Annotated in this window: 98 protein-coding genes and 4 pseudogenes (1 of these 102 only partly in view); 52 read left to right on the top strand and 50 right to left on the bottom strand. The window is 61.4% G+C overall.

Going from position 1 to position 115,343, the window contains the following annotated elements; genetic code table 11:
* The 3 genes from fdhD to BT116_RS09660 all read left to right on the top strand — a co-directional run.
* Positions 1-432, top strand: partial view of a formate dehydrogenase accessory sulfurtransferase FdhD gene (gene fdhD / locus BT116_RS09670; RefSeq protein WP_072342752.1) — the 3' portion only. The gene continues 408 nt to the left of window position 1, outside the view; the window shows 432 of its 840 coding nt (coding positions 409-840); the start codon falls outside the window, past its left edge; its stop codon occupies positions 430-432.
* Positions 429-2,777: an FdhF/YdeP family oxidoreductase gene (locus BT116_RS09665; RefSeq protein WP_072342749.1), complete on the top strand. Its 2,349-nt coding sequence runs from the start codon at positions 429-431 to the stop codon at positions 2,775-2,777. The genes fdhD and BT116_RS09665 overlap by 4 nt, the downstream gene beginning before the upstream one ends.
* A gap of 297 nt (positions 2,778-3,074) precedes the next feature.
* Positions 3,075-3,554, top strand: coding sequence for a glycine zipper domain-containing protein (locus BT116_RS09660; RefSeq protein ID WP_058544959.1), 480 nt, complete (start codon positions 3,075-3,077; stop codon positions 3,552-3,554).
* A 78-nt stretch (positions 3,555-3,632) separates the two neighbouring features.
* On the opposite strand, the gene BT116_RS09655 is transcribed toward BT116_RS09660, so the two are convergent.
* The 3 genes from BT116_RS09655 to BT116_RS09645 form a co-directional block, all read right to left on the bottom strand.
* A complete protein-coding gene (locus tag BT116_RS09655) occupies positions 3,633-4,052 on the bottom strand; it encodes an acyl-CoA thioesterase (protein ID WP_072342746.1) in 420 nt (139 codons plus the stop codon).
* Positions 4,053-4,097: 45 nt separating this feature from the next.
* On the bottom strand, positions 4,098-5,324 hold the full coding sequence (locus tag BT116_RS09650) for a 3-hydroxyacyl-CoA dehydrogenase (RefSeq protein WP_072342743.1): 1,227 nt from the start codon (positions 5,322-5,324) through the stop codon (positions 4,098-4,100).
* Positions 5,325-5,431: 107 nt separating this feature from the next.
* The gene (locus tag BT116_RS09645; RefSeq protein WP_072342740.1) at positions 5,432-7,360 is read right to left on the bottom strand and encodes a RecQ family ATP-dependent DNA helicase; all 1,929 of its coding nucleotides are present in this window, start codon (positions 7,358-7,360) and stop codon (positions 5,432-5,434) included.
* A 250-nt stretch (positions 7,361-7,610) separates the two neighbouring features.
* Between BT116_RS09645 and BT116_RS09640 the strand changes: the two genes are divergently transcribed.
* Positions 7,611-8,675 carry a S8 family peptidase gene (locus tag BT116_RS09640; RefSeq protein WP_072342737.1) on the top strand — a complete coding sequence of 355 codons (1,065 nt, stop codon included), beginning with the start codon at positions 7,611-7,613 and terminating at the stop codon, positions 8,673-8,675.
* A 313-nt stretch (positions 8,676-8,988) separates the two neighbouring features.
* On the top strand, positions 8,989-9,255 hold the full coding sequence (locus BT116_RS09635; protein WP_072342734.1) for a hypothetical protein: 267 nt from the start codon (positions 8,989-8,991) through the stop codon (positions 9,253-9,255).
* Positions 9,256-9,518: 263 nt separating this feature from the next.
* Here the strand turns inward: BT116_RS09635 and BT116_RS09630 are convergent.
* The 5 genes and pseudogenes from BT116_RS09630 to BT116_RS09610 form a co-directional block, all read right to left on the bottom strand.
* Positions 9,519-9,914 (bottom strand): annotated as a pseudogene (locus BT116_RS09630) (phosphoenolpyruvate carboxykinase (ATP)); the annotation flags it as partial.
* A 13-nt stretch (positions 9,915-9,927) separates the two neighbouring features.
* A complete protein-coding gene (locus BT116_RS09625; RefSeq protein ID WP_072342731.1) occupies positions 9,928-10,155 on the bottom strand; it encodes a hypothetical protein in 228 nt (75 codons plus the stop codon).
* A 79-nt stretch (positions 10,156-10,234) separates the two neighbouring features.
* On the bottom strand, positions 10,235-10,471 hold the full coding sequence (locus BT116_RS09620) for a DUF7683 domain-containing protein (protein ID WP_072342728.1): 237 nt from the start codon (positions 10,469-10,471) through the stop codon (positions 10,235-10,237).
* A 245-nt stretch (positions 10,472-10,716) separates the two neighbouring features.
* Complete coding sequence (locus tag BT116_RS09615; RefSeq protein ID WP_072342725.1) at positions 10,717-10,971, bottom strand: colicin E3-like toxin immunity protein; 255 nt, start codon at positions 10,969-10,971, stop codon at positions 10,717-10,719.
* A 7-nt stretch (positions 10,972-10,978) separates the two neighbouring features.
* Positions 10,979-12,223: pseudogene (locus BT116_RS09610) on the bottom strand (colicin E3/pyocin S6 family cytotoxin).
* Between the two features lie 181 nt (positions 12,224-12,404).
* Between BT116_RS09610 and BT116_RS09605 the strand changes: the two are divergent.
* Positions 12,405-12,758, top strand: coding sequence for a DUF1493 family protein (locus tag BT116_RS09605; RefSeq protein WP_072342702.1), 354 nt, complete (start codon positions 12,405-12,407; stop codon positions 12,756-12,758).
* 67 nt (positions 12,759-12,825) lie between these two features.
* Here the strand turns inward: BT116_RS09605 and BT116_RS09600 are convergent, their stop codons facing one another.
* From BT116_RS09600 to BT116_RS09585, 3 genes are all read right to left on the bottom strand, one after another.
* Entirely contained in the window at positions 12,826-14,370 is a 1,545-nt protein-coding gene (locus BT116_RS09600; protein ID WP_060739668.1) for a phosphoenolpyruvate carboxykinase, read from the bottom strand.
* A 178-nt stretch (positions 14,371-14,548) separates the two neighbouring features.
* Complete coding sequence (hslO, locus tag BT116_RS09590) at positions 14,549-15,451, bottom strand: Hsp33 family molecular chaperone HslO (RefSeq protein ID WP_072342700.1); 903 nt, start codon at positions 15,449-15,451, stop codon at positions 14,549-14,551.
* A 297-nt stretch (positions 15,452-15,748) separates the two neighbouring features.
* Positions 15,749-16,153 carry an RNA-binding S4 domain-containing protein gene (locus BT116_RS09585; protein ID WP_072342873.1) on the bottom strand — a complete coding sequence of 135 codons (405 nt, stop codon included), beginning with the start codon at positions 16,151-16,153 and terminating at the stop codon, positions 15,749-15,751.
* A gap of 254 nt (positions 16,154-16,407) precedes the next feature.
* Here BT116_RS09585 and BT116_RS09580 point away from each other — a divergent pair, with 254 nt between their 5' ends.
* On the top strand, positions 16,408-16,872 hold the full coding sequence (locus BT116_RS09580; protein WP_170845936.1) for a retropepsin-like aspartic endopeptidase RimB: 465 nt from the start codon (positions 16,408-16,410) through the stop codon (positions 16,870-16,872).
* Positions 16,869-17,774: a 30S ribosomal protein S6--L-glutamate ligase gene (gene rimK / locus BT116_RS09575; RefSeq protein WP_003196697.1), complete on the top strand. Its 906-nt coding sequence runs from the start codon at positions 16,869-16,871 to the stop codon at positions 17,772-17,774. Before BT116_RS09580 ends, rimK begins: the two co-directional genes overlap by 4 nt.
* Positions 17,775-17,844: 70 nt before the next feature.
* Here rimK and BT116_RS09570 read toward each other — a convergent pair whose 3' ends face one another.
* Complete coding sequence (locus tag BT116_RS09570) at positions 17,845-19,158, bottom strand: ATP-binding protein (RefSeq protein ID WP_063323417.1); 1,314 nt, start codon at positions 19,156-19,158, stop codon at positions 17,845-17,847.
* Between the two features lie 114 nt (positions 19,159-19,272).
* Positions 19,273-20,013, bottom strand: coding sequence for an osmolarity response regulator transcription factor OmpR (ompR, locus tag BT116_RS09565; RefSeq protein ID WP_003196691.1), 741 nt, complete (start codon positions 20,011-20,013; stop codon positions 19,273-19,275).
* Between the two features lie 354 nt (positions 20,014-20,367).
* On the opposite strand from ompR, the gene BT116_RS09560 reads away from it, so the two are divergent.
* From BT116_RS09560 to BT116_RS09520, 9 genes are all read left to right on the top strand, one after another.
* Positions 20,368-22,692, top strand: a complete 2,325-nt coding sequence (locus tag BT116_RS09560; protein ID WP_072342698.1) for a Tex family protein — start codon at positions 20,368-20,370, stop codon at positions 22,690-22,692.
* Positions 22,692-23,075 (top strand): PaaI family thioesterase, encoded by a 384-nt coding sequence (locus BT116_RS09555; protein WP_014336033.1) that lies wholly within the window; start codon positions 22,692-22,694, stop codon positions 23,073-23,075. Before BT116_RS09560 ends, BT116_RS09555 begins: the two co-directional genes overlap by 1 nt.
* A 235-nt stretch (positions 23,076-23,310) precedes the next feature.
* Positions 23,311-24,894, top strand: a complete 1,584-nt coding sequence (gene gshA, locus BT116_RS09550) for a glutamate--cysteine ligase (RefSeq protein WP_072342696.1) — start codon at positions 23,311-23,313, stop codon at positions 24,892-24,894.
* Positions 24,895-25,194: 300 nt separating this feature from the next.
* Positions 25,195-26,172: a taurine ABC transporter substrate-binding protein gene (gene tauA / locus BT116_RS09545; protein ID WP_072342695.1), complete on the top strand. Its 978-nt coding sequence runs from the start codon at positions 25,195-25,197 to the stop codon at positions 26,170-26,172.
* Between the two features lie 21 nt (positions 26,173-26,193).
* Complete coding sequence (gene tauB, locus BT116_RS09540; RefSeq protein WP_072342693.1) at positions 26,194-26,988, top strand: taurine ABC transporter ATP-binding subunit; 795 nt, start codon at positions 26,194-26,196, stop codon at positions 26,986-26,988.
* Positions 26,985-27,824, top strand: coding sequence for a taurine ABC transporter permease TauC (tauC, locus tag BT116_RS09535; RefSeq protein WP_072342690.1), 840 nt, complete (start codon positions 26,985-26,987; stop codon positions 27,822-27,824). The genes tauB and tauC overlap by 4 nt, the downstream gene beginning before the upstream one ends.
* Before the next feature lie 49 nt (positions 27,825-27,873).
* Positions 27,874-28,716 (top strand): taurine dioxygenase, encoded by an 843-nt coding sequence (gene tauD, locus BT116_RS09530; RefSeq protein WP_072342687.1) that lies wholly within the window; start codon positions 27,874-27,876, stop codon positions 28,714-28,716.
* Between the two features lie 131 nt (positions 28,717-28,847).
* Positions 28,848-29,525 (top strand): hypothetical protein, encoded by a 678-nt coding sequence (locus BT116_RS09525; RefSeq protein ID WP_072342685.1) that lies wholly within the window; start codon positions 28,848-28,850, stop codon positions 29,523-29,525.
* Positions 29,526-29,528: 3 nt separating this feature from the next.
* Complete coding sequence (locus BT116_RS09520) at positions 29,529-30,737, top strand: helix-turn-helix domain-containing protein (protein ID WP_072342682.1); 1,209 nt, start codon at positions 29,529-29,531, stop codon at positions 30,735-30,737.
* A 71-nt stretch (positions 30,738-30,808) separates the two neighbouring features.
* Here BT116_RS09520 and mgrA read toward each other — a convergent pair whose 3' ends face one another.
* The 4 genes from mgrA to BT116_RS09500 all read right to left on the bottom strand — a co-directional run bounded on the left by mgrA (position 30,809) and on the right by BT116_RS09500 (position 33,601).
* Positions 30,809-31,846: an L-glyceraldehyde 3-phosphate reductase gene (gene mgrA / locus BT116_RS09515; RefSeq protein WP_072342680.1), complete on the bottom strand. Its 1,038-nt coding sequence runs from the start codon at positions 31,844-31,846 to the stop codon at positions 30,809-30,811.
* Positions 31,847-31,906: 60 nt separating this feature from the next.
* Positions 31,907-32,308, bottom strand: coding sequence for a type II toxin-antitoxin system HicB family antitoxin (locus BT116_RS09510; RefSeq protein WP_063325186.1), 402 nt, complete (start codon positions 32,306-32,308; stop codon positions 31,907-31,909).
* 92 nt (positions 32,309-32,400) lie between these two features.
* Positions 32,401-32,583: a type II toxin-antitoxin system HicA family toxin gene (locus BT116_RS09505; protein WP_072342677.1), complete on the bottom strand. Its 183-nt coding sequence runs from the start codon at positions 32,581-32,583 to the stop codon at positions 32,401-32,403.
* A gap of 127 nt (positions 32,584-32,710) precedes the next feature.
* The gene (locus BT116_RS09500) at positions 32,711-33,601 is read right to left on the bottom strand and encodes a LysR family transcriptional regulator (protein WP_072342675.1); all 891 of its coding nucleotides are present in this window, start codon (positions 33,599-33,601) and stop codon (positions 32,711-32,713) included.
* Positions 33,602-33,733: 132 nt separating this feature from the next.
* Here BT116_RS09500 and BT116_RS09495 point away from each other — a divergent pair, with 132 nt between their 5' ends.
* Positions 33,734-34,474, top strand: a complete 741-nt coding sequence (locus BT116_RS09495) for an SDR family oxidoreductase (RefSeq protein WP_072342672.1) — start codon at positions 33,734-33,736, stop codon at positions 34,472-34,474.
* A gap of 12 nt (positions 34,475-34,486) precedes the next feature.
* Here the strand turns inward: BT116_RS09495 and betT are convergent, their stop codons facing one another.
* On the bottom strand, positions 34,487-36,448 hold the full coding sequence (gene betT / locus BT116_RS09490) for a choline transporter BetT (protein WP_170845935.1): 1,962 nt from the start codon (positions 36,446-36,448) through the stop codon (positions 34,487-34,489).
* A 444-nt stretch (positions 36,449-36,892) separates the two neighbouring features.
* Between betT and BT116_RS09485 the strand changes: the two genes are divergently transcribed.
* The 12 genes from BT116_RS09485 to BT116_RS09430 all read left to right on the top strand — a co-directional run bounded on the left by BT116_RS09485 (position 36,893) and on the right by BT116_RS09430 (position 49,309).
* Entirely contained in the window at positions 36,893-37,885 is a 993-nt protein-coding gene (locus tag BT116_RS09485) for a D-cysteine desulfhydrase (protein ID WP_072342667.1), read from the top strand.
* 309 nt (positions 37,886-38,194) lie between these two features.
* Positions 38,195-38,989 (top strand): cystine ABC transporter substrate-binding protein, encoded by a 795-nt coding sequence (gene tcyJ, locus BT116_RS09480; protein WP_072342665.1) that lies wholly within the window; start codon positions 38,195-38,197, stop codon positions 38,987-38,989.
* Positions 38,989-39,654 (top strand): cystine ABC transporter permease, encoded by a 666-nt coding sequence (tcyL, locus tag BT116_RS09475; protein ID WP_014336021.1) that lies wholly within the window; start codon positions 38,989-38,991, stop codon positions 39,652-39,654. The genes tcyJ and tcyL overlap by 1 nt, the downstream gene beginning before the upstream one ends.
* A 3-nt stretch (positions 39,655-39,657) precedes the next feature.
* A complete protein-coding gene (tcyN, locus tag BT116_RS09470; protein ID WP_072342663.1) occupies positions 39,658-40,419 on the top strand; it encodes an L-cystine ABC transporter ATP-binding protein TcyN in 762 nt (253 codons plus the stop codon).
* Between the two features lie 514 nt (positions 40,420-40,933).
* A complete protein-coding gene (locus tag BT116_RS09465; RefSeq protein ID WP_072342660.1) occupies positions 40,934-41,704 on the top strand; it encodes a hypothetical protein in 771 nt (256 codons plus the stop codon).
* 337 nt (positions 41,705-42,041) lie between these two features.
* A complete protein-coding gene (locus tag BT116_RS09460; RefSeq protein ID WP_072342658.1) occupies positions 42,042-43,283 on the top strand; it encodes an SfnB family sulfur acquisition oxidoreductase in 1,242 nt (413 codons plus the stop codon).
* Positions 43,284-43,306: 23 nt separating this feature from the next.
* On the top strand, positions 43,307-44,500 hold the full coding sequence (locus BT116_RS09455) for an SfnB family sulfur acquisition oxidoreductase (protein WP_072342655.1): 1,194 nt from the start codon (positions 43,307-43,309) through the stop codon (positions 44,498-44,500).
* Positions 44,500-45,858, top strand: coding sequence for an LLM class flavin-dependent oxidoreductase (locus tag BT116_RS09450; RefSeq protein ID WP_072342653.1), 1,359 nt, complete (start codon positions 44,500-44,502; stop codon positions 45,856-45,858). The genes BT116_RS09455 and BT116_RS09450 overlap by 1 nt, the downstream gene beginning before the upstream one ends.
* A gap of 173 nt (positions 45,859-46,031) precedes the next feature.
* Entirely contained in the window at positions 46,032-46,841 is an 810-nt protein-coding gene (locus tag BT116_RS09445; RefSeq protein ID WP_063323436.1) for a MetQ/NlpA family ABC transporter substrate-binding protein, read from the top strand.
* Between the two features lies 1 nt (position 46,842).
* The gene (locus BT116_RS09440; protein WP_072342650.1) at positions 46,843-47,967 is read left to right on the top strand and encodes a methionine ABC transporter ATP-binding protein; all 1,125 of its coding nucleotides are present in this window, start codon (positions 46,843-46,845) and stop codon (positions 47,965-47,967) included.
* On the top strand, positions 47,957-48,601 hold the full coding sequence (locus BT116_RS09435) for a methionine ABC transporter permease (RefSeq protein ID WP_072342648.1): 645 nt from the start codon (positions 47,957-47,959) through the stop codon (positions 48,599-48,601). The genes BT116_RS09440 and BT116_RS09435 overlap by 11 nt, the downstream gene beginning before the upstream one ends.
* A gap of 81 nt (positions 48,602-48,682) precedes the next feature.
* A complete protein-coding gene (locus BT116_RS09430) occupies positions 48,683-49,309 on the top strand; it encodes a class I SAM-dependent methyltransferase (protein ID WP_072342646.1) in 627 nt (208 codons plus the stop codon).
* A gap of 176 nt (positions 49,310-49,485) precedes the next feature.
* Here the strand turns inward: BT116_RS09430 and BT116_RS09425 are convergent, their stop codons facing one another.
* Positions 49,486-50,052, bottom strand: a complete 567-nt coding sequence (locus BT116_RS09425) for a transporter substrate-binding domain-containing protein (protein ID WP_072342643.1) — start codon at positions 50,050-50,052, stop codon at positions 49,486-49,488.
* A gap of 133 nt (positions 50,053-50,185) precedes the next feature.
* On the opposite strand from BT116_RS09425, the gene BT116_RS09420 reads away from it, so the two are divergent.
* Positions 50,186-50,611 (top strand): DUF4399 domain-containing protein, encoded by a 426-nt coding sequence (locus BT116_RS09420; protein ID WP_072342870.1) that lies wholly within the window; start codon positions 50,186-50,188, stop codon positions 50,609-50,611.
* A gap of 80 nt (positions 50,612-50,691) precedes the next feature.
* Here BT116_RS09420 and serA read toward each other — a convergent pair whose 3' ends face one another.
* The gene (gene serA / locus BT116_RS09415; protein ID WP_053117264.1) at positions 50,692-51,921 is read right to left on the bottom strand and encodes a phosphoglycerate dehydrogenase; all 1,230 of its coding nucleotides are present in this window, start codon (positions 51,919-51,921) and stop codon (positions 50,692-50,694) included.
* 205 nt (positions 51,922-52,126) lie between these two features.
* Here serA and BT116_RS09405 point away from each other — a divergent pair, with 205 nt between their 5' ends.
* The 4 genes from BT116_RS09405 (at position 52,127) to BT116_RS09390 (ending at position 56,434) form a co-directional block, all read left to right on the top strand.
* Positions 52,127-53,521 carry an FAD-binding oxidoreductase gene (locus BT116_RS09405; RefSeq protein WP_072342638.1) on the top strand — a complete coding sequence of 465 codons (1,395 nt, stop codon included), beginning with the start codon at positions 52,127-52,129 and terminating at the stop codon, positions 53,519-53,521.
* A gap of 41 nt (positions 53,522-53,562) precedes the next feature.
* On the top strand, positions 53,563-54,228 hold the full coding sequence (locus BT116_RS09400) for a fumarylacetoacetate hydrolase family protein (protein WP_072342635.1): 666 nt from the start codon (positions 53,563-53,565) through the stop codon (positions 54,226-54,228).
* 233 nt (positions 54,229-54,461) lie between these two features.
* Complete coding sequence (locus BT116_RS09395; protein WP_072342633.1) at positions 54,462-55,394, top strand: SdiA-regulated domain-containing protein; 933 nt, start codon at positions 54,462-54,464, stop codon at positions 55,392-55,394.
* 122 nt (positions 55,395-55,516) lie between these two features.
* Complete coding sequence (locus BT116_RS09390) at positions 55,517-56,434, top strand: SdiA-regulated domain-containing protein (RefSeq protein WP_072342630.1); 918 nt, start codon at positions 55,517-55,519, stop codon at positions 56,432-56,434.
* 173 nt (positions 56,435-56,607) lie between these two features.
* Here BT116_RS09390 and rpiA read toward each other — a convergent pair whose 3' ends face one another.
* Positions 56,608-57,279, bottom strand: a complete 672-nt coding sequence (gene rpiA, locus BT116_RS09385; protein ID WP_063323444.1) for a ribose-5-phosphate isomerase RpiA — start codon at positions 57,277-57,279, stop codon at positions 56,608-56,610.
* A 137-nt stretch (positions 57,280-57,416) separates the two neighbouring features.
* Here rpiA and ilvA point away from each other — a divergent pair, with 137 nt between their 5' ends.
* The gene (gene ilvA, locus BT116_RS09380) at positions 57,417-58,931 is read left to right on the top strand and encodes a threonine ammonia-lyase, biosynthetic (RefSeq protein ID WP_063323445.1); all 1,515 of its coding nucleotides are present in this window, start codon (positions 57,417-57,419) and stop codon (positions 58,929-58,931) included.
* Positions 58,932-59,076: 145 nt separating this feature from the next.
* Entirely contained in the window at positions 59,077-59,505 is a 429-nt protein-coding gene (locus BT116_RS09375; RefSeq protein ID WP_072342628.1) for a DUF2269 family protein, read from the top strand.
* A gap of 23 nt (positions 59,506-59,528) precedes the next feature.
* Here BT116_RS09375 and BT116_RS09370 read toward each other — a convergent pair whose 3' ends face one another.
* The gene (locus BT116_RS09370; RefSeq protein WP_072342625.1) at positions 59,529-60,185 is read right to left on the bottom strand and encodes a histidinol-phosphatase; all 657 of its coding nucleotides are present in this window, start codon (positions 60,183-60,185) and stop codon (positions 59,529-59,531) included.
* 143 nt (positions 60,186-60,328) lie between these two features.
* On the opposite strand from BT116_RS09370, the gene BT116_RS09365 reads away from it, so the two are divergent.
* Together BT116_RS09365 and ptsP are read left to right on the top strand one after the other, a co-directional pair.
* Complete coding sequence (locus BT116_RS09365; RefSeq protein WP_003186867.1) at positions 60,329-60,808, top strand: RNA pyrophosphohydrolase; 480 nt, start codon at positions 60,329-60,331, stop codon at positions 60,806-60,808.
* A gap of 22 nt (positions 60,809-60,830) precedes the next feature.
* Entirely contained in the window at positions 60,831-63,110 is a 2,280-nt protein-coding gene (gene ptsP / locus BT116_RS09360; RefSeq protein WP_063323448.1) for a phosphoenolpyruvate--protein phosphotransferase, read from the top strand.
* A gap of 155 nt (positions 63,111-63,265) precedes the next feature.
* Here the strand turns inward: ptsP and BT116_RS09355 are convergent, their stop codons facing one another.
* A complete protein-coding gene (locus BT116_RS09355; RefSeq protein WP_072342623.1) occupies positions 63,266-64,012 on the bottom strand; it encodes an NRDE family protein in 747 nt (248 codons plus the stop codon).
* 324 nt (positions 64,013-64,336) lie between these two features.
* On the opposite strand from BT116_RS09355, the gene BT116_RS09350 reads away from it, so the two are divergent.
* The 3 genes from BT116_RS09350 to BT116_RS09340 all read left to right on the top strand — a co-directional run bounded on the left by BT116_RS09350 (position 64,337) and on the right by BT116_RS09340 (position 67,018).
* On the top strand, positions 64,337-65,119 hold the full coding sequence (locus tag BT116_RS09350; RefSeq protein WP_057450605.1) for a sulfite exporter TauE/SafE family protein: 783 nt from the start codon (positions 64,337-64,339) through the stop codon (positions 65,117-65,119).
* 68 nt (positions 65,120-65,187) lie between these two features.
* Positions 65,188-65,997 carry a prolipoprotein diacylglyceryl transferase gene (lgt, locus tag BT116_RS09345; RefSeq protein WP_072342621.1) on the top strand — a complete coding sequence of 270 codons (810 nt, stop codon included), beginning with the start codon at positions 65,188-65,190 and terminating at the stop codon, positions 65,995-65,997.
* A gap of 49 nt (positions 65,998-66,046) precedes the next feature.
* A complete protein-coding gene (locus BT116_RS09340) occupies positions 66,047-67,018 on the top strand; it encodes a thymidylate synthase (protein WP_072342618.1) in 972 nt (323 codons plus the stop codon).
* A gap of 145 nt (positions 67,019-67,163) precedes the next feature.
* Here the strand turns inward: BT116_RS09340 and cadR are convergent, their stop codons facing one another.
* Positions 67,164-67,610 carry a Cd(II)/Pb(II)-responsive transcriptional regulator gene (cadR, locus tag BT116_RS09335; protein ID WP_003196623.1) on the bottom strand — a complete coding sequence of 149 codons (447 nt, stop codon included), beginning with the start codon at positions 67,608-67,610 and terminating at the stop codon, positions 67,164-67,166.
* Positions 67,611-67,696: 86 nt separating this feature from the next.
* Between cadR and BT116_RS09330 the strand changes: the two genes are divergently transcribed.
* Positions 67,697-69,916, top strand: a complete 2,220-nt coding sequence (locus tag BT116_RS09330) for a heavy metal translocating P-type ATPase (protein ID WP_072342615.1) — start codon at positions 67,697-67,699, stop codon at positions 69,914-69,916.
* Positions 69,917-70,103: 187 nt separating this feature from the next.
* Here BT116_RS09330 and BT116_RS09325 read toward each other — a convergent pair whose 3' ends face one another.
* The 3 genes from BT116_RS09325 to BT116_RS09315 are packed head-to-tail and all read right to left on the bottom strand — an operon-like array spanning position 70,104 to position 75,312.
* Positions 70,104-73,151: an efflux RND transporter permease subunit gene (locus tag BT116_RS09325; RefSeq protein WP_063323452.1), complete on the bottom strand. Its 3,048-nt coding sequence runs from the start codon at positions 73,149-73,151 to the stop codon at positions 70,104-70,106.
* Positions 73,148-74,212: an efflux RND transporter periplasmic adaptor subunit gene (locus tag BT116_RS09320; RefSeq protein WP_072342612.1), complete on the bottom strand. Its 1,065-nt coding sequence runs from the start codon at positions 74,210-74,212 to the stop codon at positions 73,148-73,150. Before BT116_RS09320 ends, BT116_RS09325 begins: the two co-directional genes overlap by 4 nt.
* Positions 74,209-75,312: an efflux RND transporter periplasmic adaptor subunit gene (locus BT116_RS09315; RefSeq protein WP_072342609.1), complete on the bottom strand. Its 1,104-nt coding sequence runs from the start codon at positions 75,310-75,312 to the stop codon at positions 74,209-74,211. The genes BT116_RS09320 and BT116_RS09315 overlap by 4 nt, the downstream gene beginning before the upstream one ends.
* Positions 75,313-75,452: 140 nt before the next feature.
* Between BT116_RS09315 and BT116_RS09310 the strand changes: the two genes are divergently transcribed.
* On the top strand, positions 75,453-76,613 hold the full coding sequence (locus tag BT116_RS09310) for an AAA family ATPase (protein ID WP_072342606.1): 1,161 nt from the start codon (positions 75,453-75,455) through the stop codon (positions 76,611-76,613).
* Positions 76,614-76,735: 122 nt separating this feature from the next.
* Here BT116_RS09310 and BT116_RS09305 read toward each other — a convergent pair whose 3' ends face one another.
* From BT116_RS09305 to BT116_RS09290, 4 genes are all read right to left on the bottom strand, one after another.
* Positions 76,736-77,518, bottom strand: a complete 783-nt coding sequence (locus tag BT116_RS09305; protein WP_072342603.1) for a MetQ/NlpA family ABC transporter substrate-binding protein — start codon at positions 77,516-77,518, stop codon at positions 76,736-76,738.
* 313 nt (positions 77,519-77,831) lie between these two features.
* Positions 77,832-78,767, bottom strand: a complete 936-nt coding sequence (locus BT116_RS09300) for a sigma 54-interacting transcriptional regulator (RefSeq protein ID WP_072342600.1) — start codon at positions 78,765-78,767, stop codon at positions 77,832-77,834.
* 47 nt (positions 78,768-78,814) lie between these two features.
* Positions 78,815-79,396, bottom strand: coding sequence for an alpha/beta hydrolase (locus BT116_RS09295; protein WP_072342597.1), 582 nt, complete (start codon positions 79,394-79,396; stop codon positions 78,815-78,817).
* A 213-nt stretch (positions 79,397-79,609) separates the two neighbouring features.
* Positions 79,610-79,855, bottom strand: a complete 246-nt coding sequence (locus tag BT116_RS09290) for a DUF2789 domain-containing protein (RefSeq protein ID WP_072342594.1) — start codon at positions 79,853-79,855, stop codon at positions 79,610-79,612.
* Positions 79,856-80,003: 148 nt separating this feature from the next.
* Here BT116_RS09290 and BT116_RS09285 point away from each other — a divergent pair, with 148 nt between their 5' ends.
* Both BT116_RS09285 and BT116_RS09280 read left to right on the top strand, forming a co-directional pair.
* Positions 80,004-80,528 carry an NfeD family protein gene (locus tag BT116_RS09285; protein ID WP_072342591.1) on the top strand — a complete coding sequence of 175 codons (525 nt, stop codon included), beginning with the start codon at positions 80,004-80,006 and terminating at the stop codon, positions 80,526-80,528.
* Between the two features lies 1 nt (position 80,529).
* Entirely contained in the window at positions 80,530-81,291 is a 762-nt protein-coding gene (locus tag BT116_RS09280; RefSeq protein WP_063323460.1) for a slipin family protein, read from the top strand.
* 119 nt (positions 81,292-81,410) lie between these two features.
* Here the strand turns inward: BT116_RS09280 and BT116_RS09275 are convergent, their stop codons facing one another.
* Genes BT116_RS09275 through BT116_RS09255 form a run of 5 tightly spaced genes read right to left on the bottom strand, consistent with a single transcriptional unit; the run spans position 81,411 to position 92,876 of the window.
* Positions 81,411-82,400 (bottom strand): sulfotransferase family protein, encoded by a 990-nt coding sequence (locus BT116_RS09275; RefSeq protein ID WP_072342588.1) that lies wholly within the window; start codon positions 82,398-82,400, stop codon positions 81,411-81,413.
* Positions 82,388-83,173, bottom strand: a complete 786-nt coding sequence (locus tag BT116_RS09270) for an aspartyl/asparaginyl beta-hydroxylase domain-containing protein (protein WP_072342585.1) — start codon at positions 83,171-83,173, stop codon at positions 82,388-82,390. Before BT116_RS09270 ends, BT116_RS09275 begins: the two co-directional genes overlap by 13 nt.
* Before the next feature lie 12 nt (positions 83,174-83,185).
* Entirely contained in the window at positions 83,186-84,700 is a 1,515-nt protein-coding gene (locus BT116_RS09265; RefSeq protein WP_072342582.1) for a TolC family protein, read from the bottom strand.
* A 40-nt stretch (positions 84,701-84,740) separates the two neighbouring features.
* Complete coding sequence (locus tag BT116_RS09260; RefSeq protein WP_072342580.1) at positions 84,741-91,979, bottom strand: Ig-like domain-containing protein; 7,239 nt, start codon at positions 91,977-91,979, stop codon at positions 84,741-84,743.
* 51 nt (positions 91,980-92,030) lie between these two features.
* Positions 92,031-92,876: a sulfotransferase family protein gene (locus tag BT116_RS09255; RefSeq protein ID WP_072342577.1), complete on the bottom strand. Its 846-nt coding sequence runs from the start codon at positions 92,874-92,876 to the stop codon at positions 92,031-92,033.
* A gap of 297 nt (positions 92,877-93,173) precedes the next feature.
* Between BT116_RS09255 and BT116_RS09250 the strand changes: the two genes are divergently transcribed.
* On the top strand, positions 93,174-93,761 hold the full coding sequence (locus BT116_RS09250; protein ID WP_072342574.1) for a phage tail protein: 588 nt from the start codon (positions 93,174-93,176) through the stop codon (positions 93,759-93,761).
* 46 nt (positions 93,762-93,807) lie between these two features.
* On the top strand, positions 93,808-94,119 hold the full coding sequence (locus BT116_RS09245; RefSeq protein WP_072342571.1) for a DUF6916 family protein: 312 nt from the start codon (positions 93,808-93,810) through the stop codon (positions 94,117-94,119).
* 290 nt (positions 94,120-94,409) lie between these two features.
* Here BT116_RS09245 and BT116_RS09240 read toward each other — a convergent pair whose 3' ends face one another.
* Genes BT116_RS09240 through BT116_RS09225 form a run of 4 tightly spaced genes read right to left on the bottom strand, consistent with a single transcriptional unit; the run spans position 94,410 to position 99,104 of the window.
* Positions 94,410-94,901, bottom strand: coding sequence for a GNAT family N-acetyltransferase (locus BT116_RS09240; RefSeq protein ID WP_072342567.1), 492 nt, complete (start codon positions 94,899-94,901; stop codon positions 94,410-94,412).
* Positions 94,902-94,910: 9 nt separating this feature from the next.
* Positions 94,911-97,007 (bottom strand): efflux RND transporter periplasmic adaptor subunit, encoded by a 2,097-nt coding sequence (locus BT116_RS09235; RefSeq protein ID WP_072342564.1) that lies wholly within the window; start codon positions 97,005-97,007, stop codon positions 94,911-94,913.
* A gap of 1 nt (position 97,008) precedes the next feature.
* Complete coding sequence (locus BT116_RS09230) at positions 97,009-98,328, bottom strand: efflux RND transporter periplasmic adaptor subunit (protein ID WP_072342561.1); 1,320 nt, start codon at positions 98,326-98,328, stop codon at positions 97,009-97,011.
* The gene (locus BT116_RS09225; RefSeq protein ID WP_072342558.1) at positions 98,325-99,104 is read right to left on the bottom strand and encodes an efflux RND transporter periplasmic adaptor subunit; all 780 of its coding nucleotides are present in this window, start codon (positions 99,102-99,104) and stop codon (positions 98,325-98,327) included. Before BT116_RS09225 ends, BT116_RS09230 begins: the two co-directional genes overlap by 4 nt.
* A 476-nt stretch (positions 99,105-99,580) precedes the next feature.
* Here BT116_RS09225 and BT116_RS09220 point away from each other — a divergent pair.
* Positions 99,581-100,269 (top strand): annotated as a pseudogene (locus tag BT116_RS09220) (NYN domain-containing protein).
* Here the strand turns inward: BT116_RS09220 and BT116_RS09215 are convergent.
* Genes BT116_RS09215 through BT116_RS09205 form a run of 3 tightly spaced genes read right to left on the bottom strand, consistent with a single transcriptional unit; the run spans position 100,250 to position 104,633 of the window.
* A complete protein-coding gene (locus BT116_RS09215) occupies positions 100,250-102,700 on the bottom strand; it encodes an alpha/beta fold hydrolase (RefSeq protein ID WP_072342555.1) in 2,451 nt (816 codons plus the stop codon). The pseudogene BT116_RS09220 and the gene BT116_RS09215 sit on opposite strands and share 20 nt — an antisense overlap.
* A gap of 9 nt (positions 102,701-102,709) precedes the next feature.
* The gene (locus BT116_RS09210; RefSeq protein ID WP_072342552.1) at positions 102,710-104,152 is read right to left on the bottom strand and encodes a TIGR01777 family oxidoreductase; all 1,443 of its coding nucleotides are present in this window, start codon (positions 104,150-104,152) and stop codon (positions 102,710-102,712) included.
* Entirely contained in the window at positions 104,145-104,633 is a 489-nt protein-coding gene (locus tag BT116_RS09205) for a cell division protein (protein ID WP_072342549.1), read from the bottom strand. Before BT116_RS09205 ends, BT116_RS09210 begins: the two co-directional genes overlap by 8 nt.
* Positions 104,634-105,255: 622 nt before the next feature.
* Here BT116_RS09205 and BT116_RS09200 point away from each other — a divergent pair.
* Complete coding sequence (locus BT116_RS09200; RefSeq protein ID WP_072342546.1) at positions 105,256-105,624, top strand: DUF6124 family protein; 369 nt, start codon at positions 105,256-105,258, stop codon at positions 105,622-105,624.
* 286 nt (positions 105,625-105,910) lie between these two features.
* Here the strand turns inward: BT116_RS09200 and BT116_RS09195 are convergent, their stop codons facing one another.
* The 7 genes and pseudogenes from BT116_RS09195 to BT116_RS09170 all read right to left on the bottom strand — a co-directional run bounded on the left by BT116_RS09195 (position 105,911) and on the right by BT116_RS09170 (position 114,025).
* Entirely contained in the window at positions 105,911-106,777 is an 867-nt protein-coding gene (locus BT116_RS09195; RefSeq protein WP_072342544.1) for an ABC transporter permease, read from the bottom strand.
* A gap of 12 nt (positions 106,778-106,789) precedes the next feature.
* Entirely contained in the window at positions 106,790-107,650 is an 861-nt protein-coding gene (locus BT116_RS09190; RefSeq protein ID WP_072342541.1) for an ABC transporter ATP-binding protein, read from the bottom strand.
* 5 nt (positions 107,651-107,655) lie between these two features.
* Positions 107,656-107,775 (bottom strand): annotated as a pseudogene (locus BT116_RS30465) (ABC transporter substrate-binding protein); the annotation flags it as partial.
* Positions 107,776-107,851: 76 nt separating this feature from the next.
* Positions 107,852-108,763, bottom strand: coding sequence for a TauD/TfdA dioxygenase family protein (locus tag BT116_RS09185; protein ID WP_072342538.1), 912 nt, complete (start codon positions 108,761-108,763; stop codon positions 107,852-107,854).
* A gap of 361 nt (positions 108,764-109,124) precedes the next feature.
* Complete coding sequence (locus tag BT116_RS09180; protein WP_072342535.1) at positions 109,125-110,492, bottom strand: HlyD family type I secretion periplasmic adaptor subunit; 1,368 nt, start codon at positions 110,490-110,492, stop codon at positions 109,125-109,127.
* Positions 110,482-112,638 (bottom strand): type I secretion system permease/ATPase, encoded by a 2,157-nt coding sequence (locus BT116_RS09175; RefSeq protein WP_072342868.1) that lies wholly within the window; start codon positions 112,636-112,638, stop codon positions 110,482-110,484. The genes BT116_RS09180 and BT116_RS09175 overlap by 11 nt, the downstream gene beginning before the upstream one ends.
* A 37-nt stretch (positions 112,639-112,675) precedes the next feature.
* Positions 112,676-114,025: a TolC family outer membrane protein gene (locus BT116_RS09170; protein ID WP_072342532.1), complete on the bottom strand. Its 1,350-nt coding sequence runs from the start codon at positions 114,023-114,025 to the stop codon at positions 112,676-112,678.
* Between BT116_RS09170 and BT116_RS31020 the strand changes: the two genes are divergently transcribed.
* Both BT116_RS31020 and BT116_RS09165 read left to right on the top strand, forming a co-directional pair.
* On the top strand, positions 114,024-114,167 hold the full coding sequence (locus BT116_RS31020; RefSeq protein ID WP_158265820.1) for a hypothetical protein: 144 nt from the start codon (positions 114,024-114,026) through the stop codon (positions 114,165-114,167). The genes BT116_RS09170 and BT116_RS31020 overlap by 2 nt on opposite strands.
* Before the next feature lie 217 nt (positions 114,168-114,384).
* A partial coding sequence (locus tag BT116_RS09165) for a retention module-containing protein (RefSeq protein WP_072342866.1) occupies positions 114,385-115,343 on the top strand: 959 nt, incomplete at its 3' end.

Here is a 115,343-nt window from a genome sequence, read left to right as displayed (position 1 = left end):
AACCTCAAGGTGCTGCCCGGCGCACCGCTGCCACCCGCCCAATGGCTCGATGGCCTGCGTGACCGCATCAGCCAGTTCCAGCCCCTGGGTCAATACTGCGGCGCAGTCCACGCCGCGTTGTTCATGAACGCCCAAGGCGAATTGCTGCTGGGTCGCGAAGACATCGGCCGACACAACGCCCTCGACAAACTGATCGGCGCGCTGGTCCGGCAGCAGATCCCGGTGGCCGGCGGCGTAGCGATCGTCACCAGCCGTTGCAGCCTCGAACTGATCCAGAAGGTCCTGCGGGCCGGCATCCAGACCCTGGTCAGCCTGTCGTCACCCACGGGCCTTGCGGTGCAGTGGGCCCGCCAACACAACCTCAACCTCATCCACCTGCCACAAAAAAGTGCACCACGGGTCTACAGCCCTGCGATGGAGAAACAAGCGTGAGCAATCATCAACAAGCCGACCAGAAACCCGTACCGCGCTACAAGCCCTACAAGGGCCCGGCCGGTGGCTGGGGAGCGCTGATCAGCGTCGCTCAGGCCTGGTTGACCAGCGACAACGCGCTGAAAAACATCCGCATGATGCTCAAGACCAACCAGAATGGCGGTTTTGACTGCCCAGGCTGTGCCTGGGGTGATTCACCGGAAAGCGGCATGGTCAAGTTCTGCGAGAACGGCGCCAAGGCGGTGAACTGGGAAGCGACCAAGCGCCGCGTCGATGGTGCATTCTTCGCCAAGCATAGCGTGAGCTCGCTGCTGGAGCAGAGCGACTACTGGCTCGAGTACCAGGGTCGCCTGACCGAGCCAATGCGCTACGACGCCGAAACCGACCGCTACAAACCCGTCAGTTGGGAAGCGGCGTTCGACCTGATCGGCAAGCACCTGCAAGGGCTGTCCAGCCCGAACCAGGCCGAGTTCTACACCTCGGGCCGAGCCAGCAACGAAGCGGCCTACTTGTATCAGCTGTTCGTGCGCGCCTATGGCACTAACAACTTCCCCGACTGCTCGAACATGTGCCACGAGGCCAGCGGCGTAGCGCTGTCCCAGAGCGTGGGCGTGGGCAAGGGCACAGTGACCTTCGACGATTTCGAACACGCCGATGCGATTTTCGTCTGGGGCCAGAACCCCGGGACCAACCATCCGCGGATGCTCGAACCACTGCGCGAGGCGGTGAAACGCGGCGCCCAAGTGGTCTGCATCAACCCGCTCAAGGAGCGTGGCCTGGAGCGCTTCCAGCATCCGCAGAACCCGATCGAAATGCTCACCAATGGCAATAAGCCGACCAACACCGCCTATTTCCGCCCGGCCCTGGGTGGCGACATGGCGATCTTGCGCGGCATGGCGAAGTTCCTGCTGCAGTGGGAGCGCGAAGCGCAGAACACTGGCGCTGCGGCGGTGTTCGACCACGCGTTCCTCAATGAGCACAGCACCAACGTGCTGGATTACCTGGCGGCGGTCGACGACACGCCGTGGGAACAGATCGTCGAGCAATCGGGCATGACCCTGGTCGACATCGAGCAAGCGGCGCGCATGTACGCCAAGAGCCAGAACGTGATCATGTGCTGGGCGATGGGTATCACCCAGCACCGTCATTCGGTGGCGACCATCCAGGAAATCGCCAACGTGATGATGCTGCGCGGCAACATCGGCCGGCCAGGCGCAGGCCTGTGTCCGGTACGCGGCCACAGCAACGTCCAGGGTGACCGGACCATGGGCATCAACGAGCGTCCGCCAACGGCGTTTCTCGATTCGCTGGAGCGGCGCTTCCAATTCAAGGTGCCGCGTGAAAACGGCCACAACGTGGTCGAGGCGATCCACGCCATGGCCAACGGTGAGGCGAAAGTGTTCATCGCCCTGGGCGGCAACTTCGCCCAAGCCACGCCGGACAGCCATCGAACGTTCCAGGCCTTGGCCAATTGCGACCTGACGGTGCAGATCAGCACCAAGCTCAACCGCAGCCATCTGGCTCACGGCAAGGAAGCGCTGATCCTGCCGTGCCTGGGCCGCACCGACATCGATCTGCAAACCGAAGGTGCGCAAGCGGTGACCGTGGAAGACTCCTTCAGCATGGTGCATGCGTCCATGGGCCAGCTGCAGCCGCTGTCGAACCAGATGCGCTCCGAACCGTGGATCATCGCCGGCATCGCCGCCGCCACACTGGGTAGCCGTCCGGTGGACTGGAACTGGCTGGTGGCCGACTACAGTCGCATCCGTGACCTGATCGCCGACACCGTACCAGGCTTCAAGGACTTCAACGAAAAGCTGAAGAACCCTGGTGGGTTCTACCTCGGCAATAGCGCCGGTTCTCGGCGCTGGAATACCCCGTCGGGCCGCGCCAACTTCAAGCCCAACCGGTTGCCGACCGATCTTGTGCATGAACGCACCCGGGCCACCGGCCAGTTGCCCGACCTGATCATGCAGTCCATGCGTTCCCACGATCAGTACAACACCACCATCTATGGCCTCGATGACCGCTATCGCGGTGTGAAGGGCCAGCGTGACGTGTTGTTTGCCAACGAAGCGGACATCATTCGCCTGGGCTTCAAGCCGGGGCAGAAAGCCGACATCGTCTCGCTCTGGGATGACGGGCGCGAACGGCGGGTCAAGGGCTTTACCCTGCTGGCATTCGACATTCCGGCCGGGCAGGCTGCGGCTTATTACCCTGAAGTAAACCCGCTGGTGCCACTGGAAAGCACGGGCGACGGCAGCCACACCCCAACGTCGAAATTCGTCGCGATCCGTCTGGAAGCGGCGAGCGAGAATGGACTGATCCTGGCCAAGTCGGCCTGATACAGTATTGTGGCGAGGGAGCTTGCTCCCGCTTGGTTGCGCAGCAACCAGAAAAGGGAGTCGCAGCCCAGCGATACCCCCTCGCTACAGAGTACTTTCCAGCGCCCACAAAAAAGGCCGTTTTCCCTAGAAAACGGCCTGTCCGAAGTAGCTAAAGACCGGCCAATTCGCGTTAAGTTCCGACCGTAAAACAATAACTTAGAGAATTGTGCACAAGTCGTGTTACTCGTCGGATTTCTATTGTAACCAAGCGAAGCCAGCCTCAGGATCGCGCCGTCATCCCTTTGAGGCTCCTCTATGAAGTTCTCCTCCATTCTCTTGTTGTCCCTTAGCCTGGCCAGTGGCATCGCTTCTGCCGGTGGTACTGCCGAAGCAGGTGTGGGCGGCGCATTGGGCGGGGTTTTGGGTTCGGTCGTCGGCCAGTCCCTGGGCGGCAACACCGGCTCCACTATCGGCGCGGCGCTGGGCGGCGCGGGCGGCAGTGCAGTCGGTGCAGACAAACACAGCCGCGGCGAAGCGGCGATCGGCGGCGCGCTGGGCGCAGCCGGCGGTAACGTGGTCGGTCGTAGCGTCGGCGGCACCACTGGCAGCCTGATCGGTGCGGCAGCGGGCGGTGGCGCGGGTGGCGCCCTGGGTAACTACATGGGCAAGGACGATGACGATGATCGTCACTATGACGGTCGCCGTGGTGATCGCCGTTACTACCGTGACGGCCATCCAGGTCGTGGCCATGCCTACGGGCATCGCAAAAAACATCATCGCTACTACCGCGACTAACGGCTGACTGATAACCGCCGTTGAAGATCGCAGCCTCCGGCAGCTCCCAGAGCTGACAGGAGGCTGCGATTTTTTGTTTCAGACCACCAACCGTTCCAAAGCCCCACGCAGCTGGTCCGGAATCGCCACCGGCCGATTCGACGCCCGGTCCACAAATACGTGAACAAAACGCCCCGCCGCACAGGCCTCCTCCTCGCCGACCTTGAACACCGCCAGCTCGTACTGCACGGAACTGCTGCCCAGCTTCCCGACCCGCAGGCCGATTTCAATCCGGTCTGGAAAGGCGATTGAGGCAAAGTAGTCACAGGCCGAACTCACCACGAACCCCACCACCTCTCCGTCATGGATATCCAGACCACCGACTTCGATCAGGTAGGTATTCACTGCGCTATCGAAAAAGCTGTAATAGGTGACGTTATTGACGTGACCGTACACATCGTTGTCGTGCCAGCGCGTGGTAATGGGTTGCAAGTGTCGGTATTCGTTGCGTTGGGGCATCAGGTGTCCTTTACGGTTGTTCAATGATCTTGACGTGGCCCGGTCTCAGGCCTGCGCGAAACCCTTGCCCTGCGCTGCCAGATCGCCAATCAGACGCGCGGGCTTCCACTGGTCGCCCTGCTTCGTTTCGAGCGACAGCAGGCGTGCGTGGATATCCTCCAGCCCCTGCCCGTCGGCCCAGGCCATCGGCCCGCCCTTGTCCGCAGGGAAACCGTAGCCGTTGAGGTAGACCAGATCGATGTCGTGGGCCGACTCGGCAATGCCCTCCTCCAGGATTTTCGCGCCCTCGTTGACCAACGCCAGCAAGCACCGTTCGAGGATTTCCTCCGGGCCAATCTCGCGCCGCTGGAAACCTAGCGCTTCACTGACCCGTAGCACCAGCGCATCGACCTCGACATCATGCTCGGCCTGTCGACTGCCCGGCTCGTAGTGATAATACCCATTGCCGCTTTTCTGGCCGAACCGTCCCAGTTCGCACAGCCGATTGTCTACCTGGACCTCTGGCGCATCCTGGCCTGTTCCTGCCAATTCTCGTGCACGCCACTCCAGGTCGATCCCGACGACGTCGTACATGCGAAACGGCCCCATGGCGAAGCCGAAGCCTTGCAACGCCGCATCGACCTGATGAGGGAACGCCCCCTCGAGCAACATCTTGCGAGCCTCCAACACATAAGGATGAAGCATCCGGTTGCCGATGAATCCATGGCAATTGCCCGATACCACGCTGACCTTGCCCATGCGCTTGCCTAATACCAAGGCCGCGTCCAGCACCGCCTTGGAAGTTTGCGCACCACGAACGACTTCCAACAGTTTCATGATGTGCGCCGGGCTGAAGAAATGCAGGCCCAGCACCTGGGTTGGCCGGCGAGTGGCGGCGGCGATCGCATCGATGTCCAGCGCCGAGGTGTTGCTCGCCAGGATCGCCTCGGGTTTGAGCAAACCGTCCAGTTCACGAAAAATCCTCTGCTTGAGCTCGAGATTCTCGTAGACCGCTTCGATCACCAGGTCCACATTGCGGATCGCCGCGTAATCATCCGCCCGTGTCACTCGGGCAATCCGCGCGTCAGCCTCACCCTGATCGATACGGCCCTGACGCACGCCATGGGCATAGGTCTCGGCCACGGCGACCAGTGCCTGTTCGAGCATCTGCGGATTGTTGTCGACCCACTGCACCGCCACGCCCGCGTTGGCCAGGCACATCACGATGCCCCGGCCCATAGTGCCTGCACCGACCACCGCGGCACGCTGAATATCGAAAGGTGTCTGGCTCATGTTTGCTCTCTTGTTGGCGATCCAAAGACAGCCTTCACCTTAGTCAGCCGCCGAATGTTTTTGAAATTTATTCGTGTGATGCAAGGCATTCAGCGGATGGATGCAGTTCACAGGTGCACTTGAGCCCAATGGCGAACCTCTGCGTACGGATACTCCTCCAGTGCGGCATATCCACGGATCTTTCGCGCCTTCAACCGGGTGAACAACGGCACGCTGATCCCGCACAGAAACCGGGTCAAGCGCTCGGCGGAAGGTGGGTTGCCGGTGTGCTCCTCATGCCTGTGGATAAAGTCACCGCACAGCGTCTCGAAGTTTTTATCCACAAGTGCCGGCAACGACGGCGGTTCCGGCAATTGAGCGACCTGTCCGTGGCACACCGAGCAATGACCGCACTGCTGCGGCGCGTTGTCATCGCCGAAATACTGCGCCAATCGATAACCGAGGCAACGGTCGGTGGCGAACAACTCGAGCATGGCATGGATCCGCGCGATTTCACCGCGTTCATGCCGGGTGAAATAAGCATGCAGTTCGGCGCCCAAGACCTGCGTATCCATATTCGTCTCCAGCACGCTGTACACCTCGGTCATCTGCTTGCTTTCCAGCTCGATCCAGCCCTTCTCCTGGAAGTAATCCAGTGCCTTGACCACGCGACTGCGTTCAGCGTGATACTGCTGGTACATCCCGTCGAAATTCACCGTGGCCCAGGTCCGGGCGCGACTGGAGGTCTGGATGATGGCCGAGACGAAATCCCTTCGCTCGCCTTCGAAGCGCTCCAGCAATTCTTGTGGCTCAGTCAGGAACTTGAAGCGGTACTCCGCGAAATAGGCATAACGCGGCGCGATCAGCCGGCGCAGTTCCAGCTGGACCAGCAGCGTCTTGAGCGGCAATTGCCGGATGTTGCTCTGGTCCGCCAGGGGGCCCAGCAAAAACTCCCATTGCCCATCGGGCGCGGCGGCCTTCAGCTCATCGAGCACACAACGAATGCCCTCCAACTCAGGAGTATCGCCATAGACAAAGTTCTCCAGCACGTTGAGGCTGTCGCGGTTGGCCAGTACCAGGCAATCGGACGGTTGCCCGTCCCGCCCGGCCCGGCCAATCTCCTGACTGTAGTTTTCGATGGATTTGGGCAAGTCGAAATGCACCACGTTGCGGATATCGCTCTTGTCGATGCCCATGCCGAACGCAATGGTCGCGACGATGCAATTGGACTGCCCGCCCATGAACCGCCGCTGGATGGCTTCGCGTTGTTCGTGGGGCAAACCGGCGTGATAGGCCTCGGCCCCGATGCCGTGCTGGGTCAGGTGTTCGGCGATCTGCTCGGCGGTTCGCTGCAAGGTGACGTAGACGATGCTCGGTTGCCCGGGACGTTCGCCCAGCCATTGCACCAACCGTGCGCGCTTGTGCGCACCGCGCACGGGTTCGACCAGCAAGTTGAGGTTGGGCCGATAGAAACCGGTCGTCACCACATCCTCGGCGGCGATGGCGAACTTCGCCTGCATGTCGACGATGACCTTGGGTGTCGCGGTGGCCGTCAACAGCAACACTTGGGGAATGTGGAACTGGCGCTGATAATCGGGAAGCTTGAGGTAGTCCGGACGAAAGTTATGCCCCCACTCTGAAATACAGTGGGCCTCGTCCACCACCAGCAACGAGATCGGCACCTGCTGCAGAAAGTTGCGAAAGCGCTCGTTCTTCAGCCGCTCCACGGAAATCATCAGGATCTTCAACTCGCTCGAACGGGCCCGCGCCATGGCGTCGTTGGCGTCGTCACGGCTCTGGGCCGAATCGATACTGGCCGACGCGATGCCGTGGCGTTGCAGGAACGCCAACTGATCCTGCATCAGCGCCAGCAATGGTGAAACCACCAGGGTCAGGTGCGGCAACAGCAGGGCTGGCAACTGATAACACAGGGACTTGCCGGAACCGGTGGGAAAAATGGCCGCCGCCGACCGACCGGCCAGGACTGCGCTGATGGCCGTTTCCTGACCGGGGCGAAACTGTGGATAACCGAAAACCTGTTCCAGGGTGCTGTGCATAAGCGGTCGCTCCTTTGACTGCTGCGAGACCCAAAGCCTAGCGGTACAGCGCAGCGCGTCGAGAAAAGGTCGGGGTAAAAAACGATACCGGATGATACAGCCTCAACGTCCGATTGCTTTGCCACGAGGTGATACAAATCCGGGCACTTTGATGCCTCGTTCCCCCTCCGTTTGCGGGTTAAGGTGCGCCGTCAACTCATGAGCAAGGCCAGGAAGCCTGACGCTCAAGACTCTATTCAAGGATCGAACCATGCCACACCTGTTTCCCGTGCTACGCGCCCTGGCGATAGCATCCGCTTCACTGCTGGTCGGCTGCCTGACCATCGCTGAACCCTCCGGCGTGGAACCGGCCGTGTTCGAAACACCGGAGTATCACGCTCAGCGGGGCCTTGCCGTCGTCAAGGCTTCGGCGTTATACGCCCGTGGCGGCACCGGACAGGATGTGGTGGTCGCATTGATCGATTCGGGGCTCGACACCCACCTGAAGGAGTTCGAAGGCCGGCTGAGCGATCCCGGATTCGATTACGTCGAAAACCGTCCAGGCACGATTGACCGCATCGGCCACGGTACGCAAATGGCCGGCATACTCGCCGCCAACAAAGACGACCAGGGCATGCATGGCATCGCGTTCAATGCTCGGTTGATCCCCTTTCGTTTCGGCGACGACAACGAGCCGTTTTTCTTCGACAGCGAAATCGCACAATCCTGGCAAAGCGGCTTCGACAAGGGCGCCCGCCTGTTCAACAACTCGTGGGCCAACGCCATCCCCGCCACCGAAATCAATGAGGCGCGTTACAACCAGGTCATGCCCGACTCCCTGGCCGTTGCTCGAAGACTGGTCGCGGACGGCGCCGTGTTCGTCTTCCCGACAGGTAACGAACTCAAGCGTGAGCCTTTGGCCGAACCGGGGCTGCCGGTGACCTTGCCTGAACTGGAAAAAGGGTGGCTCGCGGTGGTTGCGCTGAAAAACGACGGCAGCGCGATCAATGGCAAATCCAACTATTGCGGCGTTGCAGCCGCCTGGTGCATCGCCGTACCTGGCGGCGACTCCGGGGCGCAGGCAGGCTTGCTCACGGTGGGCAAGGAGGGTCGTTACGTGCAAACCGCCGGCACGTCTCCAGCCGCAGCCTTGGTCAGCGGCGCACTGGCTGCGCTGCAGAGCCTCTACCCGCAACTCAGCCCGCAGCAGGTACGCGAGCATCTGCTGGCGACAGCCAACCGCACGGGCACCTATGCCAACAGTGAGGCCTATGGCCGGGGGTTGATGGACCTTGAGGCGGCCTCACGACGAGTCCCCACCCCCATGGCGGATTAAAATACTGCACCATCGACGTGGAACTCGCTTCCACCACTGGGTTTTTCATCAGCTCTTGTAACGGCGAGATGACTAGCCTGTCGGAAATGGCCTGCCGCATCCTAAGCCGTCCCTACAGCGAGTTTGTAGGATCAGTCAGACAGTGAATGGGAAATGAAGACGGGTTAGCTAGCCCTGGAGCAAGCATTTCATCCAAGCGTCAGACGCTGGTAAACGTCCTACACAAGCTGTCCTTTCAGGTCCTATTGCGGTGCCTGGAAGGAGCCCCCTATAGTTTTCGGCGCGATTGAAAATCGTACTGAAGAGGGCTCAAATGCACACGGATAATCCGCCCATCGATCGATACCAGCGACTCAACAGCACACCGATTCTGGCCATCGACACCGAGGCCAACCTCCACGACCTCTGCGACGCCGCTGCCCAACGAATCCGCGCGTCCAGCGACCTGCTCGAAACCCTTCACTGCCTCTGCTTCAAACACGCCGATGTGAAAGACATTCCCAACATCGTTCATGCGCTTTATCTGCTGACTCAAGATGGCAGCGAGTTGCTGGAGGTTGTGCGGCAGCGGTTGCGTTAATTAGCCGTCCATAAAAAACGCCCTCGAAGGGTAATGCTGTTCACTTAAGAAAATGATGGACCTGTGGCGAGGGAGCTTGCTCCCGCTCGGCTGCGAAGCAGTCGTAAACCGGCGGGTGCGGTGTGTCTGATGCTGCGCATTTGTCAGGTTTAAGGGCCGCTTCGCAGCCCAGCGGGAGCAAGCTCCCTCGCCACGGGTTTATCGATGGCCTTAAGTGAACAGCATTACCCTCGAAGGGCGGTTTTTCATTCGCTAACCGAGCCTTACAGCTGCGGCCCAGCAGCCTCGATCGCATCGCTCACATCGAACTTCTTGAAGTTCTCGGTGAATAACCGGGCCAACGCCTTGGCAGCTTCGTCGTACGCAGCCTTGTCGACCTAGGTGTTGCGTGGGTTCAACAGGCCCGTATCAACACCTGGACCAGCCAGCGGCACGTCCAGGTTGATGATGTCCAAGTGTTCGGTTCTTGCACCGATCAGCGCGCCGCTCTGGATCGCCGCGATCACCGCACGGGTGGTCGGGATGTTGAAGCGCTTGCCGACGCCATAGCCGCCGCCGGTCCAACCGGTGTTGACCTTGGAGCCGAAGCTGCGGATACACTTGATCAGCAGTTCCGCGTATTCGCCCGCTGGACGCGTGAAGAACGGCGCGCCGAAGCATTTAGTTTCGCAATCAGCCATAAGACGTTAAGTAAAGATCCAGTCCTCTGGGAAAAGCCAATAACGTCAACCGTTCAATTTCAAGTACCTGTTTTGTAGAAAGCCTGAAGTCCGCACCAATGTGGTCATTTCCGTCTAGCCATTGCATTACGGGCTTCAAGTCCGCCACCGATAAGCTGATGCTCTGCTCAAATACCAATTCATCCTTACCCGGGTAAAAACCTAACACCCCAAAACTCATGGTTCTACCTCCCTTGTCTTATCTGCACTTTTTGTTTGCTGACCCGTAACGTGATTAAACTCACGGCTATCGTGACCTGCTAATTGTGGTCACTACAGCTGATTTGGAAAACATAGGCTGGATCGTAAATATTTTTCCCCAATATCGTTTCTAACGCCTCAAGCTGCGACCTTGTTAGATCATAGCCCTCCCATCCTTGCTGATCGGCAACCCACCCCATAATCTCTTTTAGAACCCCGTCATAATCCTCAGGCACCTTCTCTTCAAAAACGAGAAATCCAGTTCTCTTGTCGAAAGCTTCAACTGAGTAGATCACGGCTCGACGCTCCTGGTTTTATCTGCGGGTTTGGTTTTTTACCGATATGAGGCATCAGTCATATTGAGCGGGGCCGAATCTACACTTGCTCAATTTTTCGATAGTCAAAAGACACCCGGTAGTCACACCTGGACAAATCCAAATGCTCGAACCCTCTAAATCTAACCTCTAGCCCCATGTTATATCCATTGAGCGTGCGTCTCTGCGATACTCACCTGCAGAAACTCAGAGAGAAAAGTTCAAGCTCACCAAACATCCCGATAATCAAAGGAGACTTGATAGTCATACCTCGACAAATCCAAAGCATGCTCGAAATGCGGCTGCAATGTACCGATCCATTTAGCGCCCACATCAAAGTTTCCATTATTGATGTCTTGCTCAATCGAAACCCCCAGTTCTTCAAGAACCACAAAATCGTCTCCAAAGTCCTTGGAGTATTCCTTTTCAATTAAAAACTCTGTTTTTTTATCAAACCATCTCAATCTAATCTTTAATCCCATACTATCCTCAAAGAAATTTCTTAATGTTACGTTTAGGATTTGGCCCTTTCATCTGCTCACCCGTAAGGTGATCAAATGAACCCAAATGGCTACCATCGCTCGTGCGATATACCTCTAACTCTGCATGCCTGGAATCCCACTCATAAATTCTCCTGCCCTTAGCGTCCGTCCAGCGTTCTCGAAAACCACCACCGCCTTGACGAGGAGTCTTCGATTTAACTTCGGCAAGGTCAGTAAAACCCGTCATCTCATGTGTTTTTGGTGCCGGATGGTAATCATGCCCTGGCTCTGCCAAACCTTTACGACGAAGACTAAAAACTATGTATAGCGGTCGAACCCCAGAATCCGCCGGAAACACAAGAATGAAATCTTTGTACTCCGGCGGATAAATCGGGTTGACGATGATGCTGTCCGCCGCCGGCGTCGGCGGGAAAATCCAGATGTGCGGAGCCTGTGGCGCAGCCTCTAGAGCCGGGATACCCAACGTTGCGGAGGGATCAACCGCCGGCGTCCAGATCAACTCCATCGCCAAAGTCCGCCACATAGAGGTCGCCGCGAACCTGGAACGTCACCACCGGAATCATTTCCCAGTCACGTCGCGCCTGGGTGTTGTAGCCGTACCCCTTGAGTGTTCCATCGGTCTGGGTTTCGATATGCAATCGAACCCGGGTGCGAGCCTGCTCCAGGGAGCGCAGTTGCTCTTCGGTATACAACGAACCGTCGCCGAGGTTCGTGGGTGCCAATAACCCCACCAGCCCCACCAGTACACCTGCGGCCACCGGGGCGGTGATCGCGCCGGCAGCGGCAGCGGCGCCCGAGCCCAGGGAGGTCACTGCCGCCCCACCCAAGGCCAACGTACCGAAGCTCGCCGGCAACGCGCCGCTGATTTTCTTCAGCGGCAGGAGCCCCGATTCGTCGACCTGACGCCCGCCCAACAGGGTCATCGCGCCGTACTCTTTCAGGAGCTCCGTGGGGATGTATCCCGCCGGGTTTTGGTAGTCGATAACTGACGGGGGTAGTTTGCAGGACTTGGCAAATACGCAGCCCTTCACCGCCGGAAGTCGCTCCTCACATATTTGCGCCAGGCGCTCCCTCATGTACGCCTCTTGCCTGGCGAGCATGTCCTCATAAGCCTGGTAATCCGCGTTTCTCTTCGCCAGCTCGCTGGGGTCATGTCCCGCAGCACCCTGTAACCCCAATCGCCGCCATGGTGCTCCCAGACCTGCGGAACGTCGGCTTTCCCTTTCGTCATTCTTCGTCCTTAATTGGTCACCCCATTGAAGGGCGCGGCAAACCATACCGAGCGACCAAAAGATCCCTTACCAGACGGTTCCGAGACTGTTGTGAGACTTTTCTTCTTTTTCCAATGGGCAACAATTTCACCCTAAACTTTCCCCTAGATAGACATACCCTTTCAGCCCGGACACTTCGACATGCATCTCGCGCCAGACTTCCCCGACGACCCAGTCATGCGCCAACTCATGGAACTGCTCCACGAAGAAATCGGCCTGCCCGAGCGCAAGACCATTCGCCTGGGCACGGCAATCAATTTCGATCTGGGCTGCGATGGCGCGGATGCCCGGCAGTTGATGGAAGCCTTGGAGGAGCGGTTCGCCATCGATCTCGTCGACTATGACGCTTACCGCTACTTCCAGCCGGAAGGTTTTGACGTGTTTCAAAAGCGCAGGGCCAAGGGCCGTGGCAACAAGATGCCGTTGACCATCGGCATGCTCTACAAGGCCATCAAGGCACAACGATGGGATACACAGGAAGTGGAAAACGCCTAGCTGGTAAGACAGCGCCCACAAAAAAGCCGCCCTGAAGAGGGCGGCTTTTTCATCAGCTAACCGAGCCTTACAGCTGCGGACCAGCAGCCTTGATCGCGTCGCTCACGTCGAACTTCTTGAAGTTCTCGGTGAACAACCCGGCCAAGGCCTTGGCCGCTTCGTCGTAGGCAGCTTTGTCGGCCCAGGTGTTGCGTGGGTTCAACAGGCCAGTCTCGACGCCCGGAACAGCCAGCGGCACGTCCAGGTTGATGATGTCCAGGTGTTCGGTTTCAGCACCGATCAGCGCGCCGCTCTGGATCGCCGCGATCACCGCACGGGTGGTCGGGATGTTGAAGCGCTTGCCGACGCCATAGCCGCCGCCAGTCCAGCCAGTGTTGACCAGGTAGACCTTGGAGCCGAAGCCGCGGATACGCTTGATCAGCAGCTCAGCGTACTCACCGGCCGGACGCGGGAAGAACGGCGCGCCGAAGCAAGTGGAGAAGGTCGACTTGATGCCGCTGCCCGAACCCATTTCGGTCGAGCCCACCAGTGCGGTGTAGCCGGACAGGAAGTGGTAGGCGGCTTGTTCTTCGCTGAGGATCGACACCGGTGGCAGTACGCCGGTCAGGTCGCAGGTCAGGAAGATGACGGCGTTTGGCTCGCCACCGAGGTTTTTCGGTGCGCGTTTTTCGATCAGTTCACGCGGGTAGGCGGCGCGGCTGTTCTGGGTCAGGCTGTCGTCGGCGTAGTCGGCTTTCTTGGTGACTGGGTCCAGGACGACGTTTTCCAGCACGGCGCCGTGCTGGATGGCTTTCCAGATAACCGGCTCGTTCTTCTCGGACAGGTCGATGCACTTGGCGTAGCAACCGCCTTCGATGTTGAAGACCACGCCCACGCCCCAGCCGTGCTCGTCGTCACCGATCAGGTAGCGGCTTTCATCGGCAGACAGGGTGGTCTTGCCAGTGCCCGACAGACCGAAGAACAGGGTCACGTCGCCCTCTTCGCCCATGTTGGCAGCGCAGTGCATCGGCAGCACGTCGACCGCTGGAAGCAGGAAGTTCTGCACGGAGAACAGGGCTTTTTTCATCTCTCCGGCGTAACGCATGCCGGCGATCAGCACTTTCTTGGCCGCGAAATTGATGATCACGGTACCGTCGGAGTTGGTGCCGTCGCGCTCAGGCTCGCAGACGAAGTTCGGCGCGTTGAGGATCTGCCACTCGTCCTTGCCACCGGCGTTGTACTGCTCGGGGTTGATGAACAGGCAGCGACCGAACAGGTTGTGCCAGGCCGTCTCGGTGGTCATCTTGACCGGCAGGTAGTGCGCAGGATCGGAACCTACATGCACATGGGAGACAAAACGCTCGCGCTCGCCCAGGTAGGCTTCAACGCGGTTCCACAAGGCATCGAACTTGTCGGCCGGGAACTTGCGGTTGATCGGGCCCCAGGCGATGGCGTCCTGGGTGGTTGGCTCTTCCACGATGAAACGGTCGACTGGCGAGCGACCGGTACGATGACCGGTACGAACAACCAGCGCGCCAGTATCGGCAAGCTCGCCTTCACCGCGATTCAGGGCTTCTTTGACCAGATCATCGACACTCAGATCGGTGTACACGGCGTTATTGGCTTGCGTCATGAGATTCCCCGTCGGCCCGTGGCCGAGTGCTCCAAACGTTTTGTAGTAGGAAGTCGCGCACTACTACCCGAAAAAAGTGGGCCGGATTATGCCAGAAAACCCCAAAAAGAGTAGGGCCCTCCCGTCAGTACGGCGTAAATCCGGCGTTTGCCAGGAGATTTACCTGCGCTGAACCGTTTTAGTGACGAGTATCTGACGGTGTGTCGACACCCGCACCGGCAAACAATTGTGCAATATCCGCCGCGTCGAACAGGTAGCGCTCGTTGCAAAACTGGCAATCGATCTCGATGGCACCGCCATGCTCGATCACCAGTTGCTGCGCATCTTCCAGACCCAGACTGACCAGCGCATTGGCAGAACGTTCACGAGAGCAGCTGCATTGGAAGCGCAACGGCTGTCCGTCGAACAAGCGTACCTGCTCCTCGTGATAGAGGCGATGCAGCACGGTTTCGTTGTCCAGGCTCAACAGCTCATCGGCGCTCAGGGTGCTGGCCAGAGCGGTGACGTGCTGCCAACTGGCGTCGCGTTCTTCCGGGTCGCGCAGGCGATCGGCAGGCAGTTGTTGCAACAGCAGACCGCGCGCGCGCCGCCCGTCGGCGTAGAGCCAGAAGCGGGTATTGGTCTGCTGGGACATGACGAAGTAGTTGGTGAAGCATTCAGCCAGGGTCGCGCCGTCGAGGTCGACGATGCCCTGGTAGCGCTTGCCATGGGTAGGGTCCACCGTCAGGGCCAGCACGCCGTTGGGCATCATGTCGGCCAGGGTCGCGTCGGGCGCGATCTGCTCGGCGTGATAACGGGCCAGGCCGCGGATCTCGCGCTCGCTAGAGCACTCGATCATCAGCAGCGGGACCGGACCTTCGGAACGCGCCTGGAGAATCAGCAAGCCATCGAACTTCAAGGTGCCCACCAGCAACGCCGCAGCCGCCATCAGCTCGCCGAGCAGTTGTGCGACCGGCTCCGGATAGGGGTGCTTGGCGAGGACTTCGGCGTAGCTACGCTCCAACGCCACCAGCTCGCCACGGGCGTCGCTGTCATCGAAGATGAAACGTTGGGTGTAGTCGGTATCCGGTAAATCAGTCATAGGGTCTGGTATCTGAGGTGATGACAAATGATGGCGGGCATTTTATGGGCATTGCCGGTGGGTTCCAAGCAAGGCTTGGGTTTGCCTGACGGGAAGATCCGCATGGCTTAACCCCATGGACAAATCCCACTGGAACCTGTGGCGAGGGGATTTATCCCCGCTGGCTGCGCAGCAGCCCTTTGAACATGCACCCTCGCACCTGTGCGCCATATGTTTGGTTGGGGCTGCTACGCAGCCCAGCGGGGATAAATCCCCTCGCCACAATCGCCTGACTGACAGGCAGCCAGGCCTGCGCGTCTACTCGTTATTGCTGCCATGAAACTTGAACAGGTCCCGACGCTGCTTCTTGCTCGGTTTGCCGTCAGTGCTGACCCCCAGGGCGCCGGCCTTGCGTTGCGCGGCGGCGGCTTCGCGCTTGGCGATGCTGGCTTCGGTCTCACGATACAGCGCCTGCGCTTCAGGTGCGCCGCGACGCACGATCGACAAAGCTTCGACCACCACGGTCTTTTCATCGAAGCCGGTGCGAATGACAAATTCATCGCCAACGCGTGGCTCCTTGCCCGGCTTGCAACGTTCTCCGCGGTGATGAACCTTGCCGCTTTCGATGGCGGTCTTGGCCAGGGCCCGCGTCTTGTAGAATCGCGCCGCCCACAACCATTTATCGAGACGGACCTTGTCGTCCTCTTCCTTTTTTTGTGCCACTGCCATTCCTCTTTTCTGCCAATAGCCGGAACTGTACTACCGTTTTTGTCGAGCGCACGAATCCGGGCCGACGGATAGAATGTCCGCCAAATCGCCTCCACATGCATGGCTTGGCTAGAAATCGGTTACAAGCACAAACAAGCGCGTAGATAACTGTCGCCATTTTGTGATTATTCTGCGTGAATACCGCGATTCGCGGAGTCCACGATCCGATGTACTGATCGCAGGTTTTTTTATTGAAGACTTTTGACCATTTGACCGTTGTCGGTCTGCGCGAGTGGGTGGCGCTCCCGGATCTGGGAGTCGTGGGCCTGCGGGCAAAAATCGACACCGGCGCCAGCACCTCCAGCCTGCATGCCACAGACATCGAGCCATTCGAGCGCGATGGCGAAAAGTGGGTGCGCTTCACTGCCCACCTCGGTACGGTCGTGCAATTGCGCCATCGCCGCTGCGAAGCCCCGCTGGTGGCCCGCAAGACAATAAAAAGCTCCAACGGCCACGCTCAGGTCCGCTACGTGATCAGCACCACGTTGGCACTGGGTGATCGGATCTGGCGGGTCGAGTTCACCCTTGCCTGCCGCAAGTCCATGCGATACCGCCTGTTACTGGGTTCCAAAGCCTTGATCGACGGCCAACTGGTGGTCAATCCGGGTATCAAATACGTTCAAGACAAGCCGGCATTCCCGGTGTCCACTACCTCTGCCACAGGTGTTGCATGAAGATCGCTGTGCTGTCGCGTAATCCGCGTCTGTATTCCACTCGTCGTCTGGTTGAAGCCGGGACCGAACGAGGCCATGAAATGGTGGTGATCGATACCCTGCGCGCCTACATGAACATCGCCAGCCACAAGCCTCAGATCCACTACCGCGGCAAGCCGCTGGAAGGGTTCGACGCGGTGATCCCGCGCATCGGCGCATCGGTGACGTTCTATGGCTGCGCCGTGTTGCGCCAGTTCGAAATGATGGGGGTGTTTCCCCTCAACGAGTCGGTGGCCATCGCCCGCTCCCGGGACAAGCTGCGCTCGCTGCAACTGCTGTCACGACGCGGGATCGGCCTGCCGGTCACCGGTTTTGCCCACTCCCCCGACGACATTCCCGACCTGATCGCGATGGTCAACGGCGCACCGCTGGTGATCAAGGTGCTGGAAGGCACCCAGGGCATCGGCGTGGTCCTGTGTGAAACCGCGACCGCGGCGGAGTCGGTGATCGAGGCGTTCATGGGCCTGAAGCAGAACATCATGGTCCAGGAATACATCAAGGAAGCCGGTGGCGCCGACATTCGCTGCTTCGTCGTCGGCGATAAAGTGATTGCCTCGATGAAACGCCAGGCCAAACCCGGAGAGTTCCGCTCCAACCTGCATCGCGGCGGCAGTGCCAGCCTGATCAAGATCACCCCGGAAGAACGCATGACCGCCCTGCGGGCCGCGAAAGTCATGGGCCTGGCCGTGGCCGGCGTGGATATCCTGCGCTCCAATCACGGGCCGCTGGTGATGGAGGTCAACTCCTCGCCAGGCCTGGAAGGTATCGAGACCACTACAAGCAAGAACGTGGCAGGGATCATCATTGAACACCTGGAAAAGAATGGCGGGCCGAACATGACCCGGACCAAAGGAAAGGGTTAGAAGAGCAGCTTCAAGCTTCAAGCCAAGCCGGTTCAACTTGCAGCTTGAAGCTCGCGGCTTGCAGCTGCCCCTATACCGCATCCCTTGGCAGCATCAGCCCCAACGGTAACCGCACCCGCGCTTCCAGCCCACCGCCCGCGCGATTGCGCAGTTCGACGTTGCCGCCGTGCATCGAGGCGATGCGCTTGACGATGGCCAGGCCCAACCCAGTACCCTTCCCGCCCCGGGCGCGATCGCCGCGAGTGAACGGGTTGAAAATGGCTTCCAGCTCAGAGGGATCGATGCCGGCGCCACGGTCCATGACGCTCAGCACCACGTAAGGCGCGCTGGTGTCACCGGAGACATAGGCCGCGACTTCGACGCCGGTGCCAGCGTGGTTCAGCGCATTGCCAATCAGGTTGTTCAACAAGCGCTTCATCGACACCCGGCGCAGGGGGAAGGGCTGGATCGGCTCCAGGCGCAGGTGCACTTTTTCGTCGTTCTGGTTATAGGGCGCGGCCACCTCCCGCACCAATTCACTGAGGTCCACCTCTTCCACAGACTCATCACGACCGTCGCGAATGAACGCCAGGAACTGGTCGAGAATCGCGTCCATGTCCTCGATGTCGCGGACCATCTCGTCGGTCAAGTCGGTGTGCTCGCCCATCAACTCCAGCGACAACCGCAGCCGGGTCAGCGGCGTACGCAAGTCATGGGAGACACCCGCGAGCATCAACTCACGCTCGCGCCCGGCCTGTTCGACATCCTCGGCCATCTGGTTGAAGGCACGGTAGACCTCGGTCATCTCGCTGGGCGTATCGCTGATGGGCAGCCGCACGCTACGCCCCTGGCCTAGTTGGCGGGCGGCGTAGACCAGGCGTTTCAAGGGTTGGTTGAGCTGGCTGACGAAGATCCACGCCGATGCCGTCGACAGCAGGCCGATGGCCAGGAACCAGCCGAGCACGTTCCAGATTTTCTGGCCGCGCAGCGGATGCGGGTACAACGGCACTTTCAGCCAGCCATCCCCCAAGCTCGGGGCCCGCACCCACAGCGCTGGCGGCGAATGCATGCGCAATCGCACCTCGGTATCGGCGCCCAGTTCGGCCTGCATCTGGCGTTGATAGATCTCGCTGTAGGGCCAATGCTGCTCGCCCTCCGGCACACCGGCACCGACGACGCGGATCAGTGTCGCCGCCTCGGCAATTTTCGCCCGGTTGGTTTCGTCCGCCGCCCAATAGGCCCGCAGGGTCAAGGCAACACCGTGGCTGTACTGCCGGTCCACGAGAACGTCTTCGTTCATCAGCAGGTACACCAGCGTCAGTGCCTTGGAGAAGAGCACGACGATCAGCACCAGCCAGAGGGTGCGGGAGAAGAAACTCTGGGGGAACCAAACGGGGGTTTTCATGAATAACCGCTACACACTTGCAGGAGCGAGCGATGCTCGCACAATGACAGACCGCGAGTCGCCTGGAAGAAGACATTTCAACCGGCCAGGCCACCCGCTCCTACAAATCGCCGATCACTTGCTGGCGGCGCCATCCGGTACAAACACGTAACCCACGCCCCAGACGGTCTGGATGTACCGCGGCTTGGAAGGATCGGGTTCGATCATCCGGCGCAGACGGGAAATCTGCACGTCAATGGAGCGCTCCAGCGCATCCCATTCACGACCACGGGCCAGGTTCATCAGCTTGTCGCGGGTCAGCGGCTGGCGGGCGTTCATCACCAGGGCCTTGAGCACGGCGAACTCGCCGGTGGTGAGCATGTGGACCTCATCGCCGCGCTTGAGCTCACGGGTGGCCAGGGACAGTTCGTAGTCGCCGAAGGTCACGCTTTCGTCTTCGCTGCCCGGCGCGCCAGGCACCGGCGCCGACTGGCGACGCAGCACCGCCTTGACGCGGGCCATCAGCTCGTCGGGGTTGAACGGCTTGGCCAGGTAATCGTCCGCGCCCAGTTCAAGGCCCTTGATACGGCTCAGCTCGTCGCCCTTGGCGGTGAGCATGATGATCGGGATCTGGTTGTTGGCGCCGCGCAGGCGGCGGCAGGCGGTCAGGCCGTCTTCACCGGGCAGCATCAGGTCGAGCACCACCAGGTTGAAAACTTCACGGGCCAGCAGTCGATCCATTTGCTCGGTGTTCGGTACGGTACGGGCGCGGTAGCCCTTGCTGACGAAAAAGCGTTCCAGCAAGCTGCTCAGCCCCGGATCGTCGTCAACAATAAGAATTTTTTCGCCTTCAGCAGTTTGTGCAGTGCTGCTCATAGGAAGCTCCTTTGATCTCGGCGCGCATTATGGCCTAGCTGCCGTTATACGCACCGTGTGCATTGTTAGCAGATTTTTCCTCTATCACCACAAATCCGGGTATCAAGCCTACAGACCCTGTCCCCCCTCAGGACAGAACGCTGGTTATAATGCGCGGCCTTTTGTGCCAGGGAATGCCGGATCGTGACCCGGCGTGCCATTTTTTCCCCCTTGGCAAGGCAACTTTTTGAATTTCGCGGGTCAACAGGCAGCCTTTTGACCCAGGCAGCGGCGCATGCCAGGCCGCTCAACCAGTCTCGCCGAGCCCTGTTTCTGCGGTGGCGAGCCTGATTTCACAATTTGTCAGGTGGTTTTATGGACAGCATCAACAGCCGCATCGCCGAGGAACTCGGTGTACGCCCACAACAGGTCGAAGCGGCCGTCGCGCTACTCGATGAAGGCTCCACGGTGCCTTTCATCGCCCGTTACCGGAAAGAAGTGACCGGCAGCCTCGATGACACCCAATTGCGGCATCTGGAAGAACGCCTGCGCTACCTGCGAGAACTCGACGAACGGCGCATCAGCATCCTGGCCAGCATCCAGGAACAGGGCAAGCTGACCCCGCAACTGGAACGTGACATCAAGCTGGCCGACACCAAGACCCGCCTCGAAGACTTGTACCTGCCCTACAAGCAAAAGCGCCGCACCAAGGGTCAGATCGCCCTGGAAGCCGGCCTCGGCGAGCTGGCCGACGGCCTGTTCAACGACCCGACCCTGGCCCCGGAAACCGAAGCCGCGCGCTTCGTCGATGCCGAAAAAGGCGTGGCGGACGTGAAAGCGGCGCTGGAAGGCGCCAAGTACATCCTCATGGAGCGTTTCGCCGAAGACGCCAACCTGCTGGAAAAACTGCGTAACTACCTCAAGCAGGAAGCCACCCTCAGCGCCCGGGTGATCGCCGGCAAGGAAGAGGAAGGCGCGAAGTTCCGCGACTACTTCGAACACGACGAACCGCTCAAGAGCATGCCGTCCCACCGCGCCCTGGCGATTTTCCGTGGTCGCAACGAAGGCATCCTCAGCTCCGCCCTGAAGGTCGGTGAAGAATTGCCCGGCACCATGCACCCGTGCGAAGGCATGATCGGCCAGCAGTTCGGCATCCAGAACCAGAACCGCCCCGCTGACAAATGGCTGGCCGAGGTGGTGCGCTGGACCTGGAAGGTCAAGCTCTACACCCACCTGGAAACCGACCTGCTGGGCGAGTTGCGCGATAACGCCGAGACCGAGGCGATCAACGTGTTCGCCCACAACCTGCATGACCTGCTGCTGGCCGCACCGGCCGGCCCCCGCGCCACCCTGGGCCTGGACCCGGGCCTGCGCACCGGTTGCAAGGTCGCGGTGGTGGATTCCACCGGCAAACTGCTGGACCACGCCACGGTCTACCCGCACGTGCCGCACAACAAATGGGACCAGACCCTCGCCGTGCTCGCCGCCCTGTGCGCCAAGCATTCGGTGGACCTGATCGCCATCGGCAACGGCACCGCCAGCCGCGAGACCGACAAACTGGCCGCCGAGCTGATCAAGAAATACCCAGCCATGAAAATGACCAAGGTCATGGTCTCCGAGGCCGGTGCTTCGGTTTATTCGGCGTCGGAACTGGCTTCCAAGGAATTCCCGGACCTGGACGTGTCGATCCGTGGCGCGGTGTCCATCGCCCGTCGCCTGCAAGACCCATTGGCGGAGTTGGTGAAGATCGACCCGAAATCCATCGGTGTCGGCCAGTACCAGCACGACGTTTCCCAGTTGAAACTGGCCCGTGGCCTGGACGCCGTGGTGGAGGACTGCGTAAACGCCGTGGGCGTGGACGTGAACACCGCTTCGGTGGCGCTGCTGGCGCGGATCTCCGGCCTGAACGCCACGCTGGCGCAGAACATCGTCACCCACCGTGACGAACATGGCGCATTCAAGACCCGCGCCGCGTTGAAGAAAGTCCCACGCCTGGGTGAAAAGACCTTCGAACAGGCCGCCGGCTTCCTGCGGGTGATGAACGGCGATAACCCGCTGGACTCCTCCGCTGTCCACCCTGAAGCCTACCCGCTGGTACAACGCATCGCCGCCCAGACCGACCGCGACATCCGTTCGCTGATCGGTGACGCCGCGTTCCTCAAGCGCCTGGACCCGAAGAAATTCACCGACGAAACCTTCGGCCTGCCCACCGTCACCGACATCCTCCAGGAACTGGAAAAACCGGGCCGCGACCCGCGCCCCGAGTTCAAGACCGCCGAGTTCCAGGACGGCGTCGAAGACCTCAAGGACCTGCAACCGGGCATGATCCTCGAAGGCGTGGTGACCAACGTCACCAACTTTGGTGCCTTCGTCGACATCGGCGTGCACCAGGACGGCCTGGTACACATCTCGGCGCTGTCGGAGAAGTTCATCAAGGACCCGCGCGAAGCGGTGAAGGCCGGTGATGTGGTGAAAGTGAAGGTGATGGAAGTCGACATCCCGCGCAAACGCGTTGGCCTGTCGATGCGCATGAGCGACACGCCGGGCGAGAAAGTCGACGGTGCCCGTGGTGCGCGTCCTGGCTCGACGCCACGCCAGACGCAAAACACCGCGCCGCGCAAGGAAACCGCCACCGCAGCACCGACGAACAACGCCATGGCTTCGTTGTTCGCCAACGCCAAGCAGTTGAAGAAACGCTGATGGATGTGCCAGCCGGGTTGGTGGAGAGCGCGTTTTTCAAGCTGCTCGGCTGCCGTCTGCACAGCCTTGGGGACGGGGTGGCGCAAGTCGCCCTGAGCCTTGAGCCGCCGCTGCGCAATCGCGGCGGCAAGCTGCACGGCGGCGCGCTGTTCAGCCTGGTGGACATCGCCATGGGACTGGCCTGCTCCAGTGTCCATGGCTTTGACCAGCAGAGCGCGACCATCGAATGCAAGATCAACTACATCCGCGCCGTGTCCGACGGCGACGTGTTGTGCACCGCCCGGGTCATCCACCCCGGCCGGCGCACGCTGGTGGTCGAAGCCGAGGTGATGCAAGGCGACAAACTGGTCGCAAAAGCGCAAGGCACGTTCGCTGTCCTATAGCTCCCTGTCATCGATTTGAGTTAATTTCGACGCCACGAATGCGGTGTCGAGCTTTCCTGTGGGAGATCAACGTTGCTGATCCACCGCCATCGCGAGCAAGCTCGCTCCCACAGTGGGGTTGCGGTGGCTAGCTTTTGGCACGAAAACCAGGCGAAAACGCCAGTTTCAACTTCACCCTTGTAGACCGTCTTGCCCACCCCCATATTGGGGCGACTGACGCGTGAAGGAATTCAACTTGAGCGACCTTTTAAACCGCCGCCTGGCCCTGCTCGGCGAGCGCGCCAACCTCTCCCTGCTCGAACAGTGCCTGCACGGCATCGAGCGCGAATGCCTGCGCGTCACTGGCGATGGGCATTTGGCGCAGACCCCGCACCCCAAGGCCCTGGGCTCGGCGTTGACCAACGAACAGATCACTACCGACTATTCCGAGTCGCTGCTGGAGTTCATCACGCCAGCCCTGACCAAACCCGCCGATACCCTGCGCAGCCTCGACAAGATCCATCGGTTTGCCTACAGCAAACTCGGCGACGAGTACCTGTGGAGCCCTTCGATGCCGTGCCCACTGCCGGCGGAAGAGGACATCCCGATCGCGTATTACGGCACCTCGAACATCGGTCGTCTCAAGTACGTCTATCGCAAGGGCCTGGCCCTGCGCTACGGCAAGACCATGCAATGCATTGCCGGGATCCACTACAACTTTTCTCTGCCTGAAAAGCTCTGGCCCCTGCTCCGGCAGGCCGAAGGCGTCGAGACCAGCGACCGTGATTTCCAGTCGTCGGCCTACATCGCGCTGATCCGCAATTTCCGCCGCTACAGCTGGTTGCTGATGTACCTGTTCGGTGCCTCGCCGGCCCTGGACGCCGGTTTCCTGCGGGGTCGCCCGCACCAGTTGGAGCAACTGGACCCGGACACCCTGTACCTGCCCTACGCCACCAGCCTGCGCATGAGCGACCTGGGTTACCAGAGCAACGCCCAGGCCGGCCTCACGCCTTGCTACAACGACCTGCCCAGCTACACCGACAGCCTGCGCAAAGCGGTGGCGACGCCTTATGCGCCGTACGTCGAAGTCGGCACTCACCAGAACGGCGAGTGGGTGCAGCTCAATACCAACATCCTGCAGATCGAAAACGAGTACTACTCCAACATCCGCCCCAAACGCGTGACCTACACCGGCGAGCGGCCGATCCAGGCCTTGATGGCACGGGGTATCCAGTACGTCGAAGTGCGTTGCCTGGACATCAACCCGTTCCTGCCGATGGGCATCGACCTCACCGAGTCGCGATTCCTCGACGCGTTCCTGCTGTATTGCGGCCTCAATGACAGCCCGCAGTTGGAAAACAACGAATGCGGCAACGCCACGAGCAACTTCCTGACCGTGGTCAAGGAAGGCCGCAAGCCTGGCCTGCAATTGCAGCGCCAGGGTCAAGCGGTGGACATGCAGGCCTGGGCCGTCGAATTGCTGGAAAAAATCGCCCCGTTGGCCTCGCTGCTCGACCAGAGCCAAGGTGGCGATGCCCACCGCCAGGCGCTGGACGCACAACTGGCGAAAGTCCGCGACCCGTCCCTGACGCCCTCCGCCCAGGTGCTGGCCGCCATGGCCGAACATCAGGAAAGCTTTGCCCAGTTCTCTCTGCGCCAAAGCAAGACCCACGCCGAGTTCTTCCGCGCCGAGCCGTTGCCCGCCCAGGAGCAGGCGGCATTCGAAGACGCCGCGCGCGAGTCGCTGGTCCAGCAAGCTGAGCTGGAACAGAACGAGGTCGGCGATTTCGATGTGTTCGTGGGGTCGTATCAGGCGAGCATTTTGGCGATCAGTAACTGACCCCCTCATGGATCATTCCCATGTCTTACATGGGAATGATTTTGTGGCGAGGGGATTTATCCCCGTTGGCTGCAAAGCAGCCCTCGACGGTTCACCTCGGTGTGTCAGTCAATTCTCATTCGACTGATTTGGGGTTGCTTCGCAACCCAGCGGGGATAAATCCCCTCGCCACAAAAGCTGATGCCCACATAGATTTTTTCGCAAATAAGCTCATTCGAAAAAGTTATTTATTTTCCAATTCTTAGATCATTTAGCCTCCTCAAACGCCGAACATCCGGCGGCCAGTTGAGGAGCTTTCCCATGTCTTTGAGTTTCCCCCTTCGCCTTCTCGCGGCCGCCTCCCTGGCTGCAACGAGTCTTTTTGCCCAGGCAGCCGACCTGACCGTCGCCTACCAGACCACCGTCGACCCGGCCAAGGTCGCCCAGGCCGATGGCGCCTATGAAAAAGCCACCCAAGCCAAGATCGACTGGCGCAAGTTCGACAACGGCGCCGATGTCATCACCGCCATCGCCTCGGGCGACGTGCAGATCGGCTACCTCGGTTCCAGCCCGTTGACAGCGGCCATCACCCGCAAGGTCCCGGTGGAAACCTTCCTCATCGCCACCCAGATCGGCGCCGCCGAAGCCTTGGTGGTTCGTGACGGTTCGGGCATCAACTCCCCACAAGACCTGATCGGCAAGAAAATCGCCGTGCCATTCGTGTCCACCGGGCACTACAGCCTGCTCGCCGCGTTGAAGCACTGGAACATCGACCCGTCGAAAGTCACCGTACTCAACCTGGCACCACCGGCCATCATCGCCGCCTGGAAGCGCGGTGACATCGACGCCACCTACGTCTGGGACCCGGCCCTGGGCGTAGCCAAGGAAAATGGCAAGGTCCTGATCACCTCGGCGGAGCTGGCCAAGTTCGGCGCCCCGACCTTCGACGCCTGGATCGTGCGCAAGGACTTCGCCCAGAAGCACCCTGAAATTGTCACAGCCTTCGCCAAAGTGACCCTGGATGCCTACGCCCAATACCGCAAGGACCCACAAGCCTGGCTGGCCGATACATCCAACGTCGACAAACTGGTGAAACTCTCCGGTGCCAAGGCCAGTGATATCCCGCTGCTGTTGCAAGGCAACGTCTTCCCCCTGGCGGCCGATCAGGTCGTAAGCCTCGGCGCACCGACCACCCAGGCCATCACCGACACCGCCGCCTTCCTCAAGGAGCAAGGCAAGGTCGACGCCGTGCTGCCGGACTACGCGCCTTACGTCAGCGCCAAATACATTGCTCGTTGAGCGAAAAAAGGGAGACACGCAATGGCCTTGCTACAGCTGGAGCGCATCAGCGCACAGTACCCCGGCGCGGCGGAACCTGTGCTGGCGGATATTTCACTGACCCTGGGGCCCCAGCAATTGCTGGTTGCCCTCGGCCCGTCCGGCAGTGGCAAGACATCGCTGTTGAACCTGATAGCCGGGTTCGTCGAGCCCAGCGCCGGGCAGATCACCCTCGACGGCAGGCCGGTCAAGGGCCCGGGCGCCGAACGCGGCGTGGTGTTCCAGGACGATGCGCTGCTGCCGTGGCAGGACGTGCTGGCAAACGTTGGGTTCGGCCTGGAACTGGCCGGCATCCCCAAGGAAAAACGCGAGGCTCGCGCCCGGGAAATGCTTGCTTTGGTGGACCTGGCCGGTTTCGAGCACCGCCGTGTCTGGCAGCTCTCCGGCGGCCAGAAGCAACGCGTCGGCCTGGCCCGGGCATTGGCGGCCGACCCTCGCGTGCTGCTGATGGACGAACCGTTCGGCGCGCTGGACGCCTTCACCCGCGAGCAGATGCAGGAACTGTTGCTGCAAGTCTGGCAGCGCACCGCCAAACCGGTATTCCTGATTACCCATGACATTGAAGAAGCGGTCTTCCTCGCCACCGACTTGATTTTGCTGGCGCCCAATCCGGGGCAGATCGTCGAGCGTCTAAGCCTGGATTTCGGCCAGCGCTACGGCGCCGGGGAATCGGCGCGGTCGATCAAGTCCGACCCGCGCTTTATCGAAACCCGCGAGCATGTGCTTGCCAAGGTGTTCTCCCAACGCAGCGCCACTCGACCCCAGGAGCGCGCATGAGCAGCTACGAAATTCCAGCCACGGTCCGTGACACGACGACCCAGCCCAAGGCCAGCGGTTTGAGACCCCACCTGAGTACGCGCTGGATCAGCGGCTTGACCCTGATCGCACTGCTGGCGGTCTGGTGGGCCGTCACCGCCAGCGGCCTGATCGAACCGCTGTTCCTGCCCTCGCCGTCTGCCGTGCTGCAAAAAGGTTGGCTGCTGGCGACCAGCGGCTACATGGACTCGACCCTCTGGCAGCACCTGGCCGCCAGCCTTGAACGCATCGGCCTGGGCCTGTTGTTCGCGGTGCTGACGGCAGTGCCGGTGGGCATTGCCATTGGCGCCAACCGCATCGCTCGCGGCGTGCTCGACCCGTTGATCGAGTTCTACCGGCCAATTCCGCCGTTGGCGTACTTGCCGTTGATCGTGATCTGGTGCGGCATCGGTGAGTTGTCGAAGGTCCTGCTGATCTACCTGGCGATCTTCGCCCCGATTGCCATCGCCACCGCCACCGGTGTGCGCACTGTCGACCGGGCCAAGCTACGCGCTGCGCAATCGTTGGGCGCCACCCGGGCCCAGTTGATTCGCCACGTGATCGTGCCCAGTGCCTTGCCGGACATCCTCACCGGCATTCGCATTGGCCTGGGCGTGGGTTGGTCGACGCTGGTGGCCGCCGAACTGATCGCCGCCACCAGCGGCCTGGGGTTCATGGTGCAGTCAGCGGCGCAGTTCCTGGTTACCGACGTGGTGGTGCTGGGAATCCTGGTGATCGCACTGATCGCTTTCGCCATGGAAATGGGCCTGCGCGCCCTGCAACGCAAACTGGTGCCGTGGCACGGCCAGGCCCATTGATACCCAATGACCACGCCGACCCTTCGGCGCCCAGACCGAGAACATTGCGATGAACCGCCCAACCATTACGCCATTGAGCACTGCCCTCGGCGCTCAGATCAGTGGGATCGATATCAGCCAGCCGCTGAGCCAGGAACATCGCACGACCATTGAGCAGGCCCTGCTCAAGCATCAGGTGTTGTTCTTTCGCGACCAGCCGATCGACCCAACGCAACAAGCGCGTTTCGCCGCGTATTTTGGCGACCTGCACATTCACCCGATCTACCCCAACGTACCGCAGCAGCCCGAAGTATTGGTGCTCGACACCGCCGTCACCGATGTGCACGACAACGCCGTGTGGCACACCGACGTGACCTTTCTCCCGACGCCGGCCATGGGCGCGGTGCTCAGCGCCAAGCTGTTGCCAGCGGTGGGTGGCGATACGTTGTGGGCCAGTGGCATCGCCGCCTACGAAGCCTTGTCGGCGCCATTGAAGCGCTTGCTGGAAGGCCTGACAGCGACCCACGACTTCACCCGGTCCTTTCCATTGGAACGGTTTGGCAACACCGCCGAAGACCTGGCGCGCTGGGAAGAGGCACGGCGAAAAAACCCACCACTGTCCCATCCGGTGATCCGCACCCATCCGGTGAGCGGGCGACGGTCGCTGTTCGTCAATGAAGGCTTCACGACACGGATCAACGAGCTGTCGGAAACCGAAAGCGAGGTGATCCTGAAACTGCTCTTCGCCCACGCCACCCGCCCGGAGTTCACCCTGCGCTGGCGCTGGCAGGTCAACGACGTGGCGTTCTGGGACAACCGCGTCACCCAACACTTTGCCGTGGATGACTACCGCCCGGCCCGGCGGGTGATGCACCGGGCGACGGTGTTGGGGGATGTGCCGTTTTTTCAGTAACTATCCCTGGAACGCTATCCAAGCCTTTGGGCACCGCTCATCCTTTAGCTGTACGGAAAACCAGTACCCACTTCCATAACGAATAAAAATAAAGTAAAAATCCGCTTACCGAACAGTGAGTGGTGAACAGCATGGTCACAAAAGAGGAAATCCAAGGCTTCATCCGTGCGCAAGTCGATAGAGAGTTTTTTGATGAGCTTGGGATTTTGATTCCTCAGACCTTTCAAAAAGCTTCAAAGGAAGTGCAGGATCTACTAATCCATACTCCTCCTGAAGACCTGCGAGGTCACCTGCGGCATTCACTCGTTCAGGAAGCTTTGGCGGGGATGAAGCGGTGGAACCCGATAATCAAAACAACCGATCCTAAAGGACATAATTATGTCCTGTTGGAGCTGGGAAACTTACGCATCACGTCTGTCGTCCTACCTTGGCAAAAGGAGATTCGCACCGCGAAACACCGTAACGAATTGAAAACCTTGAACGAATCGTTAGCTTCTACTCAGATGGATTGGATTGACGGGCTGAAGCACACCGTTTCCGAACAATTGATCCATGCGCTTGTCGTAGTCCATGCACCACCTCCACGCTCAACGGATCAATCAGAGCCTCGAGCCATCATGATGGCTGTACCTTATTTTAACGGCAAAGGCTTCCATATGGATTGCACGTTCGAAGAGCTACTTCAAGGCTATTCTGATAATCAAGCAATAGCTCGAAAACCGATTGAACTGGTGAAATTGCGAGATAAGATGCGCCGCGCTGAAGAAATCGAAGACCGAGCTAACCATGAGCAAAATTCCAAGGAGTGAACCATGAGAACTGGAGTCGCGGGCTTCCAGTCCGAACGTCTCAAGCAGTTACGGCTCACGTTCGGCATCACCCAGACCGCCTTGGCCGAAATGGTGGGACGCGCACCTGGAAATATTTCTAAATGGGAGAATGGGCTACAGGTTCCTGAGGCCGATGCATTCCAACGGTTATGCGAAGTCTTTGGCGTCAGTGAGAACTGGTTACTCGAAAAGCAAATCGTAACGAGTGAAAGCACTCCGTTTTTCTTCCGATCGCAGGTAAGCGCCACCGCTAACGCAAGAGAGATAGCAGAAGTACGTCTGGAGTGGCTTCAAGACATCTCCTATAAGCTTCAGGAAAGCCTTGAGTTTGTCGCCGTTAACGTTCCACATTTGGAAGAAAGCAATTGCCTGTTGATTTCCGATCAGGAAATCGAGCGGATGGCTAGCGAATGTCGTCAAGCATGGGGATTGGGAGTTGCCCCCATACCCAATGTCGTTCAAGTGCTCGAAAACGCCGGCATCATCTGCGCTCGAACCACATTGGGCCACCTGAAAATGGACGGCGTGTCAAATTGGTACGAGCTGGATCAGCGGCCTTACATACTTCTTGTTGCGGACAAAGCGAACGGTATACGAAATCGATTCGACGCGGCTCATGAACTTGGGCATATCGTTCTCCATCGGTATATTTCCAAGGAGCAGTACGAGTCGAACTACACGTTGCTTGAGTCACAGGCACACCGATTTGCCAGCTCATTCCTGATGCCTGCAGAAAGCTTCGTTAGGGAGATTCGCTGGCCTACATTGGATACCTTGCTAGCTCTAAAGCCACGTTGGAAGGTCTCCGTGGCAGCGATGATTCGTAGATGCCTAGATCTAGAGATTATCAATGACACCACCACCACAAGATTGTGGAAAGCAAGGTCAGCAAGAGGATGGGTCAAAGGTGAGCCCATGGACGCTGATTTCGATTTTGAAAGACCTCAGTTAATTGCGCGGGGAGTGAAAATTCTCGTAGAAAACAAGGTTCTTTCCCGATCCCAAGTCAGACAGCTATTAGGACTACCCCTGCCGACTCTTGAAAGTCTTTGTAGCTTGGACAAAGGATATTTCACCCTACCTGATCAATCGCAAGTCATTGAGATGCATCTTAGGAAAAGATCTGGACGGGATACGTTTTTCAGCGAAACGGCAGAAATACTTGGCTTTCCCAGCAAAAAAACACCTTAAATCATCACGGATAAACACCTTCGCCAGGAAGACAGCTTATCCGTGATTCAGTCTAGACCTTACGAGAAAACTCACTCAGCCGACGAAGGTTTCTCCCAAAGATTGATCCCGCCTTCCTGGGCAAATCGGTCGATCTCGACCAGTTCTTCGGCGCTGAAGTTCAGGTTCTGCAAGGCTCCGACGTTCTCGATGATCTGCTCCGGCCGGCTGGCGCCGATCAGGGCGGAGGTGACCCGGGGATCGCGCAAGGTCCAGGCCAGGGCCATTTGCGCCAGGCTCTGGCCACGACGCTGGGCGATCTCATTGAGGGCGCGTACGTGGGCGAGGTTCTCCTGCGACAAGTGCGAAGCCTGCAACGAGCCGCCCCCCGGACGATTCACCCGCGCATCGGCCGGAACGCCCTTGAGGTACTTGTCGGTCAGCAGGCCTTGGGCCAACGGGGTGAAGGCAATCACGCCGGTACCCAATTCGTCGGTGGCGTCCAGCAGGTCTTTTTCCACCCAGCGGTTGAGCAGGTTGTAAGCCGGCTGGTGGATCAGCAGCGGGACTTTCCATTCCTTGAGCAACGCCGCCATTTCCCGGGTCTTCACCCCGGAATACGAGGAAATGCCGATGTACAGCGCCTTGCCTTGCTGCACTGCAGTGGCCAGTGCACTGGCGGTTTCTTCCAGTGGGGTGTCGGGGTCGAAACGGTGGGAATAGAAGATGTCCACATAGTCCAGCCCCAGGCGTTGCAGGCTCTGGTCGAGGCTGGCGAGCACGTATTTGCGCGAGCCACCGCCCTGGCCGTATGGGCCCGGCCACATGTCCCAACCGGCCTTGCTGGAGATGATCAACTCATCGCGGTACTGCTGGAAATCTTCGCGCAGTAACCGGCCAAAATTGATCTCGGCGCTGCCGTAGGGCGGGCCGTAGTTGTTCGCCAGGTCGAAGTGGTTGATGCCCAGGTCGAACGCCGTACGCAGCAATGCGCGCTGGGTGTCGATGGGCGTGCTGTCGCCAAAATTGTGCCACAACCCCAGCGACAACGCCGGCAGCACCAGCCCGCTGCGACCGACGCGGCGGTAAGGAATGGACTCGTAGCGGTTTTGCGCAGCGGTGTAGGTCATCGAAAAGGCTCTCTGTTCGGACGGCGGGTGACAAACGCTAACATTTCACAGACGCCTCGGTCAGGCTGAAAGTTCGCGCAAGGCCGCCGCCGCCAGAAAACCCGAACGCGAGCTATAACGCTGGTCCCGTCGCACGGTTTGGTCGATGCGCTCAAGCAATTGCTCGGGCAGCGTGGCGTTGAACCGCACTGACTTTCCGAAATAGGGCGTGACATCAAACTCAACCACCCCCCATATCCCCCCGGCGTATTGCGGATCGTCGAGATGATCGTCGATTTCATGGATCTGCGGCAGCGGTTCGCCGTCGGCTATCAAGCCTTCATAGTGCAACGAGAGCGCCTCTTTCACATTTTCGAATGCCTGGCTCACAGTACTTCCTGCGGAGAAACAACCCGGTACATCCGGGACCGTCACTCCGTAGTCGGAATCGGCATCCTTGTGCAGAACGACCGGAAATTTCATGTGGACGAATCCTTCCTTCAGATCCGGCAACCGCAGCAACCGGTCTGATAACAATGCATCCCCATCGGGGATTTCGTAATCGGTCATGGGCTTCATTTCAGGCCCGCCTGTTTCAATATGCTATTGATCGTGCCTCTGGGCAGATCGGCGTCAGGGTGCTTGATCGTCACCCTTCCAGCCTTGATGGAATGCTTGTACTGATGATGGCTACCCTGGACTGCCACCCGATACCAACCGTCCTCTTCGATCTTCCTGATCATTTCCCGACTTCGCATCACCTTTGCCTTATTCACAACTCTGCCGGAAAACTCTAGCTGCGAAAAAGACCCCAGATACACACAATACACACCCAGAAAAATATTAGTTCAACTCTCCAACCCATGCACCGCCCTCACCACTCGGTCATCGCGCCTGCGCAAACACCTCCGCCACCCAATCCACGAACACGCGGACCCGTGGCGACATGTGTCGGTTGTGGGGATAGAGCACCGACACCGGCATGGACGGTGGTGGGGTGGCGGTGAGGACTTCCTGGATCAGCCCTTGCCGGATCGGTTCTTCCATTCGGTAATGCGGGCATTGGATCAGGCCCATGCCGGCGATGGCCGAGGCGGCGTAGATCTCGGCACCGGACACCGACAACGTCCCCCCGATCGCTACCTCCTTGAGTTCGCCATCGACCATGAACTCAAACGGATAGAGTTTGGCGGTGGTCCGCGAGACGTAATTCACCGCCCGGTGATGCTTCAGGTCATCGAGGCTCTTCGGCTCGCCGTACTGGCGCAGGTAACCGGGACTGGCACAGGTGATCTGCCGGAGATTGGCGACACGTCGGCCGATCAATGACGAGTCCGCCAGCGTACCGGAGCGCAGCACGCAATCGACGCCCTCGGCAATCAGGTCGACGAAACGATCCGCCTCACTGATGAACAGTTCTATTTCGGGGTAGCGGGCCATGAATTGTGGCAACGCCGGAATCACGAAGTACCGGGCCTGGGTGCCATGCAGGTCTACTCTGAGTTTGCCTTTGGGCGCCACGCCGCGAAACGCCAGTTCGGCCTCTTCAAGCTCCGCCAGCAATTGCACACAGCGCGGGTAGTAGGCTTCGCCGTCGAGGGTCGGGCGCACCTTGCGGGTGCTGCGCTCCAACAAACGAACACCCAGCCAGGCTTCGAATTGATTGAGCGTATGGGTCAGCGTGGCCCGGGGCATATTCAAGTCTTCAGCGGCCAGGGTGAAGCTGCTGCGCTCGTATATGCGGACAAACACTCTCATCGCCTTGACCTGGTCCATCTGAATCCTTCACGCCGATTGTTGGAAGATATTGAATAGTCAAGGCAACTCTCGTGTATTTATCGCCAAGAGTAAACATGTGAATCTGGCTCCAACGAATCACAACGCCTCAACAGCAAAGGAACCCTTCACATGACTGTTCAAAATTCGAAAGTTGCCATCGTGACCGGCGCCTCTCGCGGCATCGGAGCAGAGATTGCCAAGCAACTGGCCAGCGAAGGTTTCGCCGTCGCCATCAACTACGCCAACAGCGCCACCGAAGCCTCGAAACTGGTGGTGCAATTGCGTCAGGCTGGCCATCAGGCCATAGCGATCAAGGCGGACGTGTCGTCTGCCGCCGATGTCCGGCGGATGTTCGATGAAACCGAAGCGCAGCTGGGCAAGGTCGATGTGTTGATCAACAACGCCGGCATCCTCCAGGTCATGCCCCTGGCGCAGCACAGCGACGAGTTGTTCGAGCAGACGTTCGCCATCAACACCCGTGGCACCTTCAATACCCTGCGCGAGGCCGCGACCCGTTTGAATGACGGTGGCCGGATCGTGAATTTTTCCAGCAGCACCGTGGGCCTGAACCTGCCCGGCTACTCGGTGTACATCGCCAGCAAGGCCGCAGTGGAATCCCTGACCCAGGTGTTCGCCAAGGAATTGCGCGGTCGGCAAATCACGGTCAATGCCGTGGCCCCCGGCCCCGTCGCGACCGAACTGTTCATGCACGGCAAGAGTGAGGAACAGGTGCAGCATTACGCCAAGATGCCGCCCCTGGAACGCCTCGGCCAGCCGCATGACATCGCCCGCATCATCACCTTCCTGGTGGGGCCGGACGCCGGGTGGGTGAACGGGCAGATCCTGCGGGCCAACGGCGGGCTCGTCTGAGGCTCAGGCCGATCAGCGCACCAGGTGCAGGAACTGCAGGTGCCGCTCGTACTGATCGAGGATGTCGTTGATGACTTGCTCCTTGGTGTAGCCCACCAGGTCGTAATCCTGGCTGCCTTCGCTCAAGTGCACTTCGGCACGGTAGTAACGACGGTTGTTGAGTTCCTTGGAGCCCATGCCGCCGCGGGCGAAGGACGGCGTGAAGTAGCCACGCATCTGCACCTGGTAGATGAACGGGTGCTGCTCGCCGTGGCCGATCTCCAGGCTGACGTTGTCATTGGCCGGATCGGGCTGGGTCACCACCGTCAGGCCCTTTTCGGCGAACACTGCGGTCACTTCTTCAATGGCCGGGCGCACCGTCGTGTCGAGGAAACGGTACACCTCGTCACGAGACGGGAAATGCACCGCCTGACTCAAGCGTTGGCGCCAGCCGCCCGTGCCCCGGCGTGAACCGGACACCGGCGCCAGGGAGTGCAATTGCGCGATCTGCTTCTGGGATTCCAGGTAGAACGCCTTGTGCAGGCCCCACATCATCAACAGCAGAATCAACGAGAACGGCAAGGACGTCAGCACCACCGCCGACTTCAAGGCGTCGATGCTGCCGGAGAACAACAACGCGCTGGTCACCAGGGCAGTCATCGCGCCCCAGAACACCCGCAACCACTTCGGCCCGTCCTCGTCGGGGTTGCCGCCCTTGGCCGACAACGTCGACAGCACCACGGTGCCTGAGTCAGCGGACGTGACGAAGAACACGAAGCTGATGAACACCGTGACCGCGATGACAGTCTTGCTCCAGGGATAGGTTTCCAGCAGCAGATAAAGGCTCATCGATGGGTTTTCCAGGGCGGACATGCCCAGGGCACTCATGCCATGGTTCAGCACTTGGTCGATGGCACTGTTGCCGAAGATCGACATCCACGCCAGGGTGAAACCCAGGGGAATCAGCAGCACGCCAAACACGAATTCGCGGATGGTGCGGCCACGGGAAATCCGTGCGATGAACAGCCCCACGAACGGCGACCACGCGATCCACCAGGCCCAATAGAACACCGTCCAGCCGCCCAGCCAGTCGCTGGGTTTGTCGTAGGCGTACAGGTCGAAACTTTTCATCGGCAAGGCGCCGAGGTAATCGCCGATGTTCTGGATCAGCGTGTTGAGCAAATGCTGGGTGGGCCCGGCGAACAGCACGAACAGCAACAAAGCGCAGGCCAGCAGCATGTTGATGTCGGACATGACTCGCACGCCTTTGTCGACACCGGCCACGGCGACGATGATCGCCGCGCCCATCATCAGCACGATCAGGCCGACCTGGATCCACTGGGTGTGGGCGATGCCGAACAGGTAATCGAGCCCGGAGTTGAGGTGCAACACACCAAAACCCATGTCCGCGCCGAGGCCGAATACGGTCGCGATGATGCCAAAGCCGTCCACCGCATAGCCGATGGGGCCGTTGATGCGCTTGCCAATCAGCGGGTACAACGCCGAACGCAAGGCCAGCGGCAAATTGTGCCGGTAGGCGAAATACGCCAGGGCCATGCCGACGAACGCGAAAACGCCCCAGCCGTGCAGGCCCCAGTGCAAGAACAGGATCTGCATGGCCTGGCGCGCCGCCTCGGCGGTACCAGCCACGCCCTGGGGCGGCTGCACCATGTGGGTCAGCGGCTCGGACACGCAGAAGAAAAACAACGTGATGCTGATGCCAGCGGCGAACAGCATGCCGGCCCAAGACAGATAACTGAATTCGGGCTCGTCGTGGTCGGCACCGAGCTTGATCTTGCCGTAGCCGGACAAGGCGGTGATCACCACGAAGACCAGATACAGCGTCATCGCCAGCATGTAGTACCAGCCGACCGTATTGGCCGCCCAGTTCTGCGCGGCCAGCAACCAGGCGCCGGCCTGCGCGGGCATGGCAATCACCACCAGACCGAACAGCAGGATGAAGGTCGCGGCGAAGTAAAAGACCGGCGGGTTCATGCGGACCAGGCCGCTGGGTGGCAGGGACGAAGCACTCATGGGCGAGGGCCCCCGGGCAGGGAAACAGCGAGGGTCGAAAACGGACTCGGCAAAAGCAAGCCTCCTTATTGTGAGCGGGCAGCAAACCGACGGTTTAACTTGAATGAACGTTCAAGTTAAACATGAATAGGCAGCTAAGGACTAATCGCAGGGCTCAACGGCGCGTTTCTTATGCAGGCCAGTGGGAGGATAGACGCTGCTTGGTGTGTATTCGTTCAGTGTTCAACAGACCACACACAAGCCCTGTGGGAGCGAGCAGGTTCGCTCCCACAGGGTTTGGGGTGTTCATAAATCATGTGTCACTCCCTGTCCATCGCCGGTTTACTTCCAAACAAATGATTGCCGGTTGCCCCTGAATATCCGCGTGCCTATAGTCCAGACATCTCCTACAACCAGTACGGACCCATGATCAAAGAACAGCTGTCTCGCTTTAACCGTCTCGACCTGCTCGGCCATCCGACACCGCTGGAAAAACTCGACCGCCTCTCCACCTGGCTCGGTCGGGACATCTATATCAAGCGTGACGACCTGACGCCCCTGGCCATGGGCGGCAACAAACTGCGCAAACTTGAATACCTGGCCGCCGATGCCATCGCCCAAGGCGCCGATACCCTCATCACCGCCGGGGCGATCCAGTCCAACCACGTACGCCAGACCGCCGCCCTGGCCGCGAAACTGGGTCTGGGCTGCGTGGCCTTGCTGGAAAACCCCATCGGCACCGAAGACAGCAATTACCTGGGCAACGGCAACCGATTGCTGCTGGAGCTGTTCGACGCCAAGGTCGAGCTGGTGGAAAACCTGGACAACGCCGACGAGCAATTGCAGGCCCTCGCCGGGCGCCTGCGCAGCAACGGGAAAAAACCCTACCTGGTGCCGATTGGTGGTTCGAACGCCTTGGGCGCGCTGGGTTATGTGCGCGCCGGCCTGGAACTGGCCGAGCAGATCAAGGACACCGGAATCGAGTTCGCTGCCGTGGTACTGGCCTCGGGCAGTGCCGGGACCCACAGCGGCCTGGCGCTGGCGCTGAGTGAAACCCTGCCGGCGCTACCTGTCATCGGCGTCACGGTCTCGCGCAGCGAGGAGGACCAGTTTCCGAAGGTCCAAGGCCTGGCCGAGCGCACGGCAGCGTTGCTCGAAGTCGCCCTTCCAGAAGCGTTCAAAGTGAACCTGTGGGACGAATATTTCGCCCCCCGCTACGGCGAGCCGAACGCCGGGACACTGGCGGCGGTCAAGCTGCTGGCCAGCCAGGAAGGGCTGCTGCTTGATCCGGTCTACACCGGCAAGGCCATGGCCGGCCTGCTCGACGGCATGGGTCGCGACCGTTTCGACGAAGGCCCGATCATCTTCCTCCACACCGGCGGCGCACCGGCGTTGTTTGCCTATAACGCAGTCTTCTGAAGATATGGAAAGCCTCAATGTGTGAGCGAGCTTGCTCGCGATGAGGGTGTATCAGTTGATTGGAATTGGGCTGATCCACTGCTATCGCGAGCAAGCTCGCTCCCACAGGGGAAAATTCCAAATAGGCATATAGAGTTGATTTAATATTATTTTCCAATCTATAAAAGCCATCCTATAGTCTCGCCGCAGGCGCATTTGCCGCGAGACGCCCAAACTGCTTTAAGGCAGGATGTGGCAATCTTTTCGGATCGCGGCTACGCCTTATCTCAGCCAAAATAACCTCTTCATAAGAAAACACAGGGGCTTGTCATGAATTTTTCCGCATTACGTCGCAACCTGCTGGTGGGTTCGCTGGGCCTGGCATTGAGCGCCGGCCTGTTGGGGCAAGCGGTTGCCGGTGAGCAACTGCAAAAAATCAAGGACGCGGGCGTCATTAATGTCGGCCTGGAAGGCACTTACCCGCCGTTCAGTTTCGTCGACGCCGACGGCAAGCTGGCCGGTTTCGAAGTGGAGTTTTCCGAAGCCTTGGCCAAAGAGCTGGGCGTGAAGGTCAAGCTGCAGCCGACCAAATGGGACGGCATCCTCGCAGCGCTGGAATCCAAGCGTCTGGACGCGGTGATCAACCAGGTGACTATCTCCGAAGAGCGCAAGAAGAAGTATGACTTCTCCGAGCCATATACCGTTTCTGGTATTCAGGCGCTGACCCTGACCAAGAATAAAGACACCATCAAGACTGCCGCCGACCTGGCCGGCAAAAAAGTCGGCGTAGGCCTGGGCACCAACTACGAACAATGGGTAAAAGCCAACGTACCCGGCGCTGACGTGCGTACCTACGAAGATGACCCAACCAAGTTCCAGGATCTGCGCGTCGGCCGCATCGATGCCATTCTGATCGACCGTCTCGCCGCGCTCGAATATGCCAAGAAGGCCAAGGACACCGCCGCTGCCGGCGAAGCGTTCTCTCGCCAGGAAGCCGGTATCGCCCTGCGCAAAGGCGAGCCTGAGCTGTTGGCAGCCGTGAACAAGGCCATCGAGAAACTGCGCGCCGACGGTACGCTGAAGAAGCTCTCTGAAAAATACTTCAGCGCTGACGTCACGAAATAATGGAAGCAGCTCTTCAACTCGCACTGGACTCCGCGCCCTTTCTGCTCAAGGGCGCGTACTACACGGTCATCCTCAGCCTGGGCGGCATGTTTTTCGGCCTGCTGCTGGGGTTCGGCCTGGCGCTGATGCGCCTGTCGCGCTTCAAGCTGGTGAACTGGATCGCACGCATCTACGTGTCGTTCTTTCGTGGCACGCCGTTGCTGGTGCAGTTGTTCGTGATCTATTACGGGCTGCCGCAACTGGGCATCGAGCTGGATCCGCTGCCAGCGGCCCTGATCGGTTTCTCGCTGAACATGGCCGCCTACGCGTGTGAAATCCTGCGGGCTGCCATCAGCTCCATCGAGCGCGGCCAGTGGGAAGCGGCAGCGAGTATCGGCATGACCCGCGCCCAGACCCTGCGCCGGGCCATCCTGCCGCAAGCGGCACGCACGGCGCTGCCTCCGCTGGGCAACAGCTTCATTTCCCTGGTCAAGGACACCGCGCTGGCGGCGACCATCCAGGTACCGGAACTGTTCCGCCAGGCGCAGCTGATCACCGCGCGAACCTTCGAAATCTTCACCATGTACCTTGCCGCCGCGCTGATCTATTGGGTTCTGGCCAGCGTGCTCTCGCACCTGCAGAACGTCCTGGAAGCCCGGGTCAATCGGCATGACCAGGAGTCCTGACCCATGATTGTCGTGGAAAAACTGACAAAGCAGTTCAAGGGTCAGGTGGTGCTCAACGGCATCGACTTGAAGATCGAAGAAGGCGAAGTGGTTGCGATCATCGGCCCCAGCGGCTCGGGCAAGACCACCTTCCTGCGCTGCCTGAACTTCCTCGAAGAACCTACCAGTGGCCGGATCAAGGTCGGCGACATCGAGATCGATGGCAGCCGCCCGCTGAACCAGCAACAAGGCCTGGTGCGCCGTTTGCGCCAGCAGGTGGGCTTCGTGTTCCAGAACTTCAACCTGTTTCCCCATCGCACCGCATTGGAAAATGTCACTGAAGGCCCGCAGGTGGTGAAGAAAATTCCTCGCACCGAAGCCGAAGCCCTGGGGCGCAAGCTCTTGGCCAAGGTCGGCTTGGCCGGCAAGGAGGACGCCTATCCACGGCGCCTTTCCGGCGGCCAGCAACAGCGCGTGGCAATTGCCCGAGCGTTGGCGATGGAACCGGCGGTGATCCTGTTCGACGAGCCGACCTCGGCCCTGGATCCGGAACTGGTGGGCGAGGTGCTGGCAACCATTCGCGGCTTGGCCGAAGAAAAACGCACCATGGTCATCGTGACCCACGAAATGGGCTTCGCCCGGGACGTGGCCAACCGCGTGGTGTTTTTCGACAAAGGCGTGATCGTCGAACAAGGCGAAGCCAAGGCCTTGTTTGCAGCCCCCAAGGAAGAACGCACGCGACAGTTCCTCAGCAAGTTCCTCTCCGCCGGTCAAGGCGCTCAGTAAGTTATGGGCAGTGTCATCACTTCCAGGGATGGAAGTGAGGCAGTTGCAACACTCTCAAGACACTACCGCCATAACTTTGCCATAAAGAAACAACTTGCAACTTGCGCCCTGCTCAACATCCTCGACCGTTTTACGTGCAGCATGGATCTACCTCTCGTAACACTTCCCCTCAGCCCAAGCACTCCTCCTTTCTAGTCTCAAGACGCTCTTTCAAGCATTTTCCAGAAACCTGCGAGCCTGGGAAAAGGGCTTGTGATGCCGCGCATTATTAACATGGGTGCGTAGGACATTTCTGAAGCCCTTCACAATGAATTATTAAGCAAGTGCCTCTATTGACACTGAAACTATTGAGCCTTTATCTAGTGACCAACAAGCGATGCACATTATTTATTTTCTGCACAGTGACTAGGCGCAGCCTAGCCTATATGGCTGCACACATAAAATATGTCGCGATTAGTCATCGCCGTTGATCTTCCCGAAACGGACTTAGTTTTCAAGCATCAAGGAGAACACCATGACATGTAAGTCGAAGAGTCCTGAACTGGCCGCCCCCACCCTGGCCAACGCCCACCCTACCGGCATCAACATCGCCAACGCCGCTCACCTGGAGGTTGCCATTGCGCCCTACCCTGGTATGGACGCAGGTGACCTGATCGAACTGTTCTGGGACAACTGCTACGTCGGCTCGCGCTTGCTGTCGCAGGCCGATGTGCAAGACAGCGTCACCCTGCGAGTCCCGGAGAGTTTCATCGTCGATGGCACCTCGCGCATTCACTATCGGGTGATGCAGGTCGGGCGTGGGCCGGCGCTATCCGCCAGGCAACGGGTACACGCGAAGCTCGATTGCCCCGGCGGGCAGCCGTCGGCCCTGAGCGGCGATGAAAACCAGGGCCTGGCGCCAGTGCGCATTCCCGATACTATCCGACGCCAAGGGGTGAACCCCAACCAGATCAAGCGCGGCGTACCGCTGACCATCGAACCCTACCTGAACATGGCCGCCGGCGATGCCGTGACCCTGCGCTGGGGCGATGTGCGCATGGACCTGCCTGCCGTCGCCGCCAGCGAGGTCGGCCAGCCAATCAATATCTGGGTCCCGCCGCAGATCATCCTGGAGGCAGGCGAAGACCTGCGCCTGGAAGTGACCTACTGCATCATTGATCGCGTAGGCAACAATTCCCTCTGGGCACCGCCGCGAACGCTGAAGATCGGTTGCGCCAATCCCTATCTGAAGAAGCCCTCGAAAGAGGCCCTCATGGCCGCTGAACCGCGACATCGAGCGCCTTGATACAGAGCGCTTTGGGTGGCGAGGGAGCTTGCTCCCGCTTGGGGGCGCAGCGCCCATCGGTAAAAGAAGGGTTGCTGCGCAACCCAGCGGGAGCAAGCTCCCTCGCCACAGAGGACTCCTTCCAATTGAATCCAACCTATACATATTCCTAAAAGTTAGTTCAAAAATAATTTATACACGCTTAGGGTATATATACCGGACCACCGGACATTCTTGATTTTGACTCGCCGCATTTATCGCGGCGTTTTCCGAAAAGATGTGAGGTGGGTATGGAACGGAACACAATCACCCCAGTGCAATACGCCAAGGCACTGCCTGCAGCCACGGAGTGGCTGTAATGTCGGATCTGGCGCAAGCAAAAGTCCAGAGCGACCTGGACATCGCACCACTGTTGTTGCCCGCACAGGTGTTGCGCAACGATGCCGAAGCCATCAAAGCCGCCCATGAACTGGCGCAGGTCGCCCGTCAGCAGGCCGCGCGTCGTGATCAGCAACGCAAGCTGCCCTGGGCAGAAATCGAGCAATTCACCCGCAGCGGACTGGGCAGCATTGCCATTCCCCGGGCATACGGCGGTCCGCAGGTTTCGTTCGTCACCCTGGCCGACGTGTTCGCGATCATTTCCGCCGCTGACCCGGCCCTTGGGCAGATCCCGCAGAACCAGTTCGGCGTGCTCCAGCTGATTCTCGGCACCGGCACCGAACGGCAGAAAAAAATCCTCTTGCAGAGCGTGCTCGAAGGCTGGCGCATCGGCAACGCCGGGCCGGAACGCGGTACTCGCAATACCCTTGAGCTCAAGGCTCGGATCACCACTGACGGTGACGGGTTTGTCATCAATGGTCAGAAGTTCTATTCCACCGGCGCGCTGTTTGCCCATTGGGTCGCGGTCAAGGCGTTGAATGACGAGGGCCGCCAGGTGCTGGCATTCGTACGGCGCGGCACCCCGGGCCTGCGGATCGTCGACGACTGGTCGGGGTTCGGCCAGCGCACCACCGCCAGCGGCACCGTGCTGCTGAACAACGTGCGGGTGGATGCCGAGTTGGTCCTGGATAACTGGCGCATCAACGAAACACCCGGCGTGCAAGGTGCGATTTCCCAACTGATCCAGGCCGCCATCGATGCGGGTATCGCCCGTGGCGCCATTGATGATGCCATCGCTTTTGTGCGTGAACGGGCTCGTCCCTGGATTGACGCCCAGGTCGACCGAGCCAGTGACGACCTCTACGTGATCGCCGACATTGGCAAACTGAAAATCGAACTGCACGCCGCCGAAGCCTTGCTGCGCAAGGCCGGACAGGTGCTGGACCAGGTCAGTGCCGCCCCCATCACGGCGCAATCTGCCGCCCGCGCCTCGATTGCTGTGGCCGAGGCCAAAGTGCTCACCACCGAAATCGCCCTGCACGCCTGCGAAAAACTCTTCGAACTGGCCGGCAGCCGCGCCACCCTCGCCGAATTCAACCTTGATCGCCACTGGCGCAACGCACGGGTCCACACCCTGCACGACCCGGTGCGCTGGAAGTATCACGCGGTAGGCGCCTACCACCTGAACGGCACCTTGCCGGCCCGCCATTCCTGGATCTGACGACCCGACCTCTGGAGCAGCACATGACGCTTTCTCAATACGTCGCGGTGATCACCAGCGATGAACAAGCCCTGATCGTGGCCAGCGACCTGGCCGATGACTTCAAGCGCGACAGCGCCCTGCGCGACCGCGAGCGCCGTTTGCCGTACCCGGAACTGGAGGCCTTCTCCCGCTCGGGCCTGTGGGGTATCAGCGTGCCCACGGCCTATGGCGGTGCCGGTGTTTCCAACGTCACCCTGGCCAAAGTCATTGCGCTGATTTCCCAGGCCGACAGCTCGCTGGGGCAGATTCCACAAAATCATTTCTATGCCCTGGAAGTGCTACGGGTAAACGGCACTGAAGCGCAAAAACAACGCCTCTACGCCGAAGTGCTCGCCGGCCAGCGCTTTGGTAACGCGCTGGCCGAACTTGGCACCAAGACTGCCCATGATCGCATCACCCAACTGCGCCGCGACGGCGAGGGCTATCGCATCAACGGTCGCAAGTTCTACGCCACGGGCGCGATCTACGCCCAGCGCATCCCCACGTCAGTGGTGGACGAAAACGGTGTGCAACAACTGGCGTTCGTCCCTCGCAGCAGCCAAGGCCTGACGGTGATCGACGACTGGAGCGGTTTTGGCCAGCGCACCACGGGCAGCGGTTCGGTGGTGTTCGAAGACGTTTATGTCGCCGCCGCCGACATCGTGCCCTTCCAGAGCGCCTTCGAACGTCCCACACCGGTAGGGCCGCTGGCGCAGATTCTTCACGCCGCCATCGACACCGGCATCGCCCGCGCCGCCTACGAAGACGCCCTGCATTTTGTCCGCAATAAAACCCGCCCCTGGATCGACGCCACCAGCGACGTCGCCACCGAAGACCCGCACACCCTCAAGAGTTTCGGCCAACTGAGCATCCGCCTGCATGCCGCCGAAGCCCTGTTGGAACGCGCCGGTGAATTCCTCGACCGGGCCCAGGCCGACACCCGGGCCGACACGGTCGCCGCCGCCTCGATTGCCGTGGCCGAAGCCCGTGCCATCAGCACCGAAATATCCCTGGCCGCCAGCAGCACGCTGTTCGAATTGGCCGGCAGCCAGGCGACCCTGGCCGAACATGGCCTCGACCGCCACTGGCGCAACGCCCGGGTGCACACCCTGCATGACCCGGTGCGCTGGAAATACCATGCCGTGGGCAACTTCTACCTCAACGATGAAAAGCCGCCGCTGCGGGGGACTATCTGATGGCTCCCGGCAAGAAAAAAATCCTGCTCAACGCGTTCAACATGAACTGCATCGGGCACATCAATCACGGTCTGTGGACCCATCCCCAGGACACCTCGACCCAGTTCAACACGATCGAGTACTGGACCGCCCTGGCGCAATTGCTCGAGCGCGGATTGTTCGACGGGCTGTTCATCGCCGACATCGTCGGGGTCTATGACGTGTACCAACAGTCGGTGGACGTCACCCTGAAAGAGTCGATCCAGCTGCCGGTCAACGACCCGTTGCTGCTGGTCTCGGCAATGGCCGCCGTCACGAAGAACCTCGGCTTCGGCCTCACCGCCAACCTCACCTACGAACCGCCCTACCTCTTCGCCCGACGCATGAGCACCCTCGACCACCTGAGTCGCGGCCGGGTCGGCTGGAACATCGTCACCGGCTACCTGGACAGCGCCGCCAAAGCCATGGGCCTGACCGCACAAGTGGAGCATGACCGTCGCTACGACCAGGCCGACGAGTACCTGCAAGTGCTCTACAAACTCTGGGAAGGCAGCTGGGAAAACGACGCGGTACTCAACGATCGCCAGCGGCGGATCTATGCGCAGCCGGAGAAAGTGCACAAGGTCCGGCATCAGGGCGAGTTCTATCAGGTCGAGGGTTATCACCTGTGCGAACCCTCGCCCCAGCGCACGCCGGTGCTGTTCCAGGCCGGCAGTTCCGAGCGCGGCCTGCTGTTCGCCGGACGGCATGCCGAGTGCGTGTTCATCAGCGGCCAGAACAAACCGGCGACCAAGGCCCAGGTGGACAAGGTCCGCGCCAGCGCCGTAGAGGCCGGGCGCAACCCCGGGGACATCAAGGTGTTCATGGGCCTGAACGTGATCGTCGGCGAGACCGAAGCGGCTGCCTGGGCCAAGCATACCGAGTACCTGAGCTATGCCAGCGCCGAGGCCGGCGTGGCGCATTTTTCCGCGTCGACGGGCATCGATTTTTCCCAGTACGAACTGGATGAACCGATCCAGTACGTCAAGAGCAACGCCATCCAGTCCGCCACCAAGACCTTGCAGAACAACGACTGGACCCGGCGCAAATTGCTCGAGCAACACGCCTTGGGCGGTCGCTACATCACGGTGGTGGGATCGCCTGAGCAGGTGGCCGATGAGCTGGAGTCGTGGATCGCTGAAACCGGCCTCGATGGTTTCAACCTGACCCGCATCGTCACGCCGCAAAGCTACGTGGATTTCATTGACCTGGTGATCCCCGAGTTGCAGCGGCGCGGCTCGTACAAGACCGGATACGACAACGGCACCCTGCGGGAAAAGCTGTTTCACGCAGAGGCTCATCTACCTGGACAACACACCGGCTCAACCTACCGACACTGACCCTGTGGCGAGGGAGCTTGCTCCCGCACGACAACGAAGCAGGCGCCCAGCCGGCAAGGTTTCAACCGACAGACCGAGCGGACTGGGTTGGGGCCGCTTCGCAGCCCAGCGGGAGCAAGCTCCCTCGCCACACAAGCACATGGCTCAATTAATCAATGACTGGAATAACCGACATGACCCAGCAACTCCTGACCCTGCCAGTCAAAGCGCTGGCCCTGGCCCTCGGCCTGTTCAGCTCGGCGCTGTTTGCCGCCGACGCACCACTGAAAATCGGCACCACCGCCGCGTTCGCCATTCCTCTGGAGGCCGCCGTGGAAGAGGCCAGCAAGCAAGGCCTGAAGGTCGAACTGGTGGAGTTCAGCGACTGGATCGCGCCCAACGTCAGCCTGGCCTCCGGCGATATCGACGTGAATTATTTCCAGCACATCCCGTTCCTGGAAAACGCCAAGGCCGCCGCCGGGTTCGATCTGGTGCCCTTTGCACCGGGGATCATCAACAACGTCGGCCTCTACTCGAAAAAATACAAAAGCTTCGACGAGCTGCCCGAAGGCGCCAGCGTCGCCATTGCCAACGACCCGATCAACAGCGGTCGCGGCCTGCAACTGTTGGCCAAGGCCGGGCTGATCAGCCTCAAGCCGGGCGTCGGCTACAAGGCCACCGAAGACGACATCGTCGCCAACCCGAAGAAGCTCAAGATCCTGCAGGTCGAAGCCGTGCAGCTGGTGCGCGCTTATGAAGACGCCGACCTGGTGCAGGGTTATCCCGCCTACATCCGCCTGGCCAAGACCTTCGATGCCAGCTCTGCCTTGCTGTTCGACGGCCTCGATCACAAGGAATACGTGATTCAGTTCGTGATCCAACCCAAGAGCAAGAACGATCCACGGCTGATCAAGTTCGTCGACATCTACCAACATTCCCCAGCCGTGCGCGCCGCCCTGGACAAGGCCCACGGCAAGCTCTACCAACCCGGCTGGGAAAGCTGACATGAACGCCGTCAATGCTCGACTTCGACAAGAAGCCCCCCCGCCCAGAAGCGCCAAACACACCGAACTGCATCCAGAGCTGAACCGCGCCCACGTGCGCTTCATCGGCCTGGGCAAGACCTACGCTGGCGCCCAGGGGCCGGTGGCCGCGCTGCAAGGCATCGACCTGGCGATCCAGCGCGGCGAAGTGTTCGGCATCATCGGCCGCAGCGGCGCTGGCAAGTCGTCGCTGATCCGCACCATCAACCGCCTCGAACAACCCACCAGTGGCCGGGTGTTGATCGATCAGATAGACATCGGCGAGTTCGATGAAGACCGCCTGGTGGAACTGCGCCGGCGCATCGGCATGATCTTCCAGCACTTCAACCTGATGTCGGCCAAGACCGTGTGGCAGAACGTCGAGCTGCCGCTGAAAGTCGCCGGCGTGCCCAAGGAGCAACGCCAGCGCAAAGTTCGCGAGCTGCTGGAACTGGTCGGCCTGCAAGGCAAGCACAAGGCCTATCCGGCGCAACTTTCGGGCGGGCAGAAACAGCGGGTGGGGATTGCCCGGGCGTTGGTGCATGACCCGCAGATTCTGTTGTGCGATGAAGCCACCTCGGCCCTGGACCCGGAAACCACTCAATCGATCCTCGGTTTGCTGCGTGAGATCAATCAGCGACTGGGCCTGACCATCGTGTTGATCACCCATGAAATGGCGGTGATTCGCGAAGTCTGCGACCGGGTGGTGGTGCTCGAACAGGGGCGAATCGTCGAGCAAGGACCGGTCTGGGAAGTCTTCGGCAATCCGCAACACGAGGTCAGCCGGACGCTGCTGGCGCCCCTGCAACACGCCATCCCGGAAGAACTGCAAAGTCGCTTGCAAGTGCTGCCGGCGTCGGCAGACGCGGCTACGGTGCTGCGCCTGCAATTCACCGGTACAGATCGCGAGGAACCGGATCTCGCCGCTTTGTTCAGCGCCCTCGGTGGTCGGGTGCGCTTGCTGCACGGCGGCATCGAACGGATTCAGGGCCACGGGCTGGGGCAATTGCTACTGGCCGTGAGCGGTTCGTCATGGGGCGCCGAGGAACTGCGCCAACGGGCGGGCAATTGGGCGCAACGGGTAGAGGTGCTGGGTTATGTGGTTTGATCGGTTGTTGCAGGGTTTCATCGACACGTTCCTGATGGTCGGCGTGTCGTCGCTGATCGCGCTGCTGGCGGGCATTCCGCTGGCGGTGATCCTGGTGACCAGCGGCAAGGGCGGGATCTACGAAGCGCCGGTTTTGAACCGGGCCCTGGGCGCGTTCGTGAACCTGTTCCGCTCGATACCGTTCCTGATTCTGATGGTGGCGCTGATTCCGTTCACCCGGCTGATCGTCGGCACCACCTATGGCGTCTGGGCCGCGGTGGTACCGCTGACCATCGCCGCCACGCCGTTCTTTGCCCGCATCGCCGAAGTCAGCCTGCGGGAGGTCGACCACGGCCTGATCGAAGCAGCCCAGGCCATGGGTTGCCGGCGCTGGCACATTGTCTGGCATGTGTTGCTGCCCGAAGCCCTGCCGGGCATCGTCGGCGGTTTTACCATCACGCTGGTGACCATGATCAACTCTTCGGCCATGGCTGGCGCGATCGGCGCCGGCGGCCTGGGGGACATCGCCTACCGGTACGGCTACCAGCGATTCGACAGCCAGATCATGCTCACGGTGATCGTGTTGCTGGTGGCATTGGTGGCGTTGATTCAACTCGGTGGCGATCGCTTGGCGCGGGGCTTGAACAAACGCTAGGCGGCGTTGGCCGATGCCAATGGGGGCGTGAGCCTGCTTGCGGTATAGTCGGCTGACGTTCCCCACCCAAGTTCCCGAACCATGAAACACACCCCCGACGACCTGCAGACCATCACCGCCACGACCCTGGGCCATTACAACGCGGTCGCCGACAGCTTCCGCGAAGGCACGCGCGATCACGACGTCAGCCAGAACATCGACGCGTTGCTGCGGCATATTCAAGCCGAGGCACCGCTGCACATCCTGGACTTCGGCTGCGGCCCCGGACGAGACCTGCGTACATTTACCGCCATGGGCCACGTGGCGGTGGGCCTCGATGGCTCAGCAGAATTTGCCCGGATGGCGCGCCAGGACAGCGGGTGCGAAGTGTGGCAACAGGACTTTTTGAAACTCGACCTGCCGGCTGAACGCTTCGACGGGATCTTTGCCAACGCCGTGCTGTTTCATATCCCGGTCCAGGAACTGCCTCGGGTGCTGAAACAACTGCACGCCACGCTCAAGCCCGGCGGCGTGCTGTTCAGCTCCAACCCACGGGGCGAAAACCAGGAGGGCTGGAACGGCCAGCGCTTCGGCGCCTACCACGACCTCGCGGCCTGGCGCACGCTGCTTGGCGACGCAGGCTTCGTGGAACTGGAGCATTACTACCGACCGGCTGGGCTGCCGCGCGAGCAACAGCCTTGGTTGGCGAGTGTCTGGCGTAAACCTTGAAATCCCCCTGTGGCGAGGGGATTTATCCCCGCTGGGGTGCGCAGCGCCCCCCCATGCAAGCAATGCAATCATTCAGACACACCGGGGCAGCGGCTTTTTGGGGCTGCTTCGCAGTCCAGCGGGGATAAATCCCCTCGCCACAAAGAACAGCGCTTGAGTCCGGTCTTTAATCGCTGTCAGTCCTGCTTACCCAACCACTTCTGCGACAACCGCTCCAGCCTCCCGTCCTCCTTGATACGTGTCAGGGCGTTGTCCAGGCTGGCCTTGAACGCCGGGTTGCCCTTCTGGAACGGAATCACCAGGCTCGGCGCCGGGTCGCTCTTTTTTTCAGGCTGGAACGACTGCGCCATGACCAACGGGCGTGGCGTCTGCTCCTTGCTCGCCAGCAATTGTGCATCCGGCTGGCTGTAAACGGCGCTGGTGTCGAAACGTTCCACCAGTTCCGGGGTCATTGCTATGTGGTTGATGGCGACGTCGTACTTGCCGCTCTCCACCCCGCTCATCAGGTCCCCGGCATCAGTGACCACGAAGTCGGGGCGTACATCGAGCTCACTGGCAAGCATTTCGCCCAGCTCCACTTCGAAACCAGTGAGTTTGCCGTCTTCCTTGAAGTTGAAGGGCGCGGTGTTGGCCTCAAGGGCAATGCGCAGTTCGCCACGGTCATTGATGTCATCGATCAGTTCGGCATGAGCCAGGGGACTCAAAAGGGGTAGCAGGCAAATCAGGCCAGGCAGAAAGCGCATGGTCACTCCTTTGTATTTATACAAGCGACGCTCGTTTCAGGCTCGCTTTGCTATGGTTGTTGCAGGCTTCGACAACGATTGGTCATGAAGTTGTCATGGCCAGGCGGATTTCATGGAAAAATTGGAGAAAAAAATGAAAAGCTTTATGTCTCGTGCCACGTTGGCCGGCCTGTTGCTGAGTACTTCGATGCTGGCGACTGCCGCAACCCCCGCTCCCAAAGGCGCAGAGGTATTCATCGTGTCCCCGGAAGACGGCGCCACCGTTGCCCAGGAATTCAAGGTCAAGTTCGGCGTCAAGGACATCGCCCTGGCTCCGGCGGGTGATGTGACCAAAAACACCGGGCATCATCATCTGCTGATCGATGTCGACAAACTGCCCGCTGAAGGCGCACCGATTCCGACCGACGCCAACCACATGCACTTCGGCAAAGCGCAGACCGAAGCCACCATCAAGCTGGCCCCGGGCAAACATACCTTGCAGCTGATATTGGGTGACAGCGGCCATATGCCGTTCCATCCGACGATCGTGTCCAAGAAGATCACCGTCACCGTGAAGTAACGCAGGCAAAAAAACGGGAGCCCCTTACGAAGCTCCCGTTTTTTATTGCAAGCCAAACCTCAACTTGCCGCCCAACCTTCTTAGAACAACACCCGGCAACGAATGGTGCCGTTGATGTGCTGCAGCTTCTCTTGCGCCAGGTCCGAGTATTCGGCGTCGACGTCGATCACGACGTAGCCGACTTTCTCGTTGGTCTGCAGGAACTGACCGGAAATGTTGATGCCGTTTTCGGCGAAGACCTTGTTGATCTCGCTCATCACACCCGGGATGTTCTCGTGGATGTGCAGCAAACGGTGCTTGCCGGGGTGTGCCGGCAGAGCCACTTCCGGGAAGTTCACGGACGATACCGACGTACCGTTGTCGCTGTACTTGACCAGCTTTTCCGCCACTTCCAGACCGATGTTGGCCTGGGCTTCAGCGGTGGAACCGCCGATGTGCGGGGTCAGGATCACGTTGTCCAGGCCACGCAGCGGACTTTCGAAGATGTCGTCGTTGGAACGCGGCTCCACCGGGAACACGTCGATGGCAGCGCCGATCAGGTGCTTGTCCTTGATCGCGTCGGCCAGGGCGTCGAGCTTGACCACGGTGCCACGCGCGGCGTTGATCAGGATCCCGCCCTTCTTGATGGCACGGATTTCCTTCTCGCCGATCATCCACTGGGTGGCAGCGGTTTCCGGCACGTGCAGGGTCACGATGTCGGACATGCCCAGCAGCTCGTGCAAGTCGTTGACCTGGGTGGCGTTGCCCAGGGGCAGTTTGGTCACGGTGTCGTAGAAGAACACCTGCATGCCAAGGCCTTCAGCCAGTACCGACAACTGGGTGCCGATCGAGCCGTAACCGACGATACCCAGCTTCTTGCCGCGGATTTCGAAGGAGTTGGCCGCGCTCTTGATCCAGCCGCCACGGTGGCAGGAAGCGTTCTTCTCAGGGATGCCGCGCAGCAGCAGTATCGCTTCGGCCAGCACCAGTTCGGCAACGGAACGGGTGTTGGAGTACGGCGCGTTGAACACCGCGATGCCGCGCTCGCGCGCCGCATTGAGGTCAACCTGGTTGGTGCCGATGCAGAAGCAGCCGACCGCCACCAGTTTCTTGGCGTGGTCGAAGATCTCTTCGGTCAATTGAGTACGGGAGCGAATGCCGATGAAGTGAGCATCGGCGATCTTTTCCTTGAGCTGGGCTTCCGGCAGAGAACTGGTGATGTACTCGATGCTGGTGTAGCCCGCCGACTTGAGGACGTCGACAGCCGATTGGTGGACGCCTTCGAGAAGAAGGAACTTGATCTTGCTCTTATCGAGAGAAGTCTTGCTCATCTGCGTAAACCTGTGTCCCGGAGAAAAATGGCAGGGAATCGGACAGCGCATGCTGGCCCGACCGGCGTGACAGCCGTCGCCGCAGAACAGCCGTTGGGCACTACGCTGCGGGGTCGGTATGCTAGCATATGCACCCCGCTAAACACTCATTCCTGCGACGTGAAGCGTTCTCAGGATGACCATGAATTGTTCGAGAGTTCTGTCGATGACCAACCCTGCCCTGATAGATGAGCTGAAGACCCTGGTTGAGCCTGGCAAGGTCCTGACCGATGCCGACTCCCTGAACGCTTACGGCAAGGATTGGACCAAGCATTTCGCCCCGGCGCCCACGGCCATCGTCTTTCCCAAGACCACCGAGCAGGTCCAGGCCATCGTGCGCTGGGCCAACGCGCACAAAATCGCGCTGGTGCCATCGGGCGGACGTACCGGGCTTTCCGCCGCGGCCGTGGCGGCCAACGGCGAAGTGGTCGTGTCATTCGACTACATGAACCAGGTGCTCGACGTGAACCTCACCGACCGCACCGCGGTCTGCCAGCCTGGCGTGGTCACCGAACAACTGCAGAACAAGGCCGAAGAACATGGCCTGTACTACCCGGTAGACTTCGCTTCGGCCGGTTCCAGCCAGATTGGCGGCAACATCGGCACCAATGCCGGCGGGATCAAGGTCATTCGCTACGGCATGACCCGCAACTGGGTGGCGGGCATGAAGGTCGTCACCGGCAAGGGTGACCTGCTGGAGCTGAACAAGGACCTGATCAAGAATGCCACCGGCTATGACTTGCGGCAGCTGTTCATCGGCGCCGAAGGCACCCTGGGCTTCGTGGTCGAGGCCACCATGCGCCTGGACCGTGCGCCGAAAAACCTCACCGCGATGGTGCTCGGCACGCCGGACTTCGATTCGATCATGCCGGTGCTGCACGCCTTCCAAGGCAAGCTGGACCTGACCGCCTTCGAATTTTTCTCAGACAAGGCCCTGGCCAAGGTCCTCGCTCGCGGCGACGTGCCAGCACCGTTCGAAACCGAGTGCCCGTTCTACGCCCTGCTGGAATTCGAAGCCACCACTGAAGAAGTCGCCAATCACGCCCTGGAAACCTTCGAGCATTGCGTGGAGCAAGGCTGGGTGCTGGACGGCGTGATGAGCCAGAGCGAAACCCAACTGCAGAACCTGTGGAAGCTGCGCGAATACATTTCCGAAACCATCTCCCACTGGACGCCGTACAAGAACGACATCTCGGTGACCGTCTCCAAGGTTCCGGGGTTCTTGCGGGAAATCGACGCGATCGTCGGCGAACACTACCCGGACTTCGAAATCGTCTGGTTTGGCCACATCGGCGACGGCAACCTGCACCTGAACATCCTCAAGCCGGAAAACCTGAGCAAGGATGAGTTCTTCGCCAAGTGCGCGACCGTGAACAAATGGGTCTTTGAGACCGTCGAGAAGTACAACGGCTCGATTTCCGCCGAACACGGCGTGGGCATGACCAAGCGTGACTACCTGACCTATAGTCGTTCACCTGTGGAAATCGAGTACATGAAAGCGGTGAAGGCGGTATTCGACCCGAACGGCATCATGAACCCGGGCAAGATTTTCGCAATTTGACGCCTAAAACACCTGATGAATCCCAGAAGCAGGAGCCGGTAATGAGCTATCAGCACCAGTATGTCGACGGTACACGTATTCATTTCCCGGTAGGGAAAGTGGTGTGCATTGGCCGCAACTACGCCGAACATGCAAAGGAACTGGATAACCCGGTACCCACCGAACCCTTGCTGTTCATCAAGCCGGGCAGTTGCGTGGTGCCGCTGGAAGGTGGTTTCAGCATTCCTGCCGACCGTGGCTCGGTGCACTACGAGGCGGAAATCGCCGTGCTGATCGGCAAGCCGTTGTCCACCAAGCCCAGTGTTGAAGAAGTACTGGACGCGATCTCCGGCTTCGCCCCAGCCCTGGACCTGACTCTGCGGGACAAGCAGGCCGAGCTCAAGGCCAAGGGCCTGCCGTGGGAAGTGGCCAAGTCCTTCGACGGCGCGGCGGTGCTCGCACCGTTCGTGTCGAGCGGCACCTTTGCCGACCTGACCGACATCTCCGTTCGCCTGACCATCAACGGTGAAGTGCGCCAGGACGGCAATAGCAGCCTGATGCTCAACCCCATTGTGCCGATGATCCAGTACATGGCCGGCTGCTTCTCGTTGCAGGCCGGCGACGTGATCCTCACCGGCACCCCGGCAGGCGTCGGGCCGCTGAATGCAGGCGATGAGCTGGTACTGGAGTTGCCGGGGGCGAGCCGCTTCGAAAGTAACGTTCGCTAACGGCTAAACCTGTGTTCCCCTGTGGGAGCGAGCTTGCTCGCGATGAGGCCATCACATCCAACATTGATGTTGGCTGACACACCGCTATCGCCAGCAAGCTCGCTCCCACAGGGCATATATGACGCATCTGCGATCATTTACCGTTTTTTTCACATGCCATCCGGATAATTCCGGGGAATGCGGCATCTGAGCCAGCCACTCCCCTAGCCGAATTTTCTGGAACGCATTCCCCGATGGCCAAAACCCAAGCACTGTCTGCCGCCAATCTCGCCCGCCGCCCCCGCTTCGCCCTGCCCTGGTATGCCTGGTCGCTGCTGGCGATGGCCGCTGCCTATGGCCTGGCGTTTGCGATGCATTGGGACGACCGCGGCCTGCTTTGGCTATCGGAACACTTCCAGAGCCCAGCCGAGCGCCAGGCGAGCATCTGGCTGCCGGACTACCGCGCCGTGATCGACGCCAAGCCGCTACCCGGCATGGAGAAAGACGAAGCGTCCGATGTGACCTACAACCCGCAGACCAAGACGCTGTTCGCCGTCATGGGCAAGAACCCGTTCCTGGTGGAACTGACCCTGCAAGGCGACGTGCTGCGCAAGATGCCGCTGGTGGGTTGGAGCAACCCCGAGGGCGTGACTTATATGGAAAACGGCCTGCTGGCTATCACCGACGAACGAAATCACACGTTGACCATCGTCCACGTTGGTGCCGATACACGCGAATTGAACAACGCCGATTCCCCCCACTACGATCTCGGCCCATCCAAGAACAAGAACAAAGGGTTCGAAGCGATCGTCTGGGACCCGCGCAACCAGCAACTGGTACTCGGGGAGGAACGCCCGCCGGCGCTGTTCACCTGGAAAAGCGACGGTAGCCAATTGCTCAAGGGCAACAAGCAAATCCATGCCAGCAATGAACTGGACCTGCGCAACCTCTCGGCACTGGCGATCGATCCGCGCACCGATCACATGCTGGTGCTTTCGGCCGACTCCCATCTGCTGCTGGAACTGGACGAAAAAGGCGAGCAGGTCAGCTTCATGACCTTGCTGGGCGGCTTCAACGGCCTGAAAGACACAATCCCTCGTGCCGAAGGCGTCACCGTCGATGAGGCCGGCAATCTGTACATGGTCAGCGAACCGAATCTGTTCTATCGTTTCGAAAAACAGCGCTGACAGCACTAACTCTGTAGGATAAATCCTCATTTGTTGTAGGGTGTGGCACACAGCCATTAAGCTTCAGTTCAGGCGGCCGTGGTATTTCCAGGCACCCTGTTCTTATCCGAGCCCACCCCAACATGCGTCGACTCGCCCGCCCCAAACCCTTGATCCTGATACTGCTGACGCTGGTGCTGATCTTCCTGATCGCCGCCGGCCAGTATCTGCGCCTGTTCGAACGCGCCTGGTTCAACCTCAACACCCTCTGGCGAACCCCCAGCGAACAGGCCATCGCCCTGGACCAATACCGAGTCACGCTCGAGGCGCAGGCGATCGACGGCCTGGACGATGACGTTTCAGCGCTGACGTTCGATCCGATCCGCAAGAGCCTGTTCACCGTCACCAATAAAAATGCCGAGCTGGTCGAGTTATCGCTGGACGGTAAGATTTTGCGGCGCATCGCCCTGATCGGCTTTGGCGATCCGGAGGCGGTGGAGTTCATCAGCGAAGACATCTACGTCATCACCGACGAGCGTCAGCAGCGCCTGATCAAGATTCACCTGGAAGAGGACACCCAATTCCTCGACGCCGCCGAAGCCGAACAGATGACCCTGGGCGTGCACATGAGCGGCAACAAGGGGTTCGAAGGGCTGGCCTACGATTCGGTAGGCAAACGCCTGTTCGTGGCGAAGGAGCGCGACCCGATGCTGATTTATGAAGTGCATGGGTTTCCCCACCACAATCCGGAAAAGTCCTATGCCGTCCATGTAATCAACAACCCCAAGCGCGATGCCGGGCTGTTCGTACGCGACCTCTCAAGCCTGCAATACGACGAGCGCAGCGGCCACTTACTGGCGCTGTCCGAGGAGTCGCGGCTGATTATCGAATTGGATATTGACGGCCGGCCGTTGAGCACGCTGTCGTTGAGCAAGGGCCGCCACGGCCTGCAAAAAACCGTGCCCCAGGCCGAAGGCCTCGCCATGGACGACGATGGCAACCTGTATCTGGTGAGCGAGCCGAATCTGTTCTATGTGTTCAAGAAGCCGCAGCCTGATTGAAGGAATCAAAAACCCTGTGGCGAGGGGATTTATCCCCGCTGGGCTGCGTAGCAGCCCCCAAAAGCAATGAACTCAATCTATCTGGCACACCGATTAATTCAGGTTTCAGGGCTGCTTCGCAGCCCAACGGGGATAAATCCCCTCGCCACAAGCGTGCCAATCACAACAGCGGATCAAGCCTTGAGGGTCTTCACGCCTTCAGGGGTCCCCAGCAACAGCACATCAGCAGGACGCGCAGCGAACAAACCGTTGGTGACCACGCCCACGATGGCGTTGATCTGGCTTTCCAGTTCCACCGGGTTAGTGATCTGCAGGTTGTGCACATCGAGGATGATGTTGCCGTTATCGGTCAGCACGCCTTCGCGATACACCGGGTCGCCACCCAGCTTCACCAGTTCGCGAGCCACATGACTGCGGGCCATCGGTATGACTTCCACTGGCAACGGGAACGCGCCCAGCACCGGCACCAGCTTGCTGGCGTCGGCAATGCAGATAAAGGTCTTGGCCACCGCCGCGACGATCTTCTCGCGAGTCAGGGCCGCGCCGCCGCCCTTGATCAGGTTCAGGTGCGCGTCGCTTTCGTCGGCGCCGTCGATGTAGAACTCCAGGTCGCTCACGGTGTTGAGCTCGTACACCGGAATCCCGTGGCCCTTGAGGCGCGCGGCGGTGGCTTCGGAGCTGGCGACCGCGCCGTCGAACGCACCCTTGTGTTGCGCCAGCGCGTCGATGAAGCAATTGGCCGTAGAGCCGGTGCCAACCCCGACAATGCTCTTGTCATCCAGCTTCGGGAGGATGAGGTCGACGGCGGCCTGGGCCACGGCCTGTTTGAGTTGATCCTGGGTCATGCGGGCTCCGAAAGCGGACAGGAAGTAAAGAGGGGCGCGAGTATAACCCAACAAAACCTTGGGATTCGTGTGGTCGCCCAGCTAAAAGCCGGGTTAGACTCCTTGGCCCTGCCCAACCCGCTCAGTGATGCTTTCCGATGCTTGAACAGTACGTCAAAAAGATCCTCACCTCGCGCGTTTACGACGTTGCCGTAGAAACCCCTCTGCAGTCCGCTCGCCAGCTCTCCGAGCGACTGGGCAACAGCATCTTGCTCAAGCGCGAAGACTTGCAGCCGGTGTTCTCGTTCAAGATTCGCGGGGCCTACAACAAGTTGACCCAGCTCAGCGACGAAGAACGCGCCCGCGGCGTGGTCACCGCTTCGGCAGGCAACCATGCCCAGGGCCTGGCCCTGGCGGCCAAGGTGCTGGGGGTCAAGGCCACCATCGTGATGCCCAAGACCACCCCGGAAATCAAGGTCGAAGGCGTGCGTTCCCGTGGCGGCAAAGTGGTGCTGCACGGCGATTCGTTCCCCGAAGCCCTGGCCTACTCGCTGAAACTGGTCGACGAAAAAGGCTACGTCTACATCCACCCGTATGACGATCCCCACACCATTGCCGGGCAGGGCACCGTGGCAATGGAAATCCTGCGCCAGCACCCGGGGCGCCTGGATGCGATCTTCGTCCCGGTGGGAGGTGGCGGGCTGATTGCCGGGATCGCGGCCTACGTGAAGTACCTGCGCCCGGACATCAAGATCATCGGCGTCGAGCCGGACGACTCCAATTGCCTGCAAGCGGCCATGGCCGCTGGCGAGCGTGTGGTCCTGCCGACCGTGGGGCTGTTCGCCGACGGCGTCGCCGTGGCACAGATCGGCCAGCACACCTTCGACATCTGCAAGCACTACGTGGACGAGGTGATCACCGTCAGCACCGACGAGATCTGCGCTGCGATCAAGGATATCTACGACGATACCCGCTCGATCACCGAACCTGCTGGCGCCCTTGGCGTGGCCGGGATCAAGAAATACGTCGAGTCGCGCGGCATCAGCGGCCAGACCCTGGTGGCCATCGACTCCGGCGCCAACGTCAACTTCGACCGCTTGCGCCACGTTGCCGAACGCGCCGAACTGGGCGAGGGCCGCGAAGCGATCATCGCCGTGACCATCCCCGAGCAGCCGGGCAGCTTCAAGGCGTTCTGCGAAGCCGTCGGCAAGCGCCAGATCACCGAATTCAACTATCGCTACAACACCGGCAGTGAGGCGCACATCTTCGTTGGCGTGCAGACCCACCCGGAAAACGATCCGCGCAGCGCGTTGATCGCCAGCCTGACCGAACAAGGCTTCCCGGTGCTGGACCTGACCGACAATGAACTGGCCAAGTTGCACATTCGCCACATGGTCGGCGGGCATGCGGCCCATGTCATCGACGAAGTGGTGCTGCGCTTCGAATTCCCGGAGCGCCCGGGCGCGCTGTTCAACTTCCTCAACAAGCTGGGCGGACGCTGGAACATCTCGATGTTCCACTACCGCAACCATGGCGCGGCGGATGGCCGTGTGGTCGCCGGGCTACAGGTGCCGCACGATGAGCGCCACCTGGTGCCGGCCGCCCTGGAAGAAATCGGCTACCCGTACTGGGATGAAAGCGATAACCCGGCGTATCAACTGTTCTTGGGGTGAACCCTGTGACGAGGGAGATCCCGCCGCGCTTGAGTGCGAAGCGCTCACTGCTTTTTTTGGGGCCGCTTCGCGACCCAGCGGGAGCAAGCTCCCTCGCCACAGGGGGGGCTAAGCTGTGCTGGACAAGTCATAAGGAAATCGAACCATGGAAACGTTGACCCTCCTGAAAATCGCCCACGTCGTAGCCACGGTTCTGCTGTTGGCGGGCGCCCTCGGGCTGGCCCTCTGGGTCTGGCGCACGCGCCGCAACGGCGATGCCACGGCAGCCGCACGCACGCTGCAACGTCCGCGACTGTTCATCTGGCTGGTGATGATCCTGGCATTGGCGAGCCTGCCCTTCACCGGCTGGTGGATGGTGCATCAAGTCGGATGGCCACTGGGCCAGACCTGGCTGCTGGCTTCCAGCGTGCTCTATACCTTGGCGGCGTTGGCCGGGTTCTGGCTGTTGGTACGGCTGAACAAACTGCGCAAGCTGCCGGTGGCGGGCACTGGCAAGTTTACGTTGGCTTTGGCGTTGTTCAGCATTGTCTGCTTGATCGCCATTGCGGGGTTGATGGGCGCCAAGCCGGTTTAAGGCGTTAGCGCGCGATGACAATTTCAGCCGCGCAGCGAAATCACCGGCCAACCCCGCTTCTGGGCCTCGGCCCTGAGGTTCGGATCCGGATCCACCGCCACCGGATGCGTCACCACCTCCAGCAGCGCCAGGTCATTCATCGAGTCGCTGTAGAAATAGCTGCCATCAAGGGAATACCCGGTCTCTTCCAGCCAACGGTTCAGCCGGGTCACCTTGCCCTCGCGAAAGCACGGGACATCCGTGCTGCGCCCGCTGTAGCGCCCGTCGATCATCTCGCACTCGGTGGCGATCAGGGTTTCGACGCCCAGGCGCTCGGCAATCGGCCCGGTGACAAAGCGGTTGGTGGCGGTGATGATCACCAGCTTGTCGCCAGCGTCACGGTGCTTTTCCAGCAATTCGATGGCCTGGGGCAACACGATCGGCTCGATGCAGTCGCGCATGTAGTCCAGGTGCCACTGGGCCAGCACGTCCATTTCGGTACGACCGAGGATTTCCAGGCAAAAATTCAGGTACTCGGCGTTGTCGAGCTTGCCGGCCAGGTAATCCTGGTAGAACGCGTCGTTGCGTGCCTTGTATGTGACAGCGTCCAGGAAACCGCGCTCGCACAGGTAATCGCCCCACGCGTGGTCGCTGTCGCCGCCCAACAATGTGTTATCCAAGTCGAATAAAGCCAGCCGCATTGCAGTTACTCGCTGAAAAATCTGAAGAAAGGCGTCCAGAATACGGACTTTTCACAAGAGTGCACATAAGCTAGGCGGGCTCGTTGCTGCTTTCACAACCTTTGTGGAACAATGCGGCGACATGCGTTTGCGAGGTTGTTGCCGTGATCGACCCCGATGGTTTCCGCCCCAATGTGGGGATCATTCTTACGAATGATGCAGGGCAGGTGCTATGGGCTCGCCGTATCAATCAAGACGCCTGGCAGTTTCCTCAGGGCGGGATCAACCCCCAGGAGACGCCGGAAGAGGCCTTGTACCGCGAGTTGAACGAAGAAGTGGGGCTTGAGCGAGAAGATGTCGAAATACTCGCCTGCACCCGCGGCTGGTTGCGCTATCGTTTGCCGCAACGCCTGGTCAGGACGCACAGCCAACCGCTGTGCATCGGCCAGAAGCAGAAATGGTTTCTCCTGCGCCTGATCTCCAACGAGCAGCGGGTGCGGATGGATTTGACCGGTAAACCGGAGTTCGATGGCTGGCGCTGGGTCAGCTATTGGTATCCGTTGGGCCAGGTGGTGACATTCAAGCGCGAAGTGTACCGACGCGCTCTCAAAGAGCTTGCCCCGCGCCTGCTGACGCGCGACTGACGACGGAGTTCGACCCCGAGCCATGCTCAATACGCTGCGCAAGATCGTCCAGGAAGTTAACTCCGCCAAGGATCTCAAGGCGGCGTTGGGGATTATTGTATTGCGTGTCAAAGAGGCCATGGGCAGCCAGGTCTGCTCGGTCTACCTGCTGGATCCCGAGACCAATCGTTTCGTGTTGATGGCCACCGAGGGCTTGAACAAGCGCTCCATCGGCAAAGTCAGCATGGCCCCCAATGAAGGCCTGGTCGGTCTGGTCGGCACACGCGAAGAACCCCTGAACCTCGAAAACGCCGCGGATCACCCGCGCTACCGCTACTTTGCCGAAACCGGCGAAGAACGCTACGCCTCGTTCCTCGGGGCACCGATCATCCACCACCGCCGCGTTGTCGGCGTGTTGGTCATCCAGCAAAAAGAACGCCGCCAGTTCGATGAGGGTGAAGAAGCCTTCCTCGTGACCATGAGCGCGCAACTGGCCGGGGTTATAGCCCACGCCGAGGCCACCGGCTCGATCAGCGGCCTGGGACGCCAGGGCAAGGGCATCCAGGAAGCCAAGTTCGTCGGCGTGCCGGGTTCACCGGGCGCGGCGGTGGGTACGGCGGTGGTCATGTTGCCACCCGCCGACCTGGACGTGGTGCCGGACAAGGCCATCACCGATATCGACGCCGAGCTGGGCTTGTTCAAGACCGCCATCGAAGGCGTACGCGCCGACATGCGCGCCCTGTCGGCCAAGCTGGCGACGCAGCTGCGCCCTGAAGAGCGCGCGTTGTTCGACGTCTACCTGATGATGCTCGACGATGCCTCCCTGGGCAGCGAAGTGACCACCGTCATCAAGACCGGCCAGTGGGCCCAGGGCGCACTGCGCCAGGTGGTGACCGACCACGTCAACCGCTTCGAACTCATGGACGACGCCTACCTGCGCGAGCGGGCCTCGGACGTCAAGGACCTTGGCCGCCGGTTGCTGGCCTACTTGCAGCAAGAGCGCCAGCAGACCCTGGTCTACCCCGACAACACCATCCTGGTCAGTGAAGAACTCACGCCGGCCATGCTTGGCGAAGTCCCCGAAGGCAAGCTGGCGGGGCTGGTCTCGGTATTGGGTTCGGGCAACTCCCACGTGGCGATCCTGGCCCGGGCCATGGGCATCCCGACGGTGATGGGCCTGGTGGACCTGCCGTACTCCAAGGTCGACGGCATCCAGATGATCGTCGATGGCTACCACGGCGAGGTCTACACCAACCCCAGCGACGTGCTGCGCAAGCAGTTTGCCGATGTGGTGGAGGAAGAAAAGCAACTGTCCCTGGGCCTGGATGCGCTGCGGGACCTGCCGTGCGTGACGCTCGACGGCCACCGCATGCCACTGTGGGTCAATACCGGCCTGCTGGCCGACGTGGCCCGGGCGCAGAAGCGTGGCGCCGAAGGTGTGGGCCTGTATCGCACTGAAGTACCGTTCATGATCAACCAGCGCTTCCCCAGCGAAAAGGAACAGTTGGCGATCTACCGCGAACAATTGGCCGCGTTTCACCCACAACCGGTGACCATGCGCAGCCTGGACATTGGCGGCGACAAATCCCTGTCCTACTTCCCGATCAAGGAAGACAACCCGTTCCTCGGCTGGCGCGGTATTCGCGTGACGCTCGACCACCCGGAAATCTTCCTGGTCCAGGCCCGTGCCATGCTCAAGGCCAGCGAAGGCCTGAACAACCTGCGCATCCTGTTGCCGATGATCTCCGGCACCCATGAACTGGAAGAAGCCCTGCACCTGATCCACCGGGCCTGGGGCGAAGTGCGCGACGAAGGCACCGACGTGCCGATGCCGCCGATTGGCGTGATGATCGAGATTCCGGCAGCGGTGTACCAGACCAAGGAATTGGCGCGACAGGTGGACTTCCTGTCGGTGGGCTCCAACGACCTGACCCAGTACCTGCTGGCTGTGGACCGCAACAACCCACGGGTCGCCGATCTGTACGACTACCTTCACCCGGCGGTGCTGCAAGCCTTGCAGAACGTGGTACGTGACGCCCATGCCGAAGGCAAGCCAGTGAGCATCTGCGGCGAAATGGCCGGCGACCCGGCCGCCGCAGTGCTGCTGATGGCGATGGGCTTCGACAGCCTGTCGATGAACGCCACCAACCTGCCGAAAGTGAAGTGGATGCTGCGCCAGATCAACCTCAGCAAGGCTCAGGAATTGCTCGCGGAGGTAATGACCATCGACAACCCGCAAGTGATCCACAGCTCCTTGCAACTGGCGCTGAAGAACCTTGGGTTGGCGCGGATGATCAATCCGGCTTCGAACAAGACGCTCTGACGAGCATTGGTGTGTGTGGCGAGGGAGCTTGCTCCCGCTGGAGTGCGAAGCACTCCCGATTGCGGTGATAGCGATAAGGGCAGTGTCAGCCAACTTGCGACTGCTTCGCAGCCGAGCGGGAGCAAGCTCCCTCGCCACAGGTCCTCGCTAATCCTTCAGACTCGCAGTTCCACCTCTCCCAAATGCCCCCCATGGGGCCCGAAACTGCGCTCGACCATCTGCCGTGTTCCATCGGCATGGACAATCAACGCCGTACTCGCCCGCGTTCCATAGGCGGGGCTGGCGATGAACACACTCGACAACAACATCTCGGTCGCCAGCCCCACGCCCGTATCCGGCAACTCAGCCACCGGGGCGGGTTGCGGGTCGTTCAGCAGGGCCAGCAAAGCCTGGGGCTGTGGATCGTCCAGCACTTCGCCCAGTGCCGCCCGGGCCTTGAGCAATTTGGGCCATGGCGTGTTCAGCCCAGCGTTCGACAAGCCATAGAGCCCCTCGCCCAACCGCTGCGGCTGGGTATCGCGGGCGTTGTGATGCCACAGCTCGACGCCATCGCCAAGCAGCAGGTTGAATCCACCATACTCGCTGGCGCGGGGCACGATTTCGCTCAAATACTCGGTAATCGAAAGATTTCCGGTCAGGAACCGCGCCACCAGTTCGCCGCGCGACTTGAATACCGGCAACTGGCCCGGGTCACGGATGTTGGTCAGCGCCGCAAAGCGCCCTTCGGCGCCAATGCCAAGCCAGGTCCCGCCGGCCTCCAGGTCGCGACCAGCATGCACATGGGGCGCATCAGGCCACTGGGCAAGGGGTGAGGTCGGCCGGGCGTAGAATTCGTCGCGGTTGGCCGCCACGATCAGCGGCTGGGCATGGCCGGGGCGCCAGGCAAATACGATCAGGCACATCAGGTCGTCCTGTTAACAATGCCAATCCGTTAAAAGAATAAAGCCGGACACCGCTGTTGTGGCGAGGGGATTTATCCCCGCTGGGCTGCGAAGCAGTCCCAAAACCATCAACTCAATCAACCTGGCACACTTGGATGTCAGGTTTTTAGGACTGCTGCGCAGTCCAACGGGGATAAATCCCCTCGCCACAAAGGTTCCGTTCCGGGTCAGCTATAGATCACTCTACCCAGACATGGCCCCCACATCCATCACCTTCAGTGGAGCCAGGGACCCTGGATCCGTTACCATGCCGCTCTTATTTCGGGGATGGGCGGGGAGAGTCTGGTGGAATTTGTGCTCTATCTGCTGCTCGGCGCCTGCGCCGGCGTGTTGGCCGGGTTGTTCGGCGTGGGGGGCGGGATCATCATCGTCCCGGTGCTGGTGTTCAGTTTCACCCTGCAGGGCTTCGACCCGCAGGTGCTGACGCACCTGGCCGTCGGCACCTCGCTGGCATCGATCATCTTCACCTCGGTCAATGCCGTACGCGAGCATCAACGCAAAGGCGCGGTGCGCTGGCCGGTGTTCGCCTGGATGACCGTCGGCATCCTGATCGGTGCCGGATTCGGCGCGATCACCGCCGAAGCGATTTCCGGCCCGCACCTGCAAAAGATCATCGGCGTGTTCGCCCTGATCGTTGCTCTGCAATTGGCCCTGGACTTCAAGCCCAACGCCAGTCGCAGCGTACCGGGCAAGGCCGGGCTGACCCTGGCCGGCACGGTGATCGGCTGGGCCTCGGCGATTTTCGGCATCGGCGGCGGTTCGCTGACCGTGCCGTTCCTGACCTGGCGCAGCGTGCCGATGCAGCAAGCAGTCGCGACCTCATCGGCCTGCGGACTGCCCATCGCCGTGGTCAGTGCATTAAGCTTCATGATTCTGGGCTGGCACGATCCGCTGCTGCCGGCCCATAGTCTCGGTTTTGTGTATTTGCCGGCGCTGCTGGGCATCGCCCTGACCAGCATGGTCTTCGCCCGCTTCGGTGCGCGACTGGCCCATCGCCTGTCGCCGCGCTTGCTCAAGCGGCTGTTCGCCGCCTTGCTATTCTGCGTGGGCTTGAGTTTTCTGTTCTGACGCAATCCTGGCTTAATCCCGAGGTGGCAGCGTCGCCCGGGTATTTTTGACGTTTACGAGGAATATCAATGCTGCCTTACCCGCAGATCGATCCGGTGGCCCTGGCCATCGGCCCGCTGAAAATCCACTGGTACGGCCTGATGTACCTGGTCGGCATCGGCGGCGCCTGGTTGCTGGCGTCGCGTCGCCTCAACCGTTTCGACCCGACCTGGAACAAGGAAAAGCTCTCCGACCTGGTGTTCTGGTTGTCCATGGGCGTGATCGTCGGTGGGCGCCTGGGCTACGTGCTGTTCTACGACCTGAGTGCCTACCTGGCCAACCCGACGCTGATCTTCGAGGTCTGGAAGGGTGGCATGTCGTTCCACGGCGGGTTCATTGGCGTGATGCTGGCGGCGTTGTGGTTCGGCAAGCGCAACAACAAATCGTTTTTCGAGCTGATGGACTTCGTCGCGCCGATGGTGCCGATCGGCCTGGGCGCCGGGCGCATCGGCAACTTCATCAATGCCGAGTTGTGGGGCAAGCCGACCGACGTGCCGTGGGCGATGATCTTCCCCCCATTCAGCGACCCGGCGCAGTTGCCGCGCCACCCGTCGCAGCTTTATCAGTTCGCCCTCGAAGGCGTGGCATTGTTCCTGATCCTCTGGCTGTTCTCGCGCAAGCCGCGGCCAACCATGGCGGTGTCGGGCATGTTCGCGCTGTTCTACGGGATCTTCCGTTTCATCGTTGAATTCGTCCGCGTACCGGACGCCCAGCTCGGCTACCTGGCGTGGAACTGGCTGACCATGGGCCAGGTGTTGTGCTTACCGATGATCATCGGCGGCCTGGCGCTGATCTGGCTGGCTTATCATCGCGCGCCGGCTGCCGCGGCCAAGGTTTAAAATTCGAACCCCGGGGCGTTGGCCCCGGGTTCAAGGACACAGGTAACCCATGAAGCAATATCTCGATCTGGTGGCCCACGTCATCAAGAACGGCACCAAGCAGGCCAACCGCACCGGCGTGAACACCATCAGCTTCCCCGGCGCCATGCTGCGCTATGACTTGCAGGACGGCTTCCCGGCCATCACCACCCGCAAGATGGCTTTCAAGTCGGCCATTGGCGAGATGTGCGGTTTTCTCCGTGGCGTGAACAATGCCGCCGAGTTCCGCGCCCTGGGCTGCAAGGTCTGGGACCAGAACGCCAACGAAAATGCCCAGTGGCTGGCCAACCCGTTCCGCCAGGGCGAAGACGACCTGGGCGAGATCTACGGCGTGCAATGGCGCAAATGGCCGGCCTATAAACAGATCCCCCTGAGCAATCCGGCGGCCATCGAGCAGACACTGGCCCAGGGTTACCGGCAGATCGCCGAAGGCGAAGAAAATGGCCAGGCCTACGTGGTGCTGTACAAGGCCATCGACCAGGTTCGCCAATGCGTCGACACCATCATCAAGGACCCGGGCAGCCGGCGCATCCTGTTCCACGGCTGGAACTGCGCGCAGCTCGATGAGATGGCCCTGCCGCCGTGCCACCTGCTCTACCAGTTCCACCCGAACGTCGAGACCAAGGAAATCTCCCTGACCCTCTACATCCGCTCCAACGACCTGGGCCTGGGCACGCCATTCAACCTCACCGAAGGCGCCGCGCTGCTGAGCCTGATCGGTCGCCTGACCGGCTACACGCCGCGCTGGTTCACCTATTTCATCGGCGATGCCCATGTCTACGAAAACCACTTGGACATGCTCAACGAACAGCTCAAGCGCGAGCCGTTCCCGATGCCGAAACTGGTGATTTCCGAGCGTGTGCCGGAGTTCGCCAAGACCGGCGTGTACCAGCCGGAGTGGCTGGAGCTGGTGGAACCGAGCGACTTTTCCCTCGAAGGCTACCAGCACCACGCGCCGATGACCGCGCCGATGGCGGTCTAAGCCACACCACCCTCCCCTGTGGGAGCGAGCTTGCTCGCGATGAGGCCCTTACATTCAACATAGAGGTTGACTGCCAGGCCGCTATCGCGAGCAAGCTCGCTCCCACATTGGGTCTCCATGGGGTCCCGATCGGTGGCATGGGCCCTCAATGCCCATGACTGCGCCCCACATGCGAATGCTCCACCTCCGGCGCCACCGCACCACTGACCTCCAGCCGCTGCAAGATTCCGCATTGATCCAGGTCCGGCCCTTCGCCACAGCGATGGCGCAGGTCGATCAGTTGCGTCTGCAAGGCCAGCAGGCCGTCGATGCGGGCCTTGACGTGCTGGATGTGCTCGTCGATCAGCGCGTTGACACTTTCGCACTGGTCCTGGGGGCTGTCGCGCAGGGCCAGGAGGCTGCGGATTTCTTCCAGGGTCATGTCCAGGGTGCGGCAATTGCGGATGAACGTCAGCCGCTCGGCATGGGCCTGGGTGTAGACGCGGTAATTGCCGTCGCTACGGGCCGGTTCCGGCAGCAAGCCTTCGCGCTCGTAGTAGCGGATGGTTTCGACCTGGCAGTCGGTGATTTTCGCCAGTTCTCCGATCTTCATGATGCGGCCTCCCAAATAGGTGCTTGACCCTATAGTGGCTACAGGGTCTTTACTGCGCAACAGGCACTTTTCACGGACGTCACCCGATGAGCGATTCCCTTCACATCCACAAACCCGACCACGGCCATGACCACGGGCATTCCTGCTGCGCATCGAAAGCAGCCCCGCCTGTGGTCATCCTCGGCAAAACGCCGACGGACGGTGCGCGGCTGAGCAGTTTTCGCATCGAAGCCATGGACTGCCCCACCGAACAGACGCTGATCCAGAACAAGCTCGGCAAGCTCGAAGGCGTGCAGCGACTGGACTTCAACCTGATCAACCGCGTGCTGGGCGTGACCCACGATTTGCCTAGCGACGCGCCAATCATCAAGGCTATCGAATCCTTAGGGATGCAGGCCGAGCCGATGACTCCAGGCAAAGAGAAAGCCTCCCCTGACTTGCCCGCCCCGGCCAAGCCCTGGTGGCCGCTGGCGCTGTCCGGCGTGACAGCCCTGGGCGCCGAGTTGATCCACTTCACCAATGCCGTGCCAAACTGGGTGGTCGCACTGGTGGCGTTGGTATCGATCCTCAGCGGCGGCCTGGGTACCTACAAGAAGGGCTGGATAGCCCTGAAAAACCGCAACTTGAACATCAACGCGCTGATGAGCATCGCCGTGACCGGCGCCGCGCTGATCGGCCAATGGCCGGAAGCGGCGATGGTGATGTTCCTGTTCACCGTGGCCGAGCTGATCGAAGCCAAATCCCTCGACCGCGCGCGCAACGCCATCAGCGGCCTGATGCAGATGGCTCCGCAACAGGCCACCGTGCAACAGGCCGATGGCAGCTGGCAGGTGCAGGACGTAAAAGTCATCGCCCTCGGTGCGCGGATACGGGTTCGCCCGGGCGAAAGGGTTGGCCTGGACGGCGACGTGGTCGCCGGTCGTTCGACCATTGACCAGGCACCGATCACGGGCGAGAGCCTGCCGGTGGAAAAAACCATCGGCGACAAGGTGTTCGCCGGCACCATCAACCAGGCCGGCGAGCTGGAATACACCGTGACCGCGGCGGCCGATCACTCCACCCTGGCGCGGATCATCCACGCCGTGGAACAGGCCCAGGGCTCCCGCGCGCCGACCCAGCGCTTCGTCGACCAGTTCTCGAAAATCTACACCCCGGCGGTGTTTGTCCTGGCCCTGGCTGTCGCCATCATCCCACCGCTGTTCATGGGCGCCGCGTGGTTCGACTGGATCTACCGGGCGCTGGTGCTGCTGGTGGTCGCTTGCCCGTGCGCACTGGTGATATCCACCCCCGTGACCATCGTCAGCGGCCTTGCCGCAGCGGCGCGCAAAGGCATCCTGGTCAAGGGCGGCGTGTACCTGGAAGGTGGCTACAAGCTCGACTATCTGGCCCTGGACAAGACCGGCACGCTCACCCACGGCAAGCCGGTGCAAACCGACTATGTGGCGCTGGACCCGAGCGTGGAAACCACCGCTCCGGCCTTGGCCGCCAGCCTCGCCGCCCGCTCCGACCACCCGGTTTCCCGGGCGATTGCCAACGCGGCTGTGGATAAGCAGCTGGCACCGCAGGTTGTGGATAACTTCGAGGCGCTTGCCGGGCGCGGCGTGCGCGGCGACATCGGCGGGCAGACTTATCACCTGGGCAATCACCGCCTCGTGGAAGACCTCGGCCTGTGCTCCCCCGAACTGGAAGAGAAACTCTTCGCCCTGGAAAAACAAGGCAAGTCCGTCGTGCTGCTGCTCGACGCTACAGGCCCCTTGGCGCTGTTTGCCGTGGCCGACACCGTGAAGGACTCCAGCCGCGAAGCCATCCGGCAACTGCATGACCTGGGCATCAAGACCTTGATGCTTACCGGCGACAACGCCCACACCGCCGACGCAATTGCCGCGCAGGTGGGCATGGACCAGGCTCGGGGCGACCTGTTGCCCGAAGACAAGCTGCAAGCCATTGAAGCGTTGTACGCCCAGAGTCACCGCGTCGGCATGGTCGGCGACGGCATCAACGACGCCCCGGCCCTGGCCCGTTCGGAAATCGGTTTCGCCATGGCGGCGGCCGGCACCGACACGGCCATCGAGACTGCCGACGTCGCGCTGATGGACGATGATCTGCGCAAGATTCCGGCGTTCATTCGTCTGTCGCGGCAGACTTCCAGCATCCTGAAACAGAACATTGCCTTGGCGTTGGTGATCAAGGCGATCTTTCTTGGGTTCACCTTCGCCGGGCTCGCCACCATGTGGATGGCGGTGTTCGCCGACATGGGGGTGAGTTTGTTGGTGGTGTTCAATGGGTTGCGGTTGTTGCGCAAGTAAAAGGTGCGCGCAGCCGAGACCAGACACCTAACCTGTGGCGAGGGGATTTATCCCCGCTGGGCTGCACCGCAGCCCCAAAGAGAGCAACCTCACTCAACCTGACATACCGGGTTGGCAGCCTTTTGGGGCTGCTTCGCAGCCCAGCGGGGATAAATCCCCTCGCCACAAGAGCAATTGTGCGGCCGTGTCAATCGCGCTTCGGCTCGCGGATCTTGTACCAGGCCACATACAGCGCCGGCAGGAACAGCAGCGTCAGTAGGGTGGCGATGATGATCCCTCCGATCATCGCGTAGGCCATTGGCCCCCAGAACACTTCCCGGGCAATCGGGATCATCCCCAGGCTCGCGGCCGCCGCTGTGAGCAGGATTGGCCGGCGCCGGTGCTCGGTGGCCTCCACCACCGCATCCCAGGGTTCGTAGCCGTCACGTTCGTATTCATCGATCTGGGTCACCAGGATCACCGAGTTGCGGATGATGATGCCAATCAACGCGAGGATCCCGAGGATCGCCACAAAACCCATGGGCGTGCCCGTCGGCACCAGCGCCAGCACCACGCCGATCAACCCGAGGGGCGCGACGCTCGCCACCAGGAACAGCTTCTGCACGCTGTGCAACTGGATCATCAGGAAGGTCGCCATCAAGAACAGCATCAACGGCACGACACTGGCGATCGGCCCTTGGGCCTTGCTGCTCTCTTCCACCGTACCGCCCGTGGCGACCTTGTAGCCCACAGGCAGGCCGGCGGCGAACTTGTCGATCGCCGGTTGCAGTTGCTTGACCAGGTCGGTGGGCTGGATCTCGTCGCGCACGGCAGCCTTGATGGTGATGGTGGGCTTGCGGTCACGACGCCACACCAAGGGCTGTTCCAGTTCATAGCGCACCGTGGCGAACGCCAGCAACGGAATCGAGGTGCCGCCCGGGGTGACGATTTGCAGGTTCTGCAGGGTTTCCGGCGAACCGCGCTCGGCATCTTCAGCGCGACCCACCACATCGATCAGGTAGATATCGTCGTTGACCTGGGTCACCGGCGAGCCGCTGACGATGCTGTTCATCAGCCTGGCCACATCATCGGAAGACAAGCCCAACTGCCGCGCCTTGTCCTGGGCGATGTCAATGCGCAGCACCTTGCCCGGTTCGTTCCAGTCGTAAATGATTTCGCCAATGTGCGAGTTCTTGTCCAGCTCGGTGGCCAGCTCGATCGCATGCTTGCGCACCTGGTCGATGTCCTTGCCGCTGACCCGGTACTGAATCGGCCGGCCCACCGGCGGCCCCATTTCCAGGGCTTGAACGTAGCTGCCAATCCCGACGAAATCCTCACGTAGACGCTTTTGCAAGCGCTCGGTGAGGGCCGTGCGGGACTCCAGGCCCTTGCTGACAATCACCAGTTGCGCGTAGTACGGGTTCTGCAGTTGCTGGTCCAGCGGCAGGTAAAAGCGAATCGCGCCTTCGCCGATGTAGGTGCTCCAGCGCTCGATATCCGGGTCGCCCTTGAGGGTCGCTTCCAGGCGATCGACCGCCCGGCGGGTTTCGTCCATCGAGGCGTTTTGCGGCAGGTTGAGGTCCACCAGGATTTCCGGCCGGTCCGAGGACGGGAAGAACTGGTTCTGCACGAAACGCATGCAAAACACCGACAGCACGAACAGCAACACGGTGATGCCGATGGCCCACCAGCGATTGCGCATCGCCCACAACAGGCCACCGTTGAACGCCCGGCCGATCCGCCCCGGCTCGGCGCTGTGGGGTTTCACGTTGGTGCTGAGGATGTGCACGCCGATCACCGGGGCAAACAACACCGCGACGATCCATGACACCAGCATCGCCACGGCGATGACCGCGAACAGGGTGAAGGTGTACTCACCCGCAGAACTGGCGTTCAGGCCGATGGGCACGAAACCGGCCACGGTCACCAGGGTCCCGGTGAGCATCGGGAATGCCGTCGAGGTATAGGCGAACGTCGCGGCCTGGTCCTTGCTGTCGCCTTTTTCCAGGCGCGTGACCATCATTTCCACGGTGATCATCGCGTCGTCCACCAGCAGGCCGAGGGCGATGATCAACGCACCGAGGGAAATGCGCTGCATGGTGATGCCGCTGTATTCCATGAACAGGAAGACCATCGCCAGCACCAGCGGAATCGAGCAGGCCACCACCAGTCCGGCCCTGACGCCGAGGCTGACGAAGCTGACGACCAGGACGATGATCACCGCCTCGAACAAGGCACTGGTGAAGCCGCCGACCGCCTCCTCCACCACTTCGGCCTGGTCCGACACGGTATGCACGCCAACGCCCACCGGTAGGTCAGCGGTCAGCTCGCTCATGCGCGCATGCAGCGCCTTGCCGAAATCCTGGATGTTGCCGCCCTTCTTCATTGCGATGGCGAGGCCGATGGCCGGTGTACCGTTGAAACGGAACATCGGCGTGGCAGGGTCAACATAACCGCGGCTGATGTCGGCGATGTCGGCCAGCCGATAGAAGCGGTCATTGAGCCGCAAGTTGACGTTGGCCAGGTCTTTTTCGGATTGGAACTGCCCGGACGTGCGCACGGAAATCCGCTCGGGCCCGGCATCGATCACTCCGGCCGGGGTCACGGCGTTCTGGGTTTGCAGGCTCTGCACGACTTCGCGCTGGTCGATCCCCAGCGCGGCAAGTTTGCGCGTGGAGAAGTTCAGGTAGAGCACTTCGTCCTGCTCGCCCACCATCTCGACCTTGCCCAGGCCCGGGACGTCATGGATCTCGGCGCGCACCTGTTCCACGTAATCGCGCAACTGGCGCATCGACAGGCCGTCGCCAGTGAAGGCGTACACCGAACCGTAGACATCGCCGAACTCGTCGTTGAACCCGGGCCCTTGCAGGCCGTCAGGAAAATCGCCGCGAATATCGTTGATCTTCTTGCGCACCTGGTACCAGATCTCGGGGATTTCCTTGGCTGCGGTGGTGTCGAGCAGGTACACGAATACCGTCGATTCTCCCGGTCGGGTGTAGCTTTTGACGTAGTCGAGGGAATCAAGCTCTTCGAGCTTCTTCTCGATGCGGTCGGTGACCTGCCTGAGGGTTTCTTCCTGGGTCGCGCCAGGCCAACGGGTCTGGATGACCATGGTCTTGATCGTGAACGATGGGTCTTCTTCGCGCCCCAGGTTCATGTACGAAAACACGCCCATCAACAACGCCACGAACATCAGGTACCAGACGAACGACTGATGCCGCAGGGCCCATTCGGACAGATTGAAAGGCCCTTTCATCGTACATCCTCGTCGAGTTTCACTTTCTGCCCCGGCTGGAGACTGTTCACCCCGGCGCTGACCACGCGATCGCCGGCCTTGATGCCGTTGGCCACCAGCACCGAGCTGGCCGAACGTTCGAGAATCCGCACGTCACGGGGGGAGACGGTCTGGCTGTGCGGGTCGACCAACCAGATCCGCGCCTTGCCGTCGATCTCTTGCAACGCGCTGAGTGGCAGCTCGATGCGCGGCTCGATGGTCGAGCTCAGGGTCACGCTGATGGCCGTGCCCAGGCGAAAACCTGGGGGTGTATCGGCCAATGTCAGGCGCGCGCGGCGGGTACGGGTGGCGCTCTGGGCCTGGGGTTCGATCTCGCGCACGGTGGCGGTGGTATGGATGCTCGGGTCCATTTGCGCGGTGACTTCGAACACCACGTCCGCGGGCAGCCGGTCGACGAGATCGGCCGGCAGGTCGATCACCGCCTCCTTGATGTCCGGGCGGGCCAGGGTCACCACTTGCTGGCCGGCGGTGACCACCTGCCCGGCTTCGGCATTCCAGGCCGTGACGACAGCGTCATGGTCGGTATGCAGTTCGCTGTAGTTGAGCTGGTCGCGGGCCTGCTCCACCGAAGCCCGGGCCTGTTCAAGGGATGCGCCGGTAGTTTTCAAGTCGGTCTGGGCGATGTCCAGTTGCGCCTGGGCACCGACGCCACGGTCGAACAATTGCTGCTGGCGGCGGGCATTGGCCTGGGCATTGATGTACTGCGCCTCGATCCGCGCCAGATCGCCCTGGGCGGCGCGCAATTGGTTCTGCTGGTCGGTAGGGTCGAGCGTGGCAAGCAGGTCGCCCTTCTTCACCTCAGCGCCGACATCGACATTGCGGCTGGCGATCCGTCCTGGCACGCGGAAACCCACGTTGCTCTCGTAGCGGGCCTGGATATTCCCGGCGAACCGCCCAAGCGCCTGCTGGTCGAGGGCCCTGACTTCAACTGACAACACTGGGCGCACCGGTTCGGGTGGCGCTTCTTCCTGGGAGCAGGCGGCCAGCAAGAGGCCGACCGAGACCATCCATAAACCCTTCATGGCTGGACTCCCGACGTGGTTTTTCCAGAGGTGTTTTCAGCGATCTCGACGCGTACGCCGGGGTGTAGCAATTGCCCGCCGGCGGTGATGATTTTCTCACCGCCCTTGAGGCCATCGCTGATGATGACTTTGCCGGTCAGGTAGCGGCCGACGGTCACCGTCTGCAACTGCGCCTTGCCCTCGCTGTCCACCAGCCACACGGCCGGCTCACTGAGGTTCTTGGTCAGGGCCGACCAGGGCAGCTCGAAGGCGGTCTTGCCGGCGGCTTTGGCCGTGGCACTGACCACCGAGCCCAGGTGCATGCCTTCGGGCAGATCATCAAGGGTGACCTTGACCTGCACGGTGCCGGTCTGGGCAGACACCGCCGGGGTGATCTCGCGCACCGTGCCGGTGGTCTTGATGGCGGGGTTATCCAGCAGACTGATGATGATCGCAGGGTCCGATGGCGGTTCGCTCAACAGCGACTCGTAGATGTTGAACACTGCGTCGCGTTCGCCATCCCGGGCCAGGCTGAAGATCGGCTCCGTCGCCTGCACCACTTGGCCGACTTCCGCCTGGCGCGCGGTGATGATGCCCGGGGCCTCGGCAATCAGTGCGGTGTAGCTCAGTTGTTCGCGGGCGTTGGCCAGCTGGGCCTGGGCGGCGGTCAGCGCACTCTGGCTGCTGCGCAGTTGAGCCTGGGCGGCGTCGTACTCGCTCTGGCTGGTGTAGCCCTTGGGCAAGAGTTTCTGCTGGCGCACGAACGCCGCCGCACTCTGCTTGACCCGCGCCTGCTCGGCGGCCACCTGGGCCGCTGCGGAGTCGACGTTGGTCTGCAGGTCCCGAGGATCGAGCCGGGCCAGCACTTGCCGGGCCGAAACCCGGGCGCCGACATCGACCTTGCGCTCGATGATCTTGCCACCCACGCGAAACGACAGATCAGCCTGCACCCGCGCCTGGACATCGCCGGTCAAGGTCACCGAAGCGGCGTATTCGCTGGGCACGGCTTGCTGCACGAAAACCCGCGGCAGGGCTTTTTCCACAGGCTTTTCATCGCCGCATCCGGCCAGCAGCACACAGAGGCCCAGGCCGACTACGAGTTTGATTCGGGGACCAGCCATGCAGACTCCTTTGCGCTGTACGGACGTACCAGTGACGATACGACTGTGAGCTTAGAACAGGGTTCAACGAATACAATGGACGCAACAAATCGGGCAAACTGATCGCCTCCCTATGGCCCCCCAGCAGCAGGAGTCTGCTCATGCTCAAGACCCTGGCGGTGGCCAATTACCGATCCATCAACAAGCTGGTAATCCCCCTGGGCCGGCTGAACCTGATCACCGGTCCCAACGGCAGCGGCAAATCCAATCTGTACCGCGCCCTGCGCCTGCTGGCGGAGACAGCCCAGGGCGGTGTGGTCAACGCCCTGGCCCGCGAAGGCGGACTGGACTCGACCTTCTGGGCCGGGCCGGAAGAAATCAGCCGGCGCATGCGTAACGGCGAGGTGCCGGTCCAGGCGATTGTGCGCCAGGGCACCAAGCGCCTGCGCCTGGGCTTCGCTGGGGAGGACTTCAGCTATTCGATCGCCCTGGGCTTGCCAGAGCCCAGTCGTTCAGCATTTTCACTGGACCCTGAAATCAAGCGCGAATGCATCTGGGCCGGCCAGGTGTTTCGGCCGGCCAGCCTGCTGGTGGACCGCAACGGCCCGATGATCCGTGCCCGCGAAGGCCGCTCCTGGGATGTGCTGGCCCAGCACACGCCGACCTTCGACAGCCTGTTCGACCAGGTCGGCAGCCTGCGCACTTCGCCAGAGGTCTTGCAGATGCGCGAGTTCATTCGGCGCTGGCGCTTCTACGATCATTTTCGCAGCGATGCCGACGCCCCGGTGCGCCAACCGCAACTGGGCACCCGCACGCCGGTGCTGCACCACGACGGGCGCGACCTCGCCGCCGCGCTGCAGACGATCCTTGAAATCGGTGACATCGAGGCCTTGCATGCCGCCATCGGCGACGCGTTCCCCGGTGCTCAACTGCACATCGAAAAACTGCAAGGTGGACGTTTCGCTATCGCGTTTCAACAGCATGGCCTTCTGCGCCCGCTGTCCGCTGCCGAACTGTCGGATGGGACCCTGCGCTATCTGCTACTGGTGGCCGCCCTGCTCACACCACGACCACCCTCGCTGATGGTGCTCAACGAACCGGAAACCAGCCTGCACCCCGATCTGTTGCCGGCCTTGGCGCGGCTGATCATCCGGGCTTCAGTCAATTGCCAGGTCTGGGTGGTGTCCCACGCCACGCGCCTGATCGCCGCCCTGGAGCAGGATGAAGACTGCAATTGCATCGTGCTGGAAAAGGAGCTTGGGCAGACCGGAATTGTCGGGCAACGGGTCTTGGATGAGCCGGCGTGGCATTGGCCGGATTGACTGGCGCCCGACAACCGAATCGCGAGCAAGCTCGCTCCCACAATTAAAACGCGAGCACAAAAAAACGCCGACGCTGTATCAGCCGTCGGCGCTTGAAACCGTGACAAGGTTCCGCCCGCGAATCAGAACGCCGGCAGTACCGCGCCGCTGTATTTCTTCTCGATGAACGCTTTCACTTCAGGGCTGGTCAGGGCCTTGGCCAGCTTCTGGATGGCCGGGCTGTCCTTGTTGTCCGGACGGGCCACCAGGAAGTTGACGTAAGGCGAATCCGCGCCTTCGATTACCAGTGCGTCCTTGGCTGGGTTAAGACCCGCTTCCAGGGCATAGTTGGTGTTGATCAGGTCCAGGTCGACCTGGTCCAGCACGCGCGGCAGCATGGCCGACTCCAGTTCCTTGAACTTGAAGTTGTGCGGGTTCTTGGCGATATCTTTCGGGGTCGCCAGAGCGTTTTTCGGGTCTTTCAACTCGATCAGCCCAGCCTTCTGCAGCAGGATCAGGGCACGGCCGCTGTTGCTGCCTTCGTTAGGCAACGCGATGGTCGCGCCAGTCGGCAGATCAGCCAGCTTTTTGTACTTCTTCGAGTAGCCGCCGAACGGTTCGACGTGAACGCCGATCACGGTCACCAGATGGGTGCCTTTGCCTTCGTTGAAGTTCGTCAGGTACGGCAGGGTCTGGAAGTAGTTGGCGTCCAGGCGCTTCTGATCAACCTGTACGTTGGGTTGGACGTAGTCGGTGAATACCTTGATTTCCAGGTCCACACCTTCTTTGGCCAGGGCCGGCTTGATCAGCTCGAGGATTTCAGCGTGGGGTACCGGGGTGGCGGCCACGACCAGTTTCTCCGCGGCCTGGGCCAGGCCCGAGGCCAGGGCTGCCGCCAATGCGGTGAACAACAGAACCTTTTTCATGCAGTGTCCTTATCGAAAATCACTGTCGTCATGGACGACGGCCAAATGTGGAGTGCCAGTGAAATGCTATCGCTGGCGTGATGCGGACAATACCGACATTTTTTATTCCTTAACAATATCTTTTGTTCAAGTTCATATTCATTTTCATCATATAGCTAACACTGCTTTTGTGGCGAGGGGATTTATCCCCGCTGGGGCGCGAAGCGGCCCTAAATGCCGGCACCCGGTGTGTCAGGCAGATTGAGTTGATCGCTTAGGGGCTGCTTCGCAGCCCAGCGGGGATAAATCCCCTCGCCACGAGTTCCGGTGTTTTCTACAGCGTTTGGTCCAATCGATTGAGCAGCACCTTGAGTGCGGCACGCTCACCTTCCGATCCCCCTGCGATGACCTGCGCCACTTGCTGCTCGATCAGTTCAGGCACTGAAGGCTGGGGCGGCAAATTCAGGTGCTCGGGTAAAATCTCGTCACCGGTGCTCACCAGCAACGCGAAGTGAATGACGTTTTCCAGCTCGCGGGTGTTGCCCGGCCAACTGTGCCGCTCGAGGGCGTACTGCGCCGCTTCACTGATCAGCGGCACGCTGAGACCGAGTCGCTGGCTGTAGATGCCCAGGAAATATTCGGCCAGGGACAGGATATCGCCCACCCGCTCACGCAGGGCCGGCAGTTCCAGCTGGCCTTCGCCAAGGTAATGGTAGAGCCGCTCGTGGAATTTCCCGGCCGCCACCGCTTGCGCCAGGTCGATGCTGGTCGCTGCCACCAGGCGGACATCTACCGGGCTGGGCTGATGCGCCCCCACACGGGTGACTTCATGGTTTTCCAGGGCCGCTAGCAATTTGATCTGGATCGGCAGCGGCAAATCACCGATTTCATCCAGGTAAAGGGTGCCGCCGTTGGCCGAACCAAACCAACCGGCCCGGCTGCTGGCCGAACCGCTGTAGCTGCCGGCAGCGTAGCCAAACAGTTCGGCGTCGGCGTAGGTCGGGCTGATGGCGCCGCAGTTGACCGACACAAACAACCCACCGCGATCACTTTCGCGATGGATATGTCGAGCCAGCAGTTCCTTGCCGCTACCGGTTTCACCCCGTATCAGCACCGAGACCGCACGCGGCGCCAGTTGCTCCAACGCCTGGCGCAGCAGCCGCGAACGTGGGTCGACGAACACCAGCGCCTTGGCGCGAATGCTCAGGGGGCTTTTTTCCGCATCGGGAAAGGTCAGCAAGGGCTGACCGAAGGTTTCATGCAAACTCATGGCAGGCTCCCGCCCCAGACCGCCGGGAGACGGGGGGCGCTAAAAATTCAGGCGCGACGCAGGGCGTGATGTTCCATGCGGTTTTGCAGGCGATAGAGGTAAGCGAAACCCTGCTCCCAACGCTGGTGACCGGACTTCACATTGATATGCCCCGCCCCGGACAGAATCCCGGCCTCGGCGCCCCAGTTACGGGCCAGTTCCAGGGCGCGCGGGGCGCTCACGGCGGCGTCGTTGTCGGAGCTGACCACTTGGCTTGGGAACGGCAACAGATCTGTGGGAATCGGCGCGAAGTTGCGCAATGCCGGAGCGCAGGCCGGCCGCTCGACATCCGCCGGCGCCACCAACAATGCCCCGCGCACTTGGCGCAGAAACTGCACCGGCGCGGTGGCGGCCCAATGGGCCACCGTGATGCAACCCAGGCTATGGGCAATCAGGATCACTGGCGCGCTGTCGGCGGCCACGGCCTCGGCCAACGCCGCGACCCAGTCTTCACGCCGGGGAGTGACCCAGTCGGCCTGCTCGACCCGCGCGCTGTTGGGCAGGCTGTTCTGCCAGTGAGTTTGCCAATGATTTTCTGGCGATCCTTGCCAGCCCGGCACAATCAGGTAGCGAATCGATTCGTTGCGCATGGGTGCTCTCCTGCGTGTCTGTTCCCGGACGAGTATAGGGAGGAGAGCTATATTATTTAAGGAATAAGAAGCTATTTGTTAAGACCGTAAAAGAATATTGATTCAAACCTGTGAATGCGAGCTTGCTCACGATAGTGTCAGGTCCGTTACATCAATGTTGACTGACAGCCCGCCATCGCGAGCAAGCTCGCTCCCACAGGTATTGCGTCGGTCTCACTCGCTACGCCCCTTGCGCAACAACACATCCAACTGGTCTATCACCTCCGCCCAGTCCGCATCCTCGAGGATCTCGTCGCGCAGCATTTGCCGCTGGCCCTCGCTCCAGAAAAACGCATCGGCCAGGTGCAGCCCAGGCTTGAGGGGTGAATGGCTGGTGATAAATTGATCAATGCCCTGGGCGTCATCGGGCAAGCCCAGTTGCTTGAATAATGAGGAAAGAGGATGAATTGGGGTTTGCATACGGGCCTCCTGAACATAATGGAGATGGCGGGGTGTTTCTCCGCAGTCTAGCCCCTCGACGACCGCCAGACTGATCAAAATTCAATCAACCCTCGACTCGACTAGACTTTGAATAACATCCCGACGAATACACGTTGCGGAGGGTCCTGTGAACATTCACTGGTTGACGGTTGCGCTGCTGGCGATCAGCGGACCTGTGCTCGGCGCCGATGGCCTCGTGCTGCCAGGCACCGATTCCCTGGGTTTCTGGCTGGTTGCCGTTGGCGTGGCCTTGCTGGTCTTCGAGGCGGCCCTGCCCAATTACGGTATCGCAGGGCTGGGTGGCATTGTCCTGTGCGTGATTGGCGCGGTCATCCTGACCAACGCCGATCTACCGGCTCCGCTGATGCTCGGCCTGGGCCTGGTCAGCGCCTTGCTGCTGATCGTCCTGTTGGTCCGTGCGTTGAAAACACGACCGCGCCAGCCTGTCAGCGGCGATGCGACGCTGTTGGGCAGCGTCACGATGGTGACCGCGTTGCAGGCCGGCAATCATCATCATGGCTGGGTCCAGTTGGAAGGCGAACGCTGGCAGGTGGCAAGCGCAACGCCGCTGCGGCCTGGGCAAGCGGTGCGAGTCATCACCCGCAAGGGTTTGCTGTTGGAAGTGGCCCCCGCTGATTCACAAGGAGTCTGAGATGGGCATGCAAATCGGTTTTGTGCTGCTGTTGTTACTGTTGATTGCACTGGCGGGTGCGACGTTCCGGATCCTGCGCGAATACGAACGAGCGGTGGTGTTCCAACTCGGTCGGTTCTGGCAGGTCAAGGGGCCGGGATTGATCCTGCTGATTCCGGTGGTGCAGCAGATGATCCGCGTCGACCTGCGCACCATTGTCCTCGACGTGCCGCCCCAGGACGTGATCACCCGCGACAACGTCTCGGTAAAGGTCAACGCGGTGCTGTATTTCCGCGTGCTCGATCCGCAGAAAGCCATCATCCAGGTCGAAAACTTCCTCATGGCCACCAGCCAACTGGCCCAGACCACCTTGCGCGCGGTCCTCGGCAAGCATGACCTGGACCAACTGCTGGCCGAGCGCGAGCAATTGAACGGCGACATCCAGCAAGTGCTCGATGCCCAGACCGACGCCTGGGGCATCAAGGTGGCAAATGTCGAGATCAAGCACGTGGACCTCAACGAATCGATGATCCGCGCCATCGCCCGCCAAGCCGAAGCCGAGCGCGAACGCCGGGCCAAGGTGATCCACGCCGAAGGCGAGCTGCAGGCCTCGGAAAAACTCATGCAGGCCGCCGAAATGCTCGGCCGCCAGCCAGGGGCCATGCAGTTGCGCTACATGCAGACGCTGGGCTCGATTGCCGGGGACAAAAGCTCCACCATCGTCTTTCCCTTGCCGATCGAGTTGCTCAAGGGAATGGCTGAGTTGTCGCCCAACAAGCCGTGATGGGTTGATAACCCTGAGCTCAAGGCTGCCTTTGTGGCGAGGGGATTTATCCCCGCTGGGTTGCGAAGCAGCCCCTACCTGGCGACACCCAACAACCTGGCATACCGAGGGGCCAGATTTTAGGGCTGCTTCGCAGCCCAGCGGGGATAAATCCCCTCGCCACAAGAGCGACCGCGTAGCATCTCGAGCGCTTCGTAAGGCCCCTGCGCCCAGCGCATGATCCGCTCTCGCAACAACACCGAGGCCTCGCGGCGCTTGTCCTCGCTATCGCCAACAAACGCCTGCGCCGGCTGCTTGGCATGCTGCCCCACTGCGGCGAACACTTGCCTGCCTTGCTCCTCATCAAGCCGGAAAAACGCCGCCAGCTTGCCCGTCATCACCTCGGGCAGTTCGGTGTAGTTGACCGCCACTGCACCCAATACCTGACAGTGGTCCAAACCCGTCGCCAACAACCGCCCCACCCGGCGCGAGATGAAATCTTCCGGGCTACTGAACGGCAACCCATCGTCCAGCACACTCGTCCCGATCATCCCCGGCACCATGTGCAGGCCAGGACGACGCAGATGGGAGACGGCGATTTCCAAAGGGTCGCGGTACAGGAACAGCCTGGGGGTGTCGGGAAAACATTCTCGCAACAGCGCCAACTCACCGATGTTCCAAGCGTCGAGCTTGACCACCAGCCGTTGCTCCACACCTCGGCGGCGCTGCCCATAGGCCGACATCAAACCCTTGAGCGCCACGCACCGCTCAAGCGATGGCAAATCACAGCGCAGCAACGTATCCAAGGGCGGTGGTTCCGAAATGACGATGTGATCGTCCAATTGGGCAAGCATCTGGCTGATCAATGTCGAGCCGCAGCGAGAGGCATGGAAAATGAATGCGCTGGGCTCCAATCCCGGGGCTTGTCGTTGCCACTGACCGAGGGCGTCCAAGGGAGTCCGGCGGCGGAACGCCTGGTTGAAGGGCAGGCGCAGGGCGTCTTCCACCGCATCGCCAAAGAATGGCTGTGACAGTCGCGCATCGCCGAACCAGCACCAATCGACCCACCACTGCCCAGCCTCTTGCCACACGCGGATCGGCAGCCAGCCGTCCAGGTTCAGGCTTTGCACTGGTCTCTCCACTGCCGGCGACCGTTGCGCATGGCCGCCCGGAGTTCTTGCGCGGTGAAGTGCAGGCCTTGTCCGGCACCCAGCGCAATTGCGCACTCAATGAAAGCGTCTACGTCATGCACGCTCTGCAAGGTTCGGGCGAATTGGATATCCGTTTCTACGTACTGCTGAAAACGGGCGAAGTCGCTACGCTCGCCGCCAGCTGCCGGTGTAGTGGGCAACCCAGCGGCAATCTGCCGCTCCAACCAGGGCCCCGGGCGGCAATCGAGCACCAGATGAACTCTGGGCTCGGCACTGCGGTTATCGACGCGATGAGGTCGCGACAAGTCGAGAAACCAGCACTCGCCGGCCGTCATAGGCACACGCTGATCATCCAGCCAGAAGTCCACTTGCGGCGGGCTGAGCAGCGGAATGTGCAGGCGCAGGTCGGCGTCCGGCCCGCCCAGGTCATAGTCGCGATGCTCGTGGATGCACCCACCCGGCCCGAGCCGCAATAGCCGGGCCGAGACGATCGCCAGGGAGCAATCACGCAACGCTTCGCGCCAACGACGATCCTCTGACCAAGGCGCGCGCGTCACAGGCAGACCGCGCCCGGGAGACAACTCGGTCAAGGCATCGGCCGCTGAAATCAGCGCCACACCGCTCCAGTCGCCGCTGTAATAGGCACTGTTGAAATGCCCCTGCCAGCGCTCGTCTTCAATGGCGGCCAGTGCCTGCAACAGCAACGGCAGGTTCACCGCCACCGGCAGCCGGGAAAACGCCGGGCGCGTCATGCCAGCGCCCGGTTACTGAGTCACCGCGGCCGTCGTCGGCACCGTGATGTCGCCCTGGGCCCAGGCCGCTTCACGGTTAGCCAGCGCCGTGGCAATCGACTGGACTGCGGTCGATTGCACTTCGTTTGGCAGCGGGTCGAGGCCGGCACTGGCAAAGATCTGCCCGTAGGCGTTGCGCAGGTCAGCGTAGGCCAGGTCCCGGCGCAGATCGGCCTGCAAGGTATTCAGTTCACCCTGGATCAGATCCAGCTCGCCAATGCCGGCAGCCTGGTGCCGATTGCGCAATTGACCGACAATCTGCCCGTCAATGTCCGACAGTTGCTGGCTGGTCTTGAACTGGCGCAGCGCTTCGCGATAGTTGGCGTTGGCGACGTACAGCTGCGCCAGCACGGCAATCGACATCGCCTGGCGCCGCGCCGAGGCCACTTCTTCACCGGCCTTGGCCACGTCGATGGCCGCCGGGGCGGAGATCACGTTGAACAGGTTCCAGGTGACTTTCACACCGTAGTCAGCCCAGCCCTGTTCCACCAGGAACGAGTTGCTGTCGTAATGCCCGCCGGCGGAAAACTCCAACCCCGGCAGCAGGCGCAGCATGGCCTTGCGGGTTTCGGCGGCGGTGATGCGGGTCTGGTAATCCTGCTCGCGCAGCTCCGGGCGGCTGGCCAGGGCTTCCTGTTCGAGACGGGCCAGGTCGACCTTGAGTTCCGGGATGGCGTATTCATCCTGGGTCGCCAGGGTCAGCTCGGTACCCAAGGGCAAGTTGATCAGGGTCGCCAGTTCGGTCTTGGCCAGGGACAGCGCCCGGCGTTGCTCTTCCAGTTGGCGGGTGGCCTGGATCAGCGAGCGCTGGTAACCCAGGGCCTGCACCGGGTCACCGATGCGCTGTTCGCTCATGCTCTGGCTGTTGCCGCGCGCCGTCTCGACCCGGGCCATCAGGCTGTCGATCTGCTTGAGCAGGCGCTCGGCGGCCATGGCGCGCCAGTAGGCCGAACGCACGTCCTGGACGATGGTGTTGATCACCTTGCGCCGGCGCTCTTGCACGATCAGGCGCTGGTCCCCGGCCTGCTTGGCGCTGATGTAGCTGACGCCGAAATCGAGCACGTTCCAGACCATGGTCAGGTCCGCCACCTCGCGGTCGCGGTCCTGGGAGGTCGACGGTTCCAGGGACTGGGTACCGGTTTCCACGCTCTGGCTGCTGGAGGCGCTGACATTGTTGCGGCCCACATAACCGGCATCCAGGGCCATGCGCGGCAGCATGTCGAAACTGGCCAGGTCCAGCTGACGCTTGGCCAGGGCTTCCTCCATGATCTTCAAGCGGCCTTCGAGGTTGTACTTCACTGCCCGGGCCATGGCCTGGTGCAGGGTCAGCGGGCCGCTGAGCGGCTCCTGATCCTTGTACATATTCTGCAGGTCGGTTCGAGCGCGCTGTTCGCTGACGCTACGCTCGATCGGATCGCTGGTGACCGCACATCCACTCACCACCAACGCCAGCAAACTCATGCCGAATAACTTCTGACTTCTATTCATTCCCTGGATTGCCCCTGGCTGCCCCAATATTTTTTAGAATTCAGGCCTGCACTTGGCTGATGCCGACCTGTCGTAACGCGGTTGCCAGGCTGTCGACCTGACGTTGTTCAGTGTCCTTGAGGTGTTGCAGTTGTTGACCCAGGGTTGGCGCCCCGAACATCCCGCGCAGCCCTTGGGACACATCGCCGCCCTGCATCGACTGGCTGTCGAAGGCGTCCATCGATTCGCCCTCGGAGCCGGAGTCCTGGTTGAACAGGGTCGACAGCGTGCTGCTGCCGAATACCCCACCATCGCCACCACCAAAGCCCAGGAACCCTTGGCCGCTACCGTCGCCAGCGGCGTCAGTGCTGAAGACCTGGGCGATGTAGCTCGGCGCCAGCGCGCCATGGTTGATGAAAATATCCCCAATCGGTCGCAGGCCCCCGCCCACGTCCCGTTGCTCGAACAGCGGCGGGAACCCCAGCGGCGAACCGAGATTGCCGGTCGGCGGGGTAAAGACGATCGGTTGCAGCGGCACCTCGGACGGCGGGATAACCGTGACCGGGTCGGAGGTCAGGAACTCCGGCGGCGGCTTCACATCGTTGGGCACCACGGTGTCGATCGCATAGTTGTTGGACACCGCCACGCTGGCCCCGGCGTTGCCCGACAGGTCGCTGACGTTGCTGGTGTCCAGGGCAATGAAGTTGCTCGGATCAGTGAGGTTCACCGTCGGTGTGAACGTCGCGGTCCAGGTCTTGCCGCCATCGCTGGTGGACAGGTTGGTCAGTTCACCGTTGGTGACGCTGAGGTCCGACAGGTCAAAATCCGTCACCGCTTCGCTGAAGGTGAAGGTCACCTGGGTCGTCTCGCCCACCGTCAGGTTCGGGTCGGCGACCACGATGGTTGCCGTCGGCCGGGTGGCATCGAGCGCGTAGTTGGCGGAGATCGCGATGCCCACGCCGGCGTTGCCGGCCAGGTCCTGCACGTTGCTGGCGTCGAGCAGGATCAGGTTGGTGGCATCGTTGACGCCGGCAGTCGGTGTCAGGGTCGCTGTCCAGGTCAGGCCACCGTCACTGCTGGCGAGGTTGGACAACACACCATTGGCGACACTGAGATCCGACAGGTCGAAACCGGACACCGCCTCGGTGAAGGTGATAGTCACGGTGGTGCTCTGGCCGATGCCCAGGGTGGTGTCGCCCACGGTGATGGTGGCGCCAGGGCGAACCGTGTCGATTGCGTAGTTGTTGGAGTCCACCACACCGACACCGCTGTTGCCCGATACGTTGACCACGCCGCTGGTGTCCAGGCTGATCAGGTTGGTGGTGTCCGTGACGTTGCTCGCTGGGGTGAACGTCGCGGTCCAGGTCACGCCGCCATCGCTGGACGAAACGTTGCTCAGTGTACCGTTGCTGATGCTCAGGTCACTGTTGTCGAAGCCACTGACCGCCTCCGAGAAAGTGATGGTCACCAATGAGGTTTCACCGACCGCGAGGGCGTTGTCGGCCACCACGATCGTGGCGGTTGGCAGCCGGGTCTCGACCGCGTAGTTGGCCGAATTGGTGGTGCCCGCGCCAGCGTTGCCAGCCGCGTCGTTCACACCGGTATTGTCCAGGGTGATCAGGTTGCTGGTGTCGCTCACACCGAGGGTTGGCGTGAAGGTCGCCGTCCAGGTCAGGCCGCCGTCGCTGCTACTGACGGCGCTCAGGGTACCGTTGGCCACGCTCAAGTCAGCATTGCTGAAGCCTGTTACCGCCTCGCTGAAGGTGATGGTCACTTGCGCAGTTTCACCCGGCCTCAACGTTGTATCGCTGAGCACGATGGTGGCGGTCGGCAACTGGGTGTCCACGGCATAGTTGTTCGAGTCGGTGGTGCCGCTGCCCGCGTTGCCCGCCAGGTCGGCCACGCCGCTGTTGTCCAGGGTGATCAGGTTGCTGGTGTCGGAAATGCCAACGGTCGGTGTGAGCGTGGCCGTCCAGGTGATGCCGCCATCGTTGCTGCTCAGGCCGCTGAGCGAACCGTTGGCAACGCTCAGGTCGGCACTGGTGAAGCCGGTCACGGCCTCGCTGAAGGTGATGGTCACCAGCGACGTCTCGCCCGCGGCGAGGGCCGTGTCGGCGACAACGATGGTCGCCGTCGGGCGCACCGTGTCGATGGCGTAGTTGTTGGAATCGGTGGTGCCGACGCCAGCGTTGCCCGAGACGTTGACGACACCGGTATTGTCCAGGGTGATCAGGTTGCTGGTATCGGCAATGCTCGCACTCGGTGTAAACGTGGCCGTCCAGGTAACGCCGCCGTCGGAGGACGACACATTGCTCAGCGTGCCGTTGCTGATGGTCAGGTCGCTGTTGTCGAAACCGCTCACCGCTTCGTTGAAGGTAATGGTCACCTGGCTGGTTTCACCGATGCTCAGGGACGTATCGGCCACCACGATGGTGGCGGTCGGTACCTGGGTGTCGATGGCGTAGTTATTGGAGTTGGTCGCGCCCGTGCCGGCATTGCCCGCCGCATCGCTCACGCCGGTGTTGTCCAGCACGATGAGGTTGGTCGTGTCCCGGATGCCTAAGGCCGGGGTGAAGACCGCGGTCCAGGTGATACCGCCATCGCTGCTGCTGACCGCGCTCAGGGTGCCGTTGGTCACGCTCAGGTCCGAGTTGTCGAAACCTGTGACCGCTTCGGAGAAGGTGATGGTCACCAGGGACGTTTCGCCAACGCTCAGCGCGTTGTCCGCCACCACGATGGTGGCGGTCGGGCGCAGCGTATCGACGGCGTAGTTATTCGAGTCGGTGGTGCCGACGTTGACGTTACCGGCCAAGTCAACGATGCCACCACTGTTGAGCGAAATGACGTTGCTGGTGTCCGTGACGCCAGCGGTCGGTGTGAAGGTCGCGGTCCAGGTGATGCCACCGTCACTGCTGCTCAGGCCGGAAATCACGCCGTTGGCAACCGTCAGGTCGGCACTGGTGAACGCGGTCACCGCCTCGCTGAAGGTGATGGTCACCAGCGAGGTTTCGCCAGCGGCAATGGCCGTGTCGGCGACGACGATGGTCGCCGTTGGGCGCACCGTGTCGACGGCGTAGTTGTTGGAATCGGTGGTGCCGACCCCGGCGTTGTTCGCGCCGTTGCGCACGCCGGTGTTGTCCAGGGTGATCAGGTTGCTGGTGTCGGAAATGCCGGCGCTCGGGGTGAACGTCGCCGTCCAGGTCACGCCGCCATCGCTGGACGAAACACTGCTCAGCGTACCGTTGCTGATGCTCAGGTCGCTGTTGTCGAAGCCATTCACGGCGTCGTTGAAGGTGATGGTCACCAGGGACGTTTCACCAATACTCAGCGACGTATCGGCCACCACGATGGTCGCCGTGGGCACGTTGGTGTCGACCTGGTAGTTGTTGGAGTTGGTGGTGCCAGTGCCGGTATTGCCCGCCGCATCGCTGATGCCGGTGTTGTTCAGGATGATCAGGTTGGTGGCGTCGCTGACCCCCAGGTTCGGGGTCAGGGTGGCGGTCCAGGTGAAGCCGCCGTCGCTGCTGCTGACCGCGCTGAGCGTGCCGTTGGCTACGGTCAGGTCCGAGTTGTCGAAACCTGTGACCGCCTCGGAGAACGTAATGGTCACCAGTGACGTTTCGCCAACGCTCAGCGCGTTGTCCGCCACCACGATGGTGGCGGTCGGGCGCAGCGTATCGACACCGTAGTTGTTCGAGTCGGTGGTGCCGCTGCCGGCGTTGCCCGCCCCGTCCACGACACCGGTGTTGTCCAGGGTGATCAGGTTGCTGGTGTCGCTGATGCCCGCACTCGGGGTGAAGGTCGCGGTGTAGGTGATGTTGTCGCTGGTGCTCAGCCCGCTCAGGCTACCATTGGCGACCGTCAGGTCAGCGAGGGTGAAGCCGGTCACCGCCTCGCTGAAAGTGATGGTCACCACCGAGGTTTCGCCCAGGGCGACGGCCGTATCGGCGACGACGATGGTGGCGGTGGGGCGCGCCGTGTCGATGGCGTAGTTGTTGGAGTCGGTGGTACCGCTGCCGGCGTTGCCGGCGGCGTCCGCCACGCCGGTGTTATCCAGGGTGATCAGGTTGGTGGCGTCGCTGATGCTGGCGCTTGGGGTCAGTGTCGCGGTCCAGGTGATACCGCCGTCGCTGCTGCTCAGCCCGGTCAGGGTGCCGTTGGCGACCGTCAGGTCGGCGGTGGTGAAGCCGGTCACTGCCTCGTTGAAGGTGATGGTCACCAGCGAGGTTTCGCCGATACTCAAGGCGTTGTCGGCGACGACGATGGTCGCGGTCGGGCGCGCGGTGTCGACGGCATAGTTGTTGGAACTGGTGGTGCCGGTGCCAGCGTTACCGGCCGCGTCCAGTACGCCGGTATTGGCCAGGACAATCAGGTTGGTGGCATCCGTGATGCTGGCGCTTGGGGTGAGCGTCGCGGTCCAGGTGATACCGCCGTCGCTGCTGCTTAGCCCGCTCAGGGAGCCGTTGGCAACGGTCAGGTCGGCCAGGGTGAAACCTGTCACCGCCTCGCTGAAGGTAATCGTCACCAGGGAGGTTTCACCGATGTTCAACGCGTTGTCGGCCACCACGATCGTGGCGGTCGGGCGCAGGGTATCGATGGCGTAGTTGTTCGAGTCGGTGGTGCCGGTACCGGCGTTGCCGGACAGATCGGCAATGCCGCTGTTGCTCAACGTAATCAGGTTGCTGGTATCGCTGACGCTGGCGGTCGGGGTCAGCGTTGCGGTCCAGGTGATGCCACCGTCGCTGGTGCTCAGCCCGGTGACCGTGCCGTTGGCCACCGTCAGGTCAGCGGTGGTGAAACCACTGACCGCCTCGTTGAACGTGATCGTCACCAAGGATGTTTCACCGGCGCTCAGCGCCGTGTCAGTCACCACGATCGTGGCGGTCGGCAGCACGGTGTCGATCGCATAGTTGTTGGAGTTGGTGGTGCCAACGCCGGCGTTACCACTCAGGTCCGCGACACCGGTATTGTTCAGCACCACCAGATTGGTGGTGTCGGTGACAGCGGCGTCGGGTGTCAGGGTTGCCGTCCAGGTGATACCACCGTCACTGCTGCTCAGGCCGCTGAGGGTGCCGTTGGCCACCGTCAGGTCGGCCGTGGTCAATCCGCTGACCGCCTCGGAGAAGGTGATGGTCACCAGCGAGGTTTCACCGTTCCTGAGGGCCGTGTCAGATACCACGATGGACGCCGTCGGCGCCACGGTGTCGTTGACGATGTAATTGTTCGAGTCGGTAGTGCCCACCCCGGCGTTACCGGCCAGGTCCGCCACACCAGTGTTGTTCAAGGTGATGATGTTGGTGGTATCGGCGATGTTGCTTGCCGCCGTCAGCGTGCCGGTCCAGGTGATGCCGCCGTCGCCGCTGGTCAGCGTGCCGATGGTGCCGTTCTGTACGGTCAGGTCCGCCGCGGTCAGCCCCGTCACCGCCTCGGAGAAGGTAATGGTCACCTGCGACGTGCCGCCAGAGTTCAGGTTGGTGTTGGCCACCACGACAGTCGCGGTGGGCGGCGTTTCGTCCGGCACATAGTTGGTATTGATGGTGCCGCCGTCGCCATAGACGTTGGCCACCGAACTCGGCGAGACACCTGCCGTGCCGGCACTCGTTCCACCGGTGCCGCTGCCGCCGACGTTGCCGGCCAGGGCCGCGAAGTTGGCCGCGGTAATCAGGATCGAACCCTTGTTCCAGATCGCACCGACACCCACGCCACCGGCACCGCCCGCCTGGGTGTAACCACCACCGGCACCGCCGCCACCGCCACCACCGCCCGCGCCGATGTTGTTGGAGATGACCGAATTGCCGATGATCCGCAGGGTCGCGCCCGTGTCGTTGTAGATCCCGCCGACCGCGCCGCCACCGGCACCACCGATGTCGTTATAGCCGTCGCCACCACCGCCGCCACCGATGGACAGCCCGGCGCTGGCGGCCGTGCCGCCGGAGGAACCGGTGCTGTAGCCCGGATACGCCGAGCCACCCAAGCCACCGCTGGAAGAACCGCCACGCCCGCCCATATTGAAGAATCCACCGCCGGCACCGCCCTGCCCGGTCGAGCCGGCCGAGCCTGTGGCATTGAGCGTGTCGCCGCCCCGGCCGCCGGTGCCGCTGCCGACCGCACCACCACCGCCGCCACCGCCACCGGCGTATTGCGGGGTCACGCCGCCACCGCCGCCACCGCCCGATGCGGCGTTCGCGGTGATCGTGACGTTGCGCAGGGTCAGGGTCCCGGCATTGTAGATCCCGCCGGCCTTGGCGACTGCCGCGTCGACGCCGCCATTACCACCGTCGCCCGCCACCATGCCGCGGGTAATCACCAGGCCATCGAGGGTCGCCGTCGTACCGGACGTCACGTTGAGGACCTGGGTGCGGAATTGCCCATCGAGGGTGACATCGGCCACGTTGTCGTTATTGAGGTCGCCGTCGATGGTCACGTTCTTGTTGACCACCAGCACCTGGGTCAGCGCGACGGTCATGCTGCTGCTGAAGGTGACGATGTCGCCGTTCTGCGCAGAGGCCAGGGCCGCGCGCAACGAGCCCACGCCAGTGTTGGCGTTATTGGTGGCGGTCCAGGTGGCGAGGCCCCACTGGTATTCGCTCATCGCACTGGCGGACAGCACGTTGGCGCTTTCGATATTGCCGGTGGCAATTTCCAGGTCCCAGTCGCCGCCCAAGCCCGTGCGGTCATTGGAGGCCGCCACGTCGCGGCCGGTCAACTGCGCCAGCGAATCGACCAGTGCCAGGCCCCGGTCACCCTCGGCGGTGTAGCAGCCGTAGATCAGGATATCGCCACCGGCGTTCATGTCCTGGCCGATCTGCGCCAGTACCTCACTGCGGGCCTGGACGTTGTCCGCCGACAGGTAGGCGTTGCCCAGCCACAAATCGCCAGCGTTGCCGTGGGCGATGATTTGCACCGAACTCACGCCCTGGTGGGTGTCCAGGTAGTCGGCAATCTGTTGCAGGCCGTCCTTGGTAGCGTCGAGTTGCACCACCTGGGTACCCGGAGCGACCCCCTCGAGCAGGCTGGCGGCATCCTTGACCCGGGAATCGACAAACACCACGGACTTGCCCGGCACGGCGGCCTCGGTGGCATCGACCTGGCCCTGGGGCGCATGGGTGTCGACCGACTGGTCGGCCGTCGGTGTCTTGGCTGCGTCAGCAGTGGGATGAGCCTCCGGTTGCGCGGCCTCGGCCACGGTCGCGGCCACCGCGCCGTCGAACAGCATGCGCGGTTCCAGGGACATGATCATTGGCGATGCCAGGGCCTGTGTGCCCTCGGTTACCCGCGATTTGCCTTTGCTCCACCACATGACGATCACCTGGGCTCGAACTTTGAATACGCAAAATGAGAAAAACCGCAATCAACTGATCGCGGCGTCGGTTTTCATACGAATGACATTGGCCGCGCTGGCAGACCCATCGCGCCAGAACGACAACTCGGCAAACTTTTCGAACAGGTCCGGCGGCAGCAGCGTGCGCCGGGCTTGTGGCGCGACCTTGGGCTTGACCTTGTGCAGGCCGGCAACGCCCAGGGCCTGGTCGAAGGCCGGTGCGTCGTAGGTCAAGTGATTGAAATCGTGTTCGAACCAGGGCTCGCCGATGAACTCGTACACCAGTCGCATGACCCGCTCCGGTGCCTGGCTCAGCAGGTCGTAGTCAACGACCAACAACGACTCGGCGTTCTCGCCGTAATAGGCCTCTTTGAGCGCCGTCCAGGCAAACCCCACCAGGCGGTTGCGCTGGGCCAGGGTTTCGCAACGGCTGTAGACGGTGTTGCGCTCGTCATCGTCGTTGAACAGTTTGGTGTTCTCGAAAGGATTGGCGCGATACAACCGCTCCAGGCTGTCGAGCACCCAGGCGACGTTGCGCACGCAGGCGATGGTCTTGGCTTGGGGAAACAGGTCTTGCAGGGCCGGCAGGCGCGCGCACCACTGGCGATTGGTGTCGAAGATGACAGGCTTGTCGGCCTTGTCGGCGTAGTAGGAGTCGAACAGCCCGCGCAACAGGCGGCGGCGCAGGTCGGTGTCGATCACCGAACCGAATTCACTGCCGGCGCTGCACTGTTGCAGCACGCTGCTGAACAGCGAACCGACCGGACTGGTCATGCCGGCGTGGAAGCGCGGATTCTGCAACAGGATTGCAGAAAGAAGGGTCGAGCCCGAGCGCGGCAAGCCAGAAATAAAGTGAAACTGTGACAATCCCTTCACCGTTTGTAGTCCTTTTGTACCCAGAGCGTAGCCGAGGAAATAAACCTCGCCTAGTACCACTTTGACATCAAGGCCAGCCTGAACTGTAAAAAAGACGGACGGTATCAGCAGCTCTTGCGCCTGAATCGATTAAGTCGCCCGGCAACATTTTTCAACTGTCGTGCCCCGGCAAATTCCGACATCTGCGTCTACGCTCAGCCGTGCGTGACCAGGCCAGGGAAAGAATGGAGTCGGGCTGATCGCACTCCGTATCCCTCCGGGCACCATCAGACCAATTACCTGAGGGATGAGGATTCTATGGAAGTATTCATCGGGACTATCCAGCCGTTCGCTTTCGACTTCGCACCCAGCGGTTGGGCCCTGTGCAACGGGCAAACGCTCAGCCTGGCCCAATACCAGACCTTGTTCGCGCTGATCGGTGTGACATATGGAGGCAACGGCCAGACCACCTTCCTGCTGCCTGACCTGCGAGGGCGTATGCCCATGGGTCAAGGCAATGGCCTGGGCCTGACCCCGCGGGTCATCGGCACCGTTTCCGGCACCGAGAGCGTCACGCCAACCGTCAACAACCTGCCCACCCACACCCACGCCCTCACCGGTATTACCGCCAACACCACCCTGCAACTGGCGAACCCGGCCAACAATCCGGTGAACACGCCCACGGCCACCAACTCGTTCATCGGCACCTCGGGCACCGGGCCGGGCGCGGCGAATATCTATTCCGACCAGCTAGGCGCCTCACCGGTGGCGCTACAAGGGGTGAGCACGACGGTCAGCGGTTCAGTCGCTCCTGCGGGCAATGGCCTGCCGCTGGCAATCATGAATCCGTTCCTGGCGGTCAACTTCAGCATCGCCCTGCAAGGCATTTTCCCATCACGCAACTGATGACGCGCCGGGGGACGCCGCTCCTCCGGTCTTTTGGAGTATCGACATGCTGCAACAGGTTCATAGCCGCCATTTCCAACCGCTGCTGGGCCAGACCGGCAGCCTGACCCTGCCCGACGGCAGTTGCCTGCCGGTGCGCTTCGAAACCCTTGAAGAAACACCTCGGGCGAAGATGCCGAACACCGAGCGCATGCCCTTCAGCGTCGAGTTCAACAGCCTGGAGAGCACCGCGTTCGTGGACGGCCTGTGCGGGCTGGAGGTGCCGGAACTGGGCAAGATCGAAGGGGTGTTCGTATCACGGATACCGCCCATGGGACGGGATCCGGCGCAGGGATACTTCTATATCGCGTTTAACTAAAGACTGATGATTCCTTGTGGGAGCAAACCCGCTCCCACAAGGGACTGGCGGTTCGATCGTTCCCACGCTCCTGCGTGGGAATGCCGCCAGGGACGCTCCGCGTTCCGCTTCTGGAAGGTGACGCAGAGCGTGGGGACGATCAGCTTCAAGCCAATCCACGAGTTGTCTGGGCTGACGCCTTCGCGAGCTTGCTCGCGATGGCGGAGGGTCAGCTTGCATCCATGTTGGATACCGCCCTCATCGCGAGCAAGCTCGCTCCCACATTGAACAGGTGGCCAGTCAGGCACTGTTCAGTTGCCTTTCGGATACCAGACCAACCGCTCCGCCGCCGGGTTGCTTTCCTGCACTTCGAAACCCAGCGCCAGGTAGTGCCGGCGTGCATGGGGGTTGCTGGTCCAGACCACGGTCGCCACCGGGCAGCGGATCTGTTGCGCAGCTTTTTGCACCCCTTGCAGCACCGCCCGGCCATAGCTTTGCCCGCGGGCCTGAGGAATAAAGGCCAGGTACAGCACGCGAATTTCATTGGGACCAAAATCAGTGCTCAAGGCGCCGATAGCGGTGCCTAGTTTTTCCACCACGTAATGCATGGCATTGGGAAAGTTCTCCCCCATCCCCTGTTCCTGCACCTGGAACTGCTGGGCAATCACCTGCCGCACCTGCTCATGCTCGCCGTCGATCCATTGCAGATCCGGTCGTGCCGCCTGGTAAAGGCTCTGCAAGAACGGACCATCGCTGAGCCGCGATGGCCGCACCACCAATCCCTCCGCCGCCACTGAATCCATGCTCGCTCCTTAAAAACCGCTTTCCCTGACACCCAACGCCGCCAACCGACGCCAGGCCGCTCCCAACACCGACTCGCCCTGCCCCTGCAACACCACCACGCCACGCAGCGGTTGCGCCGGAGCGGACGTGTCGTCCAGCGCACTCAGGCGCACACCGTATTGGGCCTGCACCGGCTCGGCCCGCTGCTGCGAATCGCGGCGCACCGCAATCGGCCCATGGTGATCGGACGTCAACGCTTGTTGTTCGACCCAGGCCACGCCGTTGGTGTCGATTTCATTCAACTGCACGGCAATCGATGTGTGCATCGGATCGTCCGCGATGAACCGTCCCGTGGCACCCGGCCCGACCCGCCAGAGCTCGGCTTCGGTGAGGTACCCGCGCAACCGCGAATCGGGCTGCACCACCCGCGCCAGCACCTGCGTCGGTGACAGCCAGCGCCCTACCGACAGTTGCGGCAACAAGTCGCGCACCTGGCCCGCATGGGGCGCACGCAACAACAGACGTTCGCGCTGGGCCACCAGGCCTCGGTACTCGGCCACCGCTTCGGCCAGTTGCTGTTCGATGATGCCGGCATCGGCGGCGGTTTCGCTGCGCCCGGCCTGACGACGCATCTGCAACTGCTGGATCTCGATTTCCCGGCGCACGATGGTCAAACGCGAGGCCATGTCCGGCGATTCCAATTCAATCAACACATCGCCTTGGGCCACGGTCTGGCCATCGTGCACATTCACTTGCTTGACCCGTGCCGCCACTGGCGCATGCAGGGCACTGGCGCGGCCGGCCTCGAGCATGACCGGCACCTCCACGGCACTGCGCCAGGGCAGCACCAGCGCCAACAGCAACCCCAGCAATACCAGGCCTGCAAACAGCACTCGCGGGCCATGGGCCTGCTCGCGGCGGCGCCACCATTGCCGCCACTCATTCACGATGGGCATAAAAATGAACCACACCAATTCCACCATCATCAGAAAAATGCCCAGCACCTTGAAAAACAGGTGATAGACCGCCAGGGCAATCCCGAAAAACAACAGTGCCCGCCACAGCCAGGAACCGTATCCCCAGACCAGCAAACGCCGGCGCATCTTCGACGACCAGGGTTCCGGCGCTGCCTCGCCATAACCGAACAAGGCTTCGCGCAGGCGCCAGCGGCACAGGGCGAACGCACGCCCCTGAAGGTTATCCACCGCCCAGAAATCACTGAGCAGGAAGTAACCGTCGAAGCGCATGAACGGGTTCAGGTTGATGACCAGCGTGGTGATCCAGGTGGCGCTGGCCAGCATGAACGCCGCGGTGCGCGCCGGTCCGTCGGGCAGCAGCGACCAGGCCAGCAACGCGATGCACGCCAGCAACAATTCGGCCAGGACGCCGCCGGCACCGATCAGCAACCTCGCCCGCCGGTCATTGATTCGCCAGGCGTCGCTGACATCGGTATAGAACATCGGCAGCAGCACCATGAACGCGACGCCCATGCTCTGCACCCGACAACCGGCGCGCTTGGCCATGAAGGCATGGCCGAATTCATGGCACAGCTTGGCGAAGAGCAACGCCGCCCCGAAGGCCAGCGCACCGCCCAGGCTGAACAGGTGCGGAAACGTCGCGATGAAACGCTGCCAGTCCCGCGACACTAGGAAGATGCCAAGGCCCAGGGTCAGCGGCAGGCCATAGCGCAGGATCCCGGGGCCGAACCGCGCCAACCAGGGCCAGGCCCGGTTGAGAGAGGCGTCCGGGCGCCACAGCGGGATGCGAAAGAACAGGTATTGATGCAGCAGGATCTGCCACAGGCTCTGGCGTTGTGCGGCAGTCTTGAAGAGGTAACTGTCGCGCTGTTGTGGGTCCATCGCGCTGATCAGGTCATGGCCGCGCAAGAAACCCAGCAGTTGCTCCAGCGACTCGCCATTGAGCGGCAGGCCCGGCTCGCGGTTTGCGGCTTGCAGCACCTGTTCCGGATCGCCCAGGGACCAGTGCCGCAACATGCGCATGGCCGCCGCGCCAAGCTTGAAATAGCGCCCGCGCACCGGATCGGCCAAGGTCCACTGCGGCGAACCGTCCGGGTCCGGCGCCGCCGGGGACAACTGCAGGTCCGGCCGCAGGCTCGGCAAGTCCATGCTACAGGCCTACGCTCTGGCGCAGGCCTGCCAGTGGCCGACGCAGCAGGTACAACGCCAGCGGCGCGCGGTCGCCAAAGACCTTCGCCGTGCCCCGCAGGCCGATGCGCGGCGCCGTGGCATCGAAACGCGCGTCCAACCGGTACGCCAACTGCCCGGCGGCGGTAGGCTGCGCTTCATAGGCCGAGCGCTCGAGCCAGGCCAGGTGCCGCTGCAACGGGTCGCTGTCGAGAAACAACGCCACTTGCGCACCGGGCTCCAGGGCAATCGCATCGCCCACTGCCAATTCAATACGCAACTCGGCCTGGTTCGGGTCGGCGATTTCCATCAGTCGCTCGCCGGTCTGCACGGGTTTGCCGAGCCAGCGCTCGGCGTCGGCAAATACTGCAATGCCGTCACGCTCGGCGCGGACTTCGCTGCGCTTGAGCAGCTCAAGCGCATAGTTGCGCTCGGCCCGCTTCTGTTCGACGCGGGCGGCCAGCAAGTCAATCTTCGAACTGGATTCGGCGTCGACAAACGAGCGTTGGGAATTGGCCTTGAGTTCGGCCTCAGCCACGCCCAACGCACGCTCGGCCACATCGGCCTGGGCCTTGAGGCTGGTGCTTTCGAAACGCAGCAGCAGGTCGCCGTTCTTGACCGTCTGGTTGGGCTTGACCAGGAACTCGGCGATCACCCCGTCCAGCGGCGCTGCGACGACTTGCCCGCCCAACGGCACGACTTCAGCCGGGGCCAGTACCGACTGGCGCACCGGTACCAGCAACCCCAACAACAGCAACACCGCCAGTGCGACCTGACGTTTTCGCGTCCAGCGCAGGCGCCACGGTTTTCGCGGTTGCAGTGCTAGCCAGGCGTGGCTGTAGGTGTCGCCCAGTTGCGACAACAGCACTTGCTCGGCCGGGGTCCACGGCAGGTCACGGGCCAGCCATAAACCACCGAATACCTGGCCCTGATGATCGATCAACGGCAGCCAGAACACCTGCCCGGCGGACAGGCTTTGCCAGTCCGCCCGGATGGATTCGCTCACCCCATCGGCGGCGATCGCCCGAGCCTGATTCAGTACCCCCTGTTTGAACAGCTGCGCCACCGCCTGCTCGACGAACGCCACGAATGGCGCGTTCGGCTCCACGGCACTGACGCCGGTCACCGCCTGGACCTTACCGGCGATCAATAGCGCGGCGTGGCGAAAGCCGAACAGGGCCTGGCCGTCATTGACCAGGCTATAGCTCAATTGCGCCGGCGTTTGTGCCGCCCGGGTCTGGCGTTCAAGGTCAAGGAAGCGGGCAAACACTTGCTCGGTGCTGCCCGATACCGGCGCGTTCACTTGGGCTCCGCGAAACGCGCCGTGCCGCTCATGCCCGACAGCAGGCCGCTGGCATCCGGCACGCTCGCCACCAGCAGCAGCGTCTGGCTGCCCTCGTCGATGCGCGCGCCCAGGCGCTTGACCGTCGCTTGCAACGGCTTGCCGGTTTCATCGGGGATAAACGTGAAGGGCTGACCGGGCTTGAGCCTGTCCATCCAGCGTGAAGGCACCAGCAGGTGAATCTCCAGGGTGCGGTTGTCAACCACATCGAGCAACGGCGCGCCGGCCGCGACGCTTTCATAACGCTGGACCTTGCGCGCCACCACCTGACCATCGAAGGGTGCGACCACGCTGCAGCGCTTGACCTGGACCTGGTACACCTGGGACTGCGCCTGGGTCTCGTTGAGCCGGGCCTCGGCCCGCGACACCTCGAAACGCCCGACGGATTTCAATTCAGCCAATTGCCGGTTATGCGCCAGTTCCTCACTGGCGCCACGGCTGGCCGCCTGGGCCGCATTGAGCTGCGCCTGATAGGCCGAGCAATCGAAACGCGCCAGGATGTCGCCCTTCTTGAACGACTCACCCTCACTGAACGGCAACTCGACGATACGCCCGGCCAACTCGCTGGCCAGCACCGCCTGATCCCGCGCCCGCAGCACCCCTCGCGCCTCGTTGCCACTCGGCGCAGTGGCCGTGACATTGCTTTCCAGCAGAGGATCGTCGGCGGCAGGCGTTTGTGCCTGAACCGTGCACGCTACAAAGGTCAATCCCACAACCCAACTACTCAAACGTCGCATGACCGTTACTCCCTGACGGATGGGCGGAGTCTACGACAGCGGTGGGGGGCGTCAAGGGAGTAGCCGCCAGGAGTGAGAAAACTCTTGTTTCAAAAAACGGAAAAAACAGTAAAAAACGCTTAGTTTTTTACTGAGGTATATCCGTAATAAATCCCACAGTGATTTAGGAGAATCCGTTCATTCAAAACAGTATCGAGCGATGGATTATTTGTGTCACTCAACCACTTCCGTTCCTTTGGACAAAGGCTGAAATAATCGCTGACAAACCGAGCCAGAAACGCCTTGACCCTTCGTCCTCAATGCACACAAAACTCAGTCCGCCGGTGCCGGAGCTTGTTCACCCAAGGTTGACGTAGCGTCAACCCGGGCTTAGGATTCGCCCACTGCTCAACCTCGTACGCAGAGATTAAATTCTCTGGCCGTTGGGGTGAAAACACCGGCTTCGGCCGGTTTTTTCGTTTCTGGGGATTGAGCTTGTGCGCACCGCTTTTTTCGTTGACGGTTATAACGTTTTTTATGGGTTGCTCGCCGGCACACCCTACAAATGGCTGAACCTGGCGCAGCTATTGACTCACATCGCCCACGTCGAGAATCCCCAGAGCTCACTCGCGTCCGTTGATTACTTCACGTCTTCCGTCAAACCAGAACTGGCAAGCGCGGAATCATTTCCAAAGAGGCTCAAGATTCATATGTCCGCGCGCTAAAGGCCAGCAAAGTCGCCGTACATTACGGACGCCATCAGCTCGAACGCGCCAACGCCCCTCGCTTTGTCAGCAGGAAGATCGGGGCCTCACGCCAGGACACGGTCGCTATTTGGAAGCTGGAAGAAAAGGAAACCGACGTTCATATTGCGATTAGCATGTATCGCACGGCCTCAAAACAAGAAACATTGCCGTGGGAGAAGCGTATCGAACAGCTCGTGCTGGTTTCGGGTGACACCGACATGGCTCCAGCCTTGAGAGCTATTCGAGAAGATTATCCTCACTTGAAAATCGGCGTTGTACTCCCCTATCGGGCCGGATCTAAACGCCTGGCGCCCGGATCCTTAAAAGAGCACGCCCACTGGATGCGCCGCGTTGTCACTTGCGACGAACTCCAATCCCACCAATTCCCCGACCGAGTGCCCACGCACAAAGCCCCCGCCATCAAGCCGGATTATTGGTAGCAACCAACCTCAACTTCCCATCGCAATACACCACCTCACGCCCCAACCAACCCACATCCACCTGCGGCAACACCGCCGAGGGTTTGCGCAACTCACGCAGCAACGTCGAGCCGTGGGACAAACGCCCACCCATGCGTGCAATCACCGCCCGGGCGCTTTGATAGTGTGCGTGGCGACCAGGATCCAGGGTGTCTTCAAGCAGAATGTCCTCACCCAGAATTCCCTGGGCCTGCCCCGGATAAATCATGAAGCCGCTGGCCTGCTCGGTGCCTTCACGACCGTCCTGCCAGAAGCTGCCATCGCGGGTGCGGATGTCCGGATGCGGCGCGAACCAATGGGCTCGGTCCGCCGCCGGCATGGCGTGATGCAGGCGGAAGAACATCCGCATCAGGTTGTCGCGATACCATTCGCGCACTTGCAGGTAGTAACCGCGTAAGCCTGGCAGACCCGTCGAATGGGCAACACGAATCGCCAGGGGCCATTGTGGGAAGGCTTGCAAGGGCAACTCGGTCGACGCCGGGCGTGGCGTCGCCGGGTCGGTTTCCCACGGCAGGCGATGGGGGCTGTGTTCAAGGTCGTCATAGGCGGTCGGCGGGCGCCCCAACGGGTCGCCGCCGCTGCTGGCCAACGCCGTGGCGATGCACAGGTTGCCTTGCACCACGAATACGTAGAAGCGGGTAAACCAGTCGGCTAATTGCTGGCCGTCGGCGCCTTGTGTGGTCAGTTCGAACAGCTCCCGGTCGAAGCGCCGCAAGCCGTGTTCGAGCGTGAGCAGATGCCCACGAGCGATGCGTTGCATGCGCAGGAACAACGGCAGCGAACGTAGCAGGCGCAGTGGCCGCCCAGGCAGGTGCGGTGTCGCGCCGCCAACCTCGCCGGCGTAGCTGCTGGCGCTGATGCCCCAGTCAGCCAGCCGGGCGAGAAACAGGTCGTTGTTGATGTACGACGCGCCACCAAACACCGCCGTGAACGGCTCGTTGTCCTGCAACACCCGCGAGTCCCAGCGCGCCATGATCGCCGGAATACTCGCCGCCGCGCGGCGCTGGGCGTACTCCACCAACACGCTGGGTTGCGGCGGCAGGATCTCGGCGATGTTGGCGGCGGTCAGGTGGCGGCGCCAGCCGTAGTCGCTGATCGGCCGGTATTGCAGCAGCCACAGTTGCGTGCCGTCCCAGGCCCATTCAACGTCGCCGGGTACGTAGTGGAAGACCCGCAGCACGCCTTGCAGGAAACGCCATAGCACGTCTTCGGTCAGGCCATGGGCGGGCTTGAAAGTGCCGCTGCTCCACGACGCGCCGAGGCGGGAAAGGATCGCCCGCTCGGGGCTCACCTGACCATCGGCCAACGATTCCAGGTGACCTTCGACCCACTCCAGCTCGACGGATAGGTGGCGCACGAAGGCGATCCCCGACAACCGTGGCGTGATGAAACGCTGGACCACCACTTCCTCGACGCCCGCCGCCGTCAACTCGACGATACGCGCCGGCACGTTGTACGTCGGCTCGCGCAGGAACGTGGTGCTCAAGCCGGCATTGGCCGCATCGGCCTGATCCTCACCGTAACTGGAGGAACGCACTGCCCAGATAGCGTCCGGCTGGCTCTTCAGAAAGCTCGGCAAGCGCGGATCATCGCAGTCGTTGAGCGTCAGCGCCGCAGGCACCGGCTGCCCGGCCAGTTCCGCCAGGCGCAAGCGGCCACCTTTGGTGTGCGCGACGAACCCACGCTCGCCCGACTCCAGCCATGCGGCGAACTCGGCCGGCGCATCGATCCATGGGTAGTGGCCCCAACCGGGTTTCAGGCTGATGGTCAAATCGGCACGGGCAAGAATGGCCGACCAGGCCGCCGCCTGGGCAACACTCAGTACCTTGTCCTGATCGCCCCACACCAGTTCGACCGGGTCGGTGATCCATTCCAGCAGTGGCAACGCGGTGTCCGCACGCAGTTGATCCCAGAGCGGCACAAAGGCGCGGCAGCGAGCATAGCCGGCGCCCATGCGTTGGTATTGCGCGGGCGTCCAGGTCTGGCGGGAGAATTTGTGGGCAAACAGCGTCGGTTTTTTCGAGAGCAGCCAGTGGATGGTCTTGCGAATCGGCAGTGGCGACATCAACGCCGGCAATCGTCGCTGCCACAAAAACGCACCCACCGGCGCCAGCAATACGCTGCGGCAAAAGTGCCCCGGCTGGCGTTGCAGCGCATGCAGCACCAGCAACGCACTCACCCCCACCGCCATGATCGCGCTACCCTTGACCGTTGCCGCCAGCAACGCCTGCGCGTAGGCCGCCAGGTCGTCACAGGGGGCCTGAGGGTTGTTGCCGAAGCCGGGCAGTTCCAGCGGCACCACGTCGTGGTGCTGAAAATGCGGCAACGCGTCGTCCCACCAATCGGCGGCGCTACCATTGCCGGCCAGCAGGTACATCCGGGGCTTGCTCATGGACGCTCCTTAGGCCAGGTCGCGCAAGGCAGCGTCGAGGGTCGGGTACCGGAACGTATAACCGGCCTCGACGAGACGATTGGGCACCACGCGCTGGCCGTCGAAAAACAGCTGGGCCATCTCGCCAGCCAGGGCACGCACCGGCGCGGCTGGGATGTGGAACCACACCGGACGCTTGAGTACCTTGCCGACGCTTTCGGCGAACAGCGCCTGACTGACGGTTTCTGGCGCCACCAGGTTGTAGGTGCCGCTCAGGCTTTCGTCATCGAAAGCCCGGGCGATCATTTGGATGACGTCGTCGCGGTGCACCCAACTCATGATCTGCCGACCATCGCCCATCCGCCCGCCGAACCCCAGGCGAAACGGAATCAGCAACGGCAGCAACGCGCCGCCCGGGCCAAACACCACGCCCAGGCGCATCACCACCTGGCGCACGCCCAACTCGGTGGCGGGCCGGGCCGAGGCTTCCCAACGCACACAGAGTTCGGCCATGAAACCATCACCCTGGGCGGCACTTTCATCGAGACTTTCGCTGGCGTCACGCACGCCGTAAAAACCGACGGCCGAGGCCTGTACCCACAACGCCGGTTTGTGCCGGGCGTTTTTCAACCAGGTCATCAAGGCTTCAGTGGTATTGACCCGACTGGCGATGAGTTGCGCCTGACGCTTGGGACTCCAGCGCGGCCCGGCCACCGGTGCGCCTGCCAGGTTGATCACCACATCGAAGGTTTCGTCATGGCCCAGCTTGCCCAGCGAGCGCAGGCAACGGGCGCGGCCATCGAACAGATAGGCCGCTTTCAATGGATCGCGAGCCAGCACGCTGACTGTGTGCCCGGCGTCGAGCAGTTGATTGACCAGTGTCTCGCCGATAAACCCGGTGCCCCCGGTCACCAGCACGCGCTTGTAGGCGCCACCGGCAAACGGGTTGGCGGGCTTGCCCGCGCGCTGCATGCGCAAGGCCGCCAACGCGTCGCGAATCCCCGAGGCCGTGACCCCGATGGCGAACAAGGTCAGCAACCAACCGCGCCAGCCCAGGTCGATCGCGCTCAGGCCGGTCGGTAAATTCGCCCACTGCGCCAGTTGCACGCCGTACAACGCGAAGAAGGCCCCGCCGTTGACCGCCAGCACTGTGTGCATGATGCGCTCGATGGCGGGCAACTTGCGGGTCCGGTCCTCCACCACGAAATCCCAGAGCGTCAGGCCAATCTCCAGCGCGAACAGCAGCGCGATGACGATCGCCCACGTCCCCTCGAAAGCCAAGTGCACCATGCCCAGGAACAGGATCCCGTAGAAGCACGAGCGCAGGGCGTGGATAGAGAGCTCCAGCCGGGCACTGTGGCGATAGGGCAAGGCAACGGTGAGTTCGTGGTGATACAGGGTATCCAGCGCACCGAGGATCGCTTGGGCAATCAGCAGGGTGATGGCCCAGTCCAGCAGTGAAAAGTCAGGCATGGTTTGCATCACTCGGCGTGTGTTCAGTCAGGGAGGTGCGGCGGTCATGGCGATAGAGCCAGAACAGCGGTGGTAGTAACAGCAACAGTGCGAGACCGTCGAACCACAAGTGCGACCAGACCCGCGCCTGGGCGGAAATCAGCATGTCCTGGGGCGCCCAGAGCAGAATGCCGGCGATCAACCAACCCCAGGGCATGGCGCGCCTCAGTCGATTGCCAATGTGCACGAGGGCGAGCATGTACAACGCATAGCTTTGCAACGTGGCGCCGAACAAGGCCAGCCACCAAACCTGCTGCGCCCTGGCCGTCGCGGGCACCGCGGCGGCGCCCCAGAAGGCCTGTTCGATGTTTTGCAGGTAGCCATCGAGCAAGCCCGAATGGCCTGCCCAGCTCAGGGTGATGCCGGCAAGCAGATGCATCAGGGCGGCGGCATAAAGCCAAGTGACCAAGGCTTTGCGAAGGGTGCTTTGAGGGACTGGCATTCCGTGTCCTGAAGGCTTGCGAGAGGGTCGCAAGTCTAATGGAAAAGGAGGTGGCTTTATCTGGCTAACGGGCCGGCCAACGATAAATAAATCCACCGCCTGAGCACCTGAGGCGTTCCCCACACCCAAGCCGAACGCAATTGTGGCGAGGGGATTTATCCCCGCTGGGCTGCGCAGCAGCCCCAAATGGTTGAACACCCGCAGCCTGACACACCGAGGAGACTGGTTTCAGGGCTGCTGCGCAGCCCAACGGGGATAAATCCCCTCGCCACAGGTTCGGTGTTCCATTTCAGTAAGCAACAGGTCCTAGGAGATTTCCTTCAAGTTGTAGCGATGTTGGTGAACTTGTCCGGCTTCGGGCCCGCCGCTAGTCTGGGTTTGTCACTGAAAAAACGGTGACACGGACGTGCAAGTCCGGGTAAAAGAACGCCAAATAATGCCACCAGCCATTTAATGAGCATTCGTGCCCGTGTTTTATGGCGGCTGTGTGTGGGGAGATCTTCGGGTCTGCCGAGGTTTTTTTGGTGGTTCCTACTCGGTCTTGCACACCCTCACATAGCTGCCACCCTTATATCGCGTGCAAGCGAGCTAGGGCGGCTCTGATTGAATAGGAAGCCAAAACATGTTCAAGGTAACTCCGAATCCGCCAGGAGGCCCTGGCAACTCCGACAAATCCTCAAAAATCAAAAAACTCGACGAAGCCGCCGAGCGCGCCCTCGACTACTACCTCAACCCCAAACCGGCCGATGAAGCCTCGGGTAAAACCCAAGCATCCCAACTCTTCATGGTCGCCCCGGACATCGACACCGAAACCCTGTTGGCCAATGCCTCCGAAGACCTGCTGTCCATCAGCGCCATCGCCGCCGACCTGGCGGATGACGTTGAAGGCGGCCGCCGCAGTGTCATCCTGGCGATCAGCCGCATGGCCGATGGGGTGCATTTATTGGTGGAGCGGGCGATGGATCGGCTTGAGGTCCAGGCGTCAGGCTGACGTTCCCGTGGTGGGTTGAAAACCGCCATCGCGAGCAAGCTCGCTCCCACAGGGGTTTTGTGTCGAGTGAGATATCGAAATCAACGCCCGTCAACTGTGTGCGAGCTTGCTCGCGATGACGCCAGCCCAGACAACACGATCCCCTGTGGCGAGGGAGCTTGCTCCCGCTGGCCTGCGAAGCAGGCCCCTGTGTTTCTTCTGGCTGACCGCGTTGCCGGGTTTTGCGACTGCTGCGCAGTCGAGCGGGAGCAAGCTCCCTCGCCACAGGGTGCATTCTCACCATCGATTAGCGCTGCATCCCCCAACGCTTCACCGTCACCCGCTCCAAACTGTCGAATACCAGGTTCTCCACCATCAGCCCAATCAAAATCACCACCGCCAACCCGGCAAACACCTTGTCGGTGTACAGCTCGTTGCGGTTCTGGAAGATGTACCAGCCCAGGCCACCTTTGCCACTGGTGGCGCCGAACACCAGTTCGGCGGCGATGAGGGTGCGCCAGGCGAAGGCCCAGCCGATTTTCAGCCCGGCGAGGATCGACGGCAACGCCGCCGGGATCAGGATGAACAGCACAAAACGCAGGCCCTTGAGCCCGTAGTTGCGCCCAGCCATGCGCAGCGTTTCCGACACGCCGAGAAACCCCGCATACATGTTCAACGCCAGCGCCCATAGCACCGAATGCACCAGCACGAAAATCAGACTGTTCTGCCCCAGGCCAAACCACAGCAGCGCCAACGGCAACAGGGCGATGGCCGGCAACGGGTTGAACATCGATGTCAGGGTGCTGAGCAGGTCACGGCCCAACTGCGTCGACACCGCCAGGGTGGTCAGGCCGAACGCCAGGACGATGCCCAGCAAGTAACCCTTGATCAGCACCACCAGGGAAATCCACACCTTGCCCAGCAGCTCGCCGCTGAGCAAACCGCCGTACAACGCGTTGGCGGTTTGCAGGAAGCCCGGCAGCAGCAAGTCGTTGTTCTGGTAGCGGGCCACGGCTTCCCACACCACCGCCAGCAGCAACAGGATCAGGCTCTTGCGCAGCCAGCCCTGTTGCCAGAGGCGCTGGCCGAGGGGCAGCTCGCGCTCCAGGGGTATATGGGTCAGCGGTTGCAGGTCGATTTCGTATTCTTCGCGCACGGGCGATAAATGGCTCATGGAACGTTCCCCTTAGTACGCGATACGAATATCGGTGAAATCCAGCTCACGCTCGGCTTCAAGCGGCTGGCCTTCATTGAACAGCAACCCATGGATGCGCCGCGCCGTGTGCTGGAACGCCACGCCACCGAGGCTGTGCAAGTCGTATTGATGGCTGTGGACTTCGGCCCGCACACGCCCGGGGTGCGGTGACAGCAGCAGAATGCGATTGCCCACCACCAACGCCTCTTCGATCGAGTGAGTGACGAACAGCAGCGTGAAGCGCACCTCTTCCCAGAGCAGCAGCAACTCTTCCTGCATCTTGCGCCGGGTCAGGGCATCGAGAGCGGCGAAAGGTTCATCCATCAAGAGGATTTTCGGCTGCATCGCCAGCGCCCGGGCAATCGCGACGCGCGCTTTCATGCCGCCGGACAACGTATGGGGATACGCATCGGCAAACGCCGCCAGACCAACCTTGTCCAGGTAATGCAGCGCCCGCTCCTCGGCTTCACGACGCTTGAGCGTGCCAGACGCCAACAGCGCGAACATCACGTTCTGCTTCACGGTTTTCCACGGCGGCAGTTGATCGAACTCCTGGAACACCACGATCCGGTCCGGCCCCGGCGCGCTGACGACCTGGCCTTGCAAGCGGATCTCGCCTTCGCACGGGGCGATGAAACCGCCAATGGCCTTGAGCAAGGTGGACTTGCCGCAGCCGGAGGGGCCGAGCAATACGAAACGGTCCGCCGGATCGACTTCGAAACTCACCTGGTGGGTGGCCCGTACCACGCGTTGTGGCGTGCGGTACTCCAGGCTGACGTTGTCCACCGACAGCAGTGCCGTGCCAGTGGCGGTGGGATTGCTGGCCCCGTGGCCTTGCAAACGCGCGTTCATGGCAATCAGCTCCCCTGCAACGGTTTGGCGTCCTGGAAGAAATAGTCTTCCCACGATGCCGGTTTGTTTTTGATCGCACCGACGCGATAAAGGAACTCGGCCAGCGGGTAGGTGTTTTTCGGGTTGGCGGCCGCCAGCGGTGCAAAAGCGATGCGTTTGGACATGCTGATTCTCCAAGCTCTTTGCGCCAGGCGCAGCCGATCAGAAAGGGGCGTCGCCCTGGATGGTGGTGCGATACAGCTTGCGGCGTAGATGGCTCGGGCAACCGGCGGCCAGGTGGATCAGCGAGCGGTTATCCCAGAACACCAGGTCATGGGGCTGCCATTGATGGCGATAGGTGTTTTGCGGCAACACGCTGTGGGCATACAGCTCGGCCAGCAGCGCTTGGCTTTCGTCCTCCGGCAAGCCGACGATGCGGGTGGTGAAGCCCTCGCTGACGAACAACGCCTTGCGCCCGGTTTCCGGGTGGGTGCGCACGATCGGATGCACCACTTCGGCGACCTGGGCCAGTTGCTCCGGCGTGAGCGTCGGGCGCCAGTTGCCTTCGAATTTGGTCTCGCTGTAGCGCGCCGTGTAGGAGTGCGCCGCCGAACGGCCGTCCACCGCTTTGCGCAACGCATCGGGCAAACCCTCCCAGGCTTTGTGCATGTCGGCAAACAGCGTGTCGCCGCCTTCGCTTGGCAGCTCGTGGGCGTGGAGCATCGAGCCGAGGCTGGGGAGCTCTTTATAGGAAAGGTCCGAATGCCAGAATTTGCCGGCATCGCCGAGACCGATGGATTGGCCGTTTTCGATGATGTTGGAGACGATGAGGATCTCCGGATGCCCGGCCAACAGGAACTGCTTGAGCACATGGATTTGCAGCACGCCAAAACGGCGGCTGAAGGCGATCTGCTGTTCCGGGGTAATTTGCTGGTCGCGAAAGACCACCACGTGATGATCCAGGTGGGCGCGATGGATGCGGGCGAAGTCCTGGTCGTTGATCGGTCGGGATAGGTCCAGCCCAATGATCTCGGCGCCAACGGCTTCGATGAACGGACGGATTTCGAACGTCTGCGGCGCGATGTTCGCGGCGCTTGGGGTAAGGGAATCCGGAGTATAAGAGACGGCTGACATACATCACTCCCACGCACGGCGCGCTGCAATGGGCGCGCAATCGATCAAAAACTCACGGCGTTACCGTGTTGGTTTGTGTCGTGCGGCGCGCCGATTGGTCGGCAGGTACGCAGGGGATGACTTTAAGGGTATAAGAATTGAAATTTAAATACCGTTAATGAATAACGATATGGCTTAGAGTTTTCACCGCCCTCCCTGTGGCGAGGGGATTTATCCCCGCTGGGATGCGAAGCAGCCCTAAAACCTGCCACCTCGGTGTGTCAGACTTGGTTACATTCAGCTATTTCGGGGGCTGCTGCGCAGCCCAACGGGGATAAATCCCCTCGCCACAGAGATGGCGTCGGCCCGAGCTATTGGGACTCTACCGCTCGTGCAGCGCCTCGGCCCGGGCCTTGATGATGGGCTTGAGCAGGTAGCTGAGCACGGTTTTCTTGCCGGTGATGATGTCCACCGACGCCACCATGCCCGGAATGATCAGCAGCGGTTTTTCATCGGTGCCCAGGTGGCTGCGTTCGGTGCGCAGCTTGATGATGTAGTAAGTAGTCTTCTTGTCTTCATCGGTGATGGTATCGGCGCCGATCTGTTCCAGCTTGGCTTTCATCCCGCCGTAGATGGTGTAGTCGTACGCGGTGAATTTCACCGTGGCGTCCTGGCCGGGGTGCAGGAAGGCGATGTCCTGGGGACGGATTTTCGCCTCCACCAGGATGGTGTCGTCCAGCGGCACGATTTCCACCAGGTCGCTGCCGGGCTGGATCACGCCGCCGATGGTGTTCACCAGCAACTTGTTGACGATGCCGCGCACGGGCGACGTCACCAGGGTCCGGCTCACCCGGTCTTCCAGGGCTTTGCCGGTGGCCTGGGCCTTGTTCAGGTCGGTGCGTGCTTCATTGAGCTGGGTCAGGGCATCGCTGCGGAACTTGCCGCGGGTCTCGTCGATCTTGCGCTGCACTTCCTTGATCGCCGATTCGGCACGCGGGATCGCCAGCGTCGTGGCGTCCAGTTGCCCACGGGTCTCGACCTCGGCGCGCTTGAGCCGCAGCACCTCCACCGGCGATACCGCGCCCTGGGCCACCAGCGGCTCGGACATGTTGATTTCCTGGCGTTGCAGCGCCAGGCCGGAGCGGTACTGCGCCTGCTTGGACACGAATTCGCGCAGTTCCTGCTGGCGCTGGATCAACTGCTCCTGCAAGCCGCCGATTTCATCGTGCAACTGCTGGCGGCGGCTGATGTACAGCGACTCCTCGCTGGCGGCCTGGCCCGGCACCGCCTTGAGCACATCGGCTGGGAAGTTCAGTGGCCGGTCATCGACTTCGGCACTCAGGCGCTCGACCCGCAACAGCATGGACAGGCGATCGGCCTCGGTTTCGCCGACGTTGGAGACAAAGCGGGTGTCGTCCAGGCGAATCAACGGTGCGCCGGCGTCGACGATCTGCCCTTCCTTGACGAACAGCTCAGCGACGATACCGCCTTCCAGGTTCTGGACTTTCTGGATCTTGGACGAGGGAATCGCCTTGCCGTCGCCCTTGGTCACTTCGTCGATCACGGCGAAGTTGGCCCACAACATCAGGAACACAAAGAAGCCGATGATGCCCCAGATCGTCAAGCGCACCACCCGGGGAGCGTCCTCGATCAGCGCCTTGTTGACTTCGGGCAGCGGTTGGCCGTGCAGCGAGTCGGAGCCTTTGAAATAGCGGCCCACAGCGCCCCTGAAACCTGATTTAAGCAACACTGATCTGCCCCTTCTTCAACGCTTCCATGACGGCGGCTTTCGGGCCGTCGGCGAGGATCTGTCCACGGTCGATCACCAACAGGCGGTCCACCAACGACAGCAAGGATGCCCGGTGCGTCACCAACAACACGGTCTTGTTTTCCACCACGGCGGCCAGGCGCTGTTTCAAGCGTTCTTCACCCGTGTTGTCCATGGCGCTGGTGGGTTCGTCCAGCAACAGGATGGGCGGGTTGAGCAGCAATGCGCGGGCCAGGGCGACGTTCTGGCGCTGGCCCCCGGACAGGTTTTGCCCGCGCTCACCGACCTGCAGTTCATAGCCCTGCGGATGCAGGCGCGCGAACTCATGCACGCCCGCCAGTTCCGCGGCCTGGAGCACCAGTTCATCTTCGACGTAACGGGCGCCGGAGGTCAGGTTGTCCCGCAGGGTGCCGGCCAGCAGCTGGATGTCCTGGGGCACGTAGCCAATGTTGTAGCGCAGCTCGCTGACGTCGATCTGGCGGATGTCCACGCCGTCCACCAGCAAGGCGCCGTCATCGGGTTGATAAAGCCCCACCAGCAACTTGGCCAGGGAACTCTTGCCCGAGCCGCTGCGACCGATGATGCCGATTTTCTCGCCCGGCTTGATCACCAGGTTGATGTTCTTCAGCGCGGGGTTCTGCTGGTTCGGGTAGGTGAAGTTCAACTGACGGCATTCAATGGCGCCCTGCAACACCTTGCGGCTGAGCGGGCGCTCGTCGAAATTGCGTTCCTGGGGCAGCTCCATCATCTGGTCGACGGACGTCATGGTCACCCGCGCCTGTTGGTAGCGGGTCAGCAGGCCCGACAGCGAAGCCAACGGGCTGAGGGCACGGCCGCTGAGCATGTAGCAGGCCACCAGCCCCCCCATGCTCAGGTTGCCGGCGATGATCAGGTAAACGCCGAAGACGATCATGACCACCCCGGCCAGTTGCTGGATCAGCAAGGTGATGTTCATCGCCAGGCCGGACAACATCTTCACCCGCAGTTCGAGGCGGCTGAGGGTGCCGATGGTCTGTTCCCACTGGTACTGGCGCTCGCTCTCGGCGTTGTTGACCTTCACCGCGTCCAGGCCGGCCAGGGTTTCGATCAGGCTGGATTGGCGCTCGGCGCCCAGGGCCATGGTGCGCTCCATGGTTGCCACCAAGGGCTTTTGCAAGGCGTAGCCGATCAGCAAGGCAATCGGGAACGCCAGCACCGGAATCCACACCAGGTGCCCGCCGATAATCGCGATGACCATGAAGATCAGCAGGGTGAACGGCAGGTCGATCAGGCTGGTGAGGGTCAGCGAAGCGAGGAAATCCCGCAGGCTCTGGAACTCATGGATGTTCTGGGCAAAGCTGCCGACCCGCGCCGGGCGGTATTTCATGGACATACCGACGATGCGCTCGAACAGCGTCGCCGAGATGATCAGGTCGGTTTTCTTGCCCGCCAGATCCAGACACAGGCTGCGCAGCATCTTGAGGATCAGGTCGAAGACATAGGCGCCGGTGATACCAACGGCCAATACCCACAGGGTCGATTCGGCCTGGTTCGGCACCACGCGGTCGTAGACGTTCATCACGAACAGTGGCGCGGCCATGGCGATGATGTTGATCAGCAGGCTCGCGGCAATGGCATCGGCATACAGCCAGCGGGACCGCTTGAGGGTGTCGCGAAACCACGAACGCGCCCGAGGAATCAGCGTGCCGTGGTTAACGTCAAATTTATGCTGCGGCTGGGCGAAGAACACCTTGCCGCTGTAGTCATCGGCCAGCAGTTCGCGGCTGATGGTCACCTCACCACCTTCACTTTCGCTGAGCAGCAACCGCGCCTGATCGTCACCGACCCAGCCCAGCAGCACGGCACTGCGGCCGTCCTTGAGCAACAACAGCGCTGGCATGGCGATGGTCGGGATTTGTTCGAGCTTGCGTTGCAGCACCCGACCTTGCAGGCCGGCACGGGCCGCCGCGCGCGACAATAATTCGACGCTCAGCCGCTGCTTGGGCAGCGGCAGGCCGGTGGTGAGCATTGCCGCGCTGGCCGGCTTCTGATGCAGCATGCAAAGCGCCAGCAAGCCGTCCAGCAGCGGGTCGTCGTGCAGCGTGCGCGGGTCATGAACTAGTTCGACTGGACTGACTTCTGATTCCACGCTCTGCACTCTGACTGATTAAAACGGGTGGTAGGACTCAATTCATCCCAGGCAACTGAACCTTGGGCTTCACGTCGTTCTGCACAACCGATGCCAACGGCGCGACGACACCCTGGCTTTTCAACAGCTGGCCCATGGTCGCCTTGATCCGGTACTGGGTGAACAGCTGCACATTCTTGATTTCGGCCAGGCGACGGGACGCGCTGAACAGCTCGTTTTCGCTGTCGAGCAAGTCGAGCAGGGTCCGCTCGCCGAGGCTGAATTGGCGCTGGTAGGCGGTGCGCACGCTGGTGCTGTGATCGACGTATTGCTGGGCGATCGGCACCTGGGCGTTAGCGTTGTTCAAGGCGTTCCAGGCCAGGCCCAGTTCTTCATTGAGCTGGCGCAGCGCGTTGTTGCGAATGTCCAGCGCCTGGTTGGACAGGTACGACTTGGATTCCAGGTCCGCCTTGTTGCTGCCGCCGGCATACAGGTTGAAACGCATGCGCAGCATCGCTTGCCATTCATTGTTGTGACCGTTCTGGCCGTCCAGGTCGTTGTCGGCAGTGCGGCCCAGCTCAGCGTCGAAGCGTGGGTAGAAGCTCGACTTGGCGGCTTCGTACTGTTGCTCGGCCGCGGCGATGTCGGCTTCGGCCGAACGCAGCACCGGGCTGTTTTCCAGCATCTGGGCGCGGGCTTCGGTCAGGTTGGCCGGCAGCAACGCCAGAAAATCAGCAGGCCGCTCCAGTTGATCGGGTAGTTGGCCGACGGCGCTGAGGTAGTTGGTCTCGGCATCGGCCAGGTTGGTTTGTTCGGTGATCAGGTTGTTGCGGGCCTGGGCCATGCGCGCTTCGGCCTGGTCCATGTCGGCGCCGCTGCCCACGCCGCGGGAAGTGCGCAGCTTGATCTGGTCGAAGATGCGCTCGTGACTCTTGAGGTTTTCCTCGGCCAGGCGCACGAACTCGCGACGGGTCAGCACGTCCAGGTAGACCTGGGCCACTGTCAACCCGGTGCGCTCGGACGCGTCCAGCAACGAGTAGGCACGGGCATTGACGGTGGCTTGTTGACGCCCCACTTCGCTGGACGTCGCAAAACCGTCAAAAACCATCTGCGTCAGACGCAGGCTCGACTCACTGCGATTCAGGGTTTCCCAATGATTGGTCCCGCCCGACCGGGTGGTGACGCTGTCGGTGCCTTCACGGCCGTATCCGGCTGCAAGGTCCACTCTAGGCAGGTAGCCACCCTTGGCCGCCTTGAGTTGGTAGTCCGCCGCAAGGCGACTGTTTACGCCGGCCTGGATTTCAGGATGGACATCCAGCGCCTGTTGCATGGCCTGCGGCAAGGTTTGTGCTTGTACGAAACTGGCGGCTAGGGCAAAGGGTAAAGCCTTGAACAGGTACAGACGCATGGTGGATTTCTTCCTGAAACACTTGTCTTGGATCACAGCGAAACGTGGCGCTGCATCGGATGATGGCAACCGGAATGACCGTATGTCGGAAAGTTCAAAACAGGAGCTGGAACACGCACCGAAAGAACAGGTCGCCGCTTAAATATCAATGTGACATTACGCTAATGATTGTTTAGGATGGCCGGCATAAGGTCAATAGTTTGGCACAAACAAAATAATGGAAAAAAACACAGCCAAAATGTTGACACGCAAAAGCGTCAAATAACCTTACTTTGTGAACATGAACGTCCAGACCGCTGCCGCCTTCAAGCCAGCGGGTCCATGGAAGTCTACTGAGCGTGACACCCGGAGAGTCTTCAATGAGCAGTGTTATTGCCGTTGTCAAAAGCATTGTTGGTCAGGTTTTCGTCGTATCCCCTGAGGGCATCCGGCGCGTACTCATTGAAGGTGATCGCCTGAACATAGGCGACCAGTTGGACACTGGCCCTGCCGGCGCCGTCACATTGGAACTGGCCGATGGCCGCACCCTGGACCTGGGTCGCGATACCCAGTGGAGCGCCAATGCCCCGGACTCGTCCACCGATCTTGAACAGGCCACAGCCCAGGCTGCGCCGTCAGTAGAAGAGCTGCAACAAGCCATCGCCGCCGGCGTCGACCCGACGACCGCCCTGGAAGCCACCGCCGCCGGCGCCACTGCCGCAGGTACGGGCGGCGCCGCCGGTGGCGGCCACAGCTTTGTGGTGCTGGATGCCACCGCTGGTAGCGTCGACCCTACTGTCGGTTTCCCAACGGAAGGTCTCGCTGCGGCTGCCGCCACCGATAACAACATCCTGGGTGGCGATACTACGGATACAACCGCCAACGCCGTGCTCAATGCGACGATGACCCTGAGCGCCACGCCAACCCTGACCGAAGCCGGCGGCGTGCTGGTCTACACCGCGACCGTGACCCAGCCCCCGCAGACGGCCTTGACCGTGACCTTGTCCAACGGCGCGGTCATCGTGATCCCGGCGGGTCAGCTGACCGGTAGCGTCAACGTTCCACTTGCGCCGAATGACACTGTTTACAACGACCCAAGCCAGATCAGCGTGACCGTCACTGGCACCTCCGGTGGCACTGGTATTGCCGTGACCGTGCCCACCACGCCGGCCGTGACCCAGATCACCGACACCATCGACACCACCACCGTCACCCTGACGGCGGGCAACACCGTGACCGAAGGCGGCCAGATCACCTACACCGCGACGCTGACCAACCCAGCCCAGACCCCGGTGACCGTGACCTTGAGCAACGGCTCGGTCATCACCATCGCGGCTGG

This window comes from Pseudomonas sp. NFACC16-2 (assembly GCF_900119205.1).
In the GTDB taxonomy this organism is placed as follows: domain Bacteria; phylum Pseudomonadota; class Gammaproteobacteria; order Pseudomonadales; family Pseudomonadaceae; genus Aquipseudomonas; species Aquipseudomonas fluorescens_Q.
The sequence above is the reverse complement of the archived record's forward strand: the minus strand, read 5'-3'. Positions and strand labels throughout refer to the sequence as shown.

Excerpts from the sequence above, each read along its gene's own strand:
- BT116_RS09660 (WP_058544959.1), top strand. The coding sequence starts at position 3,075 with ATGAAGTTCTCCTCCATTCTCTTGTTGTCCCTTAGCCTGGCCAGTGGC.
- BT116_RS09655 (WP_072342746.1), bottom strand. The coding sequence starts at position 4,052 with ATGCCCCAACGCAACGAATACCGACACTTGCAACCCATTACCACGCGC.
- BT116_RS09650 (WP_072342743.1), bottom strand. The coding sequence starts at position 5,324 with ATGAGCCAGACACCTTTCGATATTCAGCGTGCCGCGGTGGTCGGTGCA.
- BT116_RS09645 (WP_072342740.1), bottom strand. The coding sequence starts at position 7,360 with ATGCACAGCACCCTGGAACAGGTTTTCGGTTATCCACAGTTTCGCCCC.
- BT116_RS09640 (WP_072342737.1), top strand. The coding sequence starts at position 7,611 with ATGCCACACCTGTTTCCCGTGCTACGCGCCCTGGCGATAGCATCCGCT.
- BT116_RS09635 (WP_072342734.1), top strand. The coding sequence starts at position 8,989 with ATGCACACGGATAATCCGCCCATCGATCGATACCAGCGACTCAACAGC.
- BT116_RS09625 (WP_072342731.1), bottom strand. The coding sequence starts at position 10,155 with ATGAGTTTTGGGGTGTTAGGTTTTTACCCGGGTAAGGATGAATTGGTA.
- BT116_RS09615 (WP_072342725.1), bottom strand. The coding sequence starts at position 10,971 with ATGGGATTAAAGATTAGATTGAGATGGTTTGATAAAAAAACAGAGTTT.
- BT116_RS09605 (WP_072342702.1), top strand. The coding sequence starts at position 12,405 with ATGCATCTCGCGCCAGACTTCCCCGACGACCCAGTCATGCGCCAACTC.
- BT116_RS09600 (WP_060739668.1), bottom strand. The coding sequence starts at position 14,370 with ATGACGCAAGCCAATAACGCCGTGTACACCGATCTGAGTGTCGATGAT.
- hslO (WP_072342700.1), bottom strand. The coding sequence starts at position 15,451 with ATGACTGATTTACCGGATACCGACTACACCCAACGTTTCATCTTCGAT.
- rimK (WP_003196697.1), top strand. The coding sequence starts at position 16,869 with ATGAAGATCGCTGTGCTGTCGCGTAATCCGCGTCTGTATTCCACTCGT.
- BT116_RS09570 (WP_063323417.1), bottom strand. The coding sequence starts at position 19,158 with ATGAAAACCCCCGTTTGGTTCCCCCAGAGTTTCTTCTCCCGCACCCTC.
- ompR (WP_003196691.1), bottom strand. The coding sequence starts at position 20,013 with ATGAGCAGCACTGCACAAACTGCTGAAGGCGAAAAAATTCTTATTGTT.
- BT116_RS09560 (WP_072342698.1), top strand. The coding sequence starts at position 20,368 with ATGGACAGCATCAACAGCCGCATCGCCGAGGAACTCGGTGTACGCCCA.
- BT116_RS09555 (WP_014336033.1), top strand. The coding sequence starts at position 22,692 with ATGGATGTGCCAGCCGGGTTGGTGGAGAGCGCGTTTTTCAAGCTGCTC.
- tauA (WP_072342695.1), top strand. The coding sequence starts at position 25,195 with ATGTCTTTGAGTTTCCCCCTTCGCCTTCTCGCGGCCGCCTCCCTGGCT.
- tauB (WP_072342693.1), top strand. The coding sequence starts at position 26,194 with ATGGCCTTGCTACAGCTGGAGCGCATCAGCGCACAGTACCCCGGCGCG.
- tauC (WP_072342690.1), top strand. The coding sequence starts at position 26,985 with ATGAGCAGCTACGAAATTCCAGCCACGGTCCGTGACACGACGACCCAG.
- tauD (WP_072342687.1), top strand. The coding sequence starts at position 27,874 with ATGAACCGCCCAACCATTACGCCATTGAGCACTGCCCTCGGCGCTCAG.
- BT116_RS09525 (WP_072342685.1), top strand. The coding sequence starts at position 28,848 with ATGGTCACAAAAGAGGAAATCCAAGGCTTCATCCGTGCGCAAGTCGAT.
- BT116_RS09520 (WP_072342682.1), top strand. The coding sequence starts at position 29,529 with ATGAGAACTGGAGTCGCGGGCTTCCAGTCCGAACGTCTCAAGCAGTTA.
- mgrA (WP_072342680.1), bottom strand. The coding sequence starts at position 31,846 with ATGACCTACACCGCTGCGCAAAACCGCTACGAGTCCATTCCTTACCGC.
- BT116_RS09510 (WP_063325186.1), bottom strand. The coding sequence starts at position 32,308 with ATGAAATTTCCGGTCGTTCTGCACAAGGATGCCGATTCCGACTACGGA.
- BT116_RS09505 (WP_072342677.1), bottom strand. The coding sequence starts at position 32,583 with ATGCGAAGTCGGGAAATGATCAGGAAGATCGAAGAGGACGGTTGGTAT.
- BT116_RS09500 (WP_072342675.1), bottom strand. The coding sequence starts at position 33,601 with ATGGACCAGGTCAAGGCGATGAGAGTGTTTGTCCGCATATACGAGCGC.
- BT116_RS09495 (WP_072342672.1), top strand. The coding sequence starts at position 33,734 with ATGACTGTTCAAAATTCGAAAGTTGCCATCGTGACCGGCGCCTCTCGC.
- betT (WP_170845935.1), bottom strand. The coding sequence starts at position 36,448 with ATGAACCCGCCGGTCTTTTACTTCGCCGCGACCTTCATCCTGCTGTTC.
- BT116_RS09485 (WP_072342667.1), top strand. The coding sequence starts at position 36,893 with ATGATCAAAGAACAGCTGTCTCGCTTTAACCGTCTCGACCTGCTCGGC.
- tcyJ (WP_072342665.1), top strand. The coding sequence starts at position 38,195 with ATGAATTTTTCCGCATTACGTCGCAACCTGCTGGTGGGTTCGCTGGGC.
- tcyL (WP_014336021.1), top strand. The coding sequence starts at position 38,989 with ATGGAAGCAGCTCTTCAACTCGCACTGGACTCCGCGCCCTTTCTGCTC.
- tcyN (WP_072342663.1), top strand. The coding sequence starts at position 39,658 with ATGATTGTCGTGGAAAAACTGACAAAGCAGTTCAAGGGTCAGGTGGTG.
- BT116_RS09465 (WP_072342660.1), top strand. The coding sequence starts at position 40,934 with ATGACATGTAAGTCGAAGAGTCCTGAACTGGCCGCCCCCACCCTGGCC.
- BT116_RS09460 (WP_072342658.1), top strand. The coding sequence starts at position 42,042 with ATGTCGGATCTGGCGCAAGCAAAAGTCCAGAGCGACCTGGACATCGCA.
- BT116_RS09455 (WP_072342655.1), top strand. The coding sequence starts at position 43,307 with ATGACGCTTTCTCAATACGTCGCGGTGATCACCAGCGATGAACAAGCC.
- BT116_RS09450 (WP_072342653.1), top strand. The coding sequence starts at position 44,500 with ATGGCTCCCGGCAAGAAAAAAATCCTGCTCAACGCGTTCAACATGAAC.
- BT116_RS09445 (WP_063323436.1), top strand. The coding sequence starts at position 46,032 with ATGACCCAGCAACTCCTGACCCTGCCAGTCAAAGCGCTGGCCCTGGCC.
- BT116_RS09440 (WP_072342650.1), top strand. The coding sequence starts at position 46,843 with ATGAACGCCGTCAATGCTCGACTTCGACAAGAAGCCCCCCCGCCCAGA.
- BT116_RS09435 (WP_072342648.1), top strand. The coding sequence starts at position 47,957 with ATGTGGTTTGATCGGTTGTTGCAGGGTTTCATCGACACGTTCCTGATG.
- BT116_RS09430 (WP_072342646.1), top strand. The coding sequence starts at position 48,683 with ATGAAACACACCCCCGACGACCTGCAGACCATCACCGCCACGACCCTG.
- BT116_RS09425 (WP_072342643.1), bottom strand. The coding sequence starts at position 50,052 with ATGCGCTTTCTGCCTGGCCTGATTTGCCTGCTACCCCTTTTGAGTCCC.
- BT116_RS09420 (WP_072342870.1), top strand. The coding sequence starts at position 50,186 with ATGAAAAGCTTTATGTCTCGTGCCACGTTGGCCGGCCTGTTGCTGAGT.
- serA (WP_053117264.1), bottom strand. The coding sequence starts at position 51,921 with ATGAGCAAGACTTCTCTCGATAAGAGCAAGATCAAGTTCCTTCTTCTC.
- BT116_RS09405 (WP_072342638.1), top strand. The coding sequence starts at position 52,127 with ATGACCAACCCTGCCCTGATAGATGAGCTGAAGACCCTGGTTGAGCCT.
- BT116_RS09400 (WP_072342635.1), top strand. The coding sequence starts at position 53,563 with ATGAGCTATCAGCACCAGTATGTCGACGGTACACGTATTCATTTCCCG.
- BT116_RS09395 (WP_072342633.1), top strand. The coding sequence starts at position 54,462 with ATGGCCAAAACCCAAGCACTGTCTGCCGCCAATCTCGCCCGCCGCCCC.
- BT116_RS09390 (WP_072342630.1), top strand. The coding sequence starts at position 55,517 with ATGCGTCGACTCGCCCGCCCCAAACCCTTGATCCTGATACTGCTGACG.
- rpiA (WP_063323444.1), bottom strand. The coding sequence starts at position 57,279 with ATGACCCAGGATCAACTCAAACAGGCCGTGGCCCAGGCCGCCGTCGAC.
- ilvA (WP_063323445.1), top strand. The coding sequence starts at position 57,417 with ATGCTTGAACAGTACGTCAAAAAGATCCTCACCTCGCGCGTTTACGAC.
- BT116_RS09375 (WP_072342628.1), top strand. The coding sequence starts at position 59,077 with ATGGAAACGTTGACCCTCCTGAAAATCGCCCACGTCGTAGCCACGGTT.
- BT116_RS09370 (WP_072342625.1), bottom strand. The coding sequence starts at position 60,185 with ATGCGGCTGGCTTTATTCGACTTGGATAACACATTGTTGGGCGGCGAC.
- ptsP (WP_063323448.1), top strand. The coding sequence starts at position 60,831 with ATGCTCAATACGCTGCGCAAGATCGTCCAGGAAGTTAACTCCGCCAAG.
- BT116_RS09355 (WP_072342623.1), bottom strand. The coding sequence starts at position 64,012 with ATGTGCCTGATCGTATTTGCCTGGCGCCCCGGCCATGCCCAGCCGCTG.
- lgt (WP_072342621.1), top strand. The coding sequence starts at position 65,188 with ATGCTGCCTTACCCGCAGATCGATCCGGTGGCCCTGGCCATCGGCCCG.
- BT116_RS09340 (WP_072342618.1), top strand. The coding sequence starts at position 66,047 with ATGAAGCAATATCTCGATCTGGTGGCCCACGTCATCAAGAACGGCACC.
- cadR (WP_003196623.1), bottom strand. The coding sequence starts at position 67,610 with ATGAAGATCGGAGAACTGGCGAAAATCACCGACTGCCAGGTCGAAACC.
- BT116_RS09330 (WP_072342615.1), top strand. The coding sequence starts at position 67,697 with ATGAGCGATTCCCTTCACATCCACAAACCCGACCACGGCCATGACCAC.
- BT116_RS09325 (WP_063323452.1), bottom strand. The coding sequence starts at position 73,151 with ATGAAAGGGCCTTTCAATCTGTCCGAATGGGCCCTGCGGCATCAGTCG.
- BT116_RS09320 (WP_072342612.1), bottom strand. The coding sequence starts at position 74,212 with ATGAAGGGTTTATGGATGGTCTCGGTCGGCCTCTTGCTGGCCGCCTGC.
- BT116_RS09315 (WP_072342609.1), bottom strand. The coding sequence starts at position 75,312 with ATGGCTGGTCCCCGAATCAAACTCGTAGTCGGCCTGGGCCTCTGTGTG.
- BT116_RS09310 (WP_072342606.1), top strand. The coding sequence starts at position 75,453 with ATGCTCAAGACCCTGGCGGTGGCCAATTACCGATCCATCAACAAGCTG.
- BT116_RS09305 (WP_072342603.1), bottom strand. The coding sequence starts at position 77,518 with ATGAAAAAGGTTCTGTTGTTCACCGCATTGGCGGCAGCCCTGGCCTCG.
- BT116_RS09300 (WP_072342600.1), bottom strand. The coding sequence starts at position 78,767 with ATGAGTTTGCATGAAACCTTCGGTCAGCCCTTGCTGACCTTTCCCGAT.
- BT116_RS09295 (WP_072342597.1), bottom strand. The coding sequence starts at position 79,396 with ATGCGCAACGAATCGATTCGCTACCTGATTGTGCCGGGCTGGCAAGGA.
- BT116_RS09290 (WP_072342594.1), bottom strand. The coding sequence starts at position 79,855 with ATGCAAACCCCAATTCATCCTCTTTCCTCATTATTCAAGCAACTGGGC.
- BT116_RS09280 (WP_063323460.1), top strand. The coding sequence starts at position 80,530 with ATGGGCATGCAAATCGGTTTTGTGCTGCTGTTGTTACTGTTGATTGCA.
- BT116_RS09270 (WP_072342585.1), bottom strand. The coding sequence starts at position 83,173 with ATGACGCGCCCGGCGTTTTCCCGGCTGCCGGTGGCGGTGAACCTGCCG.
- BT116_RS09265 (WP_072342582.1), bottom strand. The coding sequence starts at position 84,700 with ATGAATAGAAGTCAGAAGTTATTCGGCATGAGTTTGCTGGCGTTGGTG.
- BT116_RS09260 (WP_072342580.1), bottom strand. The coding sequence starts at position 91,979 with ATGTGGTGGAGCAAAGGCAAATCGCGGGTAACCGAGGGCACACAGGCC.
- BT116_RS09250 (WP_072342574.1), top strand. The coding sequence starts at position 93,174 with ATGGAAGTATTCATCGGGACTATCCAGCCGTTCGCTTTCGACTTCGCA.
- BT116_RS09245 (WP_072342571.1), top strand. The coding sequence starts at position 93,808 with ATGCTGCAACAGGTTCATAGCCGCCATTTCCAACCGCTGCTGGGCCAG.
- BT116_RS09240 (WP_072342567.1), bottom strand. The coding sequence starts at position 94,901 with ATGGATTCAGTGGCGGCGGAGGGATTGGTGGTGCGGCCATCGCGGCTC.
- BT116_RS09235 (WP_072342564.1), bottom strand. The coding sequence starts at position 97,007 with ATGGACTTGCCGAGCCTGCGGCCGGACCTGCAGTTGTCCCCGGCGGCG.
- BT116_RS09225 (WP_072342558.1), bottom strand. The coding sequence starts at position 99,104 with ATGCGACGTTTGAGTAGTTGGGTTGTGGGATTGACCTTTGTAGCGTGC.
- BT116_RS09215 (WP_072342555.1), bottom strand. The coding sequence starts at position 102,700 with ATGAGCAAGCCCCGGATGTACCTGCTGGCCGGCAATGGTAGCGCCGCC.
- BT116_RS09210 (WP_072342552.1), bottom strand. The coding sequence starts at position 104,152 with ATGCCTGACTTTTCACTGCTGGACTGGGCCATCACCCTGCTGATTGCC.
- BT116_RS09205 (WP_072342549.1), bottom strand. The coding sequence starts at position 104,633 with ATGCCAGTCCCTCAAAGCACCCTTCGCAAAGCCTTGGTCACTTGGCTT.
- BT116_RS09200 (WP_072342546.1), top strand. The coding sequence starts at position 105,256 with ATGTTCAAGGTAACTCCGAATCCGCCAGGAGGCCCTGGCAACTCCGAC.
- BT116_RS09195 (WP_072342544.1), bottom strand. The coding sequence starts at position 106,777 with ATGAGCCATTTATCGCCCGTGCGCGAAGAATACGAAATCGACCTGCAA.
- BT116_RS09190 (WP_072342541.1), bottom strand. The coding sequence starts at position 107,650 with ATGAACGCGCGTTTGCAAGGCCACGGGGCCAGCAATCCCACCGCCACT.
- BT116_RS09185 (WP_072342538.1), bottom strand. The coding sequence starts at position 108,763 with ATGTCAGCCGTCTCTTATACTCCGGATTCCCTTACCCCAAGCGCCGCG.
- BT116_RS31020 (WP_158265820.1), top strand. The coding sequence starts at position 114,024 with ATGGTGGATTTCTTCCTGAAACACTTGTCTTGGATCACAGCGAAACGT.
- BT116_RS09170 (WP_072342532.1), bottom strand. The coding sequence starts at position 114,025 with ATGCGTCTGTACCTGTTCAAGGCTTTACCCTTTGCCCTAGCCGCCAGT.